We start from the raw sequence: 115,343 nt of genomic DNA, 5'->3' as shown, positions 1-115,343 counted from the left end.
TTGTCGCACTTACTTAAAAAATGCTTTTTTATTGTGCTTTTATGCTCCCTCTCTTTTAACTCTTTAGCCTTTGAACGCATCGCAACCTTAGCTCCCCACCTTACCGAATGGGTTTACTCTCTGGGTTTGGGAGATAAGATAGTTGCAGTGAGTGCCTACAGTGATTACCCTGCTGATGCGTTAAATAAACCGATAGTCTCTGATGTCAATGGCATTAACTTAGATGCATTAGTGCGCTTAGAGCCTGATTTGGTGTTGGTATGGCAAGGAGGCGTTCAACAAGGTCAAATTGAAAAACTAGAGCATCTGGGTATTAAAGTACATATTTCACAACCTACAATGTTGGCCGACATTACAACTGAGCTCAATAAGGTTGCGGTACTGACTAAAACCGAAGCGCAAGCACATGTTATCACCTCGCGCTTTGAAGAAAAGCTAAGCCAATTGCGCAATCAATATCAAAACAGAGCAAAACAAAATACGTTTTTTCAAGTATGGAATTCCCCATTAATTACTGCCAATGGTGATAATTGGATCCAGAACCTGCTTGATGTTTGTGCGTTAAGCAACCCTTTTGCGGAGCATCAAGTTGCTTACCCAACCGTCAACAAAGAGCAAGTCATGATGAAAAATCCTGATATCATTATTATTTCAGATAAAAATAGTAATAGCGGTCAAGGTGAGATATGGCAGCGATTACCTATGATAAATGCGGTAAAAAACCAACGAATTTATTATATTAACCCAGACTTTTTACATCGTTATACCGAGCGAGTATTGATTGGAATAGAGCAACTTTGCCAGCTGACTGAGCTCAACCAACCCAAAGAGTAAAAATTAAAGTTCATAAGTCAATTTAAGATTACCTATACTTAGTTATAGGTTGTATTAGGAGGTCTATATGAACTTTTCTAAGTCGTTATTTCCATTTTTACTCTGTACATTAACCTTAACTACTTGCAGTGATACTCCTTATCAGCATCGGCAAGTACTTACGGTGGCTAACACAGTTAAGGCACCACTACTTAACATTAATCATCATATTCGTTACACGCCAAGACCCTCTGAGACATTTGAATTTCCGATTAAACAAGGTGAGATCGGTCCTTATTTACCGCTTTACTCTGGCGATTTAAGCTATCCATTTGCTTGCTCATCGTATGAATCTGGTCTTGGACAGCCTGAAATAGATAATCACGAACTATTAGGCACTCCTGTATTTAAAGAAAAAAATGGTCAGCTCACTCCCCAAGTTTTAGGTTTCAGTAAAGATTGTTTAGTGAAAACACAAATTCGCTTTTATGTCGCAAAAAATGAAAAGCAATATCAGGAAGTACATGATTTAAAAACACTTAAACTCAACGAAACAGATATTTTATTACGTGTTGAACAAGGATCTATTAATCGCTATATCTACGTCATTATGATGCCTATCACATTGCCAGAAGTGACGGATAGAACAGCCAGTTCACTGTGGAATAAACGTTTAATCTATCAATTTGCCGGTGGTGTTGGCATTGGCTTTTTACAGGGAAAACTCGACCCAACTCAGTTAATTGAACGTCGTTTTAACCAATTAAAAAAAGGGTATGCGGTTATTTCAAGCTCAGGTAATAAAACCAGTTATACCTACAATATGCTCCAAGCTGAAGAAACTGCCACACGAGTTAAAAAGCAGTTTATTGCTTTATATGGCAAACCACTTTATACCGTTGGGATCGGTGGTTCAGGTGGTGGGCTTGCTCAATATCTACTTGCCCAAAATGCGCCTGGATTAATTGATGGTGCATTACCATTGTATTCTTATCCAGATATGGTCAGCCAAACGCTTTATGCACTCGATTGTGACTTATTTAATAACTATTATACTTTTCGCAGCGATTTAGCCTTTTGGGATAATAGTGAACGAAAATTAGCAATCGAAGGGCTCAACAATAATGAAACTGAGCATAAATCTTGGTTTTTTTATCCAATAAACCAACTACTTCATCTTAAAAAGCCTTATTTACCCAAAAATTACAGTGAATGTATTAATGGTTATTTTGGTTTAAGTGCGCTAGTAAACAACCCAGATCAAGGCTTTCTCAAACCAAACTTTAGTCCTAATGTAAAAGAGATAACGCATTGGAGTTATTGGCAAGATTTGGCCAATGTATTTGGCAAAGACCAACATGGCTTTGCTAATTCAATTTGGGATAATCAGGCAGTTCAGTATGGCTTAGTTGCACTGCAAAACAATCAAATCACCCCACAGCAATTTATTGATTTAAATTATCAAATTGGTGGCTGGAAACCTGCGCATCAAATGAAAAAAGAACAACTACTATTTGTTCCATTTACCAACATTGGTATTTGGTTAAGTCAGTGGAGTAATCATAATATTAATCAAGCAGATGAGCGCCCAGCTAAACGTAGTAAAGCCTCTTTAAGTGCTATTGAACGTGCATATCGTTACGGGCAGGTGTTTTTAGGTTTTAACGACATTCCAACCATTGATATCCATCACTATTTAGAGCCGCAACTTAATATGCATCATGTGTCTACTGCGTTTGCCACCCGCCTTCGGATTGCAGAGCAAACAGGGAGTATTCACAATCATAAAATTTGGATTGCAGATCCTGCTTATACCCCGCTTGAAGAGGCCTTTTTAGCAATGGATAAATGGCTTTTACAGCCTGAAAGCTTAAATCAAGAGCAAGTGAGTGATCGCTGCTTTGCTGCTGATGGTTCGGTCATCGCTAAAGGTGAGGATGTGTGGAATGATAAATGGAATCAACAACAGCAAGGTGACTGCGCTAAACAATTTCCCATTTATTCAAATAGCCGTATTCAAGCCGGAGGCCCTTGGTCTGGTAGTATTTTTAAATGCCATACCGTGTCGGTAGCCACTGCAATACAAGCAGGTTTATATGGCAATCATGATATGAAACCCTATCAAGAACAATTAGCGGCTATCTTTCCTGATGGTGTTTGTGATTATCGTTTAGGTGATAGTGCCAAACCAAAAGACTTAATTGCCGATGAGTCAACTACTCACCCAAGCATTGCTTTTAGCAATTGAGTGAATAATAAAATCATCAATAATGGCCAAATCCAACGACTGATTTTGGCCATTTTTTCAGGTGAATACCGAGGGCCAAATCGCTCAATTAAGGGTAATAAAACCAGTAATGTACCAAACAATACAATAATTAATATAACGGCATTCATAAACTTTAAGCACTCCAAAAATCTGCGACCAAGAATACTAACATAAAAAAAGCGGCCTATTGGCCGCTAAAAGTATCTACGTTGGGAGACGTATCACAAAAACTTATCCGACAAGCGCAAGTAAAATACCCGCAGCAACGGCACTACCAAGCACACCCGCCACATTTGGCCCCATAGCATGCATTAACAAAAAGTTATGAGGATTAGCCTCTAAACCAACTTTATTTACCACCCTCGCCGCCATCGGCACAGCCGAAACACCTGCTGCGCCTATAAGTGGGTTAATCGGAGTTTTAGAAAGCTTATTCATTAAGCGCGCCATAAATACCCCTGAAGCAGTTCCAATACCAAAAGCAATAGCCCCAAGCACTAAAATACCTAAGGTCTCGACGGTTAAGAACTTATCGGCCGCTAATTTAGAACCTACAGCTAAACCTAAAAATATAGTGGTAATATTAATAAGCTCATTTTGGGCTGTATTTGATAATCGGTCGACTACTCCCGATTCACGCATCAAGTTACCTAAACAAAACATACCAATTAAGGGGGCTGCTGCAGGTAAAAACATTATGGTTAACGACAAAACTAACAGTGGAAAAATAATTTTCTCTTTTTTAGACACTGTGCGTAATTGTGGCATTTGAATATTCCGCTCAGCCTCAGTCGTTAAAGCGCGCATGATCGGAGGCTGAATAATTGGCACAAGTGCCATATAAGAATAAGCAGCAACCGCAATTGCACCAAGCAAATCAGGGGCAAGCTTTGAGGCTAAGAAAATAGCAGTTGGGCCATCAGCACCACCGATAATTGCAATCGCAGACGCATCGGCCAATGAAAATTCAAAACCAGGTATAAAGTTGAGTAAAATTGCACCAAATAAAGTAGCAAAAATACCAAATTGTGCGGCCGCGCCCAATAACAACATTTTTGGATTTGCAATCAAGGCACTAAAATCTGTTAATGCTCCAACACCCATAAAAATCAACAATGGGAAAACCCCAGTATCAATCCCAATATGATAAACGTAATACAGCAAACCACCTTCATCTGATAAACCAGCCAGTGGGATATTGGTTAAAACGGCACCGAAACCAATTGGTAATAAAAGTAATGGTTCAAAACCTTTAGCAATCGCTAAATAAAGCAATAAACATCCAACCATAATCATCAGTAGCTGGGGCAGCTCAAAATTGGCAAGCCCTGTGGCGTGCCATAAACTCAATAATGCTTCCATAAAAACCTCTACACTAAGGACAACAAAGGCTCACCAGTTGTGACTGAGTCACCTTCTGATGTGAAAATTTCAGCAATTGTGCCTGAGCTTACTGCTCTGATTTCAGTTTCCATTTTCATTGCTTCCATGATGATCACCACATCACCACGCTCAACTTGCTGACCAGGTTTCACTTTCACTTTAAAAATATTGCCTGTTAGAGGTGCATTAAGTGTTTCACCACCCTCAAGTGATGCTGACTGCGGGATTAATTCGCTGTCTTTAAGCTGTACATCTTTTAATTGGCCATTGGGTGCAACAATTACATCATAAACTTTACCATCAACTTGAACACTGTAATGTTCAGTTGAACCAACAGCTTGAGCAGCAGTCGCTTTTACCTCTGCTTTTGCTGGAGTCTCACCACATGGTACAGGTTCAAATGCCGCTGGATTATTTTTATTCTTTAAAAACTTTAAGCCAATTTGCGGGAATAAGGCATAGGTTAAAACATCATCAATTGCTTCATCTGCGAGTGTAATGTTTTCTTTTTCAGCCAGTTCTAATAACTCTTTTTCGAGAATATCGAGCTCAGGCTTAATTAAATCAGCAGGTCGACAAGTAATGGCTTCACCGCCCGCTAAAACACGCTCTTGAAGCGCTAAATTAACTGGAGCAGGAGTGGCACCATATTCACCTTTAAGCACACCAGCAGTTTCTTTGGTGATGGTTTTATAACGCTCACCCGTTAGTACATTTAAAACTGCTTGAGTACCAACAATTTGTGAGGTTGGTGTTACTAATGGCAAAAAGCCTAACTCTTCTCGCACTTTAGGGATCTCAAGTAGCACTTGGTCTAGCTTATCGCCCGCGCCTTGCTCTTTGAGCTGATTTTCCATATTTGTTAGCATACCACCGGGTACTTGCGCCAATAAAATACGGCCATCAACCCCTTTGAGGCTTCCTTCAAAAGCAGCATATTTTTTACGAACATCACGAAAATAGGCCGCAATTTCTTCAAGCTCGGCAAGATTTAATCCGGTATCACGCGCGGTGCCTTCAACAATTGAAACGATTGTTTCTGTAGCGCTATGACCATAAGTCATACTCATTGATGAGATAGCGGTATCGAGCATATCAATACCCGCATCAATTGCTTTTTGATAGGTGGCTGTGCTTAAACCCGTTGTGGCATGGCACTGCATTGCGATTGGTACCGATACCGTTTCTTTAAGTGCTTTGATCAGCGTTTCTGCATCGTATGGCTTTAATAATCCAGCCATATCTTTAATACAAATTGAATGACAGCCCATATCTTCAAGTTGCTTGGCAAGTGTGAGCCACATATCTAAAGTGTGGACCGGACTTACAGTGTATGAAATAGTGCCTTGAGCATGAGCACCAACTTTAATCGCCGCTTTTATTGCAGTTTCAAGATTACGAACATCGTTCATCGCATCAAAAATACGAAATACATCAACACCATTATGGTGCGCGCGCTCAACAAACTTTTCAACCACATCATCAGCATAATGACGATAACCAAGCAAGTTTTGACCACGCAACAACATTTGTTGTTTGGTATTTGGCATGGCTTTTTTTAGCGCTCGAATACGGTGCCAAGGATCTTCACCAAGGTATCGAATACAAGAATCAAACGTTGCACCACCCCAAGATTCAATTGACCAATAACCTGCTTGATCGAGCTTTTCAGCAATTGGTAACATATCTTCTAAACGCAAACGGGTTGCTAATAATGATTGGTGTGCGTCGCGTAAAACGAGTTCGGTTAGCTTTAGTTTTGACATCTCTCGCCCTTATTATTTTTCTTGATTACGATATTGATGAACTGCTGCAGAAATAGCAGCGATATGTGCATTGGGTACTGCAGCTGATTTAAAACCGGCAGACTTTTTTGGTTTTAGCGGTTCAGGTTCTTGCCCCACCAAATGAGTCATCAATTTGATGGCACCGATTAAAATAGCTAAAAAGATAAAAACAACCACCATGCCTGTTAGCATTATGTTTGCCGCTTGCATCAACGACGACGCTATATCCATTCCCTCACCCCCATGAATAAGCTAATAAAAAACCACCAAAAACAATAAATATTCACTAAAAATGAATAAAACCATACTAACAAGCAAATAAACATTGTCAATTGGTAAAACCAATTAAACACAAACTAACATAATCAACATTAATTTAACAGCCAACAACATGGGGATTTTTCATCATGTTATAAGCTTTAAAAATATTGGATATAGCTAAAATCTATATAAAATAGATGATTCAGTAAGATAACCAGCATAATTAATAAAATGAAAAAAATAAAACAACTCAATAACAAGATCAATTGGTCAGACCAAAAACACGAAAAACACATTGACGTTTACGTAAGCTAGAGCATGAATAAAAAGTGAATAATTTAAGATAAGCAAGCCATTTTTTAGTGAAGACTCGAATAACTGCGAGACAATCCACTGCTAACCAAATGATTATAAATACTAATTTTTTATAGCCACGCTCGATTTAGAATTATAAAAAGCTACAGCGAATAAAAAGTAAACAAAACTCTACATTATGCTAAAAATGAACTTAGAATAAAAACCCATAAAAGGAACAAATAAAGACTATTACATTTTTATAACAATTACCTAGAGTATAAAAACCACTTACAGGTACAAACTCTAGGAGCAATAATGAAAAAACATCAACAAATTGCTAAGCTAAGCAGTGCAACCTTACTACTTGCCTCTTTGTTTAGCCCATCGATTTTTGCAGATAGCCATCAAAAAGATGTGTTCAAGCTTTCTAAACAACACTTAGCAGCGTTAAAAACCAATAGCCTGCAAGTGATCGATTCAAATACGTTTTTATTTAATAACCAACTAAATCAAATTGATTGGCCCAATTATTTTGCACTACATGCACCATCACTTTTAGCAAAACAAGAAGTTATTTTGCACTGGGCTGGCTATAGCAGCGTCAATCCTAAACTACTAATTGCGCTCATCGAGTTACAAAGCCAATTAATATCGACCCCAAATGAGGCAAACGTTGAACAACCATTAAAAGGGCTATCAAACGAAGTCGGTTTCGATAAACAAGTAAAAGATATTGCACTGCAGCTTAGCGCTCGCTTTTATGCATTTGAACAAGCTTTATCTGATAACAAAATAAGCCAGCTTCAAAGCAATACACCCGCGACTTTAGCGCTGCAAAGCTTATTTTCTACTTCCGAGCAGCAAACAGAACAGACGAATCAGCCTGCACAAAGTAAATTTAATCAATTATTATCGAGCTATGCGCAAATATCGAATGGCGAATCGCTTTTAATCGATATAAATAACAGACAGTTAGCGGCCTCGGTTCAGACTTCAATACAGGCTGCGAGCTTTTACATGTCATTTCCTTGGCCAAGTGGAAGCGCTTGGTACAGCGGCGGCGCACATTCTAATACTGGTTCCGGCTATCCATTTTCATCGTTAGATTTTAACAATGGCTCTGGTGGTTGGGGCAGCAATACCCCTTGGGTACAAGCTTCCCATGGTGGCCAAGTAACACGTTATTCGGCATGTAATATCCGAGTAACCCACTCAAGTGGTTACGCTACAAGTTACTATCATATGGATAATGTGCAATATAATACTGGTGATGTGATTTCGGCTGGTGCATGGCTTGGTCGTTATGCAAACAATTATTCAGCGGCACTGTGTGAAGGTGGGCAATCAAGTGGCCCGCATGTTCATTGGTCACTTTTATATAATGGCCGATTTATCTCGTTGCAAAATGCATATATAAGTGGCTATCGCGTTGATGTCGGTAATAGCAACTACGACGATTATTGCTCTAACTTCTATTTTGAAAAAAATGGCTATCGGACTTGTGCTTGGAGCCCGTTATATCGTTAAACTATGATTGGGTAAAAGGAAAAAAGCCTTTTACCCTTTTTAATTTGACACAGATGTTAACTGGCTAACTGTTGTGTGATGTATGCAATAGCCTGCTCATCAACATATGCTTTAGATAAATAATGGCGAGTATTTTTGCTGGTAACGACTATAATCCCCTTTGGTGTATCAATCACTTCAGCCAAGTCAGACCAATAAATCACAAGTTGATGATAAATACTTTGAGTCGCTATTTTTTCTTCGTCGATGATAAGCGTCACAGTTACATTTGCCGAGCGACTCCACATCTGTCGCGTCACCCACCAAGGCTTGCGATAGTAATAGGCAATAAATTCTAAAACACCTATGCCCATCAATAAATAAGCCGCAAATTGCCCTGTATCCGTAAAACGATTTAACAGTAGGCCAAAAATAATCAAACCGCTGGCAAAAATTAACTTACGTTTAGGCGCAAGGTTAATCAGCTCAGATTGCTCAAAACACTCAGTAAAATAAGCTTTATTAAGTACAAAACTAAAATTAAATGACATAAAAGCTCACTTGCAAAAAAGAAGGATCATACCTTAATCACGCCTTTGTGCCCATGTTAACGTTACAAATCAAATCTAACCTTGCTCGTTAGCAATGCTTTCAATATCCTTGTACCACTTATCAAACTCTTTCATTAAATGCTGCTGCTGTTTTTTAGTTAAAGTACTTATTAACGTGTGCTGTAAAGCCGCATTTTGCTGTTTGTCCCTAGCAGATAAGGCGAGTAGTTGCTCTGACTTAAACTGATCTGGATTAATAATTATGTCTGTTAAACGCAAGCGAAATTGTGTTTCATTGATTGTAGGTTGTAAAAATAGCTTCGTAAGCGCAGCTAAACGCTGCTGTTTATAATCGAGCCATAAATTTTGTTTTAATTGAGTTGCCAGTACATTTTGTTTTATCAGTGACTTTTGCTCTGAGGTCAATTTTCCTAACCAATCGTTAAAATTATCAGTGACCCTTTCAACCCGCTCCTCAATCAAATCAGCATCACTCTTTTTATCTAACACTTTTACTTGCTGGTTAATTTTGTTGGTTAAATTTTCTATAAACTGCTGCTTTTGTTCAAAAGATAAAGTCAATGCAAGTTCAACCAAAGGATCTTTAGCTTGCTCAACTAAGGTTTGCCAAAACGCTTCGGTTTGTTGTCGCCACATTAAAAACTGGCTAGGTTCACTAGTTGTTAATACTGTTTGCTTAATAAGGGCCAATTGCTGTTGGTATTTAGGTAATTCTTCGGTGCGATGCCAAGTACGTAATTTTTCAATTTCATTTTTAAATTGCTGTGTTTGCTGCTTATTCAAATCAACGTAATCATTAAGCCAGTAATGTGACAACCAAGGGAGATTGTTATACACAAAAGTTGTAGAGCAGCCACCTAAACTAAGTAAACAGAGCCAAATAATTAAAAACTTACGGTATGTCATCACTCACCGATCTCCCAGTAAAACCCTATTTACTATACGATATAAATGTTAATGATGATCATTTGAAAGGAGATTGGTAAAAAGAAGTTCGGATTGTAAATTTTACGCATAAAAAAACCTACTCAAGGTAGGTTTTTTATTTCACTCTAGAGTGAAAGATGGTGGACGCAGGAGGATTCGAACCTCCGACCGCTCGGTTCGTAGCCGAGTACTCTATCCAGCTGAGCTATGCATCCATCGGATAAATAATTTTAGTTCCTACTGACGAACTTCCCTTTTTACATCGAGAAAAGATGGTGGACGCAGGAGGATTCGAACCTCCGACCGCTCGGTTCGTAGCCGAGTACTCTATCCAGCTGAGCTATGCATCCATCGGAAAGTACTTTTAGTTCGTTACTATTGAACTTCAATTTTTACATCGAGAAAAGATGGTGGACGCAGGAGGATTCGAACCTCCGACCGCTCGGTTCGTAGCCGAGTACTCTATCCAGCTGAGCTATGCATCCATCGGATAGTAATTTTAGTTCCTACTAACGAACTTCAATTTTTACATCGAGAAAAGATGGTGGACGCAGGAGGATTCGAACCTCCGACCGCTCGGTTCGTAGCCGAGTACTCTATCCAGCTGAGCTATGCGTCCGGTTTACAAGACAACCATTTAAAATGGCGGAGAAGGAGGGATTCGAACCCTCGATAGGGCTACAAACCCTATACTCCCTTAGCAGGGGAGCGCCTTCGGCCACTCGGCCACCTCTCCGTCTTGTGGGGCGTATAATAAAGAATTCAGAAAATAAGTCAAACACTTTTCTGTTCATTTTAAGTCGTATGACTATAGTTTGAACAGAACCGTTTATTTATTGAATTTATTGCGCAATAACCATACTCATTACTGCCTTATTACGCAATTAAATTACAGCTCAAGCTCTACAAATAAAAACAGCTTACCTTATTAAGTCGCCTTTGCTGGGATATATTTATCTAACTTTAGTTTCTTTAGTAACGTTTCTGACGCGCTGCCGGTTACCGCAACAACAATTAACCCACCCCATGCAATCACAGATAAACCTGCCGGTACGTTAACAATAGCTATTACTTTTAAATATTTACGATTAAAAAAGAATGCCAAAATTGTGGGAATAAAATAAATCGCCAACATTAAGGGAATTACAATCGCGTATTCCATTGCCGACATACCGCTTAAGAGTGATGTAAAGTTTTCCATTTTATTTTCCTTTCATTTTTAACGTTTTGTTTGTCTGTTAGTAGATAAGAATAAATATTTTAATAATCGACAAAACAATAAAATGTTAAACGGTCAATAAAAGGGATAAGCAACCAAACTCTAATGATTAATGTTCCTTCGACAGCGGAACATGGTATAAAAACACCAACTTTATTGATTACTTTTAATAATTTGAGTTTTAAGTTAGGTATTCAAAACCACACTAAGATAAATAAAAACAATAAAAAACGCCGCAAATTTGCGGCGTTTTTTATTTCAATCAAACAATATTATTCAGCTTCTGGACGCATGTGTGGGAACAAAAGAACATCTTTAATTGTTGATGAATTAGTGAATAACATCACTAAACGGTCAATACCAATTCCCTCACCTGCTGTTGGTGGTAAACCAAACTCAAGTGCGCGGATATAATCTTCGTCATAATGCATTGCTTCATCATCACCCGCATCTTTCTCTTCTACTTGACGAGAGAAACGCTCAGCTTGATCTTGTGCATCATTAAGCTCAGAGAAACCATTTGCCAGCTCACGACCACCAACAAAAAACTCAAAACGATCGGTAATGAATCCATTTTCGTCGTTACGACGAGCTAATGGTGATACTTCCCACGGGTATTCGGTAATAAATGTAGGTTGTATTAGTTTATGCTCTGCCGTTTCTTCAAAGATTTCACATAAAAACTTGCCAGGACCCCAAACACAGTTTTCAGGAATTTTCACATGAAGCTGCTTCGCGTATGCTTTTAACTCTTCAAAATGGTTTTCAGGATCTTTAAATACTTCAGGCTTAAAGTCTGGGTTGTATTTTAAAATCGCATCTGACATCGATAAACGCGTAAACGGTTGACCAAAGTCATACTCAATGGTGTCCGTCACTTCGCCGTCTGCATTTTTAACTGTGTTTACAATTAACGTTGTACCAAGTACATCTTGTGCCACAGTACGCAGCATGTCTTCTGTTAGATTCATCATATCGATGTAATCTGCATACGCTTGGTAGAACTCAATCATAGTGAATTCAGGATTGTGACGTGTTGATAACCCTTCGTTACGGAAGTTACGGTTAATTTCAAATACACGCTCAAAACCACCTACAACCAAACGCTTTAAATAAAGCTCAGGTGCAATACGTAAATACATATCGATATCAAGGGCATTGTGATGAGTCACAAACGGACGAGCTGATGCGCCACCTGGGATGATATGCAACATCGGCGTTTCTACTTCCATGAAGTCACGGTCAACTAAGAAACGACGAATGCCATCAATCACTTTAGAACGAATACGGAACGTCTCACGGGTATCCATATTCGTGATTAAATCAACATAACGCTGACGATATTTCGTTTCTTGGTCTGATAAACCATGGAATTTTTCTGGTAATGGGCGTAATGATTTAGTTAATAGTTGATATTCAACCATATCAACATACAAATCGCCTTTACCTGATTTATTTAACGGGCCTTTAACAGAGATAATGTCACCAATGTCTAGTTGGCCATATTTTGCTTTAAGGTCTTGCTGTGCGTCTTTTGAAGCGTACGCTTGAATGCGGCCTTTCATATCTTGCAATAAAAAGAACGGGCCACGTTTTGCTAAAATACGACCAGCAATGGCCACTTCGTGGTGAAGCTCTGTTAATTCCTCTTTCGATTTATCACCAAACTTAGCTTCTAAATCTGCTGTGTAATCTTCACGGCGGAAGGTATTTGGATGACCATTGGCCGGGCAGTTGGCGCGAATTGCATCTAACTTGGCACGACGCTCAGCAATTAACTTATTTTCGTCTTGGATTTGATCAGTCATGTTCATAGCTCTTATTTAGCTTGGTGGTTATAGGCCAGATTTAAGGCTGGCTTCAATAAATTTATCTAAGTCGCCATCTAGGACGGCTTGTGTATTTCTGTTTTCAATGCCTGTACGTAAATCTTTAATACGAGAATCATCCAGTACATAAGATCGAATTTGGCTTCCCCAACCGATGTCTGATTTTGCATCTTCTTGAGTTTGCTTTTCAGCATTTTGCTTTTGTAATTCAAGTTCAAACAACTTAGCTTTTAACTGCTTCATTGCTTGGTCTTTATTCTTATGTTGCGAACGCTCATTCTGACACTGTACAACGGTATTGGTTGGTAAGTGAGTGATACGTACCGCAGATTCTGTGGTATTTACGTGCTGACCACCCGCGCCCGATGCACGGTATACGTCAATACGTAAGTCAGCAGGATTAATATCAATTTTAATGTTGTCGTCAATTTCTGGGTAAACAAATGCAGACGCAAACGAAGTATGGCGACGGCCACCCGAATCAAATGGACTTTTACGAACTAAGCGGTGTACACCTGTTTCGGTACGCAGCCAACCGTAAGCATATTCACCAACAATGCGAACTGTTGCGCCTTTAATACCGGCCACATCACCGTCAGTTGCTTCAACAAGTTCAGCTTTAAAACCTTTGGCATCAGCCCAGCGTAAATACATACGCAGCAATATGTTACACCAATCTTGCGCTTCTGTGCCGCCAGAACCAGATTGTAAATCAAGGTAAGCATCGTTTTGGTCAAAATCGCCCGAAAACATACGGCGAAATTCAAGTTTTTCAAGTTTAGCGACCAAATCGGCCGCTTCTTTTTCAGCTTCTTGAAACGTATCTAAATCTTCAGCTTCAATCGCTAATTCAATTAAGCCTTCAACATCATCTGTGCCGGCATCTAATTCGTCAATGGTTTCAACTACCGTTTCAAGAGCGACCTTCTCACGTCCAAGCGTTTGCGCTTTCTCAGGATCATTCCAGACGTTTGAATCTTCTAATTCACCGTTTACTTCTTCTAAACGCTCTTTTTTATTAGGGTAGTCAAAGATACCCCCGTAAAAGGTCAGTACGTTCGCGGATGTCCTTGATTTGATTAATCACAGGATTCACTTCAAACATGTATTTACTCCAAAAAACAAAACTAGGATGAGGCCGTTTTTAGTCTAAAAGACGAATAAATCGGACTTAGCTATCAAATCGGCGAATTTTAGCAAAAAAAATCTACTTTGGTGAGCTTTAACCCGCTTTTTTTAGCAATAAATTAGAACTAAAAATCGAAAGCGTGATTTCACCCTAAAAATGTAAGTGTCTTTTAGTTTGCACCTTGTAGCTCTCGCACTAATAGTTGTAGGCTGAATTTGCCACGAAACTCGTTAATATCAAGCACAAACACGGCATGAACCTGCGAGACCGCGGCATTAGGCCAGCGCTGTAAATCAACATTAAATGCAATTGCATCAAGCAATAAACCACTGCGATGTTTCAGTACCAACTTTAAATGTTTTTCACCCACCAAGCGTTGCTGAATGAGCATAAAGGTATCAGCAAAAACCGGTTCTGCAAAAGCTTGCCCCCAAGGGCCTGATTGCTTAATGAGTTGGGCAAAATCTAAGGTATAACACTCACTGGGTAGCTCACCATCGGTTAGCACTAAACTTTGTTTATGCTCAGGCGTTAAAATTGCGCTAACAGCATCTAAAAAAACAGCTTTAAAACGCTCAAAGTTATTTGCCTGAATCGATAATCCTGCAGCCATAGCATGTCCACCAAATTTAATAATTAAATCAGGATGCTGAGTATTAATAGCTTCGAGTGCATCACGCATATGCAAGCCTTCAATAGAGCGACATGAACCTTTTAATTCATCGTTATCACCTAAGGCAAAAATAATAGTGGGTCGATGGTATTTTTCTTTTAAGCGTCCAGCCAAAATACCAATCACTCCCTGATGCCAATCATCTTGATACAAACAGACCGCATCGGGCACACTTTGCTGCGCTTTGAGTAATTTATCGAGTGCAACTTGTGCTTCGACTTGCATGCTTTGCTCGATTTCACGGCGTTCAATATTAAGGCTATCAAGTTCTCCCGCTATCCGTTTTGCATGATTAATTTCGGGACTTAGCAAACAAGCAATACCTAAACTCATATCATCTAAGCGCCCTGCTGCATTGAGTCTAGGCGCCAGTGAAAAACCAAAATCAGACGCACTTAAACGCGCAGGAATTCGTTTTGCCACTTCAATTAACGCAGCAATTCCTGGGCGAGTTTGCCCTGAACGAATACGCGCTAAACCTTGATGAACCAAAATACGATTATTTGCATCTAAAGCCACTACATCTGCAACCGTGCCCAAAGCCACTAAATCAAGGAGCTGAGCAATGTTCGGTTCTGCTTGCCCTAAATTGGCAAACCATTGTTCTATCCGTAAATAATGACGTAGCGCCACCAGCAAATAAAAAGCAACACCAACACCCGCCAATGATTTTGACGGAAAACTGCAACCATGTTGATTTGGGTTAACAATTGCATCAGCCGCTGGCAATTGCTCTCCGGGTAGATGGTGATCGGTAACAATCACTTGCATGCCCGCCGCTTTTACAATCTCAACCCCAGCCACACAAGAGATGCCATTATCAACTGTGATCAATAAATCAGCACCGAGCGCAACCACTTGCTTTGCAAGCGCTGGGCTTAAACCGTAACCCAGCTCAAAACGATTCGGGACGAGATAATCAACATGCAAAAAGCCAAACATTTTAAGTCCGCTCACCAAGGTAGCGGTACTGGTTGCGCCATCAGCATCAAAATCACCAACAATAAGTATTTTTTGCTGGTTTTTTAATGCCTTAATTAAAATCTCACTTGCGGTATCAATTCCTTTTAGCAAATTAAAACTTAATAATGAAGCAGCGTTGTTATTGAGCTCTTGTGAATGCTTGACCCCTCTTGAGGCATAAATTTGTTTGATCACAGGGTGAAGCTCGGCAGGTAAATAGCTGTCATCGACTTTGGCTCGTGCCACAATTTGTTTTTGCATTTGCTCACTCAACATCAAAATAAAACCTAAAAAATGCCAACAAAAAAAGGCCTTTCGGCCTTTTTAACATTAAAACCACCTTAATTCATGGTGTCTAATTGCGCTTTTAATGCCGCAGCTGGTTGGTAACCTGGAATAAGCGTACCATCTTCTAAAATAATGGCCGGCGTACCATTGATACCAAAACTTTGCCCTAATTGATAATGCTCGCCCACTGGTGCATTACAATTTTCAACTTTAGCTACTTTCTCGCCTGATTTTGCGTCCGTTAGCGCTTTTAGTTTGTCACTTGCACACCAAACATTCATTAAATCGTTATAACCTTCACTGCTCATGCCACCACGTGGGAATGCTAAATAACGCACAGTGATCCCTGCATCTAAATAATCTTGGATCTCACGGTGTAATTTACGGCAATAGCCACAGGTAATATCGGTAAATACGGTGATTTGATGCTTTTCTTCAGGCGCTTTATACACAATCATTGAATCAGCGTATTGTGCAACACCTTCTTTACGAACTCCGCTTAATGCTTGTTCAGTTAAATTAACGCGATTGTCTAAATCAATCAGCGTACCTTGAATTAAAAACTGACCGTTTTCACTGGCATACATTACACCTTTGTCGGTAATTAGTTCTTTTAAACCCGCAATTGGGCTAGGTTTGATATCTTTAACTGTTAAGCCTAGTCCTTGAAACTTGGCCACTATTGGATTTACTTGTGCGACTTCATCACTTCCAACCACACTTGGTGTGGCCATCGAACCAAATGACGCCAAAGCTAAAGCCAGTATTAATTTTTTCATATCATTCTCTTTAAAATTATTGCTATCTACTAAGACCGACTCACAGCCTAATTAATTCCATTACGCTCTGGGATGATGCGCTTGATGGAGCGATTTTAACCTTTCTTTAGCGACATGGGTATAAATTTGCGTGGTAGACAAATCGCTATGCCCAAGCATCATTTGTACAACACGTAAATCTGCGCCGTGATTAATCAAATGAGTAGCAAAAGCATGGCGCAAAGTATGAGGAGATAATTCAGATTCTATCCCTGCAACCAGTGCATAATGCTTTATCCTATGCCAAAAGGTTTGCCGTGTCATGCCAATGCCTCGTTTAGAGGGAAAGACAAAATCAGTGGCATGTTTTATCAGTTGTGGCCGCCCTTCTTTGATAAAACGCTCAATGCAATCGAGCGCCTCTTCCCCCATAGGTACAAGCCGCTCCTTGTTCCCTTTACCTTTAACAAAAACAACCGCTTGGCGCAAGTTTATTTGCTCAATTCGCAGCCCAACCAACTCACTGACACGCAAGCCAGTGGCATACAATAATTCCAACATCGCTTTATCACGAAGCCCAATTGGCTCTTCTAAGTCGGGAGCATCTAATAGCCGCCCCACTTCTTCCTCTGATAATGTTTTGGGCAAACTTTGCCCTGCTTTTGGCTGACCAATATGGGTCATTGGGTTGGTACTGAGCTGTTTTTCGCGTAAATAATATTGATAAAATCGCTTTAGCGCACTGACTGTACGAGCTGTGCTGCGCGGTTTGAAGCCGTTGTCGAGCCGGTGCGCCAAATAATACTGCACATCTTGCTGTTCAACCTCTATTAACCCTTTGGGTAAAATAAACTCAGCAAACTTTGTTAAATCGGTTCTATACGCAGCAAGCGTATTTTCACTCACCCCTTGTTCTAACCAAATAGCCTCTAAAAATTGCTCTAAAAAACCGTGAGGATCAGTAAACACTGCCTTTTCATCGCTCAATTAATTTACCTCTTTGCGCTGTGGTGAATACCAATTATTCTCTTCATGCGTTAGACTGCGCCCCATATCATAACAACCCCAAAAGAAGTGATAAATACCATGAAAATTGGTTTGTTTTATGGCTCAACTACCTGCTACACCGAAATGGCCGCTGAAAAAATGCGCGATATCCTAGGCGATGACATCCTAGAGTTACACAATATTAAAGACGCTGCATTAAAAAACGCTGAGCAGTACGATTTTGTGATCTTTGGCATTTCCACATGGGACTTTGGCGAGTTACAAGAAGATTGGGAGTCAAAGTGGGATGATATTAACAACGTTAATTTAGCCGGTAAAACCATCGCCTTATTTGGCATGGGCGACCAACAAGGTTACGGCCAATGGTTTCAAGATGCCCTTGGCATGTTACATGACCAAATAGCACCACAAGGTGTGAATTTTATTGGGTATTGGCCAAATAGCAGCGATTACGAATTTGAAAAGTCCAAAGCCCTTACGCCAGATGGCAGCCAATTTGTCGGTTTAGCACTTGACGAAGACAGTCAATACGAACTCAGTGATGAGCGCATCGCCACCTGGATAGAACAAGTTTTAGAGCAGTATCAAGCAAGCCTCTAACATTCTTTTTATTAACGATAAAATAAAAAAGCCGTGTATTAATAACAATTAATACACGGCTTTTTTGCTATTTATTGGCTAAAGATCATTAACAGCGTAAGCAGTCAATAAACTTCCTTTGGCAATAAATAATACACCATTGTCAAGTGCTAATAGATCGCCACCGCTTGGTAAAGTGACAACTGACTGATCGTTGATATCAATAATAAAGGTTTCTGTTCTACTCGCAACAATCACTTTATTAAGCCCCACAACAATATTTGAAGAATTATCAGAAGCATTAACAATATTTGAAGAATTAGCAGAAACATCAACCTGCCACATCACTTGACCACTTAATTCATCAATTTGGACTAAAAAATCATCTTTATAAGCATAAATATACCCCATCGCATGGCTTAAAGATCGAGGCGGGTCGAAGTCTGAAACTTTAAAATCATTAATCACCCAACCAGTAGATAGAGTATTTAAATTAAAACGTAACAATTGTTTATCGGTTTGAATAATTAAAGCCTGATCACGACTATGCGTTACTAACTTTATCGGATCGTTAAGTGCAACATCAAATAGCAACTCATGAGTTAAATAATGGTAGCCTTTCATGGTATTTTTTTCTGTTACTATCACTGTATCGTTTGCTACAACCTGCAACTTACTTTCCAAAGATTTATCAATATCATCTGACTCACCAGTTAATGCTTGAGTATCGGTATTATAAACAACTTCCCAAGAATATCCGGTAATACGCACTTGATTTTTATAAGCAATAACCGTGGACTCATTAGGTGATTTGGAAATATAAGAACCAGTATTGTGAGAAAATTCTCTAACGCCACTTAAGTCTTCTATGTTGAAGACTCTACTGGGAGGTATGGGCCCCCATGGGCCATATGAAAGACTATCATTTGTATAAAATAACTTATCATTATGTAAAATTGGCAAGGTCAAAAGATAGGATTCTTTTTTTGACCTTAATTCATTTCCAGTAACAGCATCAAGCACATATAAAGATCCAAATGAATTATCATGGCGCGAGCGATTGTAATCATGAACCATTGCATATACGTTGTTATCTTGAACTAGCAATTGTCGGATATCAGTTCTAACGTCCCTGAAAAATGACTGCTGCCATAGCGGCCTAACTTTTGTGGTATCAATATACTGCAAGGTAAAGTTAGTTTTATTGGCATTAGCACCATACATAGCCCAAGGTAATTGCTGTGGCACATCAGTGCCATCCAACAAATCAGTATTTAAATAAAACTCCTGCGCATTAGAAAAACCATCCGCATCCGCATCCGCATGACCATCTTGACTATCGAGTGGGTTAAATTGGTTATTAAGCTCCCACCCATCACCTAAACGATCACCGTCTGTATCAAATAAAACGGCCGATGTCAGATAGGTTTTAATTTCATCGTAATCCGATAGCCCATCGCCATCAGTATCAGCTAATCTAGGTGAGGTCCCAAGTACGGCTTCTTCTTTGTTTGATAGGCCATCAGCATCTAAATCCTGACCAGCATCATTAGCATTGACATCAAGCTGATGGGTAATTTCATAACCATCGCTCATGCCATCACCATCACTATCTGCATTATTTGGGTTACTAAAATGAAGAGTAACTTCGGCAAAATCCGACAAACCATCATTATCAGAGTCGGACGAATTAGCTTGAGTTTGGTATTGATTAATTTCTTGTTCGTCGGTTAAACCATCATAATCGGTATCGGCTAACAGAGGGGATGCCGCATATTGCAGCTCATTACCATCATTCAAGCCATCGCTATCAGTATCAGCTAATGCGGGGTGAGTCCCTTGTTTAAACTCAGCCAAGTTATTTAAACCATCATTATCATTATCTTGCAAAGCATCACTAGCATCACTATCATTTAATTGATATTGCAACTCCCACCAAGCAGGCAGCCCATCGTTATCGGCATCGGTACTAAACTGATAGTCAAAATCGAGGGTATTTGTTTTGCTATTGTAACTGACAATAACCAAACTATTTAAGTAAGGCACTAATGTAGTTTTTTTCTTCCAAGTGCTTTGGACAATAAACGTCTCCGTTAATTCATCCCAACTCACTAAGCGAGCTGCATAATCCTGCACCTCAACGGCAAATAAACGATTACTGATTGAAATACTCTGTTTTAGCTTTCGTTTAAACTCTTCCGACAACTTACCAAGTGCCTGACCCGAAGTTAATGAGAATTTTTCAGCGTTTGAATTCACTAAATAATTAAAAGCGGTATAAAGCCCTGGCAAGTAAGGGCTGTCGTATGGTTTTTTAAAACCAATGCTTTTATCCTCGATAATCGCGCCGCTTTGTGGCTCTATGATAATAAAGTGTTTAGCATCAAGATATAAAGTGTGGTTTTTAGCTGACCAAGTGCTTAAGCTTAAAGAAATACGAGGTTTAACCTTGGGATTGGTTAATACTGCATCTACATTAAGTAATTGCAATGCGCTAGTTTCAACAGCCAAAGTATTATTGAGCATTTTCATTGCGTTAACTGGTGTATTGAACTGATAAAAGGCAACCAGCTGAGCTTCTGGGTTAGAAACATCAATATAGTTTATTTCACCCAATTCAGAGGCGAGATATAACCGCTGTAATGTATCGGAATAGGCAATATGTGCCACCTTGAATGAGAAAGGTGCATCGCTTTTAAAATAGATTGGTGTTAAAAAGCGCTGCTCGGCCAGTGACCATACCAATATCACTTTAGAGTAAAGTAAATAGACTCTATCGCCAGCACTGACAATTTCGTTAGGAGCACCATAATGAGGATCACCATAACTACTTTTGGCGTAGTCACACACACCATTGGTACCTTGTGTGCTGTGCCAACACAGATATTCGGTCGGAAACTCATCAAGCTTTAACCTTGTAGTTGAATCTGCTTGGCTTTTATCTGCATTCCAATAATCGGGGTAACCGTCTTGGTCGGTATCTACTGACGCCGCTGCATCTAACGGGAATGCATCTTCTTCATTGAGTATGCCATCTAAATCACTATCGGAAGTAAATTCAAACTCTTCAAAAAAATATCGACCTTTAGAGTGATATACAACCGAAACAGAGTCACCTTTAGCTGAAGCTAATGAAATATAATCATCACCAAAGTTTTTCTTGGCGATGACACGGCCTTGCTTATCAATTTTATGTATATCTGCTTTACCACAATAGCCCGAAATAGCTACTATAGTTGCATTTGAGTCACTCGAAATAATTCTGCTGCCTAATATGTTATCAGTAAACTTATGCTTATAACGACCTTGTTGCACTAATGTCCCTGCAGAAAATATCTTCCCGTCAATTAAATTTGTTAATTCTTTGCCATCATCAGAAATTTGAATTGGAAAAGGGGGGATGCACATATTTAACAACCCATACTCAACAAAACTTTCATCAATACTCAGTGCTGCTTTTATCTGAACATTATCGTTATCAACAAGTACAACGTACCGATTAATCGCAGAGTTTTCTCGATGTACACCACCGAAGCCTTTACCTGTAACAGAGTAAACAGATTGTGAATCAATAGGAGAAGGTACAAAGCGCTCGTAACTTGGGTAGGGATCGGCTTTTTTACCATCATAACTCTTTGCCACGATTTGCGCATTTTTTGATAGTAATGCATACCCTCCCATAGGGTAATAATTATCTTCATTTTGAAGCACCTGCCACTCAAAAAAAGAGCTATAACTTGGTACTATCCATTTATTTACAGCTAAAAGAGGTCCAGAACTCACTAAGCTTTCAATATATGGTGGGGCTTTATAATCTGGATAGTAAATATCCTCAAAAATGACTTCATGAAAAGGAAGCACTTGATAGCTCTCGTCGACGGAGTAAATCATTTGTGCTAAGTCTGCAGTTTTTTCAGTAAAGTAGACTTTATTGTGCCCTGCATGATAGACCAAATTAGCAAGTACATATTCTGATTGATGAATCACACTAAAATGCTGATTGGTTTTGTTTTGCAGTAATATCCGACTAAAACTCGTAGCAGGATCATCTGTTCTATAGTTGAGGCTATAAAAATATTCATCGTCACGCGCTTGAATAATATGACTTGGGTTATTACCGAGCAAAGTCAAGTAACAGCTACCCGCTTCGCCATCTGTATTTAAGTAACAATTATTATCAAGTGGATAACTATCATCTATGTCGAGAGTGCCATCGTTATCATCATCTGTATCGGCCTTATTACCGATACCATCTTTATCGGTATCTACGGTTTCAGTTGGATCTAACGGTAAGTCGTCTTCATCGTCTGGTACACCGTCGTTATCATCGTCAGTATCGGCATTATTACCAATACCATCTTTATCGGTATCGAGTGTTTCGGTGCCATCATTTGGAAACGCATCGGCATTATCGCCAACCCCATCATTATCACTGTCTTTTGATTCGCTTGCATCAAGAGGAAAGGCATCATCGGCATCAAGCACACCGTCGTTATCATCGTCGGTATCGGCATTATTACCAATCCCATCTAAATCAGTATCAACAGATTCTGTGGCATTCAATGGAAAGACATCGTTAGAATCAGGAACGCCATCGTTATCGTCGTCGGTATCGGCATTATTACCAATCCCATCTAAATCAGTATCAACAGATTCTGTGGCATCCAATGGAAAGGCATCGTCCGCATCAAGTACTCCATCGTTATCATCGTCAGTATCGGCATTATTACCAATGCCATCATTATCGGTATCAATTGTTTCGGTTGAGTCTAATGGAAATGCATCGTCCTCATCAAAAACACCATCGTTATCGTCATCTAAATCAATTTGATTTGGAAAACCATCCGTATCGGTATCCAAACCTAACGTTTTAGGAGTAAAGTTTCCGATTAAATCACTCAATACTGACGTATCTAGCCCAGAATTTAACAGTATCTGCTCTTGCACCAGCAATGACTTGATGTCATTCAAACTAAATGGATCTTGAGTCGTAGAGTCACCATCCTTGTCGGAGTGAGTGACAACCAAATGCGGGATGGGGGCTTGCTCTATAGCAGCTTGGTAACGCGAGACTAATTGAGCATCAAATTGAGATAACTGCCCCGAATAATCAGCGATTACTAATTGTAAGCTTTTGCTCACATTAACCCCTGCATTAGTGCTAATAAACTCTAGTAAGGCTGCAATAGCTTCACTTTGCACGCGATGACTCAGCAAAGCTGTCAGATCAGACGAAGCACTTGATAATAAAGGTACATCAGTAAATGGGTTATTTGTAGTTGCTAAGCCAAAGTTGAGTTTGGCTCCTACCAGCTCGGTTGCTTTTAATAAAGCCTCATCAACAGCGTTACCTTTTAATGCATACTGATTAGCTAATTGGCTTATGACTGTGGTCAGTGGCGTAGCATTAATTGCCGTGCTGGCTGTAAGCTGCTCTGCTCTTAAAATTGAATAAAGCTGAGGTAAAACAGGCTGTTGACCAGTGGTAATATCGATTGTTTTGTCATTGCTTAATACTTCTATAAGGTAAAAGTCACTCAATGGCTCGCTGACTTGAATATTGCTAAATGCCGCCAATTCATTAGTACTACCCGATGTAATTAAGCGCCCTTTAAAGTCTGCTTTAGTACTATCTAATGCAAAAACATTGACCGTTGCATGTTGCAACGGTCCTTTTATGGCATAACCATTTATAGCAAAGTTTTTTACTACCGGTGGCGTTGGTGGCGGAGTCGGTGGTGCTGATTTATCCGAAGAACCACCACAGCCCTGCAAAAAGACCGCTGATAAAATGACAGGCAATATTCGATGAGCAAAATTCATCTATTTCAATCCCTTGATTTTAGTTTATTATTTTCGAGTAATTAATCTACCATAACAGAAACAGAAACAGAAACAGAAACAGAAACAAATTTATCTTTTACATTTTCAAATAAAAACCTTTACATAACTGAATATAATCAGGGTGATAGCCATCACCTTGATGAATGATCAGTTCGCTCTCTAAGCATATTTGTTCTAGTTTACTCACTTCTATCAACACTCTTTTGGCGGGTTTTGTCAGTGTGGTTTTTACATAAGTGATGCGGCTTAGGCAAAAGCCATACTTGGTGACTAATGTGCTTATTTGGTCCAAGCTCTCGGCGGGTAATACTAATGCTAGTTTGGCATCGAGGGTACTTAGCCGATTAAACGCATCAAATAACCCTGCAAAGCTTAAACTGTCGGTATGGCGGGCGGTATTTCTTGCCTCATTAGGACCCTTTAAGCTGCGCTGAAAAAACGGTGGGTTTGAAACAACTAAATCAAATGGCTGCGCAGATGTATAAGTCAGGATATCATGCTCAATCACTTTAATATCAGGCCACTGGCTATGGGCAATATTTGATTTAGCTTGCAAAGCCGCTTTTGCGTCGATTTCAATCGCAGTGATACTTATGAAAGGGCTGCGCTGCTTGAGCATCAAACTGATTAGTCCGCTACCGGCACCAATGTCGAGTACCGATTGAGCACTTTGAACATCTGCCCATGCACCAAGCAAAATACCATCCGTTCCAACCTTCATTGCCACATCACTGTGCGCCACATAAAACTGTTTAAATTGAAATCCCATCAAGTTGTATTGCCTTTACTCAAATATTACGATTGGTATAACGCGCCAAGCCAAGTATAATAACACCTAATTGTCCTTTATTTATGATGTCTTATGCAATTTGCCGATTTGGATCTTGATAAAAAAATTCTCAATGCGATTGATAAAGCAGGTTATAAAACACCTACTAGCATTCAACAACTAGCCATTCCTGAAGCGATGGCGGGTCGTGATATTCTAGCCTCTGCCCCTACGGGCACAGGTAAAACGGCGGCATTCTTGTTGCCTTCTATCCAGTATTTGCTTGATTTTCCACGTCGAGACCCTGGTTTTGCGCGCGTATTAATTATGACTCCAACTCGTGAGTTAGCGTATCAAATTCACGAGCAATGTGTGCTGTTTGCGGCCAATACCCACTTAAAAATTGGTGTAGTAACAGGTGGTATTAACTACGGCAGCCATAAAGACATTTTTGAAAAAAATAACGACATCTTAATCGCGACTCCAGGTCGCTTAATGGACTACATGAAAACTGAAGAGTTTCATGCCGAAAATGTTGAAATTTTAATTTTAGATGAAGCTGACCGCATGCTCGACATGGGCTTTCGCAGTGAAATGATGAAAATCTGTGATGAAGCAACGAATCGCCGTCAATGTTTCTTATTTTCAGCAACGCTTGAAGGTGACAGTGTTGAGCGTTTCGCTGACACCATTTTAAACGATCCAGCACTACTTGAGGCTGAAAGTTCGCGTAAAGAACAAGGTAAAATTTTGCAATGGGTGCATTTAGCTGATTCTCGCAACCATAAACTTGATTTACTTGAAGCGATTTTAAAAGCCGAAGACATGAGCAAAGCCATCGTGTTTGTAAAAACACGTGAGAAGCTTGAAGAGTTGGTTGGTTTATTAGTGGCACGCGACATCAAAACAGCGTGGTTACGCGGTGAAATGCCACAAGATAAACGCATGGCAGCGATGGCAAACTTTCAATCTGGCAGAGCTAATATTTTAGTGGCAACCGATGTTGCAGCCCGTGGTATTGATGTCACCGATATTAGCCATGTTATAAACTACGATATGCCTCGCACTGCTGATATTTATGTGCACCGTATTGGCCGAACTGGCCGTGCTGGTAAAAAAGGGGTCGCAATCTCTTTAGTTGAAGCGCACGACGTAGGTATTTTGAAAAAGATTGAGCGTTACACTGAGCAAAACTTAAAACGTCGCAATATAAAAGGGCTTGAAGCGCAACATAAAGAAGCCAAGCCACCAGCGAAAAAGAAAAAAGACCCAGTTAAAATCAAGGCGAAAAAGAAGCTGAAGAAAAAAGCTAAAAAGTAACCTATGAAGGGTTTTTCTTTAAATAAAAAAGGATCTGAAATCAGATCCTTTTTTATTACTTAAACTCTAACGCTTGGGTTACTCTTCACTAAGTGATTTATTGCTTACTTGGTAATTGTTTAGCAACCCAACGTTTAACGTCACTTTCTAAAATAGTTAAAGGTCTTGCGCCCGGTAAAAGCACCAAATCATGGAATGCTTTAATATCGAACTTATCCCCTAGTTGCTGTTTGGCTTTTTCACGTAGCTCAAGAATTTTCAACATTCCTAGTTTATAACCAAGTGCTTGGCCAGGCCATGCCATGTAACGGTCAATAGCAGCCTCAACGTCACTCATTGCAGTACCCGTTGCTTGATGAAAATACTCAATCGCCTTTTGACGCGGCCAACGTTTAAAGTGTAAGCCAGTATCAACGACTAAACGCGCTGCACGGTACACCTCTGCTTGTAAGCGTCCTAAATTGCCCCAAGGATCCCCCTCATACATGCCCATCTCAAATGCAACTTGCTCAGAATACAAGGCCCATCCTTCAACATAGGCATTAAATTGGCCATTTTGGCGCATAATGCCAATATCTTGCTGTTCCATATTGAGTGATATTTGAAAATGATGACCCGGTACCGCCTCATGATAAGTCAGTGTTTTTAAACTAAAGCTAGGCTGAGCTTTCATATCTTTAAGATTAATTGAAAACTCACCGGCACGAGAGCCATCAAGTGCTGGTGGATTATAAAACCCGCCAGGCGCACCATCTTGTGATACAACAGGAATACGTTTTACGGTGACATCATAAGTTGGAATAGTGGCGAATAAGCTTGGCGCCTTTGCCATAACTTTTTCGATTTCACTGTTTAAATCATCAAGCAGTTTAGCTCTACCTTCATCGGAGTCGGCATAGATAAACTCAGGCATTTCACCTAACTTTGCCATTCGCTCTCCAACAGTGCCTTCGCTCATCCCTTGTGCTTTTAGAATACTGTCCATTTGCGAGCTAATCCGTTTAACTTCATTCAAACCAATTTGATGAATTTGTTCGGCACTTAAGGTTGAATCTGCCAAATATAAAATCTCATGCTGATAAAAATCAGCACCTTTTGGCTGAGCCCAAATACCATCAGCGAGCGGCGCTTGTTTTTCAAGTGTTTGCATGGTGGCTTTAATGTCAGCAAAGGCAGGATAAAGCTGATTAGTGACAATTTCTGTTGCTTGAGCAAGATATGATTCGCGCTGCTCAGTGCTTAGTTCAACCCCTTGCATCTTATTGGCAAGATTAGTCACAAGTGCGTGCTCAGACGCAGGCATTGCAATGTAATTGGTTAAATAACCCAAGGTATTCGGAAAGAGTGCTTTTGGTAAAATAACGCCAGTTTTCGCATCAGCCAATACTTTACGTTTTACATCAGCAATGACGCCAACAAAACCAGACAGGCGAGTTAGATAATCTTCAACATCTTGCTGATTTGCAATCACGTGCTGATCTTGCAATATTTTGGGGATATCAATCAGCGGCCCAGCAATTTGGCTTACGATATAAGGTAAGTGACCACCCCAAGTATCAATATAACCTGCATTAAATCGGGTATCGCCCAAATAATAATTAGCAATTACTTGGTTTACTTCAAGATGAAGACGGTCTTGATCATTCAAACTAGTAAGCTTGTATTGTTGCAAACTTTTTAATGAATCAGCCATTGTGGTTTGTAGTTTAAACATGCCCTCTGGCGAGTAGTCAGGCCACTTATCTTGATAATGACCAGCAATCTGTTGCGAAAGCCCTAAAGACGTTGCTAAACCGGGCTGTTGCAGCATGAAGTTTTTAGTATATAAATCAACAGTTTTATTAATCGATACGCGACTTGCACTAGCACTTTGGCTAGTCGGTTCGACAGTAGATTTTGTTGTATCGTTATTATTACATCCACTAAGCGCCGTTATGATAGCGCAGCTGACGAGGCTATATTTTATTTTTGTTGTTAATTGGGTAAAGCGCATTATCGTTCCTGTTGGTCAAACTTAGTTCGAGTGTATACAATTTTTAAGGCGATGGCAGTAAAAAAAATCCCAGCCATGCTGGGATTTTGTCAGTCATCAATCGATTTCCATATCGAAGCAATTATCCTTAAACTGGCCATTGTTTTGACTTAAACAAAACATTATGTTGCAAGCTTAAACAGCTCACCTTCAAAAGCAAGACTTTCGCTTAAGCCAATTGTAACAAAGCATCAATACACTGAAATATATGCCAGCAACTGTTGCAATAAAGGATATAAAATAGGCACCAGTATCGCAGTATTAATTGCACTAAGCGCCATGGCTATGGATGCAAATCCGCCCATACTCGGATGAAGCTCTAAGGCTCTTGCTGTACCAATGGCATGACAAGCCGCTCCCATCGCAAAACCTTGTGCTTTGGGGTTATTTACTCCAATGAATCTTAAAAAAGGTTCGGCACATAAAGCACCAAAAATACCCACTAAAATCACAATGACAGCAGCCAATGCTGGGATCCCTCCAATACTATTACTGACCGACAGTGCAATTGGAGTCGTTACTGCATTTGTTGCCAATGATGCCTGAATTTCAAATGACAAATTAAGTGCGCTCGCGATTAAAACGGAACACGTCATCGAGCAAGTCAAAGCAATTAAACTGGCGCTGGCAATTGGTTTAATGTTGTTTTTAACCGCAACAAACTCTTTATACAGTGGCAATGCAAGGGCCACAATGGCTGGTTCAAGTAACCAAGTAAGCATAAAGGTACTGCGGTTGTATTCGGTATAAGGCAGCTTTAATTGATAGAGCAAAGAAATAAGCAATACAATCGTAATTAAAATAGGATTAAACCAAATTAATCCTAAACGTTGCTGTATTATTTTACAAAAAAAATACAAACCGATCGTTAAAGGTAAGCCAATAAAAAATATCATGATTGCAATCGTTTTTGCATAAAATGACCAACAGCAGCAAGGGTTATTAAGGTACTACAAAGTACCGCTAATGATATTGCCCAAACCGCCTGTTCAAGTAAGGCTAAATGCTCAATTAAGCCAACCCCTGCAGGAATAAATAAAATAGGTAAATACTTGAGTAATAAGCTTCCGGCGGGATAAACGCTATCATAATGCACCTTACCCGATACCAATAATAAAAAAAGTAATAACATACCAAAAATAGCGCCAGGAAAATGGCCGTTTAACAACCATGATGCACCTTTGCCAATCAGCAAACAGCTTAATATCAGTGCGCTACTTAATATATATTTCATCACAATGTGCTAGCTGCCCTATTAGAATTAAAACCAAATACAGTGAAATACTATAACCCTCAATTCAGTGATTGAGCTATTCACCTTTTGGCTACCATTTTTTTGCTTGTTGATAAGGCGTGGTGTGATCGGCTTGTTGGTTATTAATCGCTATTCGGGTATTTTTACTGAGTAACAATCGGACTTGATTATAAGTTTCACGCGCCAAGGTTTTGCGGGTCGCTGCACCATAACTGGTTTGATAAAGTCGCTTTATCGCCGCTAGAGTATCGGGCGAGCGCACCATTAGGGATTGTGCAAGTTGCCTTGCATAAGTAAGTGGTTCTGCATCTGTGGCAGTTAGCAGCCCAAGTTTCAGCGCTTGATCAGCACTAAAAGGCTCGGCCGTGCTAGAAAGCAGCAATGCCTGATCGCGCCCAATCAAATGACTCAACGATAAACTCGCCCCCATGTCAGGCGCCAGCCCCCAACGTGCTTCCATAATTGCAAAGCTTGCATCTGGACTTGCGATACGATAATCAGCACCGAGCACAATTTGCGTGCCTCCTCCCCAGCAGCGTCCATTTATCACGGCAATGACAGGCATAGGTAACGATTGCCAACCAAGCACAACTCGCTGTGCCAGGTTTTGATTGCCAGGCAGCCACTTCCAAAGAAGTTTAACCACACTCATACCTGATTTCATTACACTTTTAACGTCTAATCCGGTACAGAAATCAGCGCCTTGTGCTGTTAATAACACCACTCTTACTTGCCGCTCTTTTTTTAGTTTTTTTATTGTGGCATCGAGTTGTTTAAACATCTCAAAATTAAGCGCGTTAAGTTTATCTGGGCGATTAAGCGTTACGGTTGCAATGCCTTGTTCGATAGAGAGAGTAACGAGTTTCAACTGGTATGACCTTTTTAGTTTTTTGTTGAGCCTAAAATTTAATCACTAAAATGTAAAGGGAATTAACTTAAACGGTGCAGTTACACATAACTACAGTTTAAATAGTTGATTTGTTTATTATCTTAACAAAATAACTTTTTGTGCATTTCGATATTAGTATTGTATTGCACACTAACGATAAAAGTCATTATTACTCCAGCGCTAAGAAAGGAAGAATACAATGCTCAAGCCTTTTGATGAACAACAGAATCACGATTTATTCACGTTAAGCAAACACATTGGTTATGCAATTTTAGTCTCGACCACCCTTACAGTCACAGGTTGTGGAAAATCAAATGAAGTAATAAAAACAGCCCCCGCTCCAGCAGTGTCGGTCTATGAAGTAAAAACTAGCGAGGTAGGGAATTATCGTGAGTTTGTGGCTCGTACCGAAGCATTTTTACAAGCGACCATTAAAGCCCGCGTTGAAGGTGAATTAATTGAACGTCACTTTAACGAAGGCAGCTTCGTTGAAGAAGGGCAATTACTGCTTAAAATTGATCCCATTGAATACCAAGCCAGTTTGGCCCAAGCCGATGCAGATTTAAAAAGTAAAATAGCAGGATCTGACGGTGCCAATCGCGATTTAAAACGTGGCAAAGAAGTCGCAGAAAAAGGCTTTTTATCGCAATCCGATTTAGACAAGTTAACCACCAATGCCGCACAAACAGCTGCAAATGTAAAATCAGGTGAAGCTGCATTAGAAAAAGCGCGTCTTAATTTAAGTTATACCGAAATCAAAGCGCCTTTTTCAGGTCAAATAGGTAAAGTGAAATATGACGTAGGAAATATCGTTGGGCCGCAAAGCTCTGAGTTGGCAGAGCTTACAGCTGTCGACCCTATTTATGTTAACTTCCAAGTAGAAGAAGCTGTTTATTTAAATTATCAACAAAAACACCAAAGCGATGCAGGACCAGAAGCCGCCCCCATTGATTTACACCTACGTTTACCAAATAACACGCTATATGACCAAGCCGGAAAACTTGATTTTGCCGACACAAAAATAGATCAAGGAACAGGAACCGTTGAGTTACGTGCCGTATTTAATAACCCCAATAAACTTATCATGCCGGGTATGTTTGTTACCCTAATTGTTGAAAGCCAAGATAAACAAGAAATGGTTTTGGTACCACAAGCTGCAGTGCAAGAAAATCAACAAGGCAAATTTGTACTTGTGATCGATAAAAGCAACAAAGTCGCCAGCCGACATGTCACCTTAGGTCGTCGGATGAATGCAATGTGGGTGGTCGAGTCCGGGTTATCAGCAAATGAGCAAGTCATCATTGAAGGATTACAAAAAGTAAGAACAGGAATTGAAGTCAATCCAGTCGCCAAAATGGTCAATGCGACAACGGGTGTAGTGACAGACCTTAAAGCGCTATAAGGAATGACTTATGATAAGTAAAACATTTATAGACAGGCCTAAATTCGCCTTAGTTATTTCGATACTTATATCTTTAGCAGGCTTTATCGCGCTCAAGTTGTTGCCTGTTAATATGTATCCAGAAATAACGCCCCCTCAAGTACAGGTAACAGCTGTATTTCCAGGTGCCAGCGCACAAGTGGTAGAAGAATCTGTGATCCGCCCCATTGAAGAGCAAATCAATGGCGTAGAAGACATGATGTATATTGAATCGACTGCGGCCAATAACGGCACCGCCACGATCACCGTTTATTTTAAAGTAGGCACTGATAGTGATATTGCTCAGGTTAACGTGCAAAACCGAGTTGCATTAGCTCAAACCGGTTTACCAGAGGAAGTTAAACGTCAGGGTGTGGCTGTTAAAAAGCAATCAAGCAGCATGCTAATGGGGATCACTTTATATTCTGACCAAGAAAATATCGATGACATTTTTTTAAGTAACTATGCCACCAATTATTTAACTGAGCCTTTAGGCCGCTTAAAAGGAGTCGCTGGTGCGCAGGTCATGGGGGAAAAAACCTATTCAATGCGTATTTGGCTGCGTCCAGACAAAATGTCGTCTCTGAATGTTACTATTGCAGAAGTTCAAGCGGCTCTTCGAGAACAAAACTTAATTGTCGCAGCAGGTAAACTCGGTGCTTCACCCGCTTTACCTAACCAGCAGTTCGAATATTCAATTCAAGCACAAGGTCGTTTACAGTCACCAGATGAATTTGGCGCCACCATTATTCGGGCCAATCAGAACGGTAATTTTGTACGCTTATCGGATATTGCACGTATTGAACTTGGTTCAAAAAATTATGGCTTATCAGCAAAACTAAATAACCAAGATACTGCATTTTTGGTTATTTATCAGTTATCTGATGCAAATGCGACCGAAGTGGCCAATCAAGTCAAAGTCACCATGGCTGAGCTAGCGACTCGTTTTCCTGATGGATTAAAATATACAATTCCTTTTGATACCACCGAGTTTATTGAGCGCTCTATTTCTGAAGTTGTGGTGACGTTATTTCAAGCCGTTGCCTTAGTTATCTTAGTGGTGTTTTTATTTTTGCAAAACTGGCGGGCAACGCTCATTCCGTGTGTCGCAATTCCAGTGTCATTAATTGGCACATTCGCATTTATGATGCTGATGGATTATTCAATCAATACCATTACTCTATTTGGTTTGGTGCTCGCAATTGGCATTGTGGTTGATGATGCGATTATCGTTATTGAAAACGTTGAGCGTTTATTAAAAGAAGAGAAATTACCCATTAAAGAAGCGGTCACAAAAGCGATGGAACAAGTGTCTGGCCCTGTGATTGCAACAACCTTGGTATTACTGGCAGTGTTTGTGCCCGTTGGATTTATGCCAGGTATTACTGGTGAGTTATATAAACAGTTTTCAGTGACTATTTCATTTGCTGTGATTATTTCTTCTATTAATGCGTTAACCTTAAGCCCTGCGCTGTGCGTGTTGTTGTTAAACGAACAAGCAATGAAGCCTGTTAAGTGGCTTGCGCCTTTTGAGCGTGCAATTGACAGCATGACAGGTAAATACACCAATGCAGTTGAGTTTCTTCTGAAGCGTTCAGCTAGGGTCGGTATTTTTGCTTTATTAATGTTTGTAGCAACCGGTTGGCTAACCAAAGAAGTACCAACTGCCTTTGTGCCAGGTGAAGATCAGGGTTATTTGTTTGTTAATGTACAGTTACCTGATGCCGCATCAACAGGTCGCACAGAGAATGTGATGCAAAAAATCAGTGAGATTGTGATGAACGATCCTGCCGTAACGGATTTTATTGCCGTTTCTGGTACTTCTTTACTTGGTGGCGCAGGTTCAAATAATGGTTTGGGCATTATTATTCTAAAAGATTGGGAAGAACGGGTAGCACCTGAACTCGGATTGCGACAATTGATCCCCCGTTTAATGGGGCAATTGTGGACTATGCCCGATGCACAGGTGATGGTATTTAATCCACCGCCCATACCTGGATTGGGCAATAGCTCTGGGTTTGAATTTCGATTACAAGATAGTGAAGGTCGAGATCCGGCACAGTTGGCTCAAGTGATGAATGGCCTAATTTATGAAGCTAATCAGCGTCCTGAACTTAAACAGGTTTTTAGCACTTATCGTGCAAGTGTGCCGCAATATTTCCTTGAGGTTGATCGCAATAAAGTTAAAGCGCAAGGCGTGGCATTAAGTGATATTTTCACCACGCTACAAGCACAATTAGGGTCATTATATATCAATGACTTTAATCAGTTTGGCCGAACTTATCGGGTGGTTGTTCAAGCCGAAACTCAATTTAGAAAAGATCCAAGTGATTTACGTCATTATTATGTACGCAATGTTGATGGTGATATGGTGCCATTAACAACATTGGCCACTTTAAAACCTATATTGGGCCCAACCAGTGTTAACCATTTTAATTTATATCGCAGTGCAAGCATTACAGGGCAAGCAGCTGAAGGACATGCAAGTGGTGAAGCGATTGCTGCAATGCAAGAATTAGCAGCTCAATTACCTGCGGGATATATTTATGAGTGGGCTGGTCAATCGAAACAAGAGTTAGAAGCAGGTGACTTAACACCAATTTTGTTTGGTCTGGCGGTAATTTTTGTGTATTTATTTTTAGTGGCGCAATACGAAAGTTGGACAATTCCCTTCTCCGTTATCGCAGCGGTACCTTTGGCATTATTTGGCGCGATGTTGGCGCTATATGTGATTGGAATGGCAAATAATATCTACGCACAAGTTGGGCTGGTCTTATTAATTGGGCTTTCGACAAAAACAGCTATTTTAATTGTCGAATTTGCAATGGAGCTTCGAGCCAGTGGAGCCAGTATTTTTGATGCTGCACTGCAAGCTGCAAAATTGCGATTTAGAGCTGTACTTATGACGGCTCTATCATTTGTGCTTGGTGTATTGCCGCTTGTTTTTGCAACGGGAGCTGGAGCTGGCAGTCGAGTGTCATTAGGTATTACTGTACTGGCAGGCATGTTAGCGGCAACTATTTTTGGTACCTTACTCATTCCTACCTTTTATCGCTTAATTCAACAAATGCGTGAAAAAATAAAAGGCCAAGCTTAACAAAGTAAATACCTAAGCATTATATTGAACACGAAAAGCTAAGTTTAACTTGGCTTTTTTTTTTGATTTGGTATAAACGCCAACAATATACTTTCTATGAGAAATCCCAATGACCGAGTCAGCCCATTTATGGACAGTTGAAGAAGCCACCGATAATGCCTATGAGGTATTTTTAGAGCTAGCTCCAGATAATTTATCTGAGCAAGACATTATTTATTTTAATATGCATCGCGAAGCAGCTGGATTTGCTGAAGATAATGTACCCGATGATTCTTGGTCTGAATTTGTTGAGTTTGAAATTGAACCTGAGCTGTATTTACAAGTCATTATTGGCTTAGAATTTGATGACCAAGATATTGAGTACGCCCGTATGTTGATCAGCTTAGAAAAAGATGCGCCGTTTTGTCATATTATTTGGAAAGCTTAAATATTGCATTTATTACCGCCTATTAACGTAAAAACTTTATTTTTATTTTTTCTACCATAAAATAAAGCCGGTTGAGGAGACGGTAATGAAATACCCATATTTAGTTTTATTTTTAATTCATTTTAATGCGTTGGCAAAAGACCCTTTTGAAAACTTTTCTGAATATGGCAAGTTGGACGAAAGTGAGATCCATCAAAAGCATCAAGGTGAGTTTTTATACGGTGATACCGAGCTGGGTTTTATTTTGACTAGCGGTAATACCGACTCCACTACGGCAAAACTCAAAGCTAATATTTATCAAGATTTTGAAAGTTGGCGTAACCAATATAAATTCGATAGCTTGTTTAAACGCGATTTAAATGAAATCACCGGTGAAAGTAAAACTACCGCATCGAGGGTATTTTTTTCATCACAAGCAAATTATAAACTAGCCCAATTTGATGAGTCGTTTTTTGTTTATGGTGGTTATGAAAATGACCGCTTTAACGGTGTAGCGTATAAAAGTACTTTGGTTTCAGGTTACGGCAACCGATTATTAGCATTAAAAAAAGACCGCATTGATTTTGATATTGGGCCCGGTTTAAGTGCGCAAAAAAATACAGACAATAGTTCACAAAGTGGTTTCTTGATTAGAATTGCATTGCAATGGGAGCGATTAATTTCGAGTCGCAGCCGTTTTAATCAAGCAATTAGTTACGAGCAGTCCTTATCAGGATTAAGCTCAAGGTTAAAATCTGAAACCGCGTTAGTCAGCCGAGTAAATGGTGCGCTATCGGTTAAGTTTTCTTATTTATACCGTTACAACTCAAAACCAGAAGTGGATAAACTGAGTTTTGATTCTGAAACCAGCGCCACACTTGTATTTAACTTTTAATTAAGAAACATCATGTTATATCAAAAAAAACAGTTTGGCTGGGCCATTCTAGTACTCATTAGTTGGGTATTATCATCAGTACTTTTAGCGCTTTATGTCTTAGGTAGCTCAGTACCCGTTTATTTATTTGCAGCAGGTTTAGTTATTGTCGCCTATTTATTCCATAGTTTAACGATAAAAGTGAGTAAATATGAATTATCGTGGAGCTTTGGGCCAGGTGTTTTTGGTCAAAAAATACCGATTAGTGCCATTGCTAAAGTAAATCCGGTAACTAATTCATGGTTGCATGGTCTGGGAGTTAAAATTACGCATGATGGTTGGGTTTATGGAGTATCTGGATTTCAAGCTATTGCTATCGAACTTCATGATGGCACCAAGTTTAGAGTCGGCAGTGATGACCAAGCAAATCTACTCGCTTGTTTAAGAACATTAATCCCTGAAGAAGAAGTGGTTATCGAGCAAGAAATTGAATCAGATTTAGATGACTAATCCCCTAACTCATAATGTGCATTTATCATAAATGCACATCAACTAACCTACTTTTTTGCTAAAACGTCTAAAAACTGATGTTGATAAGGAACAACTCCCATTGATTTAAACCAGTTTTGGGTGATTGTCTCTATTTGGCCTGATTGCAACATAGTAGTTAATTGCATATCAACTTTGTCACGTAATACTTCATCCTTATAGATAACAGATGAGCCACTGTATTCCAGCAAATCAAGTGCTGTATAGGGCATATTTTGTTGCTGCTGAGGAGTTAAACCCAGCGACCATAAAAACATCAGCCAATCCCCTACTTTTGCATCAAAGCGCTCTGAAATAAATAACCGATTGGTAATCGTCTGATCTTCATATTCGATATACCCATTATTTTTCATGGTATTTTCGTATTGCAGCCCAAATACCCGAGTTGCATTAACAAATGACACCACTTTAAAGCCCTTCATTGTGCTTAAGTCTTGCAATAGAGCAAGTGGACTTGCTTTTCTGACGATCACACGATTAACAAACTTCAAACGATATTTTGATTGGAAAAAACCATCTGGAGTGATCCCCCCCCAATTGAGTGCAACCTCGGCTCTACCAATCAAAAAATTACGTTTAATCGCCTCATTACCAAGTGATTTGAACTCAACATTAGGATAACCAACTTGTGCTAATGCCTCTTTAAAAATATCATTAAACAGCCCTAGAGTCGCTGGATTATCGTCAACAAAATAAGGAGCAAAGTTACCAGATGCAACCAACAAAGAGGTCTCAGGCTGAGTTTCTGTAGCTTGTATTTTAGCCGAATGAATCCATAAGCCACATAATATAAGAAGTGTGCTAAACGTTATTTTCAAATAAATCCCCTTTTGCAGTAATTAAAAAATAGCACAATTATTTTTTTATGAAATACTATTTAATCTGAGATCTGGATAAGAGATTTACCAAGATGTTGAATTAAAGGTAAATCTGTAAATTACCTATCTCTAACCAGATATTTTCAAGGGTAACAAGGCGGATCAACGCGTCAATTGTAGGTCTAGTGTAAGTTAATCCAACGTTGTTAACCTTGAAAGAGCAGCCACAGATGGATTTATCTGGTTATTTAACCTGAGGTAAATTGTGTACTTGAATAACCCCATCAATATGAACATCGCGCTGAGGGTATGCAATCACAATGTTATGCTGATTAAATAACTCATAAATCCGAAAGCGAATATCACTACGCATTTGGCGGATATCCGCTTCTGAATTAGCACACACCCAAAAAATAGCATCAAAAATTAATGCGTTATCGCCAAAATCTTCAAATAGTACATTTGAAGCGGGTTGGGTCAAAATCTCTTTTCGCTCACTTAATACTTGCCTGATTAACTGTGCAACTAATAAAGCATCTGAGCCATAGGCGACACCAACTCGCACAAATGAACGTGCATTTTTATCAATTAGAGTCCAATTAATAACCGTATTTTCAAGTAAATGGCTATTTGGCACTAACATATGAACACCATCGCTGCGGCGAATAAGTGTTGAGCGGGTATTGATACTTTCAACCATACCTTTGGTATCACCGACCTCTAAAAAATCACCTATCCGTATTGGCCTTTCCCACATTAAAATCCAGCCACTAATAAAGTTATTAATAATATTTTGCGCCCCAAAACCAACGCCAATCGCAACAGCACCTGAAACAAATGCAAATGCGGTAAGTGGAATTTTTAAAATCTCTAAACTGGTAATGGCTAAAATCGCGATGGTGATTACTAGGTAAATTCGAGAGAATAGATGGATAGCGTCGGGAGTCACTTTGCGTACCAGCAAGGCTTTACGAATTAAAATACCGACTCGTGTGACAATAAACCAAGCTAACAACAATGAAAATGGCACCTGCAGAACCTGAAAAACGGTAATCGGCGTGCCACCATAACTGAATAATATATACGACAAACCATCTTGCAGTGATTGCCAATTCATTTTAAACCCTTTGATTTATCTGACTGATATCATTCAGTATAACAGCTTTGTAGATTGCACTGAAAACCATTGTAATGACTGTTTTGCTGATACCTCCAAAGGCGTTTTTACGTTATTATTACCTCTTCAAAAACTCGAGCGTCCGTTATGCCAGATATTACCTTGTTGCTGTTATTTATTCCGACCAGTTTCTTAGTCTCTATTTCACCTGGAATGTGCATGACTTTAGCGATGACGCTTGGGATGAGTGTGGGTCTAAAGCGTACTTTTTATATGATGTGGGGTGAGTTATTAGGTGTGGCTACGGTAGCAACCGCGGCGGTGCTTGGCGTTGCTGCTTTAATGCTTAATTACCCAGATGTTTTTAATGCCTTAAAATGGATTGGTGGTGCCTATTTAATTTTTGTTGGGATACAAATGTGGCAAAGTAAGGGTAACTTGGCGCTAAGTTTAGAGGCCAATAAACCAACTGAGCATGTCAGTGCCAAAAATCTATTCTCTAAAGGTTATCTCACCGCAGTTTCGAACCCCAAAGGCTGGGCATTTACAGCCTCTTTGCTGCCACCATTTATTAATTCTGAGCACACTTTGGCACCACAATTGATGGCGTTAGTATTCATATTATTGGCGACTGAGTTAATTTGTATGACGTTATATGCCAGCGGAGGGCATGGCTTACGCAAGCTACTTGCAAGTAATGGTCATGTGCAATTACTGAACCGTATTTCAGCCTGCTTGATGATGGCGGTTGGAGTTTGGTTGGCTATTAGCTAACAGTTTTTCAACTGTTAGCATTTTATAATACAAAGATTAACCTTGTTGCTGTGCAACCCAGCGCTTAATTTTTTGCTCTAAAATAGGCATAGGTAACGCACCATCAATTAAAATTTGGCTATGGAATTTTTTCACATCAAATTGTTCACCCAATTCTTTGGCACAATAATCACGCAACTCTCGAATTTTAAATTGACCTAATTTATACGACAAAGCTTGGCCTGGCATCGCGATATAGCGTTCAACTTCAGAAATAATGTCGCTTTGCGCCATTGATGAATTAGCCATCATAAACTCAATGCCCTGCTCTCGTGTCCAACCTTTGGCATGTAAACCAGTATCAAGCACAAGACGCATCGCACGAAGCTGTTCATCTACTAAACGACCATACCACTGGTACGGATCAGTAAATAAGCCAAGCTCTTTGCCTAAGCTTTCTGCATATAAGGCCCAGCCCTCTTCAAATACAGTATATCCACCAAATTTACGGATCCGTGGTAAACCTTCAACTTCTTGCTGCAATGCTACTTGAAAATGATGACCAGGCGCCGCTTCATGAATTGATAATGTTTCTAAAATAAATTTTGGCTGCGCTTTTAAGTTATGGGTATTGATGTAAAAAATACCCGGGCGCGAGCCATCTGGTGCAGGACTCTGATACGATGCTCCAGCGGCAGATTCAGCTCTGAATGCTTCAACAGCTTTCACTTCGTAATCAGCTTTTGGTGCAATTTCAAATAATAGTGGAACACGCGCATCAATTTTTGCTTTTACAGCTTCATAAGCCGCAATGACTTCTTCGGCAGAATTAAAATAAAACTCATCACTTTCACGCAGATGATTAAAAAATGCAACTAAATCACCTTCAAAACCAACTTGTTGTTTTACTTTTCTCATTTCACCTAAAATGCGTTCAACTTCTTGCAAACCAATTTTGTGAATTTCATCTGCGCTAAGTGCAAGTGTGGTATGGCTTTTAATTTCAGCATCATACCAAGCTTTACCATTGGGTAAATCTGAGTAACCGACCGTTGACCGTGAGTTTGGAATATACTCATTTTCTAAAAAAACACTCATTTTTTGGTAGGCAGGCACTAAAGTCTTACTTATCAATGAACTGTATTGCATTTCGATCTGTTGTTTTTGTGCAAGACTGAAAGTGTCAGGCATTGCAGCAACTGGCATCCAAAATACTGACTTAGTTACATCATCAACAACATGCGCTTGAAACTGTGGCAACAGCTTAACCGCTAATACTTTAGGTAAAACCACACCTTGTTTTATCCCCTCGCGCATTGACTCTTCAACACTTGTAAGCCAAACCACAAATCCTTCAGCTCGTTTAATAAAGTTACTGTAATCTTCGACGGTATTAAACGGCTGCGCACTTTGACCTGAACCCAATCCAGCAAATGTATTATGTTCACCATTCATTTGATCAATTGGGATCAAGTAGCTTGGAAAGCGTTCTTGCTCTTGTGCAAGACGCAAATCTCGTTGAAAAATCTCAAAGGTCAATAATGACTGGCCAGTAAGCTGATCTGCATCGAGTGCTGCAATGCGTGTAAGATACTTTTGTGTTAACGCATGTTGCTTGGCGCGGTTTTGCGCATTAATTGGTAAAGAATATTGATCATTGTATTGGTATTCTCCAACAAACGTTGCACTAATTGGCGAAAGGGCTAACGCTTCATCAAAATAAGCCTCAACTATGTTTTCTAATTGCTGATTTTGAGACTGACTGGTAATTGCTGTTTGGCTGGTTTCTTGAACTTTATTTCCATCAACACAACCGACTAATGCGGCACTGATGGCAAGGGCTAAAATCGCTTTTTTATTCATGAGTTATTTGCTTTTATAAGTGAGAGCTTAAGCCAGAAAAATTCTGGTAATGTATAAGTTGCAGTGTATATTCTGCAATACTAAAACTAAACCCTCGCTGAAGGGTTTCTGACGATTTATTTTATGATGTACTTACATCGAACCACTCAATTGGACCCTGACATGATTGAAAATGAAATCCAACAAATAGAAAAGATCTACGCACTGATCACTGAGTATTTAGTGACCTACAGTTTTCAACTTGTCGCTGCACTACTGATATTACTTTTTGGGTTATGGGTAGCCAAAAAATTATCGAGCCTAGTTTTTAAATTATTAGAAAAAAACAATGTTGATATCACGCTCAATAACTTCATCACTAATGTGATAAAGGTTTTGCTAATTATCATGTTTGTGATCATCGCTTTGGGTAAAATAGGCATCAGCATCACGCCTTTTATTGCAGCGATTGGCGCAGCATCTTTAGGTGCAGGCCTCGCTTTGCAGGGCATGCTATCGAACTATGGCGCAGGATTGGCAATCATCGCCACTCGCCCTTTTATTGTCGGCGATACTATTTTAGTGAATGGCATTTTTGGCCAAGTAAAATCGATTGAATTAGGGGTGACCATTTTAACCAATGAAGATGATATTGTGATCACCGTGCCAAATAAGCACATTGTTGGTGAGATAATTCATAACTCTTTTGCGTTATCACTCATCGAAGGAGAAATTGGCATTGCTTATCATGCAGACCCAGAATTTGCAATTAGCCTAATTGAGCAAGCGCTTAACGCGCAACCAGAATTTGTCGCAAGTGCAAAGATACAGGTAGGCATTAATCAGTTTGCCGATAGCAGTGTTGTAATTGGCTATCGTTATTGGGTTAAAACAAATCAGATAATTAAAGCTAAAATGGCGATTAACTTAACGGTATTTAATACTTTAAAAAATAATAATATCGAGATCCCATTTCCACAACGTGTGGTTACAATCAAGCAAGCTTAACATCCTACTCAAGCATAGTATTCTTGTTTTAAAATATGTTAGGCAATAAAAAAGCCGCTTAAGCGGCTTTTTTAACTATTCAAACTTATTCATTACCCATTGGGTTTGTTTTTTCAGCTTGAATACGCATATAAATTTCTTCACGATGTACTGAAACATCTTTAGGTGCATTTACACCGATACGTACTTGATTACCTTTAACACCAAGTACCGTAACTGTAACTTCGTCCCCTATCATAAGGGTTTCTCCAACGCGACGAGTCAGAATTAGCATTCTTTGCTCCTAATTTCCAAAAGATTAAAAGATTCCGTGTCTTTCTATTTTAATGAATTATCACTACAAAAGTAAGTAAAAACTCTAAAACTGGTTAATTTATAACAAAAAAAGCACTATGCAGCGCTCTTACGCCTAATTCTAGATACTTTTCATCAATTAGCACTGATATTTTTATTTCTGAGGTAGAAATGAGTAACGCTGCAATGTTTTCAGCCGCCAATGCTTGAAATAATGTGCCTGCAACACCTGCATGCGACTTCATTCCAACACCAACCGCTGAGATTTTTGCCACATTACAATTCCCTTTAACCTCAGTTGCTCCCAAAGTTTGAACCAAAGATTGCAATAATTCCAAGCCTTGTTCAAAGTCATTACGATGCACAGTAAAAGCATAGTCGATATTTGCATCTTTTTGATTTATTTGTGCAATCATATCGACTTCGATTGCATGTTGAGCCAAAAGTTGCAAAATTTTTGCTAAATTAATTGGCGTATTTGGCACGCCACAAATAGTTAATAATGCTTCATCTTTATTATGCGCAATACCAGATACAACTTGATCTAACATCTGAGGTTCCTCATAAGTGATTAGCGTGCCTTGATCCGGTGCAAAAGTAGATAATACTCTTAATGGCACATTGTATCTTCCTGCAGCTTCTACACAGCGAATTTGCAATACTTTAGCACCAAGACTTGCCAATTCGAGCATTTCTTCAAATGTAATTGTATCCATTCGCCGAGCCCGTGATTCTATGCGCGGATCCGCAGTATAAACCCCATCAACATCAGTATAAATTTGGCATTCGTTTGCTTTTATGGCTGCAGCGACTTCAACAGCGGTTGTATCTGTGCCTCCACGGCCAAGGGTAGTTACATTCCCCTCACTATCACGACCTTGAAACCCAGCTAAAATGACAATTCTGCCATGTTCTAACTCATGAAGTAAACGACTCGAATCGATGTCTGTGACTCGTGCTTTGCCAAAAAAATTATCGGTTTGGATAAGTGCCTGATCGGCTAATAAACTAATTGCTGAATGACCACGTTTGATAATTGCCATAGCCAATAATGCGACAGATACTTGTTCACCAGTACTTATCAGCACATCAAGCTCGCGGGCATTAGGGCGATTATCGATTTGTTTTGCAAGACTAATTAAACGATTGGTTTCACCTGCCATAGCAGATAAAACAACCACAACTTGGTGGCCTTGTTGTTTTGTTTTAATAACAAGGTCGGCGACAGCTTCTATTCGGTCAATTGACCCAACTGAAGTGCCGCCAAATTTTTGGACTATTAATGACACGAAACGTTATACACGCTCAGAGATCCAAGCTGCAACACTATCAAGTGCTGAAGCTAAGTGCTCAGGCTCTGAACCACCCGCTTGCGCCATATCAGGACGACCGCCACCTTTGCCACCAACTTGCTGCGCCATAAAGTTAACCAATTCACCTGCTTTGAATTTACCAGTTAAATCTTTGGTGACACCAGTGATCAAGCTCACTTTGTCGCCTTCAGCGACACCTAATGCAATCACACCTGAGCCAAGTTTGTTTTTTAAATCATCAACCATGCCGCGTAATGCTTTGCTTTCTGTGCCAGCAACGTTCGCAATAAGTACTTTCACACCTGCAATTTCAATCACAGAATCAAGTAAACCGGCACCTGCGGCGCTGGCTAACTTATCATTAAGTTGATTGATTTCTTTTTCAAGGCCTTTTGTACGCTCCACTAACGCCGTTACTTTTTCAACAGCGCTATTGGCATCTGATTTTACTAATGCCGCAATATGATTAAGCACCTCAGCTTGATGATGCATGACCTCAATTGCTGCTGCTCCTGTTACCGCTTCAATACGGCGAATACCCGCAGCGATACCTGATTCACTCACAATTTTAAATAAACCAATATCACCTAAACGCTTAACGTGAGTACCACCACATAATTCGATAGAGAATTCACCGATACTAACAACACGAACTTCATCGTCGTATTTCTCACCAAATAACGCCATTGCACCTTTGGCTTTAGCATCATCAATTTGCATTAGCTCAGTCTGTAAATCGACATTACGACGAATTTCAGCATTCACCATTAATTCTATTTCAATTAATTGCGCTTTAGTGACACCTTCAAAGTGAGAGAAGTCAAAACGTAAACGTTCTGATTCCACTAATGACCCTTTTTGACCAACATGCTCACCTAATACTTGGCGTAATGCTTCATGCAATAGATGCGTCGCGGTATGGTTTTTGCGGATATTATCACGACGTGTAGTATCGATTTGTGCATCAACTCGGTCGTTTAAAGCAATTTGACCTTGGATCACGCCTGTGTGAGCAAAGGCATTACCAAGTTTTGTGGTGTTATAAACGCTAAACTCACCACCAGCAATTTTAAGAATACCTTTATCGCCCGCTTGACCGCCTGACTCGGCATAAAAAGGAGTACGATCTAATACTACAATCCCTTTTTGACCATCAGCTAAACTATTAACCGATTGACCCTCAAAGAAAAGTTCTATCACAGTGCCTGAAAAATGCTCGTGCTCATACCCTTTAAAATCAGTGTGTTTATCTGATTTTAATTGCTCGTTATAGTCAGTGCCGAATTTACCGGCTTGTTGCGCCATTTTACGCTGTGCAGCCATACATGCTTGAAAGCCGGGCTCATCAATCGTCATAAAACGCTCGCGCGCAACATCGGCAGTTAAATCAGCAGGGAAACCGTAGGTATCATAAAGTTTAAAGACGACATCACCAGGAATAACATCGCCTGTTATATCTTTTAAACCATCTTCTAAAATGGCTAAGCCACGCTCTAATGTTTTACTGAACTGTTCTTCTTCAATACGTAATACTTTTTCAATAATTTCGCGTTGCTTGTACAGCTCTTGATATGCATCGCCCATTTGCTCGGCTAACGCACCAACTAACTTATGGAAGAAGTTATCTTTAGCACCAAGCTTGTTACCATGGCGAACTGCACGGCGAATAATACGACGCAATACGTAACCGCGACCTTCATTTGACGGCATCACACCATCAGCAATTAAAAAAGCACATGAACGAATGTGATCGGCAATTACACGTAACGATTTATCTTCTAAATCTTGTGCATTAGTGACATCAGCTGCAGCGCGGATCAATCCTTGGAAAATATCGATTTCGTAGTTTGAATGCACACCTTGCATAATGGCTGAGATACGCTCAAGCCCCATACCTGTATCAACAGATTGCTTAGGCAGTGGCTCCATTGAACCATCTGCATGGCGATTGAACTGCATGAATACCAAGTTCCAAATCTCAATGAAACGATCGCCATCTTCTTCAGCAGAACCCGGAGGGCCACCCCAAATATCATCGCCATGATCATAAAAAATTTCAGAACATGGACCACATGGCCCCGTATCACCCATCGACCAGAAGTTATCAGTCGTCGTAATACGGATAATTCTATCTGCCGGCAAACCTACTTGTTTGTGCCAAATGTCAAAGGCTTCATCATCAGTGTGATAAACCGTCACTAATAATTTTTCGGTTGGGAGCTTTAACACTGTCGTTAAAAATTCCCATGCAAATTTAATCGCATCTTCTTTAAAATAATCACCGAAACTAAAGTTACCTAGCATTTCAAAAAAGGTATGGTGACGGGCGGTATAACCCACGTTTTCAAGGTCATTATGTTTACCACCAGCACGAACACATCGCTGTGAACTGGTTGCGCGAGTATATGGGCGTTTATCGGCGCCTAAAAATACGTCCTTAAATTGGACCATACCGGCATTGGTAAATAATAATGTTGGGTCATTACCTGGCACCAAAGAGCTTGATGCGATGGCTTGATGCTGTTTTGACGAAAAGTAGTCTAAAAAAGCTTGGCGGATTTGTGCGGTAGTCATATGCTGCATGCGGATATTCTCACTCGTCTGACGGCTCTGTTTGCATTGCAAATTCTATTTGTTCATGATTAAAACCTCGATACATCAAATAACGCAAAATTTTTGCTTTTTCTTTGAATTCAAGGTTTCCAGTAATTCCAGAAAACTTCCTATTATATGCTGCTTGGGCTTGCTGATACCAGTCAATTTCCATCTCATCTAACGTGGTTTCAAGTAAGGTTCGCTCAATTCCTTTACCCGCAGCTTCGGCCTGGATACGCTTCAATCCGTGAAGCTTTGCCAGATGACGGCGAATAAAACTTTCACAATATCGCTTTTCATCAATAAACGAATGATGCTCACACCAATCGAGTAAACTTGCGATAAAGTCAGCTGATGCGCCTTTTTGCTGTAATTTAAAGGTTAAGTCTCGACGCGAATATTCTTGGCGAGACAATAACCAGAGCACGTAATTTTTTAGTTTTTGCTTTTCTTTATCATCCATTAAGCGTCAAATCGCCCTGATGAAGTCGGCATATCATTTGTTGGCGCAGCCACCACAATTGTACTCATAAACATAGCTTGAAATGAGACAAAAAAAGCAATGTAGCAAATAGGCATAATAAAAAATAACGGGATAAATGAAAGCGGTACACTGATTAACATCAGTCCGGTAAAAATAACTCCATATACACCGATAGCAGCCATGTTATGCCAAAACGTAGATAAACTAGCCTTGAACACTTCGAGTAAATTAGCAGTTCCGTGAAAATAAACTAACGGCACTGCATACGCAAAACACATTAAATAAAAGGATAATGCACTGATAAATACTACGATATTTGAAAAGTGCAAATTATTCAGTAAATGCTGCGCCGCAATTTCAGGCTGAGCTGCATATTGCTCAAGCACTGCAATTGCATCTTTAAACAACCAACTTGCTAATAAAGCGAGTAAAATTCCCGCACCAATTTGATACAAGCCTAAACGAAATAATCCAAGGCGACGACCAACTTGGCCAAATGGCGCAAACAACTCAGCAACCGTAATTTTTTTACCTTGCTGGCGTAATAAAATAGCCTGATAGAAACCTGCCGTTAAAAAAGGAGTGGCAAGCCCAGCTGCAATTTGTAAAATCGGAAAAAAAATTGCGACCAAACCAAGCCCACCCATTACCGCGTGCATTAAAATAAATGTCCCCGGTTGCATCTTAAATATGTGCCAAGCGGCTTTAAACCACGCTACTCCCGCTTGGGCTTTATAAACTCGTTGCTCTATGGCCATCGTTTTATCTTATTTCGTCTTAAATTAAAGTCAAAACGCACCAACTTGAGGTGCGTTTTTTATATGTTCATCAATCGAGTGAATGAAATCAGCCCTTAAGTCGCTATGCTACTTTTTTGTTTTACTTAAATCCAGCATATGCGAGCCATGTTTTACTTTTGTAGCTAAATAAGCTTCATTACCCTCTTTTAAATGCGCATGTGTACCAACTAAGTTGCGCACTTTAATCCCAGCATCTGTGAGTGCCTTGAGTTTTTTAGGGTTATTCGTCATTAACTGAACATCGTGAATTCCCATCGCTTTTAACATTAATACTGCGTCTGAAAAATCACGTAAATCATCAGCAAAACCAAGATGATTGTTCGCTTCGTACGTATTCATCCCTTGTGACTGCAAAACATAAGCATCAATTTTATTGTACAAGCCAATGCCGCGCCCCTCTTGACGAAGGTAAAGCAAAATACCACCTTGTTGGTGCATTTTTTCAATCGATTCATTCAATTGCTCGCCGCAGTCACAGCGTGATGAATGAAATACATCTCCAGTAAGACATTCTGAATGAAGGCGAATTAAGGGGGTATCTTGTGTTTTATCTGCTTGGTTAAACACTAAAGCGACATGCTCAACACCATCTTGCAGACCTGAAAATGACAGGATCTCTGCAGGTATAGTGCTCTGTTTGCCAACCTTTAGCTGGACTCTTGCTCGTACTTCAGCCACAACGTATCCAAATTAAAATAAACAATATTGTGATAATATAACAAAAGCTTGTTTCAGCGCCAAGCAATACTAGGCTACTTTTATTTATACTAACTGTGTAGATAGTAATATATGGGGATTGTGAAGTCATAAAGCAAGTAACAAATTAGTCAAAAAAACGAGTCAAAAATAATTTTTAAAATTTTCACCCCTTTTTCCTTTTTATCTCGTTTTATTAGCGAGTAACTCAAGGAGAATATTTTATGACTCATACAATCACACAATCTACCGCTCAGCCATTAGCAAAAATAGCCCTAATTACTGCTGCTGGCCTGATAATGACCTTTGTAGCTTTTGCCTTTATGCAATATTTAATTAAACCTCAAGAAAATTATGCGCCAACAGTACAGCCTGATTTTACGATTGAAGTTGCCCAAGAAAAAAAAATCAAACAGATCACAACAATATCGCGCTTACCACCACCTCCAATGGTAAATAAAGCTCCACCAAAATTGATGCCAGTTTCAGATGCACCCGAAATTGATACGACACAGATCATACCGCTAATAAAAATATCGCCACAAATGAGCGATAAAGAAGGATTAACAAGCTTAAAGCTAGATAACCAAGCAAGCCCGATTGTTAGGATGGCTCCGAAATACCCACAATCTGCAGCCCGAGATGGTATTGAGGGCTGGGTACAAATTGGCTTTTCAATTTCAAAGACGGGTCGTGTTATTAACCCCACTATTTTAGCCTCAGAGCCCAAGCGTATTTTTGATGCAGCAGCCCTAAAAGCGATAAAAAAATGGAAATACAAAGCCAAAATTGAGCAGGGTCATGCAATAGAACAGCATGGGTTAAATATTCAACTTGATTTCAGTTTGGATAATAGTAATTAACCTTAATCCTGGATAATAAATCTATCTCAGGCAGCTATTTTCATCGTTAACTGCGTTAGATTAACGTGCAATAGGCCAGCTATTGACGCATCAATCCACATTGTAATCCTTGAAAATATTTGGCTAGAGAAACATAACTAAGATATCTACCTTTAATTTAATATGTTGGTAAATCTCTTATCCAGAGAAATCAGGCTAATTAATACCCTCAAGGCTTGGCATCTTAATGTGATATAAGATGCCTGTTTAAACAAATATAAGGGGCTTTTATTGATACTACTTAATTTAAAAAGCTGGTTTATCAAACCGCAAGATCCAGACATCATTATGACTCGCTTTTGTCAAACAGGTTCGCAAGCAGAATTAGGCCAACTATTTAATCATTTTGGCAATGATATTTATCACTATCTCGTATCGTTAAGTAATACCGATACAGCGAATGATGTCAGCCAAAAAACATGGCTTAAAGTTATGGAGAAAAGGCACCTTTACCGAGAACAATCCTCACTAAAAGCTTGGTTATTTACCATTGCTACCAATACATTACGTGATGAAATAAAAGCAGCGAACAAATTGATTAGTCTTGAATATCAACAGTTAGAAAGCTTGCAAACCGTTGAACTTGAAACAGAAAATAACTTATTAAAAAGCTACAACCACGCTTTGCTACAACTACCATTTAAGCAAAGGGAAAGCTTTATATTACAACAAGAAGGTTTTTCATTGGCTCAAATTGCAAGTATTACCTCAGAGCCTCAAGAAACTGTAAAAACCAGGTTGCGCTATGCCAAGCAACAGCTAAAAATTAGCCTAGGAGTGTATAATGAAATCTGAGCATGAGTTTGATAAACAACTTAAACAACTCCATCAAGCGCGTAAGGAGCAAATTAAGCTAAGCAAAAAACAACATTGCACTATTTTAGCGATATTAAAAAGTCGCACCGATAAACAGATACCTTGGTTCAATCGGGTACAATTTGTATTAGGTATAGCAGCGATTGTGCTACTGATTAATATTGTTTATCAAAAGCAATCATCAACCGAGTTATTTGCTCAGCTTTACGATGCTTCCCTTTATTATCAAATAGAGGTGCATGATTACACCAATCAACAATATTCAAAAACAATTAACCAAGCTCATCAACAAGCAAAGCGTGAACTTGCAAGTGCTTTAAATAATTTAGCCTTTAAACAACTTTCAGCAGGTCGCTTAATGGGGCGTAATAAAGATTGGTTTATTGAGTCGTGTGATAAAACTAGGCTGGTTGAATTAAAGGCTGATTTAATTAAGCAATTAAACTTGAGTCACAATATTGATTTAGATCTTAAAACCGGTGACAACTTACTTATAAACAGCAACAATCAAGGTGAAATTATTGCCCTAATGAAAGCGAGTAATCTTCAAAGCTGTGGCTAAATATTTAAACAAGATATATATCGCCAGTAGATTTCAAAGTGAAAAGTAAGCTAGGACTAACCTATTTAGAATCATAAGAGTCCTAGTGCTATACTCGACCAACTAAAACTCTGCAGGTTATAAAAATGAAATTAACTATTTTATCACTCACAACTGTCTTATTTTTATGTGCAAGTCCAAATGTACTTGCTGCACCGACCCCTACAGTAAGCCAGCAAACATTAATTGAAGCACAAAAAAATAATACCGTTATTCTGCTCGATGTACGTTCAGATGAAGAGTTCAAGGATGGACATATTCCTGGCGCTATTAATTACTCTCATTTAGATATTATTAATAACACCGCGGTACTCGATTATCAAAAAGACCAAGCTATTATCGTTTATTGCCGTTCTGGAAGAAGAGCAGCTGCAGCAGAGCAAGCGCTAATCGATTTAGGGTTTACTAATGTAAAACACTTAGAAGGTGATTGGCTAGGTTGGCAAGAAACGCAGTTAAAAACTGATAATACCAAAGCACAATAGCTTAATTAATCAACCTAAGCTGGGTTTATTCATATAAAAGAAAAATATTTTCTCAGCTTATCAAAATCCTACTTATTGCAATAATCTTTGAAGCTTTAACATACTCGCTTAAATGTTTTTTAGAGTCTAAACTTTAACCAGATCACGTTGGAGGGATTCTATTGTGTTAAGTAAACCAATTTATGAAAGTTTGCCCTATGTCTATTTTGCTGTTGGTTATGGTCTGATTACCTATCAGCCCTCGTTTTTTGCGTCTTTTTCTGGGAGTTTATTTTTTATTGCCGGAGCTTTAGTGTGGACTTTAAGGTCACACTTTAGACGAACAGATACAAAGTTTAATCGTCAAAACCAACAGAGCATATCCAGATGGTATGAGCTTAAGCCCTTTATTATGTTTTTACTCGCCATTGTATTAATGACATGGGTTGATCATAATTTGGTAATGCTACTGGCTGGAGTATTAATAATACTTGCAACTTGGATATTGTTTTTACGGGTACATAACCGGTATTCAAAAACTAATTTGTTCTCACATAATAATTCTCAAAATCATAAATAAAAAAAGGCATTCAATCTGAATGCCTTTTTATTTTTAATCCTGTTGCTGCAACAACGCTTTTATTTCATCTTTCGCGCCTAATATATGGCTTTTTAATACTTCAACCGCTTGGTCAATTTGCTGATTTTTGCAGTAATTAATCAGCTGTCTATGCTCTGGGCCGGCTTTATGAATACCGCCTGCAAGTAAAAAATGTAATCGAATATAACGACTTGCATTTTGATTGAGCATACTGATCATATCCATACTTTGGGGCCGGTGACAACCTTGGTACAGACACACATGAAATTGAGTATTTAAATCAGACCATAAATTCGCGCTATCATCATGAGTCAGAGATTGCTCTAACTCAGCTAAGATACTTTCAGCTTCGGCCAAATGTGATGATGTTAAATTCGGAATCGAACGAGCAAGTACGTCAGCTTCTAGCATTGCACGAAGCTCAAATAATTCATCGACGTGATCGGCATCAAGTTTAGTCACAATCGCACCTTTATGTGCTTGAAACTTAACAAGGCCTTCGGCTTCTAACTGCAAAAGTGCTTCACGCACAGGTATGCGACTTACATCAAGTTCTTCTGCGAGTGCAGCTTGTCTTAATGGCTGGCCTGCTTTCACTTCACCTTTGAGGATTTTTTCTCTTATTGCGTCAACAACAAATTCTGTACGTGTTTTATATGTCAGCGCCATATCAATTCTTTTATGTCGTAAATAATACGCTCTAGTTTAACTAGTTGAAAAAAAAAGACCAGAGGCAAAAAGAATCATTTAATGCTACAACGAAAAAAGCAGTCTTCAAGACTGCTTTGCTTCTAACAATAATAAAAACTAAGGTTGGTTCTGATAACAAATTGGACGTAAGAATCGTTCGATTGCAAAACTACCAACTGAGGTACTTCTTACATCAGTTGAGCAAGGAAAAGGCCCACCATGCATCATCGCATCACATACTTCGACCCCGGTTGGCATTTGATTAAAAATAAGCCGCCCAACTTTAAATGAAAGTGCCTCAACAAGCCCTTTATGTTGCTCAATGACTTCAAGGCTGCCATGAATCGAAGCGGTTAATTGACCTTCAAGTTCATCAATAATACTTGCAACTTCAGCTAAATCTTTATAAGTAACCATTAGAGATGCAGGGCCAAATACTTCCTCATGCAATGCTTGATTTGACAAAAATTGATCTGCCGAAGTTGTAAATAAATAAACCGATGCTTTTTTATCATCAACAAGCCCACTTGCAACGACTTCTGCATGTTCAGCTAGGCGCTGACAGCCTTGAGCATACGCATTTAAAATACCAGGGGTAAGCATGGTTTGAGCTGCTGAAGATTCGATTAAAGGGATAAGTTTGGCTTTAAATTCCGCTGCCTCTTCCTTATTAACTAACCAAACGCCAGGATTAGTGCAAAACTGGCCTGCTCCCATTGCCATTGATGTTACAAACTCTTGAGCTAAACCTGAGGAATTTTGAGCAATAAAATTAGGCAATATTATTTGGGGATTAATTGCGCCAAGCTCACCATAAAATGGGATGGGTTCATTTCGGGTTTTAATACTGTCGAGCAATGCCATACCGACACGATAAGAGCCGGTAAAACCGACCGCTTTAATTGCAACATGTTTTACTAAACTGTGGCTTATCTCGTACGATTTACTTTGCAATAAACTAAATACTCCACAAGGCATACCACAAATACTGATAGCTTTTTCAATCGCACGAGAGACAATTTCACAGGTGCCTGGGTGAGCAACATGGGCTTTAAAAACCACTGTACACCCAGCCGCAAGTGCTGATGCAGTGTCTCCGCCAGCCGTGCTAAACGCGAGAGGAAAGTTGCTTGCACCAAATACGGCAACAGGACCTAAAGGTAACTGAGACATTTTTAAGTCTGGACGCGCTAACGGGGTTCTTTCGGGTAGTGCAAAATCGTGAGCCATAAAAACGGGCTGTTTAATAAGGTTGGTGGCAAAAAGACGTAGTTGATTGATTGTTCTGGCTAATTCACCTTGAATTCTTCCTGTAGGTAGTCCAGTTTCAACTGTGGTACGCTCAAGTAATAATGGTTCGGCTAAGGCTAGTTGGTGAGCTATTTCATTTAAAAAATCAGCTCGCTGCAAAGGTGTTGTCTGTCGATATTCAATAAATGCCGCTTTTGCTTGCAGGCACGCTTCATCTAATAACTCTTTGGAACAATTAATAAATTGTGGCTGCATTTGACTGTGATCAATTGCATTAATTGCGTAAAAACAATCATCTGAGTTACTTTGCCATTGACCATTAATAAAGCTTAATCCTGATAACATTATTTTCTCCTTAAACTACTTGAAAACCAAAGGCGTAGGGATCTTCATCATCAACAATGATCTGATTATGCCCTGTAACTCTCGCCCAACCTTGAATTGAAGGCATAATGGCTGTGATCCCTGCAATCTCGGTTACAGATTCAATTTTGCCAACAAATTGGCTGCCAATAATGCTTTCGTGTACAAATGGCTCACCTTGTTTTAATAACCCTTTAGCATATAGTTGCGCCATTCTGGCTGAGGTTCCTGTTCCACAAGGTGAGCGATCAATTGCTTTGTCACCATAAAAAACTGCATTGGCGGCACTTGAATTAGGCTGTTGAGGTGCTCCAGTCCACATTACATGAGATAAACCGTTCACTTTCGCATCCAATGGATGAATACACTCAACGACTTTACCGGCAATCTCACGTATCAAGGGGCTAAACTTAAGAATTTTATCCGGTGACCAATCTTGTAAACCTGGATAATTTAGCTGAGGTTCAATAATCGCGTAAAAATTTCCACCATAAGCAATATCTAAAGTAATTGAACCAAGTTCTGGTACATCTATTTGAATATTTTCATGTGCTAAATACGATGCAATATTATAAATTTTTACCCAATCGACCTTAGCTGCTGTTTGCTGGTACTCGACTTGAAGCTGCCCTGCAGGAACATCAACGATTAGTCTACCGGCTACTTTTGGTTTAATTAATCCCGCCTCTAAACCTGCTGTTAAAGTCCCTATTGTGCCATGGCCACACATAGGTAAGCAGCCAGATGTCTCGATAAATAAAATAGATACATCTGCATTTTCTGAACAAGGGGGATATAAAAAAGCTCCGGACATCATGTCATGCCCACGAGGCTCAAACATCAGCGCTTTTCGGATCCAATCAAATTCATTAATAAAATTAACTCGCTTTTCTCCCATCGAAGAACCGCTAAGTATTGGGTGCCCGGAGGTTACTAGCCTTACCGGATTGCCACAAGTATGTGCATCTATACAAAAAAACGTACCTTTAATCATATCGATCCCTTATTGTTATTATTTGAAATTATGCCAATTTATTTCTGGCATAATTTCAATGATCAAATAAATCTTGTCTGATTAATTGAATTTAGCTAAATCGATTCTATTTTCTAACGCTTCTTTGTAAAGACGCTCAACGTAAGCACGCTCTTGACCAGCTAATGGTAAACGAGGTGCACGAACGCGCTCAGAACCACGACCTGCCAGCTCTTCTGCAAATTTAATGCACTGAACTAATGTTGGGATTGTATCTAAGCGTAATAATGGTAAAAACCAACGCCAAATCTCAAGTGCTTCGCTATACCGACCTTGCTGTGCAAGGTTAAAAATAGCAACTGACTCTCGCGGAAATACATTAGTTAATCCTGAAATCCAACCAGTTGCACCAAGCATTAAACTTTCAAGTGCAATATCATCAACCCCGCCAAAAATAATAAAGCGATCTCCGAACTCTCTAAATAACTCAGTAATACGACGAGTATCAGTTGTCGCTTCTTTTACCGAAACAATATTCGGTTCAGCAGCGAGCTCCTTCATTCCGGCTATCGACACATCAACACCATAAGCGACTGGGTTGTTATAAATCATTATTGGTAATGTAGTTGATCGTGCCACCTGTTGATAATGAACAATAGCTTCAGCTTCTGTTGAACGATAAACCATGCCGGGTAAAACCATTAAGCCATCGATACCAATCTCTTGTGCATCTTTTGCATATGCAACCGCGGCCGCTGTCGTTGTCTCTGCAACACCTGAAAGAACAGGAACACGACCTGCGACTACTTCAACAGCCGCTTTCATTACTTGTCGTTTTTCATCTGCAGTTAAAGAGCAGTTTTCACCAACCGTGCCACAAACGATAATCCCATGAACACCTTCGTCAATCAGGTTCTCCCACATTTTAGCGTTTTGCGCAAAATCAATTGTTGAATCTTGGTTGAACTGAGTTGAAACCGCAGGGTAAACCCCATGCCAATTAGGACGCATTTATCTCTCCAAAAAATAATAAACAAACTTGTATAAGAGATAAAGTAATGTATATTGTATGCAATATCAATGAATTTTTAAGTTCTATGCCAAATATTAATAATGTAAAACCAGAAGTCGCTGTGATTGGAGCGGGTATTATAGGTGTCACCACTGCCTTACAATTGCAAAAAGCGGGTTACCAAGTGACCTTAATAGACAAACTAGGTATAGGTGAAGGTTGCTCAAAAGGCAATGCAGGCCATTTTGCAACTGAACAAGTTTTTCCCTTAGCAGACAGCAGTTTATTACCAAAAATTCCAAGCATGCTGCTCGACCCTCTAGGCCCCTTTAGAATTTCACTCCCTTATTTATTAAAAGCATTACCTTGGTTTTTAAAATTCATAACTAATATGCGTCCCAGCGCCTATGAAAAAAATAAACTCGCACTTAGACGCTTAAACCTACAAGCACTTCCAGCTTGGAAAAGGATATTATCTGAATTAAGAATGGAGCATTTAATCGAGTTAAAAGGCTCCCTACTAACATTCGAACAACAAAGCTCTGAGCAAGCTCTCAAAATATTAGCGTTATACCAAGCGGAAGATATTTCAGTTCAATTACTAAATCGGGCCCAACTCGAACAACTCCAGCCAGGCCTAGACACCAGAGTTCATTGTGCCCTGTACTTCAACGAAGTTGGTCACACTATAAATCCATATTTGTTAACTCAAACGCTGTACCAAGAATGTCAGAGGTTAGGCGTGATATTTAAGAAAACTGAAGTCACTGAAATTAACCACCTCAAGAACCAGCCAATAGTGGGCTTTATAGATGCTAAATCTCAATCATTTGATAAATTAGTTTTATGTACTGGTGCTTTTAGTAAAAAATTATGCTTACAGTTGGGCTATAAAATCCCAATAGAAGCTGAACGAGGATATCACTTGATGGCGCAAGCAGCATCAATGCCCAAAATACCAATAGCATCATTTGATAAAAAATTTATCATGACTCCAATGGCTGAAGGACTTCGATTAGCAGGAACTGTTGAGTTTTCAGGGCTAAAACAACCTGCCAACTATAAAAGGGCACTGGCTCTGCTCCCTTTAGGACAAGCTATTTGGCCTGCAATTACAACCAAATTAACTGATGATAATTTAATAATGTGGATGGGCTGTAGACCTAGTTTACCTGATTCAAAGCCTATAATTTCTCAATCTGGTAAACATCAAAGTATTTATTTTAATTTAGGACACCAGCATTTAGGCTTAACATTAGCCGCTACTTCAGCTGAATTAATTACAGCTTTGATATCAAGCAATAACCCAACAATTGAACTAAGTGATTTTTCAATTAACAGATTTAACTAAGTATAGATCAGCTTATACGTTTGATATCGTAGTTAGATTGTGCCATTGCGTTCAATTTCAAGCAGGTAAGTACCTCTTCTTGATTTTTCGCTAATTGGCACTTGCTAAGTAAGCCTAAATAATAAAGCTGATAGTTCTTTTAACTCAATGCCTTTTCCACAGTATCTAAAATCTGTGTTTTAGTTGATGGTTTCATGATATAGCCTGCAAGTCCATGTGATGCCCACTTTTGCACAAGTTGCTTATTTTTATTTCCGGATAACGCGATAATGGGAGTATTTTTGCCATTTGGCAGCAAACGAATGTGCTTTGTGGTGTTTAAACCATCTAAGTGAGGCATGAATAAATCCATGATAATGAGAGAATAATTATTTTCTTTAATTTTTCTAATTGCTTTTAAGCCATCTTCAGCTTCATCAACTTCAAAGTGTTCTTTTGTCAGTACGCTTGAAATCATTTCACGGTAAAGTGAATTGTCTTCGACGACTAAAATTTTTTTAGGGAGATTTTTTTGTTCGAATGCTTCAAGTGAATGAATGAATTTTTGCAACTCTGAATTATCTAAGTAGTTTGAGCGCTCATTTTTATTCGATGCACTAATGCTTGCTTGAGTTTGAGTTAAGTGAGTTTGCTGTTGTTTGGTTAGACTCTGGATTAGTGAATTCATTGTTGATGCAATATTTGATTCGAGTAATTTAAACATCGGGGCTAAGTGGTGCTCATTTATCTCTGCCATTAACTTATTTTTTAAATCTTGCTCTGCATCAGTCTGTTGTTCGTCATTTTTGTTACTTTGGGTTTGAGTCGATATGTTATTTTTACTTTTAGTCACTGTATCAACCAACTCTTGTCGACATTGAAACCCTTGCTCTATTAATTGAGTAAATTCTTCATTTTGCGCATTGAGTTTTTCAATTTGACTTTGATCAAATTGATAAGAGCCTCTACATTGCTTCAGACCATGATGAATGATGAGTTTTAAACGAAATTTCTCATATAGTGGCTGGTAAACAAAATAATCATCAAATAGCTCTCTGACACAGGCTTGAAAAGCAAGCCCTGACTCTTTGTTGCTACATAAAAGAATACTGAAGTGATTATTACGCAATATATTATTTTCGACTAAGTGTAAATAAGTTTTGGTACTGTTAAACACAGTATCAAGGGCAAAAATAATTACATGAGGTGACAGCTGTTTGATATCTTTGGCAATTGTTTTTGTCAGCTTAAGCGCACGATATTCGTCACTGATATCTAATATTAATGGATCTAAACAGTCCGTATTTTCTTTATCCTGGTATAGAAGAACAACTTTTGGATGCCTTGATGCAAGTCTTGATTCTGAACTCATAGTTTACATTCCTGATAAACGAGTTTGATTTCGTCAGTAATGCTCTTAATTAAGAACTTACATCGCTTTTTTTGTTGATTGAGTGCACATATTTCAAGTTGTTGTAATAAATCAGCAGTGACTTCCGCGCCTATCGCTTTGGCTGATGTTTTCAAAAAATGGGCATTTTCTTTAATTTCATCAAATTGATCGTGATTAAATTGTGTTACTAGTGCTTTAAGGTTGTCTTGCGCCTGCTGTAAAAAACGAATACGAAATTGAATAATCTCATTTGGTTCATTACCAATTAAATCTTTTAAAGTTTGCGGGTTAAGCGTTTTAAGTTGTTTCATAATTTAAGCATACCATCGGTCTAAAATCCTTTTTAAATTATCTAATTTTATCGGTTTACTGACAAAATCATCCATACCAAAAGAGAAGCAATACTCTTCATCTCCTTTCATCGCAGCCCCGGTTACGGCAATAATCGGAATACGAACGATTTGTCGCTCAGATTCAGATTCACGAATTTTTTTTGTCATGTTATAACCATCTAATTCAGGCATATGACAATCAGTTAGAATTAATTTGTACGTCTCTTTTTGCCAACTTTCAAATCCCTCGTTGCCATTACTTGCGATTTCACATTGATAACCAAGCCGTTGCAACTGTTTAACTATGAGCTTTTGGTTCACTACATTATCTTCCACTAGCAAAATACCGGACTTAAGCGTATTTGAAGTGTCCTGCTGAGGTGCTATTAACTGAGAGCTAAAGTTAAAATCTAAATCTAGATCACCTTGATCAATGTAGTCATTGTGTGCTGCTGAATTTTTGCAATAAATTAAAATTGCCTTTATGGACGAGATGGTTTGAGGATGGCAGATATAGACATGCGACGTCATTAACGCTCGGCGACTTTGTGCTAGCGAGCTGTTATCGGTAAAAATAACAAAAGGCACTGCTAACTCTGAAAGTAACTGATAAGAATCAATGTGGTTAATTATGTCAAGATCAATAAAAATAAGCATCCCATCATTGTCGTCTGGGGAGTAATTTTCCAACTCTGTATCATGGAGAACGTGACAAAAGCACGAAACGATGGTGTTGATATGAGTTGCTGCAACCTTGTCTGTGTGATTAAAATGTATCAATGTAATTTTATCAAAAAGGACGTCTTTATTTGGAGAATTTGGGATATTTGAATTTTGCCAAATAGGAAGCTTTATAGTAAATTTGCTACCTATACCAACATGGCTTTTTAGCTCAATTGAGCCCCCCATCATATCAGCCAATTTTCCTGAGATAGCTAGCCCTAAACCTGTTCCACCAAATTTACGGGTAGTTGACTTTTCAGCTTGGATAAAAGGTGTAAAGAGTCTTTTTTGAGTTTCTTGATTAATACCAATACCAGTATCAATAATTTCATAAATTATTTCAAATAGACAACCTCCTATTTGCCTCCACTGAATACAGAAGGTTACAATCTTTATTTCTTTATCATTACCAGCCGTAAATTTAACCGCATTACTTATGATATTCATAATAATTTGCCTAACTCTAATTTCATCACCAGACACAATCGGTGGCATCTTTGTATCTTCATGAATAATCAGTGTTACACCTTGATTGCTAGCGGTTGATTCAAAGGTTTTTACTATATTATATATAAGCTGTTGATGATCAAAATCATGGGTTTCTATTTCTAGTTTACCTGACTCAATCTTATTAATGTCGAGGATGTCATTTAGAATATTGACTAGGTTGTGTGCAGACATAGATGCAGTATTAATAAGTTCACTCTCTTCATGTGCGTTAATTGATAAAGAAAGCAACTCTAATGAACCAATAATTGCATTCATCGGAGTTCTTAACTCGTGACTCATCATGGCTAGAAATTCAGATTTAATTTTACTTGCTAGTTCAGCTTGCGTAATTGCTTGAGTTAGCTCTGCCGTTCTTTCTTCAACCCGAGCTTCGAGTTCTAGGTTTAGTTTTTTTAATTGCGCATGCGCTTCATAAATTTCAGTTTCATCTACACAAAAACCATCAATACGATAGTTTTCATCTAATGCATTTTTACCAACCACACCTCGAGCTGATACATAAATTATTTCTCCTGAAGGCAATACCCCCCTGTATTTTTCGTTAAACTCTCGTCCAGTTATTAATGAGGATTCAAGTTGCTTAAGTACTTGATCTATGTCCTCAGGGTGAACCCGCTCAGCCCATTTTTCTAAGCAACCTATATCATCATCATCTAATTGGAAGATATCATTAGTGAGCTTATCCCAATTCCATGTCCAATCATTTCCAGATTTAGATGCACGCCAAGTGCCTATTTTTCCTGCCTCCATTGCCAAAGCTTTACTTTCGTTTGCATCATTTAATGCAATCACCATTTCTTTTTCTTGATGGCAATTTATGAGTGTGCCGTAAATATGACTATCACCATCGGTCCTTTCGACAAGCTCACCTCTGAGTTCAAACCATTGATAAACGCCTTCAACAATGATTCTAAACTCAAAATGAAGCAATAATCTAAATTCAAGATGATTATCGAAAAAAGCTTCAAAAAGCACTTGGTCATGCGGGTGGACTGTTTCAATAAATGTCTGCCATGTCAGTTCTGTGTGAGGCGCTAACCCGAGTAACTCTTTTGATTTTTGTGAGAAATCAGTATTTTTACTCATTATGTTGTAGCGCCAAATACCGATATTTGCGCCACTGACTGCATTTTGCAGTAAGTTGAAATCACTTTTGACTTGAGTACTGATATTATTTGTAATTGAGAGTTGTGTTGTCTCAGCGACAGTAACAACAATGGATTTTAAGCTATCCATTTGTTCTATATAGATCTTTGTAAGTAAAAAAGAACGAAAACTATCTGTAGTTACCAGCGCTGACTCTGCACCTAATTGTCCCGTTGAAGTGGGAGAAAATAAAATTTCATGATTAAAATTGAATATTTTATGTAAATTAACGCCATTTAATTGATCTTTGTTAAAACCAAGCAGCTGGGAGCAAGGTAAATTAGCAGATACGACCTCATAGCGTTGGTTAAACTCCAAAATAGGAATAATAGATAAATATTGTTCATCCATAAGAGAGATACAATTATTATTTATTCATAATAGGAACTATAGCGGGTATTTAATTTTTTGACTTGAATGATTGTTATTTAATAATAATTATCAGCTCTAAGTAATTCCCTTGGTACCAAGTAACGCCTCAAGGCGATAAAGCCCCTATATTGTAAGGTCACAAGGTATTTAGAATGCGATAGACGTTTAGCTACTAGCACTTTTCTTTACTTCACTTTAAAAGCTATTCTCGAATAGTTTGGAGTGATTTAAAAGCCTATTTCCTGTGATTAAAAATAAGTGTCTAACAAAGCGGTTTAGGTTTATAAAGGTGAGGATTATGAAGAGATACAACCTGCGTTTTGAACAAAAATATTTTTATTCTAAAAGCAAAAAAGCCTCTGATTTCTCAGAGGCTTTCTTTAAATTGGGAGCCTGGCGATGTCCTACTCTCACATGGGTAACCCCACACTACCATCGGCGCTGTTTCGTTTCACTACTGAGTTCGGAATGGGATCAGGTGGGTCCAAAACGCTATTGTCACCAAGCAAATCTGGTTCGTTAATCGCCTTGGCAATTAACTAAAATTCGGAAGGCTGATATTCAAATTCGTCTACTTCAGTGCTATTTAACTTCTTGCTTGTTCTTCAGTGCTTCATACAAACCACTTTGGCGTTGTATGGTTAAGCCTCACGGGTAATTAGTATTGGTTAGCTTAACGCCTCACAGCGCTTCCACACCCAACCTATCAACGTTGTAGTCTCCAACGGCCCTTCAGAGAGCTTATAGCTCTAGTGAGAACTCATCTCGAGGCTCGCTTCGCGCTTAGATGCTTTCAGCGCTTATCGATTCCGAACGTAGCTACCGGGCAGTGCCATTGGCATGACAACCCGAACACCAGCGGTTCGTTCACTCCGGTCCTCTCGTACTAGGAGCAACCCCTCTCAATTCTCAAACGCCCACGGCAGATAGGGACCGAACTGTCTCACGACGTTCTAAACCCAGCTCGCGTACCACTTTAAATGGCGAACAGCCATACCCTTGGGACCGACTTCAGCCCCAGGATGTGATGAGCCGACATCGAGGTGCCAAACACCGCCGTCGATATGAACTCTTGGGCGGTATCAGCCTGTTATCCCCGGAGTACCTTTTATCCGTTGAGCGATGGCCCTTCCATTCAGAACCACCGGATCACTATGACCTACTTTCGTACCTGCTCGACTTGTCCGTCTCGCAGTTAAGCTTGCTTCTACCATTACACTAACCGTACGATGTCCGACCGTACTTAGCAAACCTTCGTGCTCCTCCGTTACTCTTTAGGAGGAGACCGCCCCAGTCAAACTACCCACCAGGCACTGTCCGCAATCCCGATTAGGGACCTACGTTAGAACATCAAAACTACAAGGGTGGTATTTCAAGGACGACTCCACAAGAACTAGCGTTCCTGCTTCAAAGTCTCCCACCTATCCTACACATGTAGGTTCAATGTTCAGTGCCAAGCTATAGTAAAGGTTCACGGGGTCTTTCCGTCTAGCCGCGGGTACACAGCATCTTCACTGCGATTTCAATTTCACTGAGTCTCGGGTGGAGACAGCGTGGCCATGATTACGCCATTCGTGCAGGTCGGAACTTACCCGACAAGGAATTTCGCTACCTTAGGACCGTTATAGTTACGGCCGCCGTTTACCGGGGCTTCGATCAAGAGCTTCGCGTTGCCGCTAACCCCATCAATTAACCTTCCGGCACCGGGCAGGCGTCACACCGTATACGTCATCTTGCGATTTTGCACAGTGCTGTGTTTTTAATAAACAGTTCCAGCCACCTGGTTACTGTGACTGCCAATAGCTCTGGGAGCAAGTCCCTTCACCATCAGCAGCGTACCTTCTCCCGAAGTTACGGTACTATTTTGCCTAGTTCCTTCACCCGAGTTCTCTCAAGCGCCTTAGTATTCTCTACCTGACCACCTGTGTCGGTTTGGGGTACGATTCTTCATGAACTGAAGCTTAGAGGATTTTCCTGGAAGTATGGCATCAACAACTTCACTACCGTAGTAGCTCGTCTCGTATCTCAGTCTTAAGGAAACCCGGATTTACCTAAGTCTCCAACCTACTTACTTTCACATGGACAACCAACGCCATGCCTGCCTAGCCTGCTCCGTCTCCCCATCGCATTCATGCCGAGTACGGGAATATTAACCCGTTTCCCATCGACTACGCGTTTCCGCCTCGCCTTAGGGGTCGACTCACCCTACCCTGATTAACATGGGATAGGAACCCTTGGTCTTCCGGCGTGGGAGTTTTTCACTCCCATTATCGTTACTTATGTCAGCATTCGCACTTCTGATACCTCCAGCAACCCTCTCGGATCACCTTCAACGGCTTACAGAACGCTCCCCTACCCCGCATACAAAGTACGCAGGCGCATCTTCGGTGGTATGTTTAGCCCCGTTACATCTTCCGCGCAGACCGACTCGACCAGTGAGCTATTACGCTTTCTTTAAAGGATGGCTGCTTCTAAGCCAACCTCCTGGCTGTCTGGGCCTTTCCACATCGTTTCCCACTTAACATACACTTTGGGACCTTAGATGGCGCTCTGGGTTGTTTCCCTCTTCACGACGGACGTTAGCACCCGCCGTGTGTCTCCCGGATAGTACTTTACGGTATTCGGAGTTTGCAAAGGGTTGGTAAGTCGGGATGACCCCCTAGCCTTAACAGTGCTCTACCCCCGTAAGTATTCGTCCGAGGCTCTACCTAAATAGATTTCGGGGAGAACCAGCTATCTCCCGGTTTGATTAGCCTTTCACTCCTAGCCACAAGTCATCCCCTAACTTTTCAACGTTAGTGGGTTCGGTCCTCCAGTTGATGTTACTCAACCTTCAACCTGCCCATGGCTAGATCACCGGGTTTCGGGTCTATACCTTGCAACTATACGCCCAGTTAAGACTCGGTTTCCCTACGGCTCCCCTAATTGGTTAACCTCGCTACAAAATATAAGTCGCTGACCCATTATACAAAAGGTACGCAGTCACACCACGAAGGTGCTCCTACTGCTTGTACGTACACGGTTTCAGGTTCTATTTCACTCCCCTCACAGGGGTTCTTTTCGCCTTTCCCTCACGGTACTGGTTCACTATCGGTCAGTTGGGAGTATTTAGCCTTGGAGGATGGTCCCCCCATATTCAGTCAAGATAACACGTGTCCCGACCTACTCGATTTCACTTACTATAGATTTTCGTGTACGGGGCTATCACCCTGTGCCGCTGTCCTTTCCAGAACATTCCACTAATCACAAATAAACTTAAGGGCTGCTCCGGTTTCGCTCGCCGCTACTTCCGGAATCTCGGTTGATTTCTTTTCCTACGGGTACTTAGATGTTTCAGTTCTCCGCGTTCGCCTCATATAGCTATGTATTCACTATATGATAGTGAGTAAACTCACTGGGTTTCCCCATTCGGAAATCCTAGTCTCAAGCGCCTTTTACTAGCTTGACTAGGCTTATCGCAAGTTAATACGTCCTTCATCGCCTCCAACTGCCAAGGCATCCACCGTGTACGCTTAGTCACTTAACCATACAACCCAAAATAGTTTGAGTTATACATAAAGGACTGATTTAAACTTCGCCAGAAGTTAAATATTGAATACTAAAGTAGACACCAATCACATCTTTCGATGCAAATGGCATAATTTTACTTTTGAAAACTCTTTCGAATCTTTCGATTCAAAGAATTTTTTCTATCAGCTTTCCAAATTTTTAAAGAGCAATATTAATTAAACAGCCTAAACCGTTTAACTAACAATCATCTGTGTGGACACTGCGAACAAATCAGTTCTAAATCGTGATAAGGAGGTGATCCAGCCCCAGGTTCCCCTAGGGCTACCTTGTTACGACTTCACCCCAGTCATGAATCACACCGTGGTAACCGCCCTCCCGAAGGTTAAGCTAGCTACTTCTGGTGCAACCCACTCCCATGGTGTGACGGGCGGTGTGTACAAGGCCCGGGAACGTATTCACCGCAACATTCTGATTTGCGATTACTAGCGATTCCGACTTCATGGAGTCGAGTTGCAGACTCCAATCCGGACTACGACGAGCTTTAAGGGATTCGCTCACTATCGCTAGCTTGCTGCCCTCTGTACTCGCCATTGTAGCACGTGTGTAGCCCTACACGTAAGGGCCATGATGACTTGACGTCGTCCCCACCTTCCTCCGGTTTATCACCGGCAGTCTCCTTAGAGTTCCCGACATTACTCGCTGGCAACTAAGGATAGGGGTTGCGCTCGTTGCGGGACTTAACCCAACATCTCACAACACGAGCTGACGACAGCCATGCAGCACCTGTCTCAGAGTTCCCGAAGGCACAAAGCTATCTCTAGCGATTTCTCTGGATGTCAAGTGTAGGTAAGGTTCTTCGCGTTGCATCGAATTAAACCACATGCTCCACCGCTTGTGCGGGCCCCCGTCAATTCATTTGAGTTTTAACCTTGCGGCCGTACTCCCCAGGCGGTCTACTTAATGCGTTAGCTTTGAAAAAGTTGTCCGAGGACCCCAGCTTCTAGTAGACATCGTTTACGGCGTGGACTACCAGGGTATCTAATCCTGTTTGCTCCCCACGCTTTCGTACATGAGCGTCAGTGTTGACCCAGGTGGCTGCCTTCGCCATCGGTATTCCTTCAGATCTCTACGCATTTCACCGCTACACCTGAAATTCTACCACCCTCTATCACACTCTAGTTGACCAGTTCGAAATGCAGTTCCCAGGTTGAGCCCGGGGCTTTCACATCTCGCTTAATCAACCGCCTGCGTACGCTTTACGCCCAGTAATTCCGATTAACGCTCGCACCCTCCGTATTACCGCGGCTGCTGGCACGGAGTTAGCCGGTGCTTCTTCTGTCAGTAACGTCACAGCTACGCTCTATTAAAACGTAACCTTTCCTCCTGACTGAAAGTGCTTTACAACCCGAAGGCCTTCTTCACACACGCGGCATGGCTGCATCAGGCTTTCGCCCATTGTGCAATATTCCCCACTGCTGCCTCCCGTAGGAGTCTGGACCGTGTCTCAGTTCCAGTGTGGCTGATCATCCTCTCAAACCAGCTAGAGATCGTTGCCTTGGTGAGCCATTACCTCACCAACTAGCTAATCCCACTTGGGCCAATCTTTAGGCGTGAGGCCCGAAGGTCCCCCACTTTGGTCCGTAGACATCATGCGGTATTAGCAGTCGTTTCCAACTGTTGTCCCCCACCTAAAGGCATGTTCCCAAGCATTACTCACCCGTCCGCCGCTCGTCACCCAAGAAACAAGTTTCTCTGTGCTACCGCTCGACTTGCATGTGTTAGGCCTGCCGCCAGCGTTCAATCTGAGCCATGATCAAACTCTTCAATTAAAAGTTTTTAGTCTTTCGACTGCTCAATGAATTCTGATTTTTGTTTTCACAACGCTTAATAAAAAGAGAAAGTGAAATCAAATTGACTGTATAGCCACTCATTCATTATTGAGACTCTAAATTTTTTGCTTCATTCAAAACCAAAGTTTCGAACTAAGCTGTTAGAACTCAACCTGTACGAGTGCCCACACAGATGATTGCTTAAATTGTTAAAGAACGTTGCAGCGCCAACTCTAAGAGCTTGCTGCGAAGTGGAGCGCTATAATAAACGTTTCACCTTTCAAGTCAACACTTAATTTTAAATTCTTTCGAAGCAAACTAAGTTTTATTTAACTCTCTGACTCAACTCTCATACCCCGCTAAGCGTGGTGTGCTGCCGTGTCAGTGGGGTCGCATTATAGGGCGGCGAACTTTTTTGGCAAGCGTTATTTTAAGAAAGGTTGATAAAACTACGATTTAAATTAATTTAGCTCACAAAACCACCAAAAGTAGCAATAAACTGGCTAAAACCATCTCCATTGTGCTGCTTAGGGTGGATTCTAAGTATCGATCAACTTTCCATTATTACAAGTTAATATGATAAATAAGTTACAGAGATTGAAATCCTAAGGTTATTTCTAATAAAGAATACTATAGAGTTTTCGACGATATTGCGTTGCGATGCTATCCCCGCTTGGAAGGCTATCTATAATAGCTAAAAAATCTTTTTTAGCGTCGCCAAAGCTAAGTTGTTTTTTTAGTACATTAAATAAAATTTCTAGCGCTTCAGCTTTTCGCCCTGCGTGATCTAAGACATGCGCTAACTTTACCTTTAGTTCCAAATCATCAGGCTTTTCTTCGACCTGTTGTTGCAGTTGTTTAATCTCTGGGGAATCAAACTGATTAAAAGCATATTCTAGTTTACTGGCAATATTTAAAAAATAAGGGTCTTGTTCATTCTCAAGAATCGTTGCAAGCAATGCTTTTGCTTCATCAAGCTTTTTAATATTTACACAGATATCTGCAAAAACGAGCTTTATTTTGCTATTACTCGCATCAAGTTCATATGCTTGCTTAGCAAAAATGAAGGCTTGGTTATGATCGTCAGCTAAAAGTGCTTTTTTAGCACTTTCCAATAATATATCAGCTCTATTAGGCAAATGTTTTGCTAAAGAATCTTTTAGTTGTTGCTCTGTTTGCTGACCACTTAATAAATCCACTGGGCCAGCATCTTTTAAAAGGACAGTAGTCGGTATTGTCTGTAGCCCAATTTGTTGTGCTAATTGAGATGCTAACGCTTGTTCGTTATCACAATTTAGTTTTGCCAGGACAAGATAATCACCATAATCACTCATCATTCGCTCAAAAGTTGCAATTTGCGCTACGCATTCAGGGCTTTGAGGTGTCCAAAATACTAATGCGACTAATTTTTGCTGAGATACCTCACCCAACACTTGCTGAAAATTGTCTGCGTTTAAATCTAAAATATTACTCATCTTACTTGCCAATTTAATGATTATGTTTTGTTATATGGTGCTCAAAGCAAATATTACAAGCAATCTATATCAATGATGACCAAAAATAATAAGGAATTGCGAATGAAAAAAAACACTTTAGCCTATTTAGCACTGCTAGTTAGTATTTCTAGTAATGCGAGCACTTTAGAAAGTGATGTACAAAACAAGTTAGCGCCTTTGGAACAACTTTATCTAGATTTACATCAAAGTCCTGAACTCTCATACCACGAAAAAGAAACAGCAAAAAAAATTAGTGCTCAGCTCGATAAATTAGGTTTTGAAGTTACTGATAATTATGGCGGCTATGGTGTAGTAGGAATATTTAAAAATGGCAATGGCCCTACTATCATGATCCGTACAGATACAGATGGCCTACCTATTATTGAACAAACCAATAAATCTTACGCCTCAAAAGTTACCACGATTGATCAGCACAATAATACTGTTGGAGTAATGCATGGCTGTGGCCACGATATTCATATGACAAGTTTTATTGGCACTGCAGATCAACTCGTTTCTCGTAAAAAACAATGGCAAGGAACTTTGATTATGATTGCACAGCCAGCTGAAGAAGTTGGTGCTGGTGCAAAAGCCATGCTCAAACAAGGACTTTTTGAGCAGTTCTCAAAACCAGATCATGTTATTGGTTTGCATGTAAGTGCAGGACTTGAAGCCGGCAAAGTCGCAATTGCACCAAACTATGCCCTTGCAAGCGTCGATTCTGTCGACATCACAGTTAAAGGGAAAGGTGGTCATGGCGCTTACCCACACCTAACGATAGATCCTGTTGTTATTGCCGCACGTTTAGTATTAGCACTTCAAACAATTACTAGCCGTGAAGTCACACCACTTGAACCTTCTGTTCTCACCGTTGGCTCTATCCATGGTGGTTCTAAACACAATATCATTTCAAACGAAGTTAAATTACAACTCACTCTACGGTCTTATAATTCTGCTGTTCGAGATCAACAAATTGCAGCTATTAAACGAATGAGTGATGGCATAGCAATGAGTGCTGGGCTTGAAAAACATCTTTATCCGGAAGTAAAGGTACATTATGAGGAGTCTATTCCATCAACAATTAACGATACGGCCCTTGCCGAGCAAGTAAAAAATAGTATTACCAAAGAGTTAGGAGCCGAAAACGTACTAAAAGCAGATCCGGTTATGGCTGGTGAAGATTTTGGCCTTTACGGAAGAACCGAACAACCCGTACCAATTACAATTTTTTGGTTAGGCGGTGTGGATCCTGAGCAATATCAAAAAGCCCAACAAACAGGCGAAACACTCCCTTCATTACACTCAAGTTTATTCGCGCCTGATTACCCGCTGACAATTAAAACCGGAGTCAGAGCAATGACAGCCGCCGCATTAGATTTATTCAATACAAAAACGGTTAATTAACGTACATGCAATTTTAACTATCCGTTATTACTCAACTCACAATACGGTAAGGCTAGATGTTTAATAAAACAACTAGCCTCTTTGCAAACGACTAGCTTTGCTGATTAAGCTCACTTTTTTCGGTTACATCAATACTTTGTAAAGCTTACATCTTCTGACTATCCGGCTGTTTCGCTCTTAAGTTCGTTAAATTCACTTTTTTGCAGTTGATTTTCGCTTGCGATTAAAGCGTTTTTTTACCGGTTGGGCCGGCAAATTACTAAAAAGTGAATGATCACAACTTTTTGCTAAATCGATTAGCTCATGGAGCTGTGTTATCAAAGGCTGCATAAAATGCTGATAGCTCTGCTTTTTATGAGCAATATCTGCAAGACTAGCTTCCCATAGAGCGGTTAAATCTGGCCGAGTAATAATGTCAGGCAGCATTTTTATTAAGGCTTTACCTGTTTCAGTCGACTTAATTTTTTTACCTTCACGCACTAAAAATCCACGTCTAAACAATAACTCGATAATCCCGGCACGAGTTGCCTCAGTACCTAATCCGTCAGTGTCCTTGAGTATTTTTTTTATTTCAATGTCACTTACATAACGGCTGATCCCTGTCATTGCACTCAATAAGGTTGCATCATTAAAGTGGGCCGGCGGTTGAGTCATTTTTTCGACCAACTCACCATTTTCACAGAGCAATTGTTGCCCCTCTATTAATGGCGGTAATATTTGCTCAGCTTGCAGCTCATCTTTACCCATTAATACCTTAAAGCCCAGCTCAAGCTCTTGTTTTGCGGTGGTATTAAACTTTCCGCCCGAAATCTCAACTTCGACCTTTGTTTCATTAAATACATAAGCGGGATAAAACTGTGCTAAATAATGACGACTGATTAATTGATAGATTTTAAGTTCATCTTTATCCAAACTATTAATAGGTAATTTTTTTGCTGTTGGAATAATTGCATGATGCGCTTCTACTTTGGCATCATTCCAGCATTTAGATCTCAGTGCTAAATTAGCCTCAATAACCAATTTATTATCTTGCCCTTTATTTTGTGCAATTGCAGCCAGTACCTGTTTTGCTTCTAACCAATGTTCATTTGGTAAAAAACGATTATCTGAACGAGGATAAGTAATCGCTTTGTGTTTTTCGTATAAATTCTGGCAAACATCAAGTACTGTTTGAGCTGACATTCCAAACGCTTTAGCTGCATCTATTTGTAAGGCAGATAAGTTATAAGGAAGAGGAGGATGCTGACGCTTTTGTTGCTGCTGTAACTTTGTTACTAAAGCAGGTTTGCCTGTAATACGTTTAACAACATTTTCAGCAAGTGCTTTAACTAGTACCCGACCATCTTCATCTTGATAAGGTAGACAAGCCTCACTTGGCTGCCATTTAACAGAAAATGCTTCTTGCTTATCTGTTAATAAATGAGCCAACACCTCATAAAATGGTTTTGAAACAAAATGGGCAATTTCTAAATCTCGACGCACCACCAAACCTAAAATCGGCGTTTGAACTCGGCCAACCGATAGTACCCGGTGACATCCGGCTTTTTGTCCCGCTAAGGTATAAGCGCGTGTTAAATTCATGCCAAATAGCCAATCGGCACGTGAGCGCGCTAATGCTGATACGGAGAGCGGTATAAAATCATGATTTGCAGCGAGCTTTTGCAGTGCTTTTAATACAGCTGATGGATTTAAATCGCTGATTAACAAACGCTGGGTTTGTGATTTTTTACTCTCACTCGCTCCTGCAAATTCAATCACTTCATCAACCAGTAATTGCCCCTCTCTATCTGGATCACCTGCATTAACAAGAATATCAGCTTGTTTAATTAGTTTTTTTAAAACAGTAAATTGCTTGCGAGTTTTAGGTTTTACAATCAATTGCCATTTTTGTGGCACTATCGGTAAATGGTGTGCGTCCCATTTTTTAAAAAGCGGATTGTAATGATCAGGCTCAGCTTGCTCTAGCAGATGACCAATGCACCAAGAAACAACATCACCATTGGCTGCCTTAATAAAACCATCCCCTTTTTGATGGGGTTTTGGCAATACATCTGCAATAGCACGCCCTAAAGAAGGTTTTTCAGCAATGTAGAGTTTCATAATTAACTTTAACAACTGTATAGATTAACAGTGATAATAATTATGAAAGAGCTAATTAGCTAGTTGTTTATTAGATTTTATGCGTGACGACAGTACTAAAAATAATGGTAAGAAACAGATAACAACCACAGCTAAGTTAATTAAAGGAAGTGTAGTTTTATAGATAGCATCTGAATATGAGAGATCCCATAAGTGCCGATCAAGCAACCTAAATATCTGTAAAATTGGAGAAAGTACTACAACGAGTTGACCTATAATGCTTTGCCAGAGGTAAAGCCTGTCTTTAATTGCAAAATAAGCAATACATCCCATCCATATAAGATCATTTATAGACCAGAAGATATATCTGTAAATAAAATCTATATCATATTCATACACAAGCGACTGAGTAAGAGAACCGTATAAAAAGAAAACAGCTGTTATTAAAGAGAAAAATGCTCCTTTTGAATCTCGAATAAAATATAAAAGAATAAAAGCCAAACATACTGAAATTGTTTGGCCATTATACAAATAATTAAGCAAACTGTTTATATCAAACATAAATGCTATTATTTTGAGTCTTTTTTCTTTGGTGGTGGCTCATCAGCACCACCGCCATTTGCTGGCATATAAGTATATTTATCTATTTTTTTCATTTCATTTATCCTTAAATAAAACTAAGACATTTACTTAGCGCCGTTAGTAAAACTTTTTTAGTTTGAAAAATCAATAAATAACTTACTTTTGTACATCTATTGGGTCTGACTCTTTCGCCTTACCTTGCATAATGGATATCTCAACCCGCCGATTACGCTTACGTGATTCGCTATCTTCATTTGGAACCAAAGGACGAGTATCTGCATGGCCAATTACTACCATGCGATTTTTATCAAATCCACTTACTTTTTGCATTTCACTGGCTACTGCTACCGAACGCTTTGCAGATAAGTCCCAATTATTAAAATACAATTCATTACTCACTTGATAATCATCGGTATGACCCGAGACAGTTATTTCACCAGGAACATCTTTAAGCAAATCGGCAATTTTTTGAATTATCGGCTTAAATTGTGGTTGTAAAAACGCACTTCCTGATGGAAAAGAGCCGTTCTCACGAATACGAATAATAATTTGCTGACCCAAGGACTCCAGCTCAATTGCCCCATCCTGAATTTGCTCTTCAAGTTGTTGGGCTATTTTTTTAACCAGTTCATTGACTTGCTCTTGATCGGCTGTTTTTTCAGAAGCCGCGGCCTCTGATTTTGCCGTACTTTGTGATTCCCCCCCACGCTTATTGCCACGTTGCTCTTGACGCCCACCGGCAGATTCTTCATCGCCGGCCTGAAACTCAAGCATTTGCTGAGTCATTTCAGAGGTTTGTTGCTGAATCGTTTCGATAGGTGAAGGGTCTGGTTTACCAGGCCTGAACTCCATTGCAATTACACTGGTCCCCTTGGGAATGTCTTTTACTTCTAATTTATTTTGCACACCAAACGCAAACTTCATTGAGCCTGCAATTTGTTTAAATTTCAGCACATCCATTTCAGACATGGCCAAAAGCAGTACAAAGAAACACATTAACAAAGACATTAGGTCAGCAAAGGTTCCCATCCAAGCAGGAAGCCCTGGAGGTGGACATTTACACTTAGCTTCCGACATACCTGCTACCCCTCAGTATCAACATTACGTTTTGATTCTGGTAGATAATTTTTCAATATACCTTCAATTACTTTAGGGTTTTGACCGTCTTGAATACCCAATACCGCATCTAATATTAAATTTTGATTTAATTCTTCTTCTTCTTTACGCAACTGTAATTTTGCAACGATTGGAATAGCCACTACATTCGCTAAAAAAGCACCATACAGTGTAGTTAACAAGGCTACCGCCATTGCAGGGCCGATAGCTTTTGGGTCATCCATGTTTGATAGCATGGCTACTAAGCCAATCAGGGTACCAATCATTCCCATTGCAGGCGCAACATCCCCTAACGCTTTAAACAAGGTAGAACCAGCATCATGACGGGTTGAGGTAAGAGTTATATCTTTTTGTAAAGTCTCTCGAACCACATCGGCATCGTGGCCATCAACCAACATATTGATACCCTTTTGCATAAACGAATTCGGAATTTCGGCTTCCTCTAAAGCCAAAAAACCACCTTTACGGGCAGAGTCGGCAAGTTCAACTGCTTTTTCGATTAACTCATCAGGGCTTTCGATTTTAAACATAAACGCTTTAGCGGCGACTTTTCCTATACCAAAAAACTGACCCATGGTGAAGTTAGATAAAACAACAAATAACGACCCACAAAACACAATCAATACTGAAGGGATATCAACGAACATCCCAAGGTCGCCACCTAAAATCATGGCCATAACAATGAAGCCTATTGCACCTAACATGCCTATTAACGTTGCTAAATCCACTGGCCCTCCAAGGGAAATCTATAAAAACTATTTAGTTAGCACAAAATTGTACTTATCATAAGGTCGTTTTACTATCGGCAAATCATAAAATAACTTAAATCTAACTATAGCGTTAATTTTATTTAGAAAGCATATTTTAAGCACCCGTTAAAACATAATTAGTGCTATTTTTATTAAGGGACTGAGATAAATTGAATTACATCGCGATTCCCCCTAGAATCCCCACTAACCTAACTCAATCCCATGAAATAACGACCTTATGGCAACTAAAAAACCAGAAAATTTAAGTTTTGAAGATGCAATGCATGAACTGAGCAGCATAGTAGCAGACATGGAAACAGGTAATCTCACACTTGAACAGTCGCTTAAACAATTCGAACGTGGTATCCAATTAGCACAAGTTTCATCAGCTAAATTGCAGCAAGCAGAACAAAAAGTCAGCATTTTGATGGGAAATGATCCACAGGCTGAATTAACTCATTTTGAACCGGCAGCCGAATAAGTGACCATAAAGAAACTCATTGTAGAAAATCAGTTACGAGTAGAGGGCGTGCTTGATACTTTATTAACGCAGCCGATGATTACTGACCAAACTTTATTAGCAGCATCGCGTTACAGTCTATTAAATGGTGGTAAGCGCATGCGCCCTTGCATGGTCTATGTAACAGGGGAAATATTCGGTGCCAATCCCGATGATTTAGATTTAGTCGCAGCAGCAATTGAGTGTATTCATAGCTATTCATTAGTACATGATGACTTACCTGCTATGGATGATGATGACTTACGCAGAGGTATGCCAACATGCCATATTGCATATGATGAAGCTACGGCGATATTAGCTGGCGACGCACTGCAAACCTTTGCTTTTGAGATATTATCTTCGAGCAAATTTAAAACAATCAACGCCCAGCAACAAGTTGCATTAATCGCAAATTTAGCAAGTGCATCAGGGCTTCGAGGTATGTGCGGCGGTCAAGCTTTAGATATTGCAGCAACTAATTGTGCTATAAACTTAACTCAATTAGAGCAAATTCATCAGTTAAAAACGGGAGCATTATTAACAAGTGCTATTTTAATGGGCGCTATTTGCGCGCCTAAAACGACACCTGAAATATTGCAAAACCTTAAAATATTTGGCGAAAATATTGGCTTAGCTTTTCAAGTGCAAGATGACATTCTTGATATTGAAGGCGACACCGCTGTTTTAGGCAAACCACAGGGATCAGATTTACAAGCCAATAAATCAACTTATCCATCCCTATTAGGACTTGAGCAAGCTAAATTAAAATCTCAGCAATTGTACGAAAATGCACTTAACGCATTAGCACAAATACCTGCAGATACCACACAGCTAGCACAATTGGCTGCGTATATCGTTTCTAGAGATCACTAATTATTGAATCGAATAGCCTAATTATGCCGTTTGGAACAACAAAATAAAAAGAACAAGCGCATTTTTAATGTATAATCGAGCCAGTAAAGTAAGGATAATCAATAAATATCATGACCGTTGATAATAGCAAGTATCCCTTATTGGGTTTAATCGATGAGCCAGCACAATTACGCGAGCTTCCACAAGAACGATTAGCAACTTTAAGTACTGAATTAAGAGAGTATTTACTTACTTCAGTATCACAAAGTAGCGGTCATCTTGCGTCTGGCCTTGGTACGGTGGAGCTCACCGTGGCGTTGCATTATGTCTACAATACGCCAGAAGATCGTCTAATTTGGGACGTGGGCCACCAAGCTTACCCGCATAAAATCTTAACCGGTCGTCGCGACCAAATGCATACCATACGTCAAAAAAATGGTTTACACCCATTTCCATACCGTGAAGAAAGCCAATACGATACCTTTAGTGTAGGCCATTCTAGTACCTCTATTTCAGCTGCATTAGGTATGGCGATTGCAGCAAAAAAAGAAGCCAAAAATCGAAAAGTCGTTGCGGTCATTGGCGATGGTGCTGTTACTGCGGGTATGGCGTTTGAAGCCATGAACCATGCCGGCGATCTCGATGCTGATATGCTAGTGATTTTAAATGACAATGAGATGTCAATTTCAGAAAATGTGGGCGCCTTAAACAATCACTTAGCACGAATTCTATCAGGTAGCTTTTATACCAACATTCGTGAAGGTGGCAAAAAGCTGCTATCTGGGATGCCCCCTGTAAAAGAGCTTGCCAGTAAAATGGAAGAGCACTTAAAAGGTATGGTAGTACCTGGAACTTTTTTTGAAGAGCTTGGATTTAATTATATCGGCCCAATCGATGGCCACGATGTAAACATGCTATGCGATACATTGCGTAATATGCGAAACCTAAAAGGCCCACAATTACTTCATGTCCGCACCCAAAAAGGTAAAGGCTATCAGCCTGCAGAGGCCGACCCTATCGGTTATCATGGTGTGCCAAAATTTGATCCTAGTGAATCGAGTTTACCTAAATCTAAACCTGCTGCCCCCACCTTTTCCAAAGTTTTTGGTGATTGGTTATGTGATATGGCGGCACAAGATAGCAAACTGATGGCTATCACGCCTGCCATGCGTGAAGGTTCAGGCATGGTACGTTTTTCAAAAGAGTATCCTGCGCAATATTTTGATGTTGCGATTGCAGAGCAACATGCCGTTACGCTTGCAGCAGGCCTTGCATGTGAAGGGCTAAATCCTGTTGTGGCTATTTATTCGAGCTTTTTACAACGTGCATACGATCAGCTTATTCATGATGTTGCACTGCAAAATTTACCTGTGCTATTTGCTATTGATCGAGCGGGAATTGTTGGTGCAGACGGTGAAACCCACCAGGGTGCTTATGATTTAAGCTTTATGCGTTGTATTCCAAATATGGTGATTATGGCGCCAAGTGATACCAATGAATGCCGTCAAATGCTTTATACTGGTCACAAGCTCAATCAACCTGCTGCAGTGCGTTATCCTCGAGGCAGCGCTGGTGAATACCTTGCAAACAGTCCAATGCAAGCCATTGCTATTGGTAAAGCCAATACCATACGCCAAGGTGAAAAAGTCGCTATTCTGTCATTTGGTACTTTACTTGAACATGCAAAACCAGTTGCTGAAAAGCTCAATGCCACATTGGTTGATATGCGATTTATTAAGCCAATTGATTGTGATTTATTAACTGAGCTCGCTGCAAAGCATAAGTACTTTATCACCTTAGAAGATAATGCGATTCAAGGTGGTGCAGGCTCTGCTGTGAATGAGTTCGTCATGACAAATAAATTATCTGTGCATGTTTTAAATTTAGGGATCCCTGATGAATTTATTAAGCATGGCACTCAAGATGAAATGCACAGTGAAATGGGATTAGATAGCGCAGGTATTTTGACAAAAATTAGTCAATATATTGCTTAATGTTCCTTTTAAATAAAAACCTAGCATTCGCTAGGTTTTTTTATGTCTCGATTTTAAGATTTATGCTCAATCATAATAAAATATCTTAAATTTTCATCGACCAGCGTTCTTGCATCCAGATATGCAATTTCGCCAATTGGGTATCGAGTAAATCAGCAAGTTGTTTTTCGATAATTTCATTATCTTCAAACTCAAAGGCATCAATCTGATCATCAAAAGTAAACGTTGCCACCCCGTTGCGTCCCCGCTCTTTAACTTTATGCAACGCTAAATCAGCCAAATTAATTGAGGTTTCCCAACCTATAATTTGCCCACCTAGCAATGGCAGTGGATAAAATGCCCAGCCTAATGAACTTGATAAATGAACTGTTTTACCATTAGGTAATTTAAATTTATGATCTGAAATAGTACGGCATAGGTTTTTAGTATAATCATCAATTGCATTACGTTTCATATCACGCAGTAATAATAAAAACTCGTCACCACTCCAACGCACTACATAATCAGAACCTTGTGTTTTACCTATTAATAAAGTCGCAACTTGTTGCAAACAACTATCACCAAAGATAGGGCCATAGGCATCATTAATTCGACTAAACTCATCAAGGTTTACAATCACTAAGGCTAATGCTTTACCTTGCTCTTCTAAACTTTCGCGGTTACGTTGATAATGCTCAATATCTTTTGGTAACTGATCAAATAAGAAACGCCTGCTGCGAAGGCCTGTAAGCTCATCAGAATGACTCACCTGTTTTAACTGTGAGTTTGCCAAGTTAAGCTTGTTATTGGTTTCAGTGAGCTCTGTGGTACGTGATTCAACCTGTTTTTCAAGTTCAAGCTGTTTTCGCCGTTCTTGATTACGGTAAATCAGAAAAACAACATATAACAAAGTGATAAATAAACTAACAATAAGCAGCCTAAAATAAATGGTTTCATCGAAACGTTTTGCAATTTTAATTGTAAGGTGCGTTTTTACTGCTTGTTCCCAAGTCATACTTTGACGCTTTACTTCTAGTTCAAAAGTAAATACTCCTGGCGGTAAATTGGTATAAATTGCTTCTCGGCGACGATTAGCAAAGCGCCATGACTTATCAAAATTAACTAATTGGTAACGAAACTCCAAGCTATTGGGAGCATAAAAATCTATTGCTGAATAATTAATTGTTAAATCTCGGGCATCAAGATCAATAGTTGCACTACCATCTTTAACTCTATGATCTTGATTTGTAGTACTAATACTTTCAACTATCGGCTCTAAAATAGCCTGACCAAATAACTCAATGTCTTTAGGAATTTCTATCAAGCCCTGCAAACTTGGGTACCACAAAGAATCCCCAGTATCAGCGACCGCATTTTGTCCTTTACCAGCACAACACTGACTTAATTTTCCATCTAATTGACGGTCAAATGAGCTAAGTACTTGTTCAATTTGAATATTGCTAATTTTTTGGCTAAATTGCGCCGCAGGCATTCGATAAACGCCTTTTAAGTTACTGACCCAAATATGCTGATATTTTTCATCGTAATGTAAGCTTAAAATTGAGCCATAAGGTAAACCATTTGAAGCATCAAGTTGGTGCCATTCATTATCTAAACTGCGATAAAATAAGCCATTAGTCATAGTACCAATCAATATTACATGATCAGGCAATTCCAGCATGCTCGAGATACTTGCATTTGCAAGTGCGGTTGAGGTTGCAATAGGATCAATCCCTTTATCACTGAAAACATACGCACCTTTTGTAGTCCCAAGCCAATTATAATTATCGCTAATTAATTGATAGGTAATTTTATTACTACCCAACTTTGCATTATGAATAAACGATTTTAAGCCGTTATAACCAAGTCGATACAAACCACGCTCAGTGCCAAACCACAATGAGCCGTCAGCAGAACGATTTATAGAATTAATTGAATTAGTACGAAGCACCCGCTCCGTTGGACGATGCACTCCTTCAGGGTCGTAAATAAAGAGGCCGCTATCAGTATTAATGAACAAACGATCATTATCAAAATACAAACTTTGTACTTTAGCGTTTTGATAATCAACACTATTAATGGTTGTCACAAATACCTTATCGTCGTTGTAAAAACCAATACCTGAGCGACTCGCAACCCAGAGCACATTTCTAGGCGATAAGGTAACTGCATCAATTGGCTCTTTTATTTCAGCAAGCGTCGCATGGCGGTTCACCAATCCTTTATGGGCCTGCCACAAACCATCACTTGAGCTGGCTAGCCAAATATTATTATTGCGATCGCGCATAATGTCGTTAAACCAAGTCTGCGCAAGCTCTAATGAATCAACACCTTCCCAATCACCTGATGGGTCGCGATAACTTAACCGACCTTCGGTTGAAGCCCAGATACCACCATCTGAGTCACTCATAATTTTATAAGTGGCTTTTTTAATCGCATAAGGAATTGCAATCGCGCGCAGTTCTTCATCCACATCGAGCTTGTAAGCGCCTGCTTCTGATGCTAAAAACAAATTGCCTTCAAGCCAAGCTAAATCCGTGACTATGGTTTGCGCTAAACTGTCAGGAAGTGCCACCTTGGCGGTGATCTCAAGCTTTACTGATGATTTTGAACTGAGTTGATAGGTTAGTCGTAATAAATTTCGCTCATTAACCAGCCAAATGCCTTGAGGCGATAGCGCCATCTTACTGACAGAACCAATGATACGGCCAACTAATTTTTTTTGAGTGCGGCTGCCATCGTCATTAGGCCAGACAGGTGCTTCGCTATTGGCGAGCAGTTGGTTAATAGGTATAAATTTTTCGTTGAAAAAGAGATATAGACCATTTGCTGCAATCCAAATTCGGCCTTCTTTATCAGCCAAAATATCATGGACTCCACCATTGACGTTAAATGTAGCGTAATCAAACGAACGAGGATCGAGCCTGACTAAACCACTTTTACTACCAATCCAAAGCATGCCATCTTGATCGAGCTGAAGTTTGCTTATCGCATTACTCTGTAAAAACTCAGCATTAGCAGTGCTAAAATTAGTAAAATTCATGCCGTCAAATCGACTCAGGCCAAACTGGGTCCCCACCCAAATATAGCCTTGCCGATCTTGCACAATACTTGTCAATGATTGTGACGCTAGTCCATCACTGGTGCTCCACTTCTTAACGACATAATCATTGATAGAAGCAAAGCAGCTGACACTCAAAAAGAGGCAAAAATAGACTAACGTTTTAATCACACTGAACTCTTTTTATCCTAAATACCCTGTTTTAAACAAAGCTTGAACAATAATCAATGAAAATAATCCCGCAGCCACATCATCTATCATGATCCCGAAGCCGCCTTTGACTTGTTTATCCAATAATTTTATTGGCCAAGGTTTCAAAATATCAAAGAAACGAAATAATAAAAATCCCACCAAAAGAGACTGCCAGCTGATTGCAGCACCTATCATGGTGATATAAAAGCCTGCAATTTCATCCCACACAATTGCTGAGTGATCATGAACTTGGACATCATCTGCGGTTTTGCCACATAACCAAATTCCAACAACACTCAACAGCACAGCAACCAGTACTTGCCATTGCCAGCCAAGCTGCATCGTTGCAAAGATAAAAGGTAAAGCAGCGAGAGTACCGAATGTGCCGGGAGCTTTAGGGGCTAAACCAAGACCAAAACCCAAGGCTAAAAACTGATGTGGTTTTTTTAGATTAAACGCTATTTTATGCTGCAAAATCATTCCTCAGCAAAGTGTTGGTAACCTTGACCTGTAAAAACAAACTTTTCGCCTTTATTTAACAGTTCAATTGTACCTTCATTACCGCGAATTTGACCGATGCACACAGCTTCAACACCGTATTGGCGTAGACTTAAATCGAGCATGCCTTTTTTATCTTCAGGCACGGTAAACAACAGCTCATAATCATCACCATACGCCAACACAAATGGCCAACGCTCTTCTTGCGTTAATGAAGCTCGAAGAGATTCTGAGGTCGGAATTTTATCAACGTTGAGCGTCGCGCCCACCATAGACATAGTTAAAATATGTTTTAAGTCGGCGAGAAGACCATCTGAGATATCAATGCACGATGAGGCTAAATTACGTAATACTTGCCCTGCCGCAACGCGCGGACTTGGGTATTCAAAACGTTGTTTTAACTTGGCTAAATGTTCTGGGCGCACATTAAAACGGCCTTTTTGCGCTTCAATCGCAAGCCCTGCATCACCTAAGGGGCCAGATAAATAAATCCAATCGCCATTTTTTGCACCCGAGCGGGTAATCGCTTTACCGGTTGGAATGGTACCTTTTGCACAAATAGTGATTGTTAAAGGCCCTTGAGTGGTATCGCCACCGACAATTTGCACATTAAAATATTCTGCAATTTCGTGCATTCCAGCCGTAAACTCTTCCAACCATTCAATATCGGCATGTGGCAAAGTAAGTGCGAGCGAAATCCAAGCAGGCTCGGCACCCATTGCAGCTAAGTCACTTAAGTTCACTGCAAGTGCACGATGCCCTAAAGCCCGAGCTGGCATGTCTTTAAAAAAGTGAACCCCTTCAACTAAGGTATCCGTTGTGACAACAAGCTGACAATTTTCAGGCACTGTCATAACGGCAGCATCATCACCTATGCCTAATTTCACATCTTTACGGGTAATGCCTCGGCCTTTAAAGTACCGGCTAATCAATTCAAATTCACGCATACACAAAAAAGCCGGGCTAAGCCGGCTCCCTCTATTTTGATCAAGCTCTTAATTCTTTAACTGCTTTATCAAGCACACCATTTACAAACTTATGACTGTCTTCAGCACCAAACATTTTAGCCAGTTCGATCCCTTCGTTAATCGCAACTTTATAAGGTACGTCTTCACGAAATTTAAGCTCATAAGCAGATAAACGAAGAATAGCTTTTTCAACAAAATCAATATCTTCATAAGGACGAGCAAGATGTGGAGATAAAATCACATCTAACACTTTATGCTGTACAGCCACACCACATGCTAAATCTTTGAAGTATTCAACATCGATTTTGCTGATGTCATTTTCAAGTAACATTTGTTGCTCGATATCAGCAATGGCATTACCACTTACTTGCCATGAATAAATCGCTTGTAGTGCTAAAATACGGGCTTTACGTCTCGCTGCAGGTTTCACATCAATTCCTTAAATTTGGTCAAGAACATTTACCATTTCAAGCGCACCAAGAGCAGCTTCGCCGCCTTTGTTACCCATCTTGGTTCCTGCTCGTTCAATAGCTTGTTCAATGCTTTCTGTGGTAAGAACACCAAAAGCCACTGGAATGTCATACTCAAGCGATACTTGAGCTAAACCTTTATTCGATTCACCCGCCACTAAATCAAAGTGCGGAGTACCACCACGGATCACTACACCTAGTGCAATAATCGCGTCATATTCTTTTTTAGCAGCAACACGCTTTGCTACTAACGGTAACTCTACCGCACCAGGCACATAAATAACGGTAATGTCTTCGTCATTTACGCCACCAGTACGTTTTAAAGTATCAACAGCGCCTGCTAGTAAGCTACTACCAATAAAGCTATTAAAACGAGAAATGACAATGGCAAATTTTTTGCCCGTTGCATTCATATTACCTTCAATAATTTTCATCCGAAGCCCTTAAACTGGTTTTAATCTGATGCGCAAAAATCGGCGCGCATCATAACATAAAAAGCTCAACTATATTAGCGTTAATAATGAGCTGTGTTGGTTTTAACTTTTTAAGGCTCGACGTATTCAATTACTTCTAAGCCAAAGCCTGATATTGCATGATATTTTTTCGGCAAACTCATTAAACGCATTTGATGAATTCCTAAATCAGCAAGGATTTGTGAACCGACACCAACAGTGCGTGACGTGCCTTGAAACTTACGCAACTGAGTTGTTTCGCCGTTATCTTGCGCTTCAAGTGCTTTAACAATTGATTCGAGTTCAGCTGGACTTTCTTGCTTGCCAAGTATTACAACTACACCGCCTTCGCTTGCTACGCGCTGCATTGCATTAGGCAATGTCCAACTACGATCGGCGACACGGTCTGATAATAATAAATCATTAAACGTACTTTGTAAGTGTACGCGCACTAAGGTTGGAGTGTGTGACTCAATAGCGCCATTTACCAAGGCATAATGTAATTGACCATCAATGGTATCTTTATAGGTCACAAGATCAAAATGACCATGCTCGGTTGGCAATTTACACTTTGCGACGCGCTCAATGGTTGCTTCATTTAAATTGCGATATTCGATTAAATCAGCGATGGTACCAATTTTTAGACCATGCTGTTGTGCAAATACTTCAAGATCTGGACGACGTGCCATGGTGCCATCTGGATTGAGAATTTCCACAATCACTGATGAAGGCTCACATCCAGCTAATCGCGCCAAATCACAACCCGCTTCGGTGTGGCCAGCTCGTGTTAATACACCTCCTGGTTGCGCCATAATTGGAAAAATATGACCAGGCTGTACGATATCAGTTGGTACAGCACCTTTGGCAACAGCAGCTTGAACAGTGCGAGCGCGATCTGCAGCTGAAATCCCCGTTGTTACACCTTTTGCAGCCTCAATCGACATTGTGAAGTTAGTCGAAAACTGTGCGCCGTTATTGCGTACCATTAAAGGTAAATCAAGCTGGCGACAACGGTCTTGTGTTAACGTTAAACAAATTAAGCCGCGACCATAAGTGGCCATGAAGTTGATAGCGTCTGCACTGATGTGCTCGGCCGCCATAATCAAGTCACCTTCATTTTCTCGGTCTTCGTCATCCATAAGAATAACCATTTTACCGGCACGAATGTCTTCAATAATTTCTGCTGCGCTGTTGAGTTTCATTGCTTACTCGCTGTTGCTGTTGTCATCTAAATAGAGCACTATTTAACGTTTTAATTTGGATAATGGTTTATTAAATAAAACCCGCTTGGGTTAATAAATCCATCGATACATTATTTTTTTCTTGGTCGTGCGTACCCGGCAGCGTCAATAAACGCTCCATATAACGCGCGAGTTGATCGACCTCTAAGTTGACTGTTGAACCCACTTTAAAGTGGCTAATAGTAGTTTCAATTGCCGTATGCGGCACTATTGTCAACTTAAATTGTGATGCATTAAGCTCATTTACGGTAAGACTAATGCCATCGATACAGACAGAGCCTTTATAAGGAATATACTTTAATAAATGTGTAGGAGCGCTGAGCCAATAATCTACCGCACGGCCATTTGCTTGCATCGCCACCACAGTAGCAATACCATCAATATGCCCAGAGACTAAATGACCACCTAAACGCGATGTTGGCATAAGGGCTTTTTCTAAATTCACCTTTTGACCAACAGTGTAATGAGCAAAACCTGTTAAGCTCAGAGTCTCTTGCGAAACATCAGCCATAAATCCGTCTGCTAATAACCGCACAACTGTTAAACAAACACCATTCGTCGCGATGCTATCGCCTAATTGTACGTCAGATAAATCAAGCTTCCCCGTTTTCACCGTAACAGATAAATCGCCACCGATTTTTTTCAGAGCGCTGATTTGGCCAACGGCTGCAATAATTCCAGTAAACATAGTTTAATGATCACTCTTTTTATAAGATGCCGTAATCTTTAAGTCGACGCCGACCATCGAGACATCATCTATCGATAATTCAGTTACTTCAGCCATAGATTCTAACACGGGTAATTGTAAAAGGCTTTTCCCGCTGTGGCCGATTAATTTTGGTGCCAGGTAAAAAATAAACTGATCAACCAAACCTTGCTGCGCCATTTGCCCAGCTAAAGTATGGCCGGCTTCAAGCCAAATATGATTAATTCCACGTGCACCAAGCAATTGCATTGCTTGTGATAAATCAACTTGGCCATTTAACTCAGGTACTAGCAGATGAGATACGAAATGAGGCCATCGCTCTGAAATATCAAGCTTGGTAGTCAAGATAATCACCGGGCTCTCGATTTGAAAAAAAGCAAGGTCGGGTGTTAATCGATGCTTAGAGTCAATCACTACACGAATCGGCTGGCGCAACTGCGCTAAAGAAAATGGTGGGTTAATCAATTCATCATAACGTACATTCATTTTGGCATTATCAACCAGCACGGTATCAGCACCAGTCAGAACTGCACAACTTTGCGCTCGATAATCTTGCACTTGAGCACGAGCAAGAGGGCCGGTTATCCATTTGCTTAGTCCATTAGCAAGCGCGGTTTTACCATCAAGGCTCGCTGCTAATTTACACTGAACAAAAGGCATAGCGTTTCGCATGCGCTTTAAAAAACCAACATTGAGCGCTTCGGCCTCCACTTGCATTAAGCCATGTGCAGTTTGAATTCCTGCTTTTTCTAATATTGCTAAACCACGGCCACTGACAGCAGGATTTGGATCAACCATAGCAGCAATGACCTTAATAACACCGGCATTAACCAGTGCCAAAGCACAAGGACCCGTGCGCCCGGTATGGCTACATGGCTCAAGGGTGACATAAGCAGTGGCACCTAGCGCCTGCTCTTTTGCTTGCGCTAATGCATGCACTTCAGCATGACCTTCGCCCGCTTTTTGATGATAGCCTTGACCCACTATTTGGCCATCTTTAACCAATACACAACCAACATTGGGATTGGGCGACGTGGTATAACGACCTTTTTTTGCTAACTCAATGGCAAGGGCCATATATTGATAATCAAGTGCTGTAAAACTCATAAGGTTACTCTGCTAGTCGAGCTATTTCTTCGCCAAACTCTTTAACATCTTCAAACGAACGATAAACAGATGCAAACCGCACATAGGCTACTTTATCGAGCTTTTTCAGCGCTTCCATTATGCATTCGCCAACAATATGGCTTGGGATTTCACGCTCACCCGTTGAGCGAAGTTGCGACATGATACGATGCACAACCTCTTCGATTTGTTCGGTACTGACGGGGCGTTTTTCAAGTGCGCGATGCAAGCCATTCATTAATTTATCTTCGTTAAAAGGCTCGCGGCTGCCATCTTGTTTAATGACTCGCGGCATCACTAACTCAGCACCTTCAAAGGTCGTAAAACGCTCTTTGCACTCATTACACTCTCGGCGGCGACGTACCTGATGGCCACTACCAACAAGGCGAGAATCTATAACTTTAGTTTCTTTGGCAGTACAAAATGGGCAATGCATACTCGTTCAACCTCTATGTGCAACAATGCAGGTTAGTCCAATCGACCTTGAATGTCTGATTGATAACAAAACTCGCCGTATTATCAATAAAAAAGCCACTTAAAAAGTGGCCTTATAATAACAAAAATTAATTCGCTTGTGCGCTAAATTAATTGCTGTAAAACAATTAAGCGTAAACAGGAAGCTTTTTACAAATTGCTTTTACTTTTTCTTTTACTTGCGCTTGCACTGATGCATCGTTGATGTTGTCTAGAACATCACAAATCCAACCCGCTAACTCTTTTGATTCAGCTTCTTTAAAACCACGACGAGTGATTGCAGGAGAACCGATACGTAAGCCTGAGGTCACAAATGGTGAACGTGGATCGTTAGGTACTGAGTTTTTGTTAACAGTAATGTTAGCATTACCTAGTGCCGCATCAGCATCTTTACCTGTGATATCTTTATCAATCAAATCAAGTAAAAATAAGTGGTTGTCTGTTTTACCAGATACAACTTTATAGCCACGCTCTTGAAGAACTTCAACCATAGCTTGTGCATTTTTTACAACTTGCGCTTGATACACTTTAAACTCAGGCTGTAACGCTTCTTTAAATGCCACAGCTTTTGCTGCAATAATGTGACATAAAGGACCGCCTTGACCACCAGGGAACACAGCACTGTTTAACTTTTTATAAATTTCTTGATCGCCACATGCCGAAACAATTAAACCACCACGAGGGCCTGCTAATGTTTTGTGAGTTGTTGTTGTAACAACGTGAGCAAATGGAATTGGACTTGGGTAAACGCCAGCAGCAATTAAGCCTGCAACGTGAGCCATATCGACGAATAAATACGCGCCTACTTTATCCGCGATTTCACGGAATTTTGCCCAGTCAACAATTCCTGAATATGCAGAGAAACCAGCGATAATCATTTTTGGTTTATGTTCAAGGGCTAACGCCTCAACTTGTGCATAATCGATTTCACCTGTTTCTTCATTCAAACCATATTGAATCGCATTATATGTTTTACCTGAAAAGTTTACGTGTGAACCGTGAGTTAAGTGACCACCGTGAGCAAGACTCATCCCTAATACAGTATCGTGTGGTTGAAGTAATGCTTGAAAAACAGCAGCATTTGCTTGAGAACCCGCATGCGGCTGTACGTTTGCGTAATCAGTGCCAAATAATTCATTTGCACGGTCGATTGCCAATTGCTCTACTACATCAACATGCTCACACCCACCGTAGTAACGCTTACCTGGGTATCCTTCTGCATATTTGTTAGTTAATTGTGAGCCTTGAGCCTCTAAAACGCGTGGGCTACAGTAGTTTTCTGAAGCGATAAGCTCAATGTGCTCTTCTTGACGAGCCGTTTCTTTATTGATTGCTTCGAATAACTCTGGATCAAAATCTGCGATGTTCATGCTGCGTTCTAACATGGGTTCTCCTAGTTGCAACGTATTAAAGGATCAAATTAATGGATCAAACAAGGCGCTATTGTACGCATAAAAGCCGTATTTGCCTACATTGTGAAAGTGAGCATATTTAAACAGCAATTGAAAAAATTTCACAGTGCTTTAAATATGATATTTTTTAATCAGGAACATAAGAAATAACTATGATTAACTTTAGAATCATTAGTTTTTCAAATTTAAGTGGTAGTCAGCCACGGTTGTATCTAGCTGTAGAATTTATTTTTCAATAACACAGTCGCGGCCAGCAGATTTTGCCTCATACAAGGCTTTATCAGCACGTAACAGTATATGGTCAAGTTCACTATCTTCCGCTTTGACAATACTTAACCCAATACTAATACTCAGGTTTTTAACCTGACAGAAAGGGGTATTTACAATTATTTTTTTGATATTATTTCGAATGCGCTCAGCTATAACATAAGCAGCTTTCACATCCGTTTTAGGTAAAATAATAGCAAACTCTTCACCACCAATTCTGCTAACAAAATCAAGTTCTCGTACCGTGTCAACAAAACAATTCGAAACAGCGATTAACACCTCATCACCCACGGCATGACCAAAGCTATCATTTATGTTTTTAAAATAATCCAAATCAAGCAACAAAATTACAAATTTACAACCATGGCGCAAAAAGCGTGCTAATTCTGAATTTCCTTGAGTCGTAAAACTACGGCGATTGGCCAATTGTGTTAACTCATCTATCGATGCTAACCGTCTATATTGTTCCTTCAATTTAATAATTTCTGTAGTATCGGTCGACATACCTACAAATGAAACAACTTCATTTTCCGAATTTTTGAGGGGAACTTTGGTGGTCCAATAATATCGAGTTTCACCGTATTCATCGATAAACTGCTCTTGGCCGCTTACTTTTTTACCTAACGTTAAAACTTGCTTATCAAGTTGATTAAAATCAACTGAAGCCTCCTCACCTAGGCATTGCTCTGCAGTTTTACCCAGTAAAGTTTGAGGTTTTTGACCAAACAATTTTGCTGTTTTTTTATTGGCATACAAAAATTGAGCATCACTATTTTTCATATAGATATAAGCATCAATATTATTTAAAACGGTATCAAGTAAAGCCTGTTTTTCGTGTAATTGTTTTTCAAGCAACTTGCGCTCAGTAATATCCGTTGAAATACCGTACATACCTATTACTTGACCCTCTTCATACAAAGGTTTTTTAACCGTCCAATAATATCGGGTTTCACCGGTACTTTTTACAATATTCCTTTCTTCACCTTCAATTTCAATTCCCTGCTCCAAAACCTTGCGGTCATTTTCTTGCAGGTCACCTAAATGATCGGTTAAAAAAAAGTAGCTATCATCTAAGCCAACCAACTGCTCAAGTGAACAGCCAAATAACTCAGTTACCTTTTGATTTGCATAGGTATAACAGCCATTAGTGTCTTTTATATAAATATAAGCACCCACATTGTTTATGGTAGTTTTTAAGGTATGAAGCTCAAGTTCTAATTGTTGCTGTTGACTAGTCACTCAGACCTATCCTCTCAAATACAACGGCGGCACATTAATCAACCATAATAAAGGATTGCTTACTTTAATGACATAAAGTGTAATTAAATGTTATAAAATTGAGCAACTACTTGTATTTACTCTTCAAACATTGCTCCTTATGCAAGCTTCTTCTAATATACGGCTAATTTCATAATTCACGAATGGATTTTTAATGGCTCAGTATATTTATACCATGTCACGGGTGAGCAAAGTTGTGCCACCTAAGCGTACAATTTTAAAAGATATTTCTTTATGTTTTTTCCCAGGCGCCAAAATTGGCGTGCTTGGTCTAAACGGCTCGGGTAAATCAACATTACTGCGTATTATGGCTGGCATCGACAATGAATTTGAAGGTGAAGCACGCCCACAACCAGGCACAAAAATAGGTTACTTACCACAAGAGCCAATTCTTGATGAAAGCAAGTCAGTAAAAGAAGTCATTGAAGAAGCTGTTGGTGAAGTAAAAAATGCCCTAAAACGTCTTGATGAAGTCTATAACGAATACGCACTTGATGGCGCTGATTTTGACGCTTTAGCAAAAGAGCAAGGTGAACTTGAGGCCATTATTCAAGCTCATGATGGTCACAATATTGATAACGTGCTTGAGCGTGCTGCTGACGCCCTTCGTTTACCTGAATGGGATGCAAAAATAGCAACATTATCAGGGGGCGAACGTCGTCGTGTTGCACTGTGTCGTTTATTACTAGAAAAACCAGACATGTTACTTCTCGACGAACCAACTAACCACTTAGATGCTGAATCTGTTGCATGGTTAGAGCGCTTCTTACATGATTACGAAGGCACCGTTGTGGCTATTACCCATGACCGTTATTTCCTTGATAACGTTGCTGGTTGGATTTTAGAACTTGACCGTGGTTATGGTATTCCTTGGGAAGGTAACTACTCTTCTTGGTTAGAGCAAAAAGATGCTCGTTTAAAACAAGAAGAAAAGTCTGAACAAGCTCGTCAAAAATCAATTTCTCAAGAACTTGAGTGGGTTCGTTCAAATCCAAAAGGTCGCCAAGCCAAATCAAAAGCACGTATGGCACAGTTTGCAGAGCTACAACAATCTGATTACCAAAAACGTAATGAAACTAATGAGTTATTCATTCCACCTGGCCCTCGTTTAGGCGATAAAGTACTTGAAGTCAGCAATTTACGTAAAAGCTATGGCAACCGTTTATTAATTGATAACTTAAGCTTTGCCATCCCTAAAGGCGCCATTGTTGGTATTATCGGTGCCAATGGTGCAGGTAAATCAACTTTATTTAGAATGCTAAGTGGTCAAGAACAAGCTGATAGCGGCGAGATTGTATTAGGTGAAACAGTACAATTAGCAACCGTTGAGCAGTTCCGCGACAATATGAATGAAAACAATACCGTATTTAATGAAGTGTCGGATGGTTTAGACATGTTAAAAATCGGTAACTTTGAAATTCCAAGTCGTGCTTATGTTAGTCGTTTTAACTTCAAAGGTAACGATCAGCAAAAATTCGTAAAAGAACTATCAGGCGGTGAGCGTAATCGTTTGCATTTAGCCAAGCTCTTAAAAGCCGGCGGCAATATGATCCTACTCGATGAGCCGACCAATGACCTTGACGTAGAAACATTACGCGCGCTTGAAAATGCGATCCTTGAATTCCCAGGCTGTATTATGTGTATCTCGCATGACCGCTGGTTCTTAGACCGTATTGCCACTCACATTCTCGATTATCGTGATGAAGGACAAGTAAACTTCTATGAAGGTAACTTTACTGAATACGAAGATTGGATGAAAAAGACATTTGGCGCCGAGTCAATTCAACCAAAGCGTATAAAATACAAACGCATTGGTTAAAAGTTCGATTTTAGAAACGCCCTTCGGGGCGTTTTTTGTTGCTTCATATTTACAAAAACCATTAAGAAGCAGTTGTTTTAATTCAAAAAGTAACCTCTTTTAAGTGTCAAATCGTAATTTACTGCTATTATCAACTCAATCACCTTACTTAAGTACTCATGTTAAATAGAACCTAAGTAATTGCTTTACTTCATTTATTAAAAGATTAAGAGTTAAAAATGGAAGATAGACGTCGATTTACTCGGATTATTTTTTCAACCCCCGCTTTTTTATCAAACATGGGCATTGTTTGGTCTTGTACTTTAATAGACCTCGCACTTAAAGGTGCATTAGTTGAAAAACCAGATAACTGGAAAGATGGCGAAGTCAAACGCGTGATGTTGTCATTTAAACTCGCGGGTAGCGATATTGAGATTAGCATGAATATGCTTGTTAGCCATGAAGGCCAAAATCATTTAGGCCTGTTATGTGAGCAAATAGATATTGATAGTGCTACCCATCTCAAACGACTCATTGAACTCAATGTCGGTGATGATAAGTTATTACACCGTGATTTTGATAACTTACTGCATCCAGAATAATCTTTAAAAGATTTATCAATTGCTCATCCCTAAACTGTTACTTTTAAACTTGAGCAAACAAACAATCAGGTCGCAACTATTAAGATAAAAGCCAGTCTAGCACTGGCTTTTTTCATGTCATTCCGTATGATCAACGCCTTAGACAGCTTAGAGATATCATCATGCAAAAAATCGTTCTTGCGACCTCAAATAAAGGCAAAGTTGCCGAATTAGCTTCCATGCTTAGCCCACTCAATATCGAAATCATTGCACAAAGTGAATTTAACGTCAGTGAAGTAGCGGAAACTGGCACAACCTTTATTGAAAATGCAATTATTAAAGCACGTCACGCTGCTAAAGTTACCGGACTTGCCGCAATTGCAGATGATTCAGGTTTAGAGGTCGATGCGCTAAAAGGTGCTCCGGGAATTTATTCAGCACGTTTTGCCGGCGAAAATGCGACTGATAAAGACAATATCATCAAATTGCTCAATGAACTTAAGCATGTACCCCACGAGCAACGTTCTGCAAGATTTTGGTGTGTATTGGTATTAATGCGCCACGCTGATGACCCGACTCCTTTGGTTTGCCAAGCGAACTGGGAAGGCTTCATTACCGAGCAACCAAGCGGTGAGGCTGGTTTTGGTTACGATCCGGTATTTTATGTACCAAGCCTTACCATTACTTCGGCTGAGCTGTCAAAAGAGCAAAAAAATGCCATTAGCCATCGCGGTCAAGCATTACAATTATTGTTACAACAACTTAAGGCTAAAATGTGATTCTACCTCCTCTGAGTTTGTATGTGCACATTCCTTGGTGTGTACAAAAATGCCCTTATTGTGACTTTAATAGCCACGGCCAAAAAGGTGAGATCCCGCAGGCAGATTATGTGGCGCATTTACTGGCTGATTTACGTCAAGATTTGCACTATGCCCAAGGACGTAAACTGCACTCTATTTTTATTGGCGGTGGCACACCAAGCTTAATGAGCGAACAATCAATTAGTGAATTATTACACGGTATTGAAGCGCTGATTCCTTTTAATGAACAAATCGAAATAACCCTCGAGGCCAACCCTGGCACAGTTGAAGCAGGAAGATTCCAAGGTTACGTAAAAGCCGGAGTCAACCGAATTTCAATCGGCGTGCAAAGCATGCAAAACGACAAATTAAAAGCCCTTGGCCGTATTCATGATGCTAATGAAGCTGTAAAAGCTGCTGAGCAAGCCCATCTTGCGGGTCTAAACAGCTTTAACCTTGATTTAATGCACGGATTACCTGGCCAAAGCATTGATGATGCGCTCTCTGATTTAAAACAAATTATTGCCTTACAACCTAAACACATTTCATGGTACCAGCTCACCATTGAGCCCAATACTCAGTTTCATTCAAAGCCGCCTGTTTTACCCGAAGACGACATTTTATGGGATATTCAAGAGCAAGGTCATGCAATTTTAGAGGCGGCTGGATATGAGCAATATGAAGTGTCGGGCTACAGTAAAGCGGGCTACCAATGTCAGCATAATCTCAATTACTGGCGCTTTGGTGACTATTTAGGCATCGGCTGTGGTGCACACGGCAAAATCACTCTCCCAGCACAAAATAAGCTGATTCGTACCGAAAAAGTAAAACATCCCAAAGGCTATATGGAAGAGACTCAGCCTTATTTATACAAACAATGGCAAGTTGAGCAAAGCGATTTATCGTTTGAATTTTTTATGAATCGCCTTCGTTTACACGAAAGCTGTGCAAAAACAGCATTTAGTGAACTAACCGGTTTACCTATTTCGCGCTTAGAAGGTGCTTTTGATAAAGCCATCGAACAAGGATTATTGCAACAAAACGCAGAAGTTTGGCAAGTGACCGCAAAAGGACGCCGTTACCTCAATGACTTGTTAGAATTGTTCGTCTAGCCTAAAGTAAAATTTTTGTTACAAACGAACACTTAAGGCCTGAAGCCAAATACCATAGAATCAATTATCAAAACTCAAAAGGTGATAGAAGATGCGTAAAATGACACTCTTAGCAGCAACCATTAGTGCTGTGCTTTTAGCCGGTTGCCAACAAACGCCAAACGCACAAAGCACACCTGCAACAGAGCAAGTTCAAGTTGTAGCCAGCGAAGTCGCTAAAGCCAATGCCCTATTCGAAGATTCGTTTATGCGTGGCGTAATGCGAAGCCCGGTATATCAAACCTATATGGGGATAAAACAAGATTACGATAAATGGGATGATGGCTCAGAAGCGCGTTCACTTGAAGATCTTGAATTAACAAAACAAGACTTAGCGACGTTACTCACTATTAACCGCGCAGCGCTAGATCCAATCACCCAAACAAGCTACGACTTATTTAAGCAAAGCCTTGAAGAAGGCATTGCAGATTTTAAATGGCGCTACCACGACTACCCAGTGAACCAAATGTTTGGAACTCACTCTATGGTGCCTGCATTTTTAATCAATCAACATCAAATTAGCGATGTCTCAGATGCAAAAGCCTATATTTCGCGCTTAAACGGCGTACCAGCGGTATTTGAGCAACTTGAAAAAGACCTCGAAATCCGCGCACAAAAAGGCATTATCGCGCCTAAATTTGTATTTCCTCATGTGATTGATTCAAGTAAAAACATCATCAAAGGTGCTCCGTTTGAACAAGGTGACGATTCAACGTTACTTGCTGACTTTACTCGTAAAGTTAATGCGCTTGAAATCACACAAACCGAAAAAGACGCGTTAATTAAAGAAGCAAACGAAAGCTTAAAAACAGCAATCAAACCAGCTTATAGTAAATTAATCAGCTACTTGGAGCAGTTAGCAAAACGTGCTGACGAACGTGATGGCGCATGGAAATTTCCAGAAGGCGAAGCGTTTTACAACAATGCACTTGCCCGTACCACCACAACAAACTTAACCGCTAAAGAAATTCACAACATTGGCTTAAGTGAAGTAGCGCGTATTCACGATGAAATGCGTGCAATCAAAGATAAAGTGGGCTTCAAAGGCGATTTAAAAGCCTTTATGCAGTTTATGAAAACAGACAAGCAGTTCTATTACGACAATACTGCTGAAGGTAAAAAAGCGTATTTAGATCAAGCTGTAAAAGTGATTGATGATATGAAAGCGCGTTTAGACGAGCTATTTATCACCAAACCAAAAGCCGATTTACAAGTAAAAGCGGTTGAAGCATTCCGTGAAAAAGCAGCAGGGAAAGCCTTTTATCAACAACCAGCACCAGACGGTTCACGCCCAGGTATTTATTACGCTAACTTATATGCCATGGATGCAATGCCAACGTACCAGTTAGAAGCACTTGCTTATCACGAAGGTATTCCAGGTCACCATATGCAAATCGCTATTGCGCAAGAGCTTGAAGGCATTCCAAAGTTTCGTAAATTTGGTGGTTACACGGCTTATGTTGAAGGTTGGGGCTTATATTCTGAACTAGTGCCAAAAGAAATGGGTCTCTACGCTGACCCTTATTCAGATTTTGGTCGTCTATCAATGGAATTATGGCGTGCATGTCGTTTAGTGGTTGATACTGGGATCCACGCAATGAAATGGACTCGCCAACAAGGGATTGATTACTACGTCAACAATACACCAAACGCCACTTCTGATGGTGTAAAAATGGTTGAGCGTCACGTAGTCATGCCATCTCAGGCAACAGCATACAAAATTGGCATGCTGAAAATTTTAGAGCTACGTGAACATGCGAAAAAACAACTAGGTGACAAGTTTGATATTCGTCAATTCCACGATGTCGTACTTAAAAACGGCCCACTGCCATTAAACGTACTTGAAAGCTACGTAGAAGAGTACATTGCTACGGCAGGTAAAGCGTAATTGTAAAATTATAATTTCAATACAATGAAATCAAAAAAACCAGTTATTTCATAACTGGTTTTTTTATATGAACTTAGATTAATGGCAATTAGCAATATATCGCAAAGGAACATCAACATCCCCTTCGATACAATCAATCGTCATATAAGTTGATGCATTGAGGATTTCAATTCCATTTAAATAAATATTAAAGTTCGACGAAGGAGAAGATAACAACCTCCAATAATTAGATTTTAATATATAACGAGCCTCCCAAACTGGCGGAGGGGGTGGTTGACATGCGCCTTGAATTGAATAACTACAAGGATCAGGTTCATGGCATTGATATGCAATCGTCGAATCAGCAGAGCTAGTATAAGGACATTGTGGTGGTGGATAATAAGCTGAGTTTTTATTTATACTAACACTGTATGCTGGTTGAATAATTTTTTCATATACTTTGTATGAGTTTTTACTCCATTTTCTTTCAACCTCTTCTAAGGTGGGAGTTGTATATGGCAAATAAGGGTTGATTGGATCAGGTCTTTTCACTAGATCCGAAAGCACATTTCTAGGGCTAAATACCGGAATAAACAACTCTTTTCTTAATAAATGCAATAGATTGTTCTTTATACGCGTTTTTTGACTCAAATCTTCCGGGGATTGTGATGTCGAACCATTACTGTGATAATAAAGTACTGACATCCCATTTCGACTACTTATTGCCTGAGCCAATATATTATCTAAATGACCTTTGGTAATTGACCAGTAGCGATTTTCTATCATTTTAGAAATCATATATCTGACCAATTCTCGCCATCTGATATTAATACGTGCATCTTTCAATTGCGTATTGGTTTTGAGCTTCCAGTCTGTTAATAACTGAATTTCAGCATCCCAGCTTGAGCCCGTTACTAATAAATCAGAAATAGACATGTGCCATCCAGGCAAAGTTTGCCCACTAAAAGGGATATCTTGTTCAACATTGCCTTCTATAGGCAAACTGGCTAAAAACGAAGATAGAAAATCCACTTCCTGCCAATTCCCTTGATCATCAAGTGCCTTACAAACTGGAATTTGGATTGACCCATTTGGACTCTGCCAAGTTTCAATATTACATGTCGTTCTCAATATTCCATTATTATCTAACTGAAAGCCTGCGAGCAAAAATCGCGTGTCAGCTGCTGATACTTCTGCTGGTTTAATATAGTACCCTTTACTCGCAGCTTCTGTACTCAACCTTGTAATATTTGGCGTCCGACTTAGCGCATTAAATTTTCCTTGAAAACTAACTGCACTTTCTCCTGAAAAAGGGCCTGTTTCAATAGTGCTCGATGAAACGGTAAACGCAGGGCGACTCCCTATTTTCCGAATTCCTCCGACTTTAGGAATATACCAAACTAACCTTCTATTAATTGAGTCAGAAAATAGATGAAACTCACTTTGCATATCGACGCTGAATCGGCTTGCTATATTATCAACCTCAGGGGAGACCGGTGTTGCGCTTACACTACTATTTAATAATAAATATAATAATATATCGTATATAAGTAGCGCTTTAAGATACTTAAATTTCATTTTTGCTTCTCATTATTTTGCGTATTTTGTACACAAAGCGCCTCTTCATTTAGATTTATGCAACCATTTTTGATCCAACGGCTGAGCAAAGAAGTAACTTGTGTAGGTACTGGACTTTTGGTCATTGGCATACCGGGTACTTTAGCGCCAATGCCAAACTGTGACTCTTTTTCTCTCGTGATTAATCGAGCATATAAATCAAATGGATCATTATTGGTAAGCCAACGTGTTATACCAACTTCAGAAGTATCAAAGGCATTATTTGCTCTTCCCTCTATACCATGGCAATGAACACAATTATTATCTCGCCATAGTCTCTTCCAAAGGTAAAATGACTCACTCTTTGACAATGCTGACTTATCATCTTGAAGAAAAGTGTTAGGAATCTCATTTAATGATTGCTCAAGTTGCTGTTCTTTTTCCAACCTTTGATTTTGGAAGAAAATAGCAAGTTGGGATGCTTCAGCCATACTGATTGCAATGGCTGGCATCTTTCGTTCAGGTGTTACCGTATGAGTCATGCGATTAGCATAATTAAAAATCCATTGATGAGAGAACAAACTTAAACCTACACTGTCATACCCACTTAAATCACTATCGCTATGGCACCCAGAACATTTTTCATTAAACAAAGCTGCGCCAAGATTAGGAGCTAAATCATCCTTAAAATCAGCTTCTAGATTGTTATCCTTATTCTCATAAAATGGGCTTAACCAATCACTAAAATGCTCAATATTTCTTTGTGAAATAGTAGGATAAGCCATCATCAAAGGAGCTTGGCACTCACCAGATTTATTACATTGACCAAAAGGTCTTTGCAAAAACCTCAACAATGTCAAACGAGTAAATCGGCCACGCTTATCTGAATTTTTTACTGGGTTCAGCGGCGCATTTAAATAAGATAAAGAATAATGCCCAATTACTTTTAATTTTGAATCACTAACAGGCAAAGTATAATATCTCTGATCTTTGACTCCAGAATTAAACTTAATGGCAATTTCCGTAATTTCTTGGTGACAGCCAAAACATTGCGGATCTTTCCATTTACCAAAGCCATTTGAAAAACGCTCTTCTACTAACAATCGATTACTCGTATGGCAGCCTTTGCATTCATCAATGATGAGTTCTACTTCTGCTTTACTATCTAAAGACAGTGAAAGAAAAAGTAGAAAACAAGTAAATAGTAAACTGCGAAACAATTTAAAAATTCACACTCAAAATGGTTTCACTACCGCCTGGTACTGTAATTTCAACAACTTGCTCGGCAACATTTTTATCTAATAGAAGAGTTGCCGATGTTGAAAACTCATGCAAGTCTATAAACCGCTTCCAATCAACATATTCAAGTGGTTCTTCATTGGTTTTATCGTTGCGAAAAAGTGAACTTGAATATTGAGCACTCTGAAAAAGCACTTTATATGCATCACCTTCATAGAGATTTTTATCGGTATCAAGTACTAATACTGAATCACTCACTAAGGCTGAAATGATATTAGGTACATCCATAGTGACAGCTGGTGTTATCGAGGTCGAAATGTTGTAACTTACAGTAATCACTTTATTCGAATTTACAAAATCAACAATTTCAGCTTCTTGTGTTTCATCACTAGCTTGATACTTGAGCTGTAAAGAGCAAACGCTGGGGTAATTACCTACATTAGATTGAAGATTATAATAAATACCATAACCTTTTAGCTTATTGATTAATGTGTCTGTCGCTTCACATAAAATAGCATTTTCTGGTAATACATTATTTCTAATATCAAGTATGTTATTCACAGAAACAAACTCTGAATAAACATTATTATTATGGCTTTGTGGAAACGCTCTAATAGTAATGCGTTTTATTCCCCAGCCAGCATTTGAAGGACCTACTATTTTTTGTTGAATATCTTTATACCAAAAAGCACCGCGGTTAGAAGTGGTGCCTTTTAAAGGCGCATATAGTAAGTCTTGCGTTTCGATAGCATTGGCAAAATCAATTTCATCAAGCGTGATTGCACTTACACTTACACTTACACTTGCCAAAGCACTCAATAAGAGTGAACTTAAAACAAATTTATTTTTCATTTTCTTTCCAATATGAGATAAGTATTAAAACTAATAAATTTGAAACCTCTTTAAAGGTTTCAAATTTAGTCGTTGCTAAAAACTATTGCTGACCAGCAATACTTCTACATGCAGGATCTTCCATATCCCATGTTACTTGTGTGCCAAAGCCCCCGGTAACACATTGAATATTCATATTGGTAGAAGCATTTGTAACACTAGAACCTGGGTTCCAAGATACATAACGTGTTTCATTACGTTTAAAAACTAACTTCTCATAGTTTGCTCTCATGGTGTACATCGCTGTTGCTTCTCTGTTTACATCACCAATTTGAGATTGACCAAAATCACGCATTTCATTAAATAATTCATCACGCATTTCTTTACGAACAGCTTCAACAGTTTGAATAAACTGCTCTTCTGATGTTGGCTCATTAGCATACGTGCCATCAGCTTGTAAATATTCGACTGTAATTCCCGACTCACCATTTTGATTATCAAGTAAACGTTTAAAGAAAGTTCCAACTTCAACCTCTAAACAGGCATTATTATGAATAGCAAAAAATGTACTCGCTTGTTCAAAAGTTCGAGACCAATCAATATTGATTCTAGCCACGCGCACTTTCTTAACTGTTGTAAGTTCCCACTCTGCAACCGCTTGAATATTTGCATCCCAATTTGAGCCTGTTTCCATCCATTCTTGAACAGTAAAATCCCAATCAGGCATACTTGTTGCCTGAAAAGGAATGTAAGTAGAAACAGTGCTATTTCCTCTTGGAGTCGCAGTTCTAAATTTAGAAAGGAAGTCAGTATTTACCCATTCACCTTCGCTATTGAGTGCTTTACAAACAGGGATGAGTACTAGTCCATTCGGGCCATTCCATTCTTCAGTATCACATTGAGTATTAATTCGACCATCATTACCAACTATTAAATCGGTAAGTAAAAACTTAGTTGTTACCTTTGCAGCCTGAGCTGGAGATATTCTTAAACCTTGAGCATGCGCTTCACTTTCAAGTTTTAAAAGGGCACCTCTATCACCTGACGTATTAAATGCACCACCAAAATGAACTAAATTCTGTCCCGAAAATATTCCAGTCCAAGGAGCGCGCGCATAAACAGAAAAGCTTGGCTTAGGTGCTGATGTACTTGCACCAGACAACGCAATTTGGCCAACTTTTGGTACATACCACACTAAATTTTGATCGGCTGAATCTGCATAAAGCGTGTAAGCCTGCTGTGTATCAACAGAAAACAATCCTTGGATGTCTTTCTCTGATTGATCCAGTGGAGCTGCGATCGCTAATGTTGAAAAAATAGATGCAGTCACAGCCAATGCAAGTTGCGAGTTTTTAATAATTGATGTCATGATATTTATCTAATCTCTTAATTTTTAAGTGTATTGTTTAAATTAACGTTCCCTTGACAATTACTTGTTACAACTAGATTTATATAAATCTTAACGGACATATATTTTAAAAAATTTAAAAACAGCAATGTTAAACAGTTACATAAATCAAATGTACAAAGGTTCTGAAAACCTACACGTTGTATAATTTTCATTAGAGCAACATGAAAGTTCGGTAAGATTCTCTGACATGTTTATTTTTCACACAACCAAACCTGATAAATATACCAGTATCCAATTTAGGTACTGTGCATTTTAAATAATTCTTGTTACTATCATCCTAAAGGGGAATTTATTTATGTTGTAGGAAGCTATCGTGTTGAGAAAGATATGGAAATTTAGCACTATTATTGTGATGAGATTATTGTGTTGAGTTTATCGAATTTGGCATGCTCTGGTTCAAATACGAATAAGACGCCCCCCCCGACCAAAAACTAAAATCAAATATTACATGCTCGCCCCCCCTAACTAATCTCGTATTTCTAGACTCTCAACTGTGCACTTCTCAAATAAATAAATTAAATGATACTCATCATGAGTTAATGATTAATTGTAAAAAAAAAATAAAAATAGAATTCTCACCTATATTTTTCGAAGAAAAACCACCTTATTCTGTAGAAATAAAAATCAATAAAAACACATATAGAATCGAAAATAAAACTATTAATACAAACATTAACCCCCAAGATGAGCCTATAATAACTTCATCGATAGGACCTTTGTTATGTGACTTTATAAAAAACAATAAAAGCAATGATAATTGGATTTTAAAATGTGAAGAGTCTTTAACTTCCACAGAAGAAACAAGCTCAGTTCCAAACATCAACGTTAAGATAATCACTCAAAATAAAGAAATCACTCTCGATATTGATACTTTAGTAACATCTGAAGCCCCAAGACTATATTCTTACAATGCAAAGCAATATTTTTTATCCGGCAACACCATCTATTCATTAACTCTTGACCATGACACCCTTGCAGAAATAAATAAATATATTAATACTCTTTCAAATTTAGTTCAGCATAGTGATGAGCTATATAGCTTAGTAAATAATGGATTATATAAATTCACTAGCGATAAAAAAACAGTAAAAAAAACACTCTCAAATAAAACTTGGCATGAATTGATAACCCTTAAATTAGTAGCACCAGGAAAATCGACACAGCCATTAAAAAAACGGAATAATAATCAACTGAATATTATCTCACTGAACATATATTTCATGGCTTAACAAACCTGTATTTCATTTAAAAATGGGATACTTTTTCTTAACCTTAACAAGGTGATTAAATTGATTCCAGAAGTAACAATAAATAATTTGGCTAAGCCAATAAAAAAACTAGAGAAAGTAAATTCTTTAAGCGATTTAAATAATGAAGTTAATAACATAGCCAAGTTTTTAAATGCAAAAAACTATGCTTTCTGTGTTTTTTCAACTAATTTAAATGAGCAAGAATCTGTAAAAATATATGGAGAACTTGGTAGAGCATTATCTCGCTTGATTCAAGATGATAATTTAATTAGAACCTATTGCCAGACCGAAGTTAAACCTCTTAAACTAAGTGAAATAACTAATTTCTTTGAGTTGAAAGATTCTAGAAAACAAAAAGGTTTTTCAATCTTTTGCGATACTCTAATCATCCCTTTCAAAGGTACTTTGTATGACTTTGGCTGCTTAATACTAAGAACTGAGAATAATAAATTATTAAAGGAAGAACATTTTAAATCAATAGTTATAGTTATTTATATGTACGACGCCTTTAAAAGATGTAAAAAGAAATCAAATAAAACAGTAAATTTCACAAAAAGAGAAATCGAATGTTTAAAGTGGGCAACTGAAGGGAAAACATCTTGGGAAATAAGCAAAATATTGACCATTACTGATCGCACAGTTAACTACCATATTGCAAATTGCATTAGGAAAACAAATAGCTCAAATAGGCAACAAGCAATTGCTAAATTTTATGCTATGGGAATTTTATAATCATAAATTAAGTAAAATTTAAAATTTATTTTTGATTTATATTAATTTACTTAGTAAATTATGCTCTCAAATATGGTAAAAAACAAAGACTTTCTATTAAAAACAGTCATTTTTTAAAGCTCTTTTATGAAATAAAAAATACAGAATCAATAAAGACTCAGCAAGATTTCCATCCTATTTTGTAGCGTTTCTGGTGCAATAACCAATATCACATATTCAAAATCTATTCGAACCTCACTTGTTCATATTAACGTTAGAAAAGGAATAAAAAATAAAAGTTCACACAAGTACCTGATTAAGGTATTTTATATTTTTAAAATTAACAAAGGGAAAGTAAAGTGAATAGAAATTTTAAGTTTATGATAGTTGCTGCTGGTATTGGTTGTGCACTGAGTAGTTTTACTAGTGAAGCTAATTATACTGATTATGTGCCTTATAATGGTTGGGAAGCCACAGGGGTCTTGACTTATGGAAATAATTTCAATAAGTCAATAACGAATAAAGAGTTACTAAAAATTACTCGGAAAGTTGGGTCTATACTAAGCTATGAAAATAATATTAGACAAAAAATAAAGGCAGAAATTCAAGAAGCAATTTCTGGTGAAGCATCATTAGCCTCTTACGACTTTCAAATTCTTGGTGATCTTGAAGTAAAATTAATAGGTTTATCAGATGGTACTATAGAAGCTCGTGTTGGTAATATTTCAATATCTGCTTATGCAAAAATTAAAAAGAGTTGGTACGCTAAGGGTAAAATAAGGGTTTCTTCAAATAAGCTAACCTTAATAGGTAAGTATAATCCTTACTCAGGGAAGTTATCAGGTTTAAGAGCTAATTCCGGATTTAAGATGAATGTAGATGTGGATGTAGATAGTATTTTAGATTTATTAATACCTCTTTTTAATTCACAGTTTACTAATAAACTAGAAGACTCACTTAAAGTCGGTTTTGAAAACAGTATCATCTCAGCATTGAACTCAAGGCTCGATGGCTATGAAGATGTACTCTTAGGATTAGATAGATATTTACCGAAAAATCAATACATATATCGTGGCGAGGATTATGCTATTAAAGTTGAAAATGCGTTTAAAGATTTAATCAGTAACGAGTCTTTAACAGTGAAATTAACTTCTAGACAAAAATCTTTAAAGTTTAACAAAGACACACCAAACATCACCATCAATAGAGTGGATATTAATGTATCAAATAACCTATTTTTGAACATTTATGACGACCCCATAATTGAAACTGAATTTCGTCCAGAATGCAATGGAAATGATTGTACCGTAGAGCCGTAATTTCTAAGTTCATAATTTTAAAATTGACATAACCTCAGTACCAATATTTTTTATAAATTAGGTCTGAGGTTATTGTGATCACTATCGAGAGTACTAACTGTAATTATAACTAAAAAATAAAATAGTAATTACGTAAAGAAATCAAAAAAATTAATCATTTTCACTTTAGTATATTCATGCAAAGATCTGCTTTCATAAATAATTTCGGTTATGACATACAATATTTTTTAGTTCAAAATATTTATTTTTTATTGTATAACTTTCCAGTTCGGATCTCTTTCAATTTGAAAAATAGAGTATTCGACTTTTAATCTCGATTATATTGCGGGATACTAAACACACGGTTTGACTTACTCTATGACAAGTACATCACTACAGTAAAGCCAAACCTTGAGCATTTAGCTGGCACTGATGCAAATGATAAAACTCAATTTCATGATGTAAAATACACTCATCGGTATTGATGTTAATAATATCGCGCATTTGTTCGAGTAAACACCAAAAGCTTAAATCGCCCATAAAGGCGACTTCTTCTTGATTTTGATTTGCACCAAAAAGCTGGGCGAGTGAAAGCGGGCCATTAGCAAGCGCTTCAATAATCTGCCACTGAGTACGGTTATAACCATGATTAAGGCGTTTTTCTTCTAAGTAACGCAGCATTGCAGGTTTGAGATTGGGCCAATATTTAAAATCGAGTGCCAAAGTGCGCTCTAACATATCAAGTGACGTTACTAAACCCAGCCATACTTGTTCAGCTAACTGAAAGAATTCTGCGCTTGGACTAAAGCGGCTTTGATAATGGTTAATAATTTCTGCCGCAGTTAAATCTTGTGGTGGTAAGTATTCAGGCAGCATCACAATATTAAGTTGCTCTATTGCACGTCCACTGTCACGATACCAAGCTAAAAACTGCAAACCAATCAACGCATCAAACAGCTCTGGAGTAAGCCAAAGCGTCATTGGCTCATTAATAGGCCAGCCGCCAAACACGTCATCTCGCTTGGCAAACTTAGCTTGCACCGTTTTTAAATCAAGGCAAAAGTACTCAGCTAAAAAGTGGCTTCGGCGTTCGCTAATTATGGTTAAATCTGTATGGGCGGTTATTTTCCCTTCATGCAGGGCATCTTGCCAAGCTTGAAATTGACCCAAGATGCCTATGCGCTTTAAATAGCCGTTAGCACTATCGCCATTGGTAATATGAAGCATAAAAACTCATCCTTTAATTTTTAACTAACAACAAGCAAAAAACACTGAACCACAGCCATTATCAGTCTGATAAATAATACTCAACCGTTGAAACAACGCGCACATTTTTAATCTGTGGGGTATTAGAATCACGGTCTTCAATAGTGAATTGCCCTTGGCGAGCTGATTTAATTTTACCAAGCTGAGATTTTGAATCACTGGCAAATTTTTCCGCCACTTCGCGCGCTTGCTCTGTTGCGATTTGGATCATCTGCGGTTTGAGCTCATTTAAGCCTGTAAATAAATACTGCACTCGGCTCTCATAATTTTGCCCAGCAATTGCAATATCTTGCTTTGCTAGTTCGCTAATTTGCGCCAGCGCATTCCCAACTTTTTCACTATCGTGGCTATAAACCGTCAACGTTGAGCGCACAATATAGCGAAATTGACCGGCTTGATTGCTACTGTATTGATCTGCCAATTTATCAATTATCGCAGGGGCAGCCACTGTAATATCGCTATCTTCAAAACCATGTAACTTTAAATAAGCAATCACAGCTTGATTTTTAGTCTGAATTTGTTCAACTAATGGGGCAAGTTTATTGCCTGTATCGCTAAATTGAATGGGCCAAATAACAGTATCAGCAGCTACTTCTTGTTCGGCTAATCCTTTAACTAATACACTACGTTCCATTGATTTAAATGCTAATAAACCATCTTTTAGCACAAAGCCTAAACCAATTAAGCCAAGCGCCAAACAACCACCTAAAATAGCACTATTAATTGTTTTTTGTGTCATCGCATTTCCTTTTTAATTCAGTTAACTTGCTTGAACTGACAGTACTTTTACATCTTGATCAAACCGTAAGGTAATACTCGCTAAATCAGCCGGAATATCGATAAAATCCCCTTGTTTTACACAATGTGCTTGCTCATCAAGGGTGACAATTCCAACACCATTTAAAACAAAAATTCGCTCTGTTTGCATAGAATTAATCACTAGTTCAGCGGATTTATTGATAAACATCAAATGCTCGGCAGACATTTGCTGCGATCCTAAAGGATGAACCGATACCTTTTCTGATTGCCCATTTGGGATCATTTGTTTGAAATCTAAGTTGCCAGCGCTTAAGGCGGCACACATAAACAATAAGGTCATTCGAGTTGCCTTTTATATTGAGTCAATTACGCTGTAAGACTATTGATAATAAACAAAGTTAGTTAACTAACCTAGCCTTTTAGCGTAATCTCAATCTAAAATTGATACTTTAAAAGCTTTAACTCTTAAATTGTTTCAAGATCAAGCAATTGAGAGCAAATTTGAGGGACTACCATGAGTGTAAAGCGGATCAGCCAGTTTTTTAATCCCAGTTCAGTTGCAGTCATTGGGGCATCAAATCAAACTAACCGAGCCGGTTTTGTGGTAATGCGAAACTTACTACAAGGTGGATTTAACGGCCCCATAATGCCCGTCACACCTAAGTATAAAGCGGTTCACGGTGTGCTTGCCTACCCAACGATTGCCGCATTACCTCAAATTCCTGATCTTGCAATTTTATGTACCAACAAACACCTTTCTATCAACTTAATAAAAGAGCTTGGCGAAAAAGGCTGTAAGCACGCCATTTTAATCGCATCTGGCTTTAAAACTGAACAAAAGCAAGCCCTTATCGCAACAGCTAAAGAATATGGCGTCAGCTTACTTGGCCCTAATTGTTTAGGATTGTTAATCCCAAGCATTGGCTTAAACGCAAGCTTTTCTCATACCATTGCCAGCCCAGGTAAATTAGCTTTTATTTCTCAATCGGCAGCTGTGTGCTCTACCATTTTAGACTGGGCACAAAATAAAGGCATTGGCTTTTCATATTTTGTCTCTATGGGTGATTGCTGCGATTTAGATTTTCATGAATTAATTGACTTTTTAGGCCGCGACCCAAAAACCCAGGCCATTTTGCTCTACATCGATAATATCGCCAATGCCCGCAGTTTTATCTCAGCTGCACGCGCTGCAGCAGTCAATAAACCCATCATTGCAATTAAAACGGGGAAAACAGCTTTAGGAGCAGCAGCTGCAACCTTACACACTGGCGGCCAAACCAGCGCCGATGCAGTTTATGATGCCATGTTTCAACGCGCAGGTATGCTACGAGTTAACGATTTACGCGAGCTGTTTGCCGCGACACAAACTCTAGCCCTTCATCCCAAGCTTCTGAAAAAAGAACATTTATGTATTTTAACCAATGGTGGAGGCCCTGGAGTGATGGCGGTTGATACGTTAATCCAAAGCTCAGGTCGATTAGTAAAGCTAAGCGATGAAACTATTGCAAAACTAAATAAAGTCATGCCTCAAGAAGATATGGCATCTAATCCAGTTGATATTTTTGGTGACTCCGACCCGGCCCGTTATCAAAAAACCTTAGACGTTTTACTCAAGGCACCGGAAGTTGATAATCTATTGATTTTACATAGCCCTTCGGCTCTGGCACCAAGTGAAGAATACGCAAAAATAATTGTTGAAACCGTTAACGCTTTACCAAAAATGCAACGACCCTATGTTTTAACTAATTTCATGGGCGAAGATGCCGCATTTGCGGCGCGAAAAATCTGTAACTTAGGTGGTATCCCTACCTATCGCACCCCTGAAGGGGCTGTTGGCGCATTTATGCATTTGGTGCAATATCGTCGAAATCAAAAACATTTAACCCAAACACCTGAATCGTTACCGCAATCTTATAGCGTTGATAGTAAAACCGTTAAACAACAAATAAACCAACATCTTGCGGATAAACAAACCTACTTATCCACTTATCAGACTCGCCCTATTCTAGACTTCTATGGCATTGATGTGATTCAAACTGAAGTCGCACTGACCCCATCAGAAGCCAGAGAACAAGCACAAGCCTTAGGTTTTCCCATCGCATTAAAGTTACTCAGTCCCAGTATTCCGTCTAAATCGGATGTTGGTGGTGTGGTATTAAATCTTAACGATGGCGATGAAGTGGAACAAACCGCATTTTCGATACTGCTTCGAATTAAACAAACCTATCCAGATGCCATCATCGAAGGGTTTTCGATTCAAAAAATGGCCCCTCGTGCTGGCGCTCAAGAGCTGCGTATTGCGATAAAAACAGACCCCTGTTTTGGGCCAGTGATTTTATTAGGTGAGTCGGGTACAGGATTAAGTTTTGCTCAAGCTGCCGTGGCCCTTCCGCCACTTAATATGAACTTGGCCAAGTATCTTATTGCCGCTGCGCACGATAAAGGCTACATAAAAGATAAACATTTACCCGATAAAATAGACAAATATACCTTATGTGCCTTGCTGACCCGAGTAAGCCAATTAATTGTAGATCAACCGAACATTGAATCTCTTGAACTTAATCCGGTGCTCGCGATTGATGGCCAATTTTTAGTGCTTGATGCCATGATGCAAGTAAAAAAATACCAAAGTACCACACGTTCAAAGCGCTTATCTATTCGTCCTTATCCTAAAGAGCTTGAACAAATAATTACTCTAAAAGATGGTTCGAGTGCAGTGCTGCGGCCAATTAAACCCGAAGATGAAGCTGCTCATCGCGAATTTGATTTAGCACTTACTAAAGAAGATAGATATAAGCGCTTTTTTGGTGAGTTACCCGACTTTAGCCATGAACAACTCGCCAAAATGACCCAAATTGATTACGACCGCGAAATGGCGTTTATTGTGTCTCAAGAAACACCTAAAGGCCCTAAAACCTTAGGTGTGTCGCGGGTTTTGATGGAACCTGATAATTTAGAGGCCGAATTTGCGATTGTGATCCGTTCTGATTTAAAAGGTTTAGGTTTGGGCCGTATTTTGCTGCAAAGCGCCATTGATCATTGTAAAAAGCACGATGTTGCCTGTATTGCCGGCATCACCTTGCCAGAAAATACCGGTATGATAGCGCTGGCAAAAAAGCTCGGGTTTACTATCAAACGTGACTTTGAAGAAGGTACAGTGAGCATGCAACTACAATTGCGTTAACTGTACTCAATTTTAATTTTTACATTCATTAAAAGGTCAACTTGTGCTTCCAATTCGACTGGTACTTGCTGAAATACTCGAAGGTTCAGGGAGAAATATTAATAAAGGCCGTTGGCTTGATGCAATTTTGGTGCTTATCATCAGCATCAATATTGTGGCTATTGTGCTTGAGTCGGTGCAATCGATTGCCGATCAATACGCCACCTTATTTTGGTGGATTGAAGCGATATCGGTCGCAATTTTTAGCCTTGAATATATCACTCGGGTATGGGTAAGTGTGGACTTAGAGCAATACGAAAATAGCAGCGATAGCGCCACGTTAATCCGCATAAAGTATATTTTTAGCCCAATGGCACTGATAGATTTAATTGCTATCTTACCTTTTTATCTCACTTTGTTTATTAATGTCGACCTGCGTTTTTTAAGAGCATTAAGGCTGTTACGAATATTTAAACTAACCCGCTATTCACGTGCGATGCAACTGCTACTGCAATCATTTAAAGAAGAAAGTAATTCGTTATTGGCGGCTTTTTTTATTATGGCGGTGATCTTAATTTTAGCCTCGTGCGGTATTTATTTACTCGAACACGACATTCAACCCGAAAAGTTTGGCTCAATCCCTGCGGCAATGTGGTGGGCAATGGCGACTCTAACAACTGTAGGTTATGGCGACGTCGTGCCCATCACCCCTATTGGCAAAATATTTGGCGGCGTCATTACGATTTTAAGCATGGGCATGGTGGCTATTCCTACCGGCTTATTGGCGTCGAGTTTTTCAGAACAAATTCGCAAACGCCGAGCTGTCTTTGCTGATGAAGTACATACCAGCCTTGCCCATGGCAAATTAACCAAAGCAGAGTTACTTAGACTTGAAGAACTTAGGCTTAACTTAGGTTTAAGTAAGCTTGAAGCCAATGCAGCTATTCGTCAGCAGCTCAATACCTTACATCATTTAGTTTATTGCCCGCACTGTGGTGAAAAACTAGAAAGCTGATAATAAAATAACTGAAAGGGAAAATATCCCCTTTTTAATGACATTTAACTAACCTCAGTTCTGGATAGGATATTTACGAATATATTTAGTTCAAAGTAAAAATCTAATTGAGTCATCTCCAGCCAGGGATTTTAAAGGTTAACAAGGCGCATTGGCGCGCCAATAGTAAAACTATTACAAGCTAATCCAACGCAGTGAGCGTTGAATTAGCTTGTAGAGATAGGATTAATAATTCAGTACTGTAATTAACTAGTCTTGATAATAACTGAGCCAATTACAATCGAGTAAATTACTAACTTCATTGCTTGGCACAGGCTTTGAAAACAAATAGCCTTGTAAATAATCACAGCCCAACATTTGTAAAAACTCAACCTGAGCTTTTGTTTCAACCCCTTCGGCAACACAGCTTTTACCCAAACTGTGTGCTAACGCAAGCGTTGAATGGATGATGGCTTCATCACTGGCATCTTGGCCGATATCAGCAACAAAACTTTGATCAATTTTCAGCACATCAATTGGGAAGCGTTTTAAATAACTGAGTGATGAATAACCCGTGCCAAAGTCATCCATATAAATGCGACACCCTTTTTGCTTTAAAATCAGCATAGCCTCCAGCGCTTTTTGACTATCTTGCATCAGTGCACTTTCGGTTATCTCAAACACTACTTGGGTTGGACTAATATCAGCTTGCAAAATAATATCAGTCAGTTTTTCTCCAATGGTTTCATGTTCAAAATCACGCGCCGATAAATTGACTGAAACATAACAGTCGGGTTTACTCACAAGCCAAGCTTTTAAATCCTGCATCGCTCGCGTTAGTGCTGCAAATGTTAACGTGGTAATTAAGCCCATACTTTCAGCAACAGGGATAAATTCAGCAGGAGATATGAGCTTATTATCTTGGCGCCAACGCAATAACACCTCAAAGCCTTTTAATGTAAAATCAGTCGCACTAATAATCGGCTGATAATAATTCACAAATTGGTTTAATTTTACCGCTTCTTTTAATTCGTTTTCTAATTGAACTTTGCGTTGAATTTTATGGTTCATTTCTTGATGAAAGAACTGATAAGTCGCACCACCTCGTTTTTTTGCGTGATACATGGCGATATCGGCAGATTTGAGTAAATCTAACGAGTTATCGGCATCATCCGGAAAAATAGCGACCCCAATACTGGGCTCAACCGTCATACGATGATTGCCTAGCTGCACTGGTAAACTGACTTCCTCACAAATTTTACGACATACCGGAATAAGTTCATCTATGGTATCAATATCTTCAATTAAAATTACAAACTCATCACCACCTAATCGAGCCACAGTATCTTGTTTACGCAAACCATATTTCAACCGCTGCGCTACGGTTATAAGCAACGTATCGCCAAGGTCATGGCCCAAGGTATCATTTACTTGTTTAAAGTGGTCAAGATCAATAAAGAGCAGAGCTAAGCGATTTTTATGGCGGCGGCTAAGTTCTGTAGCATGGGAAATCCTATCAAGTAATAACGAGCGATTTGGCAACTTAGTTAGGGTATCGTAATTGGCTAGTACTCTAAGCTCTTTTTCTGCATCTTTTTGCTCACTAATATCGGTAATAACCACAATATAATTATTAATGTTATTATCTTTATCGCCCACCGTACTGACTTTTATGATTACTGGGTGTGCAATACCATCGGCAGTGACAACCACCTCATCTGATTGAAAATGCTCCCCCGCTTTTAACTTAGCAATAATGCGTAAATAATTGAGGCGAGTATCTTTATTTAACCCCAAAGATAACTTTCGACTTGAAGTGTGACTGGCGTTAAAATTAAACGATTCACGCAGTACTTGATTGGTTGCACGCACTCGAAATTGTTTATCTAAAATAAATACCCAGTCGCGAGTGTATTCAAAGGCGGCACCAAATAAGCGCGCGTTTTCTTCAGACTCAAATTCATTGGTCATGTTGGTATAAGTACCCGCTACCTTACTTGGCATTTGGTTATCCCACACCATAACCTTGCCAAAATCTTTATACCAACGCCAATAACCGCTCTTATGCCTTACTCGATAAATACACTTAAATGAACCTTTATTGGTTGATAAAAACTCTAACCACTCAATGCGAAACTTAGCGCGATCTTCAAGGTGTATTTTATTTAGGTATTCATCAAGAGTTACATGATCTTGGCTGTAGCCAAGCTCATTGACTAATCGAGGCTGATATATAGTGGTAGATTCAATATTCCAATCCCAAACCCCAGATCCACTGCCTTCAAGAGCAAGTTTTAATCGCGCTTCACTTTCTTGGCTTTCTTTGTGAGCAACAACTAATTTTTGCTGCATTTTACTGCGCCGATGAAACCAGATAAAAACGGTGAGTAAGACCAACAATGCATAAAAAGTTAAATAAACTGGTGAGCGAAAAGGTGGGTATTTTACCGAAATAAATAATTTTGCTTCAGGTGTAAAAACGCCTGTAAGCGGATCTTTAGCACGAATTTTAAGTTCGTAATTTCCTGGGCTAAACTTTGGAAAAATAACTTTATTATTGCGAGTTGAAACCTCTTGCTGCTCACCTAATTGATATTGAAATTCAATCCGCTCTTGTTGTTGAAATGTCATCGCAGAAAAAGACACTTCTAAGCCAATATCATCATGTTCCAGCTCAATTGCAGTAAGCGAGGACATCGAAGGTAAATCTATATCTCGCGACATTAAACTAATGGAGGTGATATTAAGCTGATTAATAATCGCAGATTTAGGAATTAACATTGAAGGGTCAAACAAGGTAAGGCCTTTTACAGATCCAAAAGCAATACGACCATCTGCAAGGGTAAGATACGCTGCATCGTTAAACTCATTCGTATTTAAGCCATCTTCCACAGTAAATTTTTGAAAATGTTTTTTACTTGGATCAAAACGAATAATTCCATGATGGCTCGAAATCCAAATCATGCCATTCTTATCAGGCACTAATGCATAAAGTTTTGTACCAATATTATTTTTATCAGCCTCAAACGGATAAAGTATTTGAAACGTTTCAGCATCTAAACCAATCAACCCCATACCAATGTAAGATAACCAAAGCACATTATCGTTATCCACTGCAAAGCCGTTTAAATCGATAGCAAAGTTCGATGGAAACCGGTCGGATTGATAAATTTGCTCTAGCTGTTCAAACTGTTGATTTACTCGATATAAATTACCCACCACAGATAAAAGTACTTGGTCTGGTTTATCTGGTAACGGTGCCAAAAACCCCTGAAGATTAATAAGGTCTAATTTAGCAACATCACCTTTTAATGGTGTAATTTCGGTTGTCACTAAATCAAAAATAAACGGTCCGTTATCGGGTTCAATTAAATATAAGTAACGGTTTTGATGTAAATAGCTGCCATACAACCAATTTGAAAGCCAAGGCTCATATTCTTTAGAAATACTGGTGATAGGTTCAACTTGGTAAGTACGAGTATTAAACTTCATTAAGCCCTTACGGCTTGGGAAAAATAAATAGTCGTTAAATAAGTGGCTTTCGGTGATCTTTAAACGATTATTAAATTCATCATCAAAGTAATCTTGTAAAAACACTTGGCTTTGATAAGTACTTAAATTTAATTTAGTTAAACCATTATCGGTGCCAAGCCACAAGTATTCATCTTGTTCAGCTATAGTCCACACATTATGACTTGATAGGCCTTCACCGCGAATATTTTCAGCAAAATAATTAACAAAATAATTTTCGTTCTTTGGCACATAAAAAGCGCCGTCATTTTTAGTCGCAAGCCATAATGAGCCATGCTCATCTTCAAGCATATCTATAATGTTATGATCAGAAAGCGTATAAGTGTCAGTAACAACGGTATTTTTTACCAGATGATTTTCATTTTTATAATAATCAAATACCCCCTGATCGGTCGCTAAACGTAAAAAGTTCGCTTTTTTATTGATACGCCAAATATTTAAATCACTTATTAGCTCTTGGCTTTTAAACGGCACATCGGGGGTTTCGAGTAATTGTTTTGTTTGTGAGATATCAATTTGATACAACCCCTGCACAGCGCCAACCAGCAAGGTATTTTCATCTAACAAAACCAATTCCTTGGTATTGTTTTGCGCTTGATTAATCGAGTCACTATTTATGTGTTCAACCAGTCGCAAACGATTTGCTTTAATATCATAAACAAATAAACCGTCAGAGGTGGCTATAAACAAAAAGTCATTAATTTGCAGCATCTTGCGAATAACCGAGGTCTTTTTATCTGCATCAGGAATATCAAGCACTTTACTAATTTTGCCACTTTGGCGATCTAAAATAGCCAAGTCGGTACCCCGACCTAACCACAAGTGCTGTTCATCACCTGCATCGAGAATTTGATACACAGTTTGTTGTTCTAACTGCTCAACAGATGCTGGCTGAAATAAATATTGGCGAAAATCACCAGTATCGGGATCGTAACTAAACAACCCTTGAATATAGGTTGCAATCCAAATAACCCCTTTTAAATCTTGA

91 protein-coding genes, 5 tRNA genes and 3 rRNA genes (2 of these 99 running past the window's edge) are annotated in these 115,343 nt (G+C 39.3%); 33 read left to right on the top strand and 66 right to left on the bottom strand.

All coding sequences use genetic code 11. The features are described from left to right. From PTUN_RS04695 to PTUN_RS04685, 3 genes are all read left to right on the top strand, one after another. Positions 1 to 17, top strand: the end of a protein-coding gene (locus tag PTUN_RS04695) for a cobalamin biosynthesis protein CobD/CbiB (RefSeq protein WP_009838552.1). The gene continues 934 nt to the left of window position 1, outside the view; the window shows 17 of its 951 coding nt (coding positions 935-951); its start codon lies beyond the left edge, outside the window; its stop codon occupies positions 15 to 17. A 16-nt stretch (positions 18 to 33) separates the two neighbouring features. Further along, positions 34 to 834: a cobalamin-binding protein gene (locus PTUN_RS04690; protein ID WP_240434400.1), complete on the top strand. Its 801-nt coding sequence runs from the start codon at positions 34 to 36 to the stop codon at positions 832 to 834. A gap of 67 nt (positions 835 to 901) precedes the next feature. Beyond that, positions 902 to 3,061 (top strand): DUF6351 family protein, encoded by a 2,160-nt coding sequence (locus tag PTUN_RS04685; RefSeq protein WP_009838550.1) that lies wholly within the window; start codon positions 902 to 904, stop codon positions 3,059 to 3,061. On the opposite strand, the gene PTUN_RS21930 is transcribed toward PTUN_RS04685, so the two are convergent. The 4 genes from PTUN_RS21930 to PTUN_RS04670 form a co-directional block, all read right to left on the bottom strand. Continuing rightward, entirely contained in the window at positions 3,034 to 3,210 is a 177-nt protein-coding gene (locus tag PTUN_RS21930) for a hypothetical protein (protein WP_009838549.1), read from the bottom strand. The genes PTUN_RS04685 and PTUN_RS21930 overlap by 28 nt on opposite strands. Before the next feature lie 103 nt (positions 3,211 to 3,313). After that, positions 3,314 to 4,444, bottom strand: coding sequence for a sodium ion-translocating decarboxylase subunit beta (locus PTUN_RS04680; protein ID WP_009838548.1), 1,131 nt, complete (start codon positions 4,442 to 4,444; stop codon positions 3,314 to 3,316). A gap of 8 nt (positions 4,445 to 4,452) precedes the next feature. Then, complete coding sequence (gene oadA / locus PTUN_RS04675) at positions 4,453 to 6,231, bottom strand: sodium-extruding oxaloacetate decarboxylase subunit alpha (protein ID WP_009838547.1); 1,779 nt, start codon at positions 6,229 to 6,231, stop codon at positions 4,453 to 4,455. 12 nt (positions 6,232 to 6,243) lie between these two features. Next, a complete protein-coding gene (locus PTUN_RS04670; protein WP_040643929.1) occupies positions 6,244 to 6,483 on the bottom strand; it encodes an OadG family protein in 240 nt (79 codons plus the stop codon). 642 nt (positions 6,484 to 7,125) lie between these two features. On the opposite strand from PTUN_RS04670, the gene PTUN_RS04665 reads away from it, so the two are divergent. Beyond that, positions 7,126 to 8,337 (top strand): M23 family metallopeptidase, encoded by a 1,212-nt coding sequence (locus PTUN_RS04665; RefSeq protein ID WP_009838545.1) that lies wholly within the window; start codon positions 7,126 to 7,128, stop codon positions 8,335 to 8,337. Positions 8,338 to 8,393: 56 nt separating this feature from the next. Here PTUN_RS04665 and PTUN_RS04660 read toward each other — a convergent pair whose 3' ends face one another. From PTUN_RS04660 to xerD, 13 genes are all read right to left on the bottom strand, one after another. Further along, on the bottom strand, positions 8,394 to 8,867 hold the full coding sequence (locus PTUN_RS04660; protein ID WP_009838544.1) for a YcxB family protein: 474 nt from the start codon (positions 8,865 to 8,867) through the stop codon (positions 8,394 to 8,396). A gap of 75 nt (positions 8,868 to 8,942) precedes the next feature. Continuing rightward, complete coding sequence (locus tag PTUN_RS04655; RefSeq protein WP_009838543.1) at positions 8,943 to 9,794, bottom strand: DUF6279 family lipoprotein; 852 nt, start codon at positions 9,792 to 9,794, stop codon at positions 8,943 to 8,945. Between the two features lie 159 nt (positions 9,795 to 9,953). Beyond that, positions 9,954 to 10,030, bottom strand: a tRNA-Arg gene (locus PTUN_RS04650). 58 nt (positions 10,031 to 10,088) lie between these two features. Further along, positions 10,089 to 10,165, bottom strand: a tRNA-Arg gene (locus tag PTUN_RS04645). A gap of 58 nt (positions 10,166 to 10,223) precedes the next feature. After that, a tRNA-Arg gene (locus tag PTUN_RS04640) sits at positions 10,224 to 10,300 on the bottom strand. 57 nt (positions 10,301 to 10,357) lie between these two features. Next, positions 10,358 to 10,434, bottom strand: a tRNA-Arg gene (locus PTUN_RS04635). A 24-nt stretch (positions 10,435 to 10,458) separates the two neighbouring features. Beyond that, a tRNA-Ser gene (locus PTUN_RS04630) sits at positions 10,459 to 10,551 on the bottom strand. 192 nt (positions 10,552 to 10,743) lie between these two features. Beyond that, positions 10,744 to 11,016: a superinfection immunity protein gene (locus PTUN_RS04625; RefSeq protein ID WP_009838542.1), complete on the bottom strand. Its 273-nt coding sequence runs from the start codon at positions 11,014 to 11,016 to the stop codon at positions 10,744 to 10,746. 290 nt (positions 11,017 to 11,306) lie between these two features. Next, positions 11,307 to 12,842, bottom strand: coding sequence for a lysine--tRNA ligase (lysS, locus tag PTUN_RS04620; protein WP_009838541.1), 1,536 nt, complete (start codon positions 12,840 to 12,842; stop codon positions 11,307 to 11,309). A gap of 27 nt (positions 12,843 to 12,869) precedes the next feature. Continuing rightward, positions 12,870 to 13,968, bottom strand: a protein-coding gene (gene prfB, locus PTUN_RS04615; protein WP_096035236.1) for a peptide chain release factor 2 whose coding sequence is annotated in 2 segments (ribosomal slippage) — positions 12,870 to 13,892 and positions 13,894 to 13,968 — 1,098 coding nt in all. Because the reading frame shifts where the segments join, the coding sequence is not laid out codon by codon here. Positions 13,969 to 14,161: 193 nt separating this feature from the next. Then, positions 14,162 to 15,889, bottom strand: a complete 1,728-nt coding sequence (recJ, locus tag PTUN_RS04610; RefSeq protein ID WP_040643952.1) for a single-stranded-DNA-specific exonuclease RecJ — start codon at positions 15,887 to 15,889, stop codon at positions 14,162 to 14,164. An 80-nt stretch (positions 15,890 to 15,969) separates the two neighbouring features. Next, entirely contained in the window at positions 15,970 to 16,695 is a 726-nt protein-coding gene (gene dsbC / locus PTUN_RS04605; protein ID WP_009838538.1) for a bifunctional protein-disulfide isomerase/oxidoreductase DsbC, read from the bottom strand. A 60-nt stretch (positions 16,696 to 16,755) separates the two neighbouring features. Further along, positions 16,756 to 17,661, bottom strand: a complete 906-nt coding sequence (gene xerD / locus PTUN_RS04600; protein WP_009838537.1) for a site-specific tyrosine recombinase XerD — start codon at positions 17,659 to 17,661, stop codon at positions 16,756 to 16,758. Between the two features lie 99 nt (positions 17,662 to 17,760). On the opposite strand from xerD, the gene fldB reads away from it, so the two are divergent. Further along, positions 17,761 to 18,282 carry a flavodoxin FldB gene (fldB, locus tag PTUN_RS04595; protein ID WP_009838536.1) on the top strand — a complete coding sequence of 174 codons (522 nt, stop codon included), beginning with the start codon at positions 17,761 to 17,763 and terminating at the stop codon, positions 18,280 to 18,282. Between the two features lie 78 nt (positions 18,283 to 18,360). On the opposite strand, the gene PTUN_RS04590 is transcribed toward fldB, so the two are convergent. Together PTUN_RS04590 and PTUN_RS04585 are read right to left on the bottom strand one after the other, a co-directional pair. Beyond that, positions 18,361 to 24,084, bottom strand: coding sequence for an outer membrane protein assembly factor BamB family protein (locus PTUN_RS04590; RefSeq protein ID WP_009838535.1), 5,724 nt, complete (start codon positions 24,082 to 24,084; stop codon positions 18,361 to 18,363). 97 nt (positions 24,085 to 24,181) lie between these two features. Next, on the bottom strand, positions 24,182 to 24,874 hold the full coding sequence (locus PTUN_RS04585; RefSeq protein WP_009838534.1) for a tRNA1(Val) (adenine(37)-N6)-methyltransferase: 693 nt from the start codon (positions 24,872 to 24,874) through the stop codon (positions 24,182 to 24,184). Positions 24,875 to 24,967: 93 nt separating this feature from the next. Here PTUN_RS04585 and srmB point away from each other — a divergent pair, with 93 nt between their 5' ends. After that, positions 24,968 to 26,194 (top strand): ATP-dependent RNA helicase SrmB, encoded by a 1,227-nt coding sequence (gene srmB / locus PTUN_RS04580; protein WP_009838533.1) that lies wholly within the window; start codon positions 24,968 to 24,970, stop codon positions 26,192 to 26,194. Positions 26,195 to 26,291: 97 nt separating this feature from the next. Here srmB and PTUN_RS04575 read toward each other — a convergent pair whose 3' ends face one another. The 4 genes from PTUN_RS04575 to PTUN_RS04560 all read right to left on the bottom strand — a co-directional run bounded on the left by PTUN_RS04575 (position 26,292) and on the right by PTUN_RS04560 (position 30,349). Further along, positions 26,292 to 28,187: a DUF885 domain-containing protein gene (locus PTUN_RS04575; protein ID WP_040643926.1), complete on the bottom strand. Its 1,896-nt coding sequence runs from the start codon at positions 28,185 to 28,187 to the stop codon at positions 26,292 to 26,294. A 230-nt stretch (positions 28,188 to 28,417) separates the two neighbouring features. Continuing rightward, the gene (locus PTUN_RS04570; RefSeq protein ID WP_009838530.1) at positions 28,418 to 29,122 is read right to left on the bottom strand and encodes an LrgB family protein; all 705 of its coding nucleotides are present in this window, start codon (positions 29,120 to 29,122) and stop codon (positions 28,418 to 28,420) included. Beyond that, entirely contained in the window at positions 29,119 to 29,460 is a 342-nt protein-coding gene (locus tag PTUN_RS04565) for a CidA/LrgA family protein (protein ID WP_009838529.1), read from the bottom strand. Before PTUN_RS04565 ends, PTUN_RS04570 begins: the two co-directional genes overlap by 4 nt. Positions 29,461 to 29,551: 91 nt before the next feature. Next, positions 29,552 to 30,349, bottom strand: coding sequence for a crotonase/enoyl-CoA hydratase family protein (locus PTUN_RS04560; protein WP_009838528.1), 798 nt, complete (start codon positions 30,347 to 30,349; stop codon positions 29,552 to 29,554). 220 nt (positions 30,350 to 30,569) lie between these two features. Between PTUN_RS04560 and PTUN_RS04555 the strand changes: the two genes are divergently transcribed. From PTUN_RS04555 to PTUN_RS04535, 5 genes are all read left to right on the top strand, one after another. Next, positions 30,570 to 31,772 carry an efflux RND transporter periplasmic adaptor subunit gene (locus tag PTUN_RS04555; protein ID WP_009838527.1) on the top strand — a complete coding sequence of 401 codons (1,203 nt, stop codon included), beginning with the start codon at positions 30,570 to 30,572 and terminating at the stop codon, positions 31,770 to 31,772. 10 nt (positions 31,773 to 31,782) lie between these two features. Next, on the top strand, positions 31,783 to 34,887 hold the full coding sequence (locus PTUN_RS04550; protein ID WP_040643925.1) for an efflux RND transporter permease subunit: 3,105 nt from the start codon (positions 31,783 to 31,785) through the stop codon (positions 34,885 to 34,887). Between the two features lie 109 nt (positions 34,888 to 34,996). Further along, the gene (locus tag PTUN_RS04545) at positions 34,997 to 35,314 is read left to right on the top strand and encodes an HI1450 family dsDNA-mimic protein (RefSeq protein ID WP_009838525.1); all 318 of its coding nucleotides are present in this window, start codon (positions 34,997 to 34,999) and stop codon (positions 35,312 to 35,314) included. 85 nt (positions 35,315 to 35,399) lie between these two features. Beyond that, on the top strand, positions 35,400 to 36,188 hold the full coding sequence (locus PTUN_RS04540; RefSeq protein ID WP_009838523.1) for a DUF481 domain-containing protein: 789 nt from the start codon (positions 35,400 to 35,402) through the stop codon (positions 36,186 to 36,188). A 12-nt stretch (positions 36,189 to 36,200) separates the two neighbouring features. Continuing rightward, a complete protein-coding gene (locus PTUN_RS04535) occupies positions 36,201 to 36,677 on the top strand; it encodes a hypothetical protein (RefSeq protein WP_009838522.1) in 477 nt (158 codons plus the stop codon). A 47-nt stretch (positions 36,678 to 36,724) separates the two neighbouring features. Here the strand turns inward: PTUN_RS04535 and PTUN_RS04530 are convergent, their stop codons facing one another. Next, positions 36,725 to 37,534 (bottom strand): transporter substrate-binding domain-containing protein, encoded by an 810-nt coding sequence (locus PTUN_RS04530; protein WP_009838521.1) that lies wholly within the window; start codon positions 37,532 to 37,534, stop codon positions 36,725 to 36,727. Between the two features lie 244 nt (positions 37,535 to 37,778). Then, positions 37,779 to 38,651: a mechanosensitive ion channel family protein gene (locus PTUN_RS04525; protein ID WP_009838520.1), complete on the bottom strand. Its 873-nt coding sequence runs from the start codon at positions 38,649 to 38,651 to the stop codon at positions 37,779 to 37,781. A 147-nt stretch (positions 38,652 to 38,798) separates the two neighbouring features. Between PTUN_RS04525 and PTUN_RS04520 the strand changes: the two genes are divergently transcribed. Then, entirely contained in the window at positions 38,799 to 39,425 is a 627-nt protein-coding gene (locus PTUN_RS04520; protein WP_040643924.1) for a LysE family translocator, read from the top strand. A gap of 36 nt (positions 39,426 to 39,461) precedes the next feature. Here PTUN_RS04520 and PTUN_RS04515 read toward each other — a convergent pair whose 3' ends face one another. Next, positions 39,462 to 41,267 carry a DUF885 domain-containing protein gene (locus PTUN_RS04515; RefSeq protein ID WP_009838517.1) on the bottom strand — a complete coding sequence of 602 codons (1,806 nt, stop codon included), beginning with the start codon at positions 41,265 to 41,267 and terminating at the stop codon, positions 39,462 to 39,464. 162 nt (positions 41,268 to 41,429) lie between these two features. Between PTUN_RS04515 and PTUN_RS04510 the strand changes: the two genes are divergently transcribed. Beyond that, positions 41,430 to 42,254 carry a mechanosensitive ion channel family protein gene (locus tag PTUN_RS04510; protein ID WP_040643923.1) on the top strand — a complete coding sequence of 275 codons (825 nt, stop codon included), beginning with the start codon at positions 41,430 to 41,432 and terminating at the stop codon, positions 42,252 to 42,254. 85 nt (positions 42,255 to 42,339) lie between these two features. Here PTUN_RS04510 and csrA read toward each other — a convergent pair whose 3' ends face one another. The 6 genes from csrA to PTUN_RS04480 form a co-directional block, all read right to left on the bottom strand. Beyond that, positions 42,340 to 42,528 carry a carbon storage regulator CsrA gene (csrA, locus tag PTUN_RS04505; protein ID WP_009838515.1) on the bottom strand — a complete coding sequence of 63 codons (189 nt, stop codon included), beginning with the start codon at positions 42,526 to 42,528 and terminating at the stop codon, positions 42,340 to 42,342. 94 nt (positions 42,529 to 42,622) lie between these two features. Beyond that, positions 42,623 to 43,837, bottom strand: coding sequence for an aspartate kinase (locus tag PTUN_RS04500; RefSeq protein WP_009838514.1), 1,215 nt, complete (start codon positions 43,835 to 43,837; stop codon positions 42,623 to 42,625). A gap of 6 nt (positions 43,838 to 43,843) precedes the next feature. Then, positions 43,844 to 46,444, bottom strand: a complete 2,601-nt coding sequence (alaS, locus tag PTUN_RS04495; RefSeq protein WP_009838513.1) for an alanine--tRNA ligase — start codon at positions 46,442 to 46,444, stop codon at positions 43,844 to 43,846. A 10-nt stretch (positions 46,445 to 46,454) separates the two neighbouring features. Then, positions 46,455 to 46,919, bottom strand: coding sequence for a regulatory protein RecX (locus PTUN_RS04490; RefSeq protein ID WP_009838512.1), 465 nt, complete (start codon positions 46,917 to 46,919; stop codon positions 46,455 to 46,457). Beyond that, on the bottom strand, positions 46,919 to 47,698 hold the full coding sequence (locus PTUN_RS04485) for a BPSS1780 family membrane protein (protein ID WP_009838511.1): 780 nt from the start codon (positions 47,696 to 47,698) through the stop codon (positions 46,919 to 46,921). The genes PTUN_RS04490 and PTUN_RS04485 overlap by 1 nt, the downstream gene beginning before the upstream one ends. A gap of 108 nt (positions 47,699 to 47,806) precedes the next feature. Continuing rightward, the gene (locus tag PTUN_RS04480; RefSeq protein ID WP_096035235.1) at positions 47,807 to 48,418 is read right to left on the bottom strand and encodes a GTP cyclohydrolase II; all 612 of its coding nucleotides are present in this window, start codon (positions 48,416 to 48,418) and stop codon (positions 47,807 to 47,809) included. Positions 48,419 to 48,660: 242 nt separating this feature from the next. On the opposite strand from PTUN_RS04480, the gene PTUN_RS04475 reads away from it, so the two are divergent. The 5 genes from PTUN_RS04475 to PTUN_RS04455 all read left to right on the top strand — a co-directional run bounded on the left by PTUN_RS04475 (position 48,661) and on the right by PTUN_RS04455 (position 51,799). Beyond that, on the top strand, positions 48,661 to 49,299 hold the full coding sequence (locus tag PTUN_RS04475; protein ID WP_009838507.1) for an energy transducer TonB: 639 nt from the start codon (positions 48,661 to 48,663) through the stop codon (positions 49,297 to 49,299). A gap of 273 nt (positions 49,300 to 49,572) precedes the next feature. Continuing rightward, positions 49,573 to 50,133, top strand: a complete 561-nt coding sequence (locus PTUN_RS04470; protein WP_083781280.1) for an RNA polymerase sigma factor — start codon at positions 49,573 to 49,575, stop codon at positions 50,131 to 50,133. Then, complete coding sequence (locus tag PTUN_RS04465) at positions 50,123 to 50,716, top strand: hypothetical protein (protein ID WP_009838505.1); 594 nt, start codon at positions 50,123 to 50,125, stop codon at positions 50,714 to 50,716. Before PTUN_RS04470 ends, PTUN_RS04465 begins: the two co-directional genes overlap by 11 nt. Before the next feature lie 125 nt (positions 50,717 to 50,841). After that, a complete protein-coding gene (locus tag PTUN_RS04460; RefSeq protein ID WP_009838504.1) occupies positions 50,842 to 51,240 on the top strand; it encodes a rhodanese-like domain-containing protein in 399 nt (132 codons plus the stop codon). A 163-nt stretch (positions 51,241 to 51,403) separates the two neighbouring features. Further along, positions 51,404 to 51,799 (top strand): hypothetical protein, encoded by a 396-nt coding sequence (locus PTUN_RS04455; RefSeq protein ID WP_009838503.1) that lies wholly within the window; start codon positions 51,404 to 51,406, stop codon positions 51,797 to 51,799. 33 nt (positions 51,800 to 51,832) lie between these two features. On the opposite strand, the gene PTUN_RS04450 is transcribed toward PTUN_RS04455, so the two are convergent. From PTUN_RS04450 to PTUN_RS04435, 4 genes are all read right to left on the bottom strand, one after another. Continuing rightward, the gene (locus PTUN_RS04450; protein WP_009838502.1) at positions 51,833 to 52,489 is read right to left on the bottom strand and encodes a GntR family transcriptional regulator; all 657 of its coding nucleotides are present in this window, start codon (positions 52,487 to 52,489) and stop codon (positions 51,833 to 51,835) included. Positions 52,490 to 52,627: 138 nt separating this feature from the next. Continuing rightward, positions 52,628 to 54,106 carry an aldehyde dehydrogenase (NADP(+)) gene (locus PTUN_RS04445; protein WP_009838501.1) on the bottom strand — a complete coding sequence of 493 codons (1,479 nt, stop codon included), beginning with the start codon at positions 54,104 to 54,106 and terminating at the stop codon, positions 52,628 to 52,630. Between the two features lie 10 nt (positions 54,107 to 54,116). Beyond that, on the bottom strand, positions 54,117 to 55,118 hold the full coding sequence (locus PTUN_RS04440) for a 4-hydroxyproline epimerase (RefSeq protein ID WP_009838500.1): 1,002 nt from the start codon (positions 55,116 to 55,118) through the stop codon (positions 54,117 to 54,119). Positions 55,119 to 55,199: 81 nt separating this feature from the next. Further along, positions 55,200 to 56,108: a dihydrodipicolinate synthase family protein gene (locus PTUN_RS04435; protein ID WP_009838499.1), complete on the bottom strand. Its 909-nt coding sequence runs from the start codon at positions 56,106 to 56,108 to the stop codon at positions 55,200 to 55,202. 47 nt (positions 56,109 to 56,155) lie between these two features. On the opposite strand from PTUN_RS04435, the gene PTUN_RS04430 reads away from it, so the two are divergent. Beyond that, on the top strand, positions 56,156 to 57,460 hold the full coding sequence (locus PTUN_RS04430; protein WP_009838498.1) for an NAD(P)/FAD-dependent oxidoreductase: 1,305 nt from the start codon (positions 56,156 to 56,158) through the stop codon (positions 57,458 to 57,460). A 139-nt stretch (positions 57,461 to 57,599) separates the two neighbouring features. Here PTUN_RS04430 and PTUN_RS04425 read toward each other — a convergent pair whose 3' ends face one another. From PTUN_RS04425 to PTUN_RS04395, 7 genes are all read right to left on the bottom strand, one after another. Next, positions 57,600 to 58,811 (bottom strand): response regulator, encoded by a 1,212-nt coding sequence (locus PTUN_RS04425; RefSeq protein ID WP_009838497.1) that lies wholly within the window; start codon positions 58,809 to 58,811, stop codon positions 57,600 to 57,602. Further along, positions 58,808 to 59,143 carry an Hpt domain-containing protein gene (locus PTUN_RS04420; RefSeq protein WP_009838496.1) on the bottom strand — a complete coding sequence of 112 codons (336 nt, stop codon included), beginning with the start codon at positions 59,141 to 59,143 and terminating at the stop codon, positions 58,808 to 58,810. The genes PTUN_RS04425 and PTUN_RS04420 overlap by 4 nt, the downstream gene beginning before the upstream one ends. Before the next feature lie 3 nt (positions 59,144 to 59,146). Beyond that, positions 59,147 to 61,894 carry a PAS domain-containing hybrid sensor histidine kinase/response regulator gene (locus PTUN_RS04415; RefSeq protein ID WP_009838495.1) on the bottom strand — a complete coding sequence of 916 codons (2,748 nt, stop codon included), beginning with the start codon at positions 61,892 to 61,894 and terminating at the stop codon, positions 59,147 to 59,149. 412 nt (positions 61,895 to 62,306) lie between these two features. Next, positions 62,307 to 62,421: ribosomal RNA gene (gene rrf, locus PTUN_RS04410) — 5S ribosomal RNA — on the bottom strand. 131 nt (positions 62,422 to 62,552) lie between these two features. After that, positions 62,553 to 65,441, bottom strand: a 23S ribosomal RNA gene (locus PTUN_RS04405). A gap of 271 nt (positions 65,442 to 65,712) precedes the next feature. Beyond that, positions 65,713 to 67,254 (bottom strand): 16S ribosomal RNA (locus tag PTUN_RS04400). Together the 16S, 23S and 5S rRNA genes form the textbook arrangement of a ribosomal RNA operon. A 617-nt stretch (positions 67,255 to 67,871) precedes the next feature. Next, the gene (locus PTUN_RS04395; RefSeq protein ID WP_009838494.1) at positions 67,872 to 68,729 is read right to left on the bottom strand and encodes a tetratricopeptide repeat protein; all 858 of its coding nucleotides are present in this window, start codon (positions 68,727 to 68,729) and stop codon (positions 67,872 to 67,874) included. 102 nt (positions 68,730 to 68,831) lie between these two features. On the opposite strand from PTUN_RS04395, the gene PTUN_RS04390 reads away from it, so the two are divergent. Continuing rightward, the gene (locus PTUN_RS04390) at positions 68,832 to 70,154 is read left to right on the top strand and encodes a M20 metallopeptidase family protein (RefSeq protein ID WP_009838493.1); all 1,323 of its coding nucleotides are present in this window, start codon (positions 68,832 to 68,834) and stop codon (positions 70,152 to 70,154) included. A gap of 192 nt (positions 70,155 to 70,346) precedes the next feature. Here PTUN_RS04390 and PTUN_RS04385 read toward each other — a convergent pair whose 3' ends face one another. The 4 genes from PTUN_RS04385 to pomA form a co-directional block, all read right to left on the bottom strand. After that, positions 70,347 to 72,254 (bottom strand): DNA topoisomerase III, encoded by a 1,908-nt coding sequence (locus PTUN_RS04385; RefSeq protein WP_009838492.1) that lies wholly within the window; start codon positions 72,252 to 72,254, stop codon positions 70,347 to 70,349. 51 nt (positions 72,255 to 72,305) lie between these two features. Then, the gene (locus PTUN_RS04380) at positions 72,306 to 72,794 is read right to left on the bottom strand and encodes a hypothetical protein (protein ID WP_009838491.1); all 489 of its coding nucleotides are present in this window, start codon (positions 72,792 to 72,794) and stop codon (positions 72,306 to 72,308) included. Positions 72,795 to 72,971: 177 nt separating this feature from the next. Then, positions 72,972 to 73,892, bottom strand: a complete 921-nt coding sequence (locus PTUN_RS04375) for a flagellar motor protein MotB (RefSeq protein WP_040643840.1) — start codon at positions 73,890 to 73,892, stop codon at positions 72,972 to 72,974. A gap of 5 nt (positions 73,893 to 73,897) precedes the next feature. Beyond that, positions 73,898 to 74,659: a flagellar motor protein PomA gene (gene pomA / locus PTUN_RS04370; RefSeq protein ID WP_009838488.1), complete on the bottom strand. Its 762-nt coding sequence runs from the start codon at positions 74,657 to 74,659 to the stop codon at positions 73,898 to 73,900. Between the two features lie 259 nt (positions 74,660 to 74,918). On the opposite strand from pomA, the gene xseB reads away from it, so the two are divergent. The 3 genes from xseB (at position 74,919) to dxs (ending at position 78,025) form a co-directional block, all read left to right on the top strand. Next, positions 74,919 to 75,161 (top strand): exodeoxyribonuclease VII small subunit, encoded by a 243-nt coding sequence (gene xseB / locus PTUN_RS04365; RefSeq protein ID WP_009838487.1) that lies wholly within the window; start codon positions 74,919 to 74,921, stop codon positions 75,159 to 75,161. Next, on the top strand, positions 75,162 to 76,052 hold the full coding sequence (gene ispA, locus PTUN_RS04360; RefSeq protein ID WP_009838486.1) for a (2E,6E)-farnesyl diphosphate synthase: 891 nt from the start codon (positions 75,162 to 75,164) through the stop codon (positions 76,050 to 76,052). A 110-nt stretch (positions 76,053 to 76,162) separates the two neighbouring features. Next, positions 76,163 to 78,025, top strand: coding sequence for a 1-deoxy-D-xylulose-5-phosphate synthase (dxs, locus tag PTUN_RS04355; RefSeq protein ID WP_009838485.1), 1,863 nt, complete (start codon positions 76,163 to 76,165; stop codon positions 78,023 to 78,025). 85 nt (positions 78,026 to 78,110) lie between these two features. On the opposite strand, the gene PTUN_RS04350 is transcribed toward dxs, so the two are convergent. The 11 genes from PTUN_RS04350 to PTUN_RS04300 form a co-directional block, all read right to left on the bottom strand. Next, positions 78,111 to 81,236, bottom strand: a complete 3,126-nt coding sequence (locus PTUN_RS04350) for a ligand-binding sensor domain-containing diguanylate cyclase (protein ID WP_009838484.1) — start codon at positions 81,234 to 81,236, stop codon at positions 78,111 to 78,113. Between the two features lie 12 nt (positions 81,237 to 81,248). Further along, on the bottom strand, positions 81,249 to 81,737 hold the full coding sequence (locus PTUN_RS04345) for a phosphatidylglycerophosphatase A family protein (protein WP_009838483.1): 489 nt from the start codon (positions 81,735 to 81,737) through the stop codon (positions 81,249 to 81,251). Next, complete coding sequence (gene thiL, locus PTUN_RS04340) at positions 81,734 to 82,702, bottom strand: thiamine-phosphate kinase (protein WP_009838482.1); 969 nt, start codon at positions 82,700 to 82,702, stop codon at positions 81,734 to 81,736. The genes PTUN_RS04345 and thiL overlap by 4 nt, the downstream gene beginning before the upstream one ends. A 40-nt stretch (positions 82,703 to 82,742) precedes the next feature. Beyond that, positions 82,743 to 83,153 (bottom strand): transcription antitermination factor NusB, encoded by a 411-nt coding sequence (gene nusB, locus PTUN_RS04335; RefSeq protein WP_009838481.1) that lies wholly within the window; start codon positions 83,151 to 83,153, stop codon positions 82,743 to 82,745. Positions 83,154 to 83,162: 9 nt separating this feature from the next. Next, positions 83,163 to 83,627 carry a 6,7-dimethyl-8-ribityllumazine synthase gene (gene ribH, locus PTUN_RS04330; RefSeq protein ID WP_009838480.1) on the bottom strand — a complete coding sequence of 155 codons (465 nt, stop codon included), beginning with the start codon at positions 83,625 to 83,627 and terminating at the stop codon, positions 83,163 to 83,165. A 110-nt stretch (positions 83,628 to 83,737) separates the two neighbouring features. Further along, on the bottom strand, positions 83,738 to 84,847 hold the full coding sequence (gene ribBA / locus PTUN_RS04325) for a bifunctional 3,4-dihydroxy-2-butanone-4-phosphate synthase/GTP cyclohydrolase II (RefSeq protein ID WP_009838479.1): 1,110 nt from the start codon (positions 84,845 to 84,847) through the stop codon (positions 83,738 to 83,740). Between the two features lie 70 nt (positions 84,848 to 84,917). Further along, on the bottom strand, positions 84,918 to 85,574 hold the full coding sequence (locus tag PTUN_RS04320) for a riboflavin synthase (RefSeq protein ID WP_009838478.1): 657 nt from the start codon (positions 85,572 to 85,574) through the stop codon (positions 84,918 to 84,920). Positions 85,575 to 85,577: 3 nt separating this feature from the next. Further along, positions 85,578 to 86,699, bottom strand: a complete 1,122-nt coding sequence (gene ribD / locus PTUN_RS04315; protein WP_009838477.1) for a bifunctional diaminohydroxyphosphoribosylaminopyrimidine deaminase/5-amino-6-(5-phosphoribosylamino)uracil reductase RibD — start codon at positions 86,697 to 86,699, stop codon at positions 85,578 to 85,580. 4 nt (positions 86,700 to 86,703) lie between these two features. Then, on the bottom strand, positions 86,704 to 87,153 hold the full coding sequence (gene nrdR, locus PTUN_RS04310; protein WP_009838476.1) for a transcriptional regulator NrdR: 450 nt from the start codon (positions 87,151 to 87,153) through the stop codon (positions 86,704 to 86,706). Positions 87,154 to 87,319: 166 nt separating this feature from the next. Beyond that, complete coding sequence (gene glyA / locus PTUN_RS04305) at positions 87,320 to 88,576, bottom strand: serine hydroxymethyltransferase (protein WP_009838475.1); 1,257 nt, start codon at positions 88,574 to 88,576, stop codon at positions 87,320 to 87,322. Positions 88,577 to 88,828: 252 nt separating this feature from the next. Then, positions 88,829 to 90,109, bottom strand: a complete 1,281-nt coding sequence (locus PTUN_RS04300) for a sensor domain-containing diguanylate cyclase (protein ID WP_009838474.1) — start codon at positions 90,107 to 90,109, stop codon at positions 88,829 to 88,831. A gap of 193 nt (positions 90,110 to 90,302) precedes the next feature. On the opposite strand from PTUN_RS04300, the gene ettA reads away from it, so the two are divergent. The 5 genes from ettA to PTUN_RS04275 all read left to right on the top strand — a co-directional run bounded on the left by ettA (position 90,303) and on the right by PTUN_RS04275 (position 96,366). After that, the gene (gene ettA / locus PTUN_RS04295; RefSeq protein ID WP_009838473.1) at positions 90,303 to 91,967 is read left to right on the top strand and encodes an energy-dependent translational throttle protein EttA; all 1,665 of its coding nucleotides are present in this window, start codon (positions 90,303 to 90,305) and stop codon (positions 91,965 to 91,967) included. A 218-nt stretch (positions 91,968 to 92,185) separates the two neighbouring features. Then, on the top strand, positions 92,186 to 92,548 hold the full coding sequence (locus tag PTUN_RS04290) for a PilZ domain-containing protein (protein WP_009838472.1): 363 nt from the start codon (positions 92,186 to 92,188) through the stop codon (positions 92,546 to 92,548). A 161-nt stretch (positions 92,549 to 92,709) separates the two neighbouring features. After that, positions 92,710 to 93,306, top strand: a complete 597-nt coding sequence (locus PTUN_RS04285) for an XTP/dITP diphosphatase (RefSeq protein WP_009838471.1) — start codon at positions 92,710 to 92,712, stop codon at positions 93,304 to 93,306. Then, positions 93,303 to 94,439 carry a radical SAM family heme chaperone HemW gene (gene hemW, locus PTUN_RS04280; protein WP_040643838.1) on the top strand — a complete coding sequence of 379 codons (1,137 nt, stop codon included), beginning with the start codon at positions 93,303 to 93,305 and terminating at the stop codon, positions 94,437 to 94,439. Before PTUN_RS04285 ends, hemW begins: the two co-directional genes overlap by 4 nt. A 91-nt stretch (positions 94,440 to 94,530) precedes the next feature. After that, positions 94,531 to 96,366, top strand: coding sequence for a DUF885 domain-containing protein (locus tag PTUN_RS04275; RefSeq protein WP_009838469.1), 1,836 nt, complete (start codon positions 94,531 to 94,533; stop codon positions 96,364 to 96,366). Between the two features lie 78 nt (positions 96,367 to 96,444). Here PTUN_RS04275 and PTUN_RS04270 read toward each other — a convergent pair whose 3' ends face one another. From PTUN_RS04270 to PTUN_RS04255, 4 genes are all read right to left on the bottom strand, one after another. Beyond that, positions 96,445 to 97,923, bottom strand: coding sequence for a hypothetical protein (locus PTUN_RS04270; protein ID WP_009838468.1), 1,479 nt, complete (start codon positions 97,921 to 97,923; stop codon positions 96,445 to 96,447). Continuing rightward, complete coding sequence (locus tag PTUN_RS04265) at positions 97,920 to 99,122, bottom strand: c-type cytochrome (RefSeq protein ID WP_009838467.1); 1,203 nt, start codon at positions 99,120 to 99,122, stop codon at positions 97,920 to 97,922. The genes PTUN_RS04270 and PTUN_RS04265 overlap by 4 nt, the downstream gene beginning before the upstream one ends. A gap of 1 nt (position 99,123) precedes the next feature. Continuing rightward, on the bottom strand, positions 99,124 to 99,993 hold the full coding sequence (locus tag PTUN_RS04260; protein ID WP_009838466.1) for a hypothetical protein: 870 nt from the start codon (positions 99,991 to 99,993) through the stop codon (positions 99,124 to 99,126). Positions 99,994 to 100,075: 82 nt separating this feature from the next. After that, positions 100,076 to 101,341: a hypothetical protein gene (locus PTUN_RS04255; protein ID WP_009838465.1), complete on the bottom strand. Its 1,266-nt coding sequence runs from the start codon at positions 101,339 to 101,341 to the stop codon at positions 100,076 to 100,078. Between the two features lie 581 nt (positions 101,342 to 101,922). On the opposite strand from PTUN_RS04255, the gene PTUN_RS04250 reads away from it, so the two are divergent. From PTUN_RS04250 to PTUN_RS04240, 3 genes are all read left to right on the top strand, one after another. After that, positions 101,923 to 102,612, top strand: a complete 690-nt coding sequence (locus PTUN_RS04250) for a hypothetical protein (protein ID WP_096035234.1) — start codon at positions 101,923 to 101,925, stop codon at positions 102,610 to 102,612. A 60-nt stretch (positions 102,613 to 102,672) separates the two neighbouring features. Beyond that, entirely contained in the window at positions 102,673 to 103,365 is a 693-nt protein-coding gene (locus PTUN_RS22125) for a helix-turn-helix transcriptional regulator (protein WP_050760029.1), read from the top strand. A 338-nt stretch (positions 103,366 to 103,703) separates the two neighbouring features. After that, a complete protein-coding gene (locus tag PTUN_RS04240) occupies positions 103,704 to 104,663 on the top strand; it encodes a hypothetical protein (RefSeq protein WP_040643836.1) in 960 nt (319 codons plus the stop codon). Positions 104,664 to 105,035: 372 nt separating this feature from the next. Here the strand turns inward: PTUN_RS04240 and PTUN_RS04235 are convergent, their stop codons facing one another. The 3 genes from PTUN_RS04235 to PTUN_RS04225 form a co-directional block, all read right to left on the bottom strand. Continuing rightward, positions 105,036 to 105,869, bottom strand: coding sequence for a hypothetical protein (locus tag PTUN_RS04235; RefSeq protein ID WP_009838461.1), 834 nt, complete (start codon positions 105,867 to 105,869; stop codon positions 105,036 to 105,038). Between the two features lie 61 nt (positions 105,870 to 105,930). Then, positions 105,931 to 106,647, bottom strand: coding sequence for an SIMPL domain-containing protein (locus PTUN_RS04230; RefSeq protein ID WP_009838460.1), 717 nt, complete (start codon positions 106,645 to 106,647; stop codon positions 105,931 to 105,933). 21 nt (positions 106,648 to 106,668) lie between these two features. Beyond that, a complete protein-coding gene (locus PTUN_RS04225; protein ID WP_009838459.1) occupies positions 106,669 to 107,007 on the bottom strand; it encodes a cupin domain-containing protein in 339 nt (112 codons plus the stop codon). A 174-nt stretch (positions 107,008 to 107,181) separates the two neighbouring features. On the opposite strand from PTUN_RS04225, the gene PTUN_RS04220 reads away from it, so the two are divergent. Beyond that, positions 107,182 to 109,851 (top strand): bifunctional acetate--CoA ligase family protein/GNAT family N-acetyltransferase, encoded by a 2,670-nt coding sequence (locus tag PTUN_RS04220; RefSeq protein ID WP_009838458.1) that lies wholly within the window; start codon positions 107,182 to 107,184, stop codon positions 109,849 to 109,851. A gap of 43 nt (positions 109,852 to 109,894) precedes the next feature. Continuing rightward, a complete protein-coding gene (locus PTUN_RS04215; protein WP_009838457.1) occupies positions 109,895 to 110,845 on the top strand; it encodes an ion transporter in 951 nt (316 codons plus the stop codon). Between the two features lie 249 nt (positions 110,846 to 111,094). Here PTUN_RS04215 and PTUN_RS04210 read toward each other — a convergent pair whose 3' ends face one another. After that, positions 111,095 to 115,343: the 3' portion of an EAL domain-containing protein gene (locus PTUN_RS04210; RefSeq protein ID WP_009838456.1), read on the bottom strand. Its footprint extends 263 nt past the window's final position; 4,249 of the gene's 4,512 nt are visible here — the last part of the coding sequence; its start codon lies off the right edge, out of view; it ends in the stop codon at positions 111,095 to 111,097.

Origin of the sequence: Pseudoalteromonas tunicata, from assembly GCF_002310815.1 — a bacterium.
In the GTDB taxonomy this organism is placed as follows: domain Bacteria; phylum Pseudomonadota; class Gammaproteobacteria; order Enterobacterales; family Alteromonadaceae; genus Pseudoalteromonas; species Pseudoalteromonas tunicata.
This window is presented reverse-complemented; position numbering and strand designations above follow the sequence as displayed.

Bases quoted from the DNA above. Each gene is read 5' to 3' on its own strand.
- PTUN_RS04685 (WP_009838550.1), top strand. From the start codon at position 902: ATGAACTTTTCTAAGTCGTTATTTCCATTTTTACTCTGTACATTAACC.
- PTUN_RS21930 (WP_009838549.1), bottom strand. From the start codon at position 3,210: ATGAATGCCGTTATATTAATTATTGTATTGTTTGGTACATTACTGGTT.
- PTUN_RS04680 (WP_009838548.1), bottom strand. From the start codon at position 4,444: ATGGAAGCATTATTGAGTTTATGGCACGCCACAGGGCTTGCCAATTTT.
- oadA (WP_009838547.1), bottom strand. From the start codon at position 6,231: ATGTCAAAACTAAAGCTAACCGAACTCGTTTTACGCGACGCACACCAA.
- PTUN_RS04670 (WP_040643929.1), bottom strand. From the start codon at position 6,483: ATGGATATAGCGTCGTCGTTGATGCAAGCGGCAAACATAATGCTAACA.
- PTUN_RS04665 (WP_009838545.1), top strand. From the start codon at position 7,126: ATGAAAAAACATCAACAAATTGCTAAGCTAAGCAGTGCAACCTTACTA.
- PTUN_RS04660 (WP_009838544.1), bottom strand. From the start codon at position 8,867: ATGTCATTTAATTTTAGTTTTGTACTTAATAAAGCTTATTTTACTGAG.
- PTUN_RS04655 (WP_009838543.1), bottom strand. From the start codon at position 9,794: ATGACATACCGTAAGTTTTTAATTATTTGGCTCTGTTTACTTAGTTTA.
- PTUN_RS04625 (WP_009838542.1), bottom strand. From the start codon at position 11,016: ATGGAAAACTTTACATCACTCTTAAGCGGTATGTCGGCAATGGAATAC.
- lysS (WP_009838541.1), bottom strand. From the start codon at position 12,842: ATGACTGATCAAATCCAAGACGAAAATAAGTTAATTGCTGAGCGTCGT.
- recJ (WP_040643952.1), bottom strand. From the start codon at position 15,889: ATGCAAAAACAAATTGTGGCACGAGCCAAAGTCGATGACAGCTATTTA.
- dsbC (WP_009838538.1), bottom strand. From the start codon at position 16,695: ATGAAAAAATTAATACTGGCTTTAGCTTTGGCGTCATTTGGTTCGATG.
- fldB (WP_009838536.1), top strand. From the start codon at position 17,761: ATGAAAATTGGTTTGTTTTATGGCTCAACTACCTGCTACACCGAAATG.
- PTUN_RS04590 (WP_009838535.1), bottom strand. From the start codon at position 24,084: ATGAATTTTGCTCATCGAATATTGCCTGTCATTTTATCAGCGGTCTTT.
- PTUN_RS04585 (WP_009838534.1), bottom strand. From the start codon at position 24,874: ATGGGATTTCAATTTAAACAGTTTTATGTGGCGCACAGTGATGTGGCA.
- srmB (WP_009838533.1), top strand. From the start codon at position 24,968: ATGCAATTTGCCGATTTGGATCTTGATAAAAAAATTCTCAATGCGATT.
- PTUN_RS04575 (WP_040643926.1), bottom strand. From the start codon at position 28,187: ATGCGCTTTACCCAATTAACAACAAAAATAAAATATAGCCTCGTCAGC.
- PTUN_RS04570 (WP_009838530.1), bottom strand. From the start codon at position 29,122: ATGATATTTTTTATTGGCTTACCTTTAACGATCGGTTTGTATTTTTTT.
- PTUN_RS04565 (WP_009838529.1), bottom strand. From the start codon at position 29,460: ATGAAATATATATTAAGTAGCGCACTGATATTAAGCTGTTTGCTGATT.
- PTUN_RS04555 (WP_009838527.1), top strand. From the start codon at position 30,570: ATGCTCAAGCCTTTTGATGAACAACAGAATCACGATTTATTCACGTTA.
- PTUN_RS04550 (WP_040643925.1), top strand. From the start codon at position 31,783: ATGATAAGTAAAACATTTATAGACAGGCCTAAATTCGCCTTAGTTATT.
- PTUN_RS04545 (WP_009838525.1), top strand. From the start codon at position 34,997: ATGACCGAGTCAGCCCATTTATGGACAGTTGAAGAAGCCACCGATAAT.
- PTUN_RS04540 (WP_009838523.1), top strand. From the start codon at position 35,400: ATGAAATACCCATATTTAGTTTTATTTTTAATTCATTTTAATGCGTTG.
- PTUN_RS04535 (WP_009838522.1), top strand. From the start codon at position 36,201: ATGTTATATCAAAAAAAACAGTTTGGCTGGGCCATTCTAGTACTCATT.
- PTUN_RS04525 (WP_009838520.1), bottom strand. From the start codon at position 38,651: ATGAATTGGCAATCACTGCAAGATGGTTTGTCGTATATATTATTCAGT.
- PTUN_RS04520 (WP_040643924.1), top strand. From the start codon at position 38,799: ATGCCAGATATTACCTTGTTGCTGTTATTTATTCCGACCAGTTTCTTA.
- PTUN_RS04515 (WP_009838517.1), bottom strand. From the start codon at position 41,267: ATGAATAAAAAAGCGATTTTAGCCCTTGCCATCAGTGCCGCATTAGTC.
- PTUN_RS04510 (WP_040643923.1), top strand. From the start codon at position 41,430: ATGATTGAAAATGAAATCCAACAAATAGAAAAGATCTACGCACTGATC.
- csrA (WP_009838515.1), bottom strand. From the start codon at position 42,528: ATGCTAATTCTGACTCGTCGCGTTGGAGAAACCCTTATGATAGGGGAC.
- alaS (WP_009838513.1), bottom strand. From the start codon at position 46,444: ATGCAGCATATGACTACCGCACAAATCCGCCAAGCTTTTTTAGACTAC.
- PTUN_RS04490 (WP_009838512.1), bottom strand. From the start codon at position 46,919: ATGGATGATAAAGAAAAGCAAAAACTAAAAAATTACGTGCTCTGGTTA.
- PTUN_RS04485 (WP_009838511.1), bottom strand. From the start codon at position 47,698: ATGGCCATAGAGCAACGAGTTTATAAAGCCCAAGCGGGAGTAGCGTGG.
- PTUN_RS04475 (WP_009838507.1), top strand. From the start codon at position 48,661: ATGACTCATACAATCACACAATCTACCGCTCAGCCATTAGCAAAAATA.
- PTUN_RS04465 (WP_009838505.1), top strand. From the start codon at position 50,123: ATGAAATCTGAGCATGAGTTTGATAAACAACTTAAACAACTCCATCAA.
- PTUN_RS04460 (WP_009838504.1), top strand. From the start codon at position 50,842: ATGAAATTAACTATTTTATCACTCACAACTGTCTTATTTTTATGTGCA.
- PTUN_RS04450 (WP_009838502.1), bottom strand. From the start codon at position 52,489: ATGGCGCTGACATATAAAACACGTACAGAATTTGTTGTTGACGCAATA.
- PTUN_RS04445 (WP_009838501.1), bottom strand. From the start codon at position 54,106: ATGTTATCAGGATTAAGCTTTATTAATGGTCAATGGCAAAGTAACTCA.
- PTUN_RS04440 (WP_009838500.1), bottom strand. From the start codon at position 55,118: ATGATTAAAGGTACGTTTTTTTGTATAGATGCACATACTTGTGGCAAT.
- PTUN_RS04435 (WP_009838499.1), bottom strand. From the start codon at position 56,108: ATGCGTCCTAATTGGCATGGGGTTTACCCTGCGGTTTCAACTCAGTTC.
- PTUN_RS04430 (WP_009838498.1), top strand. From the start codon at position 56,156: ATGTATATTGTATGCAATATCAATGAATTTTTAAGTTCTATGCCAAAT.
- PTUN_RS04425 (WP_009838497.1), bottom strand. From the start codon at position 58,811: ATGAGTTCAGAATCAAGACTTGCATCAAGGCATCCAAAAGTTGTTCTT.
- PTUN_RS04420 (WP_009838496.1), bottom strand. From the start codon at position 59,143: ATGAAACAACTTAAAACGCTTAACCCGCAAACTTTAAAAGATTTAATT.
- PTUN_RS04415 (WP_009838495.1), bottom strand. From the start codon at position 61,894: ATGGATGAACAATATTTATCTATTATTCCTATTTTGGAGTTTAACCAA.
- PTUN_RS04395 (WP_009838494.1), bottom strand. From the start codon at position 68,729: ATGAGTAATATTTTAGATTTAAACGCAGACAATTTTCAGCAAGTGTTG.
- PTUN_RS04390 (WP_009838493.1), top strand. From the start codon at position 68,832: ATGAAAAAAAACACTTTAGCCTATTTAGCACTGCTAGTTAGTATTTCT.
- PTUN_RS04385 (WP_009838492.1), bottom strand. From the start codon at position 72,254: ATGAAACTCTACATTGCTGAAAAACCTTCTTTAGGGCGTGCTATTGCA.
- PTUN_RS04380 (WP_009838491.1), bottom strand. From the start codon at position 72,794: ATGTTTGATATAAACAGTTTGCTTAATTATTTGTATAATGGCCAAACA.
- PTUN_RS04375 (WP_040643840.1), bottom strand. From the start codon at position 73,892: ATGTCGGAAGCTAAGTGTAAATGTCCACCTCCAGGGCTTCCTGCTTGG.
- xseB (WP_009838487.1), top strand. From the start codon at position 74,919: ATGGCAACTAAAAAACCAGAAAATTTAAGTTTTGAAGATGCAATGCAT.
- dxs (WP_009838485.1), top strand. From the start codon at position 76,163: ATGACCGTTGATAATAGCAAGTATCCCTTATTGGGTTTAATCGATGAG.
- PTUN_RS04345 (WP_009838483.1), bottom strand. From the start codon at position 81,737: ATGATTTTGCAGCATAAAATAGCGTTTAATCTAAAAAAACCACATCAG.
- thiL (WP_009838482.1), bottom strand. From the start codon at position 82,702: ATGCGTGAATTTGAATTGATTAGCCGGTACTTTAAAGGCCGAGGCATT.
- ribH (WP_009838480.1), bottom strand. From the start codon at position 83,627: ATGAAAATTATTGAAGGTAATATGAATGCAACGGGCAAAAAATTTGCC.
- ribBA (WP_009838479.1), bottom strand. From the start codon at position 84,847: ATGAAACTCAACAGCGCAGCAGAAATTATTGAAGACATTCGTGCCGGT.
- PTUN_RS04320 (WP_009838478.1), bottom strand. From the start codon at position 85,574: ATGTTTACTGGAATTATTGCAGCCGTTGGCCAAATCAGCGCTCTGAAA.
- ribD (WP_009838477.1), bottom strand. From the start codon at position 86,699: ATGAGTTTTACAGCACTTGATTATCAATATATGGCCCTTGCCATTGAG.
- nrdR (WP_009838476.1), bottom strand. From the start codon at position 87,153: ATGCATTGCCCATTTTGTACTGCCAAAGAAACTAAAGTTATAGATTCT.
- glyA (WP_009838475.1), bottom strand. From the start codon at position 88,576: ATGTTAGAACGCAGCATGAACATCGCAGATTTTGATCCAGAGTTATTC.
- ettA (WP_009838473.1), top strand. From the start codon at position 90,303: ATGGCTCAGTATATTTATACCATGTCACGGGTGAGCAAAGTTGTGCCA.
- PTUN_RS04290 (WP_009838472.1), top strand. From the start codon at position 92,186: ATGGAAGATAGACGTCGATTTACTCGGATTATTTTTTCAACCCCCGCT.
- PTUN_RS04285 (WP_009838471.1), top strand. From the start codon at position 92,710: ATGCAAAAAATCGTTCTTGCGACCTCAAATAAAGGCAAAGTTGCCGAA.
- PTUN_RS04275 (WP_009838469.1), top strand. From the start codon at position 94,531: ATGCGTAAAATGACACTCTTAGCAGCAACCATTAGTGCTGTGCTTTTA.
- PTUN_RS04270 (WP_009838468.1), bottom strand. From the start codon at position 97,923: ATGAAATTTAAGTATCTTAAAGCGCTACTTATATACGATATATTATTA.
- PTUN_RS04260 (WP_009838466.1), bottom strand. From the start codon at position 99,993: ATGAAAAATAAATTTGTTTTAAGTTCACTCTTATTGAGTGCTTTGGCA.
- PTUN_RS04255 (WP_009838465.1), bottom strand. From the start codon at position 101,341: ATGACATCAATTATTAAAAACTCGCAACTTGCATTGGCTGTGACTGCA.
- PTUN_RS04250 (WP_096035234.1), top strand. From the start codon at position 101,923: ATGATTAATTGTAAAAAAAAAATAAAAATAGAATTCTCACCTATATTT.
- PTUN_RS04235 (WP_009838461.1), bottom strand. From the start codon at position 105,869: ATGCTTCATATTACCAATGGCGATAGTGCTAACGGCTATTTAAAGCGC.
- PTUN_RS04230 (WP_009838460.1), bottom strand. From the start codon at position 106,647: ATGACACAAAAAACAATTAATAGTGCTATTTTAGGTGGTTGTTTGGCG.
- PTUN_RS04225 (WP_009838459.1), bottom strand. From the start codon at position 107,007: ATGACCTTATTGTTTATGTGTGCCGCCTTAAGCGCTGGCAACTTAGAT.
- PTUN_RS04220 (WP_009838458.1), top strand. From the start codon at position 107,182: ATGAGTGTAAAGCGGATCAGCCAGTTTTTTAATCCCAGTTCAGTTGCA.